The sequence below is a fragment of the Pseudomonas sp. URMO17WK12:I6 genome (assembly GCF_003253625.1).
In the GTDB taxonomy this organism is placed as follows: Bacteria; Pseudomonadota; Gammaproteobacteria; order Pseudomonadales; family Pseudomonadaceae; genus Aquipseudomonas.
Genome location: NZ_QKYZ01000020.1, coordinates 1 through 108,216, shown reverse-complemented (window position 1 = coordinate 108,216; position 108,216 = coordinate 1). Strand labels below are relative to the sequence as shown.

At 59.0% G+C, this 108,216-nt stretch carries 107 protein-coding genes and 5 pseudogenes; 44 read left to right on the top strand and 68 right to left on the bottom strand.

From position 1 onward, the window contains the following. From F475_RS26710 to F475_RS26700, 3 genes and pseudogenes are all read right to left on the bottom strand, one after another. Positions 1–239, bottom strand: a pseudogene (locus F475_RS26710) (hypothetical protein); the annotation flags it as partial. 20 nt (positions 240–259) lie between these two features. Next, positions 260–961 (bottom strand): cytochrome-c peroxidase, encoded by a 702-nt coding sequence (locus tag F475_RS26705; RefSeq protein WP_111455141.1) that lies wholly within the window; start codon positions 959–961, stop codon positions 260–262. A 512-nt stretch (positions 962–1,473) separates the two neighbouring features. Further along, positions 1,474–2,343, bottom strand: a complete 870-nt coding sequence (locus tag F475_RS26700) for a GyrI-like domain-containing protein (protein ID WP_026286372.1) — start codon at positions 2,341–2,343, stop codon at positions 1,474–1,476. 294 nt (positions 2,344–2,637) lie between these two features. On the opposite strand from F475_RS26700, the gene F475_RS26695 reads away from it, so the two are divergent. From F475_RS26695 to F475_RS26685, 3 genes are all read left to right on the top strand, one after another. After that, on the top strand, positions 2,638–3,222 hold the full coding sequence (locus F475_RS26695) for a DUF4157 domain-containing protein (protein ID WP_111455140.1): 585 nt from the start codon (positions 2,638–2,640) through the stop codon (positions 3,220–3,222). Positions 3,223–3,304: 82 nt separating this feature from the next. After that, on the top strand, positions 3,305–4,432 hold the full coding sequence (locus F475_RS26690) for a saccharopine dehydrogenase family protein (RefSeq protein ID WP_111455139.1): 1,128 nt from the start codon (positions 3,305–3,307) through the stop codon (positions 4,430–4,432). Position 4,433: 1 nt separating this feature from the next. Beyond that, on the top strand, positions 4,434–4,925 hold the full coding sequence (locus F475_RS26685) for a DUF2269 domain-containing protein (RefSeq protein ID WP_018925626.1): 492 nt from the start codon (positions 4,434–4,436) through the stop codon (positions 4,923–4,925). A 14-nt stretch (positions 4,926–4,939) separates the two neighbouring features. Here F475_RS26685 and F475_RS26680 read toward each other — a convergent pair whose 3' ends face one another. Together F475_RS26680 and F475_RS26675 are read right to left on the bottom strand one after the other, a co-directional pair. Beyond that, complete coding sequence (locus F475_RS26680) at positions 4,940–5,308, bottom strand: DoxX-like family protein (RefSeq protein WP_111455138.1); 369 nt, start codon at positions 5,306–5,308, stop codon at positions 4,940–4,942. Continuing rightward, positions 5,305–5,757: a thiol-disulfide oxidoreductase DCC family protein gene (locus F475_RS26675; RefSeq protein ID WP_111455137.1), complete on the bottom strand. Its 453-nt coding sequence runs from the start codon at positions 5,755–5,757 to the stop codon at positions 5,305–5,307. The genes F475_RS26680 and F475_RS26675 overlap by 4 nt, the downstream gene beginning before the upstream one ends. 141 nt (positions 5,758–5,898) lie before the next feature. Between F475_RS26675 and F475_RS26670 the strand changes: the two genes are divergently transcribed. Next, a complete protein-coding gene (locus F475_RS26670; protein ID WP_111455136.1) occupies positions 5,899–6,255 on the top strand; it encodes a VOC family protein in 357 nt (118 codons plus the stop codon). Between the two features lie 181 nt (positions 6,256–6,436). Continuing rightward, positions 6,437–7,132, top strand: coding sequence for a class I SAM-dependent methyltransferase (locus F475_RS26665; protein WP_305887972.1), 696 nt, complete (start codon positions 6,437–6,439; stop codon positions 7,130–7,132). A gap of 67 nt (positions 7,133–7,199) precedes the next feature. On the opposite strand, the gene tssI is transcribed toward F475_RS26665, so the two are convergent. Further along, positions 7,200–8,495, bottom strand: coding sequence for a type VI secretion system tip protein TssI/VgrG (gene tssI, locus F475_RS26660; protein ID WP_111455134.1), 1,296 nt, complete (start codon positions 8,493–8,495; stop codon positions 7,200–7,202). Between the two features lie 242 nt (positions 8,496–8,737). Beyond that, positions 8,738–9,841: a polyamine ABC transporter substrate-binding protein gene (locus F475_RS26655; protein WP_018925631.1), complete on the bottom strand. Its 1,104-nt coding sequence runs from the start codon at positions 9,839–9,841 to the stop codon at positions 8,738–8,740. A gap of 138 nt (positions 9,842–9,979) precedes the next feature. Between F475_RS26655 and F475_RS26650 the strand changes: the two genes are divergently transcribed. Beyond that, a complete protein-coding gene (locus tag F475_RS26650; protein ID WP_018925632.1) occupies positions 9,980–10,771 on the top strand; it encodes a LuxR C-terminal-related transcriptional regulator in 792 nt (263 codons plus the stop codon). A 124-nt stretch (positions 10,772–10,895) separates the two neighbouring features. On the opposite strand, the gene argC is transcribed toward F475_RS26650, so the two are convergent. After that, positions 10,896–11,825, bottom strand: a complete 930-nt coding sequence (gene argC, locus F475_RS26645) for an N-acetyl-gamma-glutamyl-phosphate reductase (protein ID WP_111455133.1) — start codon at positions 11,823–11,825, stop codon at positions 10,896–10,898. A gap of 114 nt (positions 11,826–11,939) precedes the next feature. Between argC and F475_RS26640 the strand changes: the two genes are divergently transcribed. Then, positions 11,940–12,824, top strand: a complete 885-nt coding sequence (locus F475_RS26640) for a LysR family transcriptional regulator (protein WP_111455132.1) — start codon at positions 11,940–11,942, stop codon at positions 12,822–12,824. Positions 12,825–12,917: 93 nt separating this feature from the next. Here the strand turns inward: F475_RS26640 and F475_RS26635 are convergent, their stop codons facing one another. From F475_RS26635 to F475_RS26585, 11 genes are all read right to left on the bottom strand, one after another. Next, the gene (locus F475_RS26635) at positions 12,918–13,658 is read right to left on the bottom strand and encodes a Mut7-C RNAse domain-containing protein (protein ID WP_018925635.1); all 741 of its coding nucleotides are present in this window, start codon (positions 13,656–13,658) and stop codon (positions 12,918–12,920) included. Between the two features lie 116 nt (positions 13,659–13,774). Then, positions 13,775–14,539 (bottom strand): ABC transporter ATP-binding protein, encoded by a 765-nt coding sequence (locus F475_RS26630; protein WP_018925636.1) that lies wholly within the window; start codon positions 14,537–14,539, stop codon positions 13,775–13,777. Positions 14,540–14,555: 16 nt separating this feature from the next. Then, a complete protein-coding gene (locus F475_RS26625; RefSeq protein ID WP_111455131.1) occupies positions 14,556–15,266 on the bottom strand; it encodes an ABC transporter permease in 711 nt (236 codons plus the stop codon). Next, the gene (locus tag F475_RS26620; protein WP_111455130.1) at positions 15,263–15,991 is read right to left on the bottom strand and encodes an ABC transporter permease; all 729 of its coding nucleotides are present in this window, start codon (positions 15,989–15,991) and stop codon (positions 15,263–15,265) included. The genes F475_RS26625 and F475_RS26620 overlap by 4 nt, the downstream gene beginning before the upstream one ends. 55 nt (positions 15,992–16,046) lie before the next feature. Next, on the bottom strand, positions 16,047–16,829 hold the full coding sequence (locus tag F475_RS26615) for a transporter substrate-binding domain-containing protein (RefSeq protein ID WP_111455129.1): 783 nt from the start codon (positions 16,827–16,829) through the stop codon (positions 16,047–16,049). Positions 16,830–17,120: 291 nt separating this feature from the next. Next, a complete protein-coding gene (gene phnE, locus F475_RS26610) occupies positions 17,121–17,888 on the bottom strand; it encodes a phosphonate ABC transporter, permease protein PhnE (RefSeq protein WP_018925640.1) in 768 nt (255 codons plus the stop codon). Continuing rightward, positions 17,885–18,712, bottom strand: coding sequence for an ABC transporter permease (locus F475_RS26605; protein ID WP_111455128.1), 828 nt, complete (start codon positions 18,710–18,712; stop codon positions 17,885–17,887). Before F475_RS26605 ends, phnE begins: the two co-directional genes overlap by 4 nt. Then, positions 18,706–19,503, bottom strand: coding sequence for a phosphonate ABC transporter ATP-binding protein (locus F475_RS26600; RefSeq protein ID WP_111455127.1), 798 nt, complete (start codon positions 19,501–19,503; stop codon positions 18,706–18,708). Before F475_RS26600 ends, F475_RS26605 begins: the two co-directional genes overlap by 7 nt. Continuing rightward, positions 19,500–20,351 carry a putative selenate ABC transporter substrate-binding protein gene (locus tag F475_RS26595; RefSeq protein ID WP_018925643.1) on the bottom strand — a complete coding sequence of 284 codons (852 nt, stop codon included), beginning with the start codon at positions 20,349–20,351 and terminating at the stop codon, positions 19,500–19,502. The genes F475_RS26600 and F475_RS26595 overlap by 4 nt, the downstream gene beginning before the upstream one ends. Positions 20,352–20,885: 534 nt before the next feature. Further along, positions 20,886–21,221: a cytochrome c gene (locus F475_RS26590; protein ID WP_111455126.1), complete on the bottom strand. Its 336-nt coding sequence runs from the start codon at positions 21,219–21,221 to the stop codon at positions 20,886–20,888. A gap of 525 nt (positions 21,222–21,746) precedes the next feature. After that, a complete protein-coding gene (locus tag F475_RS26585; protein ID WP_111455147.1) occupies positions 21,747–22,409 on the bottom strand; it encodes an NADPH-dependent F420 reductase in 663 nt (220 codons plus the stop codon). Positions 22,410–22,510: 101 nt separating this feature from the next. Here F475_RS26585 and F475_RS26580 point away from each other — a divergent pair, with 101 nt between their 5' ends. After that, the gene (locus F475_RS26580; protein WP_177431133.1) at positions 22,511–23,407 is read left to right on the top strand and encodes a LysR family transcriptional regulator; all 897 of its coding nucleotides are present in this window, start codon (positions 22,511–22,513) and stop codon (positions 23,405–23,407) included. Positions 23,408–23,664: 257 nt separating this feature from the next. Here the strand turns inward: F475_RS26580 and F475_RS26575 are convergent, their stop codons facing one another. Then, positions 23,665–24,435: a DeoR/GlpR family DNA-binding transcription regulator gene (locus F475_RS26575; protein ID WP_019648581.1), complete on the bottom strand. Its 771-nt coding sequence runs from the start codon at positions 24,433–24,435 to the stop codon at positions 23,665–23,667. Between the two features lie 264 nt (positions 24,436–24,699). On the opposite strand from F475_RS26575, the gene F475_RS26570 reads away from it, so the two are divergent. Next, positions 24,700–25,980: an HAD family hydrolase gene (locus F475_RS26570; protein WP_111455125.1), complete on the top strand. Its 1,281-nt coding sequence runs from the start codon at positions 24,700–24,702 to the stop codon at positions 25,978–25,980. A 222-nt stretch (positions 25,981–26,202) separates the two neighbouring features. On the opposite strand, the gene F475_RS26565 is transcribed toward F475_RS26570, so the two are convergent. After that, positions 26,203–26,565, bottom strand: coding sequence for a DUF6463 family protein (locus tag F475_RS26565; RefSeq protein WP_111455124.1), 363 nt, complete (start codon positions 26,563–26,565; stop codon positions 26,203–26,205). Between the two features lie 238 nt (positions 26,566–26,803). Further along, entirely contained in the window at positions 26,804–27,442 is a 639-nt protein-coding gene (locus F475_RS26560) for a TetR/AcrR family transcriptional regulator (RefSeq protein WP_111455123.1), read from the bottom strand. A gap of 129 nt (positions 27,443–27,571) precedes the next feature. Between F475_RS26560 and F475_RS26555 the strand changes: the two genes are divergently transcribed. Together F475_RS26555 and F475_RS26550 are read left to right on the top strand one after the other, a co-directional pair. Beyond that, on the top strand, positions 27,572–28,789 hold the full coding sequence (locus F475_RS26555; protein WP_111455122.1) for an MFS transporter: 1,218 nt from the start codon (positions 27,572–27,574) through the stop codon (positions 28,787–28,789). Between the two features lie 328 nt (positions 28,790–29,117). Then, positions 29,118–29,747 (top strand): hypothetical protein, encoded by a 630-nt coding sequence (locus F475_RS26550; protein ID WP_111455121.1) that lies wholly within the window; start codon positions 29,118–29,120, stop codon positions 29,745–29,747. 103 nt (positions 29,748–29,850) lie between these two features. Here the strand turns inward: F475_RS26550 and F475_RS30270 are convergent, their stop codons facing one another. Both F475_RS30270 and F475_RS26545 read right to left on the bottom strand, forming a co-directional pair. Then, complete coding sequence (locus F475_RS30270) at positions 29,851–30,114, bottom strand: hypothetical protein (RefSeq protein WP_140393623.1); 264 nt, start codon at positions 30,112–30,114, stop codon at positions 29,851–29,853. Between the two features lie 37 nt (positions 30,115–30,151). Beyond that, entirely contained in the window at positions 30,152–30,592 is a 441-nt protein-coding gene (locus F475_RS26545) for a hypothetical protein (RefSeq protein ID WP_086944913.1), read from the bottom strand. 144 nt (positions 30,593–30,736) lie between these two features. Between F475_RS26545 and F475_RS26540 the strand changes: the two genes are divergently transcribed. After that, positions 30,737–31,315, top strand: coding sequence for a hypothetical protein (locus F475_RS26540; protein ID WP_111455120.1), 579 nt, complete (start codon positions 30,737–30,739; stop codon positions 31,313–31,315). On the opposite strand, the gene F475_RS26535 is transcribed toward F475_RS26540, so the two are convergent. The 7 genes from F475_RS26535 to F475_RS26505 all read right to left on the bottom strand — a co-directional run bounded on the left by F475_RS26535 (position 31,304) and on the right by F475_RS26505 (position 37,693). Then, positions 31,304–31,615, bottom strand: a complete 312-nt coding sequence (locus F475_RS26535; RefSeq protein WP_111455119.1) for a hypothetical protein — start codon at positions 31,613–31,615, stop codon at positions 31,304–31,306. The genes F475_RS26540 and F475_RS26535 overlap by 12 nt on opposite strands. Before the next feature lie 55 nt (positions 31,616–31,670). After that, positions 31,671–32,702, bottom strand: a complete 1,032-nt coding sequence (locus tag F475_RS26530) for an HlyD family secretion protein (RefSeq protein ID WP_111455118.1) — start codon at positions 32,700–32,702, stop codon at positions 31,671–31,673. Between the two features lie 6 nt (positions 32,703–32,708). Next, on the bottom strand, positions 32,709–34,205 hold the full coding sequence (locus tag F475_RS26525) for an MFS transporter (protein ID WP_111455117.1): 1,497 nt from the start codon (positions 34,203–34,205) through the stop codon (positions 32,709–32,711). Between the two features lie 71 nt (positions 34,206–34,276). Continuing rightward, complete coding sequence (locus F475_RS26520; protein WP_111455116.1) at positions 34,277–35,803, bottom strand: efflux transporter outer membrane subunit; 1,527 nt, start codon at positions 35,801–35,803, stop codon at positions 34,277–34,279. 113 nt (positions 35,804–35,916) lie between these two features. Beyond that, positions 35,917–36,318: a cupin domain-containing protein gene (locus F475_RS26515; RefSeq protein WP_018930042.1), complete on the bottom strand. Its 402-nt coding sequence runs from the start codon at positions 36,316–36,318 to the stop codon at positions 35,917–35,919. Between the two features lie 73 nt (positions 36,319–36,391). Further along, on the bottom strand, positions 36,392–36,871 hold the full coding sequence (locus tag F475_RS26510; protein ID WP_111455115.1) for a carboxymuconolactone decarboxylase family protein: 480 nt from the start codon (positions 36,869–36,871) through the stop codon (positions 36,392–36,394). Between the two features lie 72 nt (positions 36,872–36,943). Further along, the gene (locus F475_RS26505; protein WP_111455145.1) at positions 36,944–37,693 is read right to left on the bottom strand and encodes an SDR family oxidoreductase; all 750 of its coding nucleotides are present in this window, start codon (positions 37,691–37,693) and stop codon (positions 36,944–36,946) included. Between the two features lie 226 nt (positions 37,694–37,919). On the opposite strand from F475_RS26505, the gene F475_RS26500 reads away from it, so the two are divergent. Then, complete coding sequence (locus F475_RS26500) at positions 37,920–39,494, top strand: winged helix-turn-helix domain-containing protein (RefSeq protein WP_111455114.1); 1,575 nt, start codon at positions 37,920–37,922, stop codon at positions 39,492–39,494. Between the two features lie 87 nt (positions 39,495–39,581). Here F475_RS26500 and F475_RS30885 read toward each other — a convergent pair. From F475_RS30885 to F475_RS26490, 3 genes and pseudogenes are all read right to left on the bottom strand, one after another. Continuing rightward, positions 39,582–39,674 (bottom strand): annotated as a pseudogene (locus tag F475_RS30885) (VOC family protein); the annotation flags it as partial. Continuing rightward, positions 39,635–39,778, bottom strand: a complete 144-nt coding sequence (locus tag F475_RS30370; protein WP_158538471.1) for a hypothetical protein — start codon at positions 39,776–39,778, stop codon at positions 39,635–39,637. The gene F475_RS30370 and the pseudogene F475_RS30885, both read right to left, overlap by 40 nt. Continuing rightward, positions 39,778–40,125 carry a darcynin family protein gene (locus F475_RS26490; RefSeq protein ID WP_026286721.1) on the bottom strand — a complete coding sequence of 116 codons (348 nt, stop codon included), beginning with the start codon at positions 40,123–40,125 and terminating at the stop codon, positions 39,778–39,780. Before F475_RS26490 ends, F475_RS30370 begins: the two co-directional genes overlap by 1 nt. Before the next feature lie 85 nt (positions 40,126–40,210). Here F475_RS26490 and F475_RS26485 point away from each other — a divergent pair, with 85 nt between their 5' ends. Continuing rightward, positions 40,211–40,822, top strand: coding sequence for a TetR/AcrR family transcriptional regulator (locus F475_RS26485; protein WP_064618570.1), 612 nt, complete (start codon positions 40,211–40,213; stop codon positions 40,820–40,822). Between the two features lie 283 nt (positions 40,823–41,105). Here F475_RS26485 and F475_RS26480 read toward each other — a convergent pair whose 3' ends face one another. Continuing rightward, positions 41,106–41,495, bottom strand: a complete 390-nt coding sequence (locus tag F475_RS26480; protein ID WP_018930049.1) for a MerR family transcriptional regulator — start codon at positions 41,493–41,495, stop codon at positions 41,106–41,108. Between the two features lie 74 nt (positions 41,496–41,569). Between F475_RS26480 and F475_RS26475 the strand changes: the two genes are divergently transcribed. Both F475_RS26475 and F475_RS26465 read left to right on the top strand, forming a co-directional pair. After that, on the top strand, positions 41,570–42,649 hold the full coding sequence (locus tag F475_RS26475; RefSeq protein ID WP_086944906.1) for an SDR family oxidoreductase: 1,080 nt from the start codon (positions 41,570–41,572) through the stop codon (positions 42,647–42,649). A 147-nt stretch (positions 42,650–42,796) separates the two neighbouring features. Further along, on the top strand, positions 42,797–43,696 hold the full coding sequence (locus F475_RS26465; protein WP_111455113.1) for a DMT family transporter: 900 nt from the start codon (positions 42,797–42,799) through the stop codon (positions 43,694–43,696). An 87-nt stretch (positions 43,697–43,783) separates the two neighbouring features. Here F475_RS26465 and F475_RS26460 read toward each other — a convergent pair whose 3' ends face one another. From F475_RS26460 to xylA, 4 genes are all read right to left on the bottom strand, one after another. Then, complete coding sequence (locus F475_RS26460; RefSeq protein ID WP_018930052.1) at positions 43,784–44,920, bottom strand: sugar ABC transporter permease; 1,137 nt, start codon at positions 44,918–44,920, stop codon at positions 43,784–43,786. Next, positions 44,921–46,477 (bottom strand): D-xylose ABC transporter ATP-binding protein, encoded by a 1,557-nt coding sequence (gene xylG / locus F475_RS26455; protein WP_111455112.1) that lies wholly within the window; start codon positions 46,475–46,477, stop codon positions 44,921–44,923. Positions 46,478–46,556: 79 nt separating this feature from the next. Further along, the gene (xylF, locus tag F475_RS26450) at positions 46,557–47,558 is read right to left on the bottom strand and encodes a D-xylose ABC transporter substrate-binding protein (RefSeq protein WP_018930054.1); all 1,002 of its coding nucleotides are present in this window, start codon (positions 47,556–47,558) and stop codon (positions 46,557–46,559) included. Between the two features lie 148 nt (positions 47,559–47,706). Then, a complete protein-coding gene (gene xylA / locus F475_RS26445) occupies positions 47,707–49,023 on the bottom strand; it encodes a xylose isomerase (RefSeq protein WP_111455111.1) in 1,317 nt (438 codons plus the stop codon). A 175-nt stretch (positions 49,024–49,198) separates the two neighbouring features. Between xylA and F475_RS26440 the strand changes: the two genes are divergently transcribed. After that, complete coding sequence (locus tag F475_RS26440; RefSeq protein ID WP_018930056.1) at positions 49,199–50,374, top strand: XylR family transcriptional regulator; 1,176 nt, start codon at positions 49,199–49,201, stop codon at positions 50,372–50,374. Between the two features lie 116 nt (positions 50,375–50,490). After that, on the top strand, positions 50,491–51,159 hold the full coding sequence (locus F475_RS26435; RefSeq protein WP_086944902.1) for a hypothetical protein: 669 nt from the start codon (positions 50,491–50,493) through the stop codon (positions 51,157–51,159). Positions 51,160–51,322: 163 nt separating this feature from the next. Here the strand turns inward: F475_RS26435 and F475_RS26430 are convergent. Further along, a pseudogene (locus F475_RS26430) lies at positions 51,323–51,436 on the bottom strand (3-methyl-2-oxobutanoate hydroxymethyltransferase); the annotation flags it as partial. Between F475_RS26430 and F475_RS31190 the strand changes: the two are divergent. Then, positions 51,390–51,503: pseudogene (locus F475_RS31190) on the top strand (hypothetical protein); the annotation flags it as partial. The pseudogenes F475_RS26430 and F475_RS31190 sit on opposite strands and share 47 nt — an antisense overlap. 201 nt (positions 51,504–51,704) lie before the next feature. After that, complete coding sequence (locus F475_RS26425; RefSeq protein WP_026331794.1) at positions 51,705–52,688, top strand: GlxA family transcriptional regulator; 984 nt, start codon at positions 51,705–51,707, stop codon at positions 52,686–52,688. A gap of 84 nt (positions 52,689–52,772) precedes the next feature. On the opposite strand, the gene F475_RS26420 is transcribed toward F475_RS26425, so the two are convergent. The 3 genes from F475_RS26420 to F475_RS26410 all read right to left on the bottom strand — a co-directional run bounded on the left by F475_RS26420 (position 52,773) and on the right by F475_RS26410 (position 55,606). Further along, positions 52,773–53,699, bottom strand: a complete 927-nt coding sequence (locus tag F475_RS26420) for a sugar ABC transporter substrate-binding protein (RefSeq protein ID WP_019648615.1) — start codon at positions 53,697–53,699, stop codon at positions 52,773–52,775. Positions 53,700–53,798: 99 nt separating this feature from the next. After that, complete coding sequence (locus tag F475_RS26415) at positions 53,799–54,587, bottom strand: TIM barrel protein (RefSeq protein ID WP_018930060.1); 789 nt, start codon at positions 54,585–54,587, stop codon at positions 53,799–53,801. Then, positions 54,584–55,606 (bottom strand): Gfo/Idh/MocA family oxidoreductase, encoded by a 1,023-nt coding sequence (locus tag F475_RS26410; RefSeq protein WP_111455109.1) that lies wholly within the window; start codon positions 55,604–55,606, stop codon positions 54,584–54,586. Before F475_RS26410 ends, F475_RS26415 begins: the two co-directional genes overlap by 4 nt. A gap of 194 nt (positions 55,607–55,800) precedes the next feature. Here F475_RS26410 and F475_RS26405 point away from each other — a divergent pair, with 194 nt between their 5' ends. Next, on the top strand, positions 55,801–57,816 hold the full coding sequence (locus F475_RS26405; protein ID WP_168206174.1) for a sigma-54-dependent Fis family transcriptional regulator: 2,016 nt from the start codon (positions 55,801–55,803) through the stop codon (positions 57,814–57,816). Between the two features lie 185 nt (positions 57,817–58,001). On the opposite strand, the gene F475_RS26400 is transcribed toward F475_RS26405, so the two are convergent. Next, entirely contained in the window at positions 58,002–59,063 is a 1,062-nt protein-coding gene (locus F475_RS26400; protein ID WP_111455108.1) for a substrate-binding domain-containing protein, read from the bottom strand. 182 nt (positions 59,064–59,245) lie between these two features. Here F475_RS26400 and F475_RS26395 point away from each other — a divergent pair, with 182 nt between their 5' ends. The 4 genes from F475_RS26395 to F475_RS26380 are packed head-to-tail and all read left to right on the top strand — an operon-like array spanning position 59,246 to position 62,816. Beyond that, entirely contained in the window at positions 59,246–60,358 is a 1,113-nt protein-coding gene (locus F475_RS26395) for a fatty acid desaturase family protein (protein WP_111455107.1), read from the top strand. 36 nt (positions 60,359–60,394) lie between these two features. After that, entirely contained in the window at positions 60,395–60,715 is a 321-nt protein-coding gene (locus F475_RS26390) for a MocE family 2Fe-2S type ferredoxin (RefSeq protein ID WP_018930065.1), read from the top strand. An 18-nt stretch (positions 60,716–60,733) separates the two neighbouring features. Then, the gene (locus F475_RS26385; RefSeq protein ID WP_111455106.1) at positions 60,734–61,975 is read left to right on the top strand and encodes an NAD(P)/FAD-dependent oxidoreductase; all 1,242 of its coding nucleotides are present in this window, start codon (positions 60,734–60,736) and stop codon (positions 61,973–61,975) included. 1 nt (position 61,976) lies between these two features. Further along, positions 61,977–62,816, top strand: a complete 840-nt coding sequence (locus F475_RS26380; protein ID WP_111455105.1) for a sugar phosphate isomerase/epimerase — start codon at positions 61,977–61,979, stop codon at positions 62,814–62,816. A 45-nt stretch (positions 62,817–62,861) separates the two neighbouring features. Here F475_RS26380 and F475_RS26375 read toward each other — a convergent pair whose 3' ends face one another. Both F475_RS26375 and F475_RS26370 read right to left on the bottom strand, forming a co-directional pair. After that, complete coding sequence (locus tag F475_RS26375) at positions 62,862–64,403, bottom strand: sensor domain-containing diguanylate cyclase (RefSeq protein ID WP_168206173.1); 1,542 nt, start codon at positions 64,401–64,403, stop codon at positions 62,862–62,864. Positions 64,404–64,528: 125 nt separating this feature from the next. Beyond that, a complete protein-coding gene (locus tag F475_RS26370; RefSeq protein ID WP_111455104.1) occupies positions 64,529–65,767 on the bottom strand; it encodes an SGNH/GDSL hydrolase family protein in 1,239 nt (412 codons plus the stop codon). A gap of 109 nt (positions 65,768–65,876) precedes the next feature. Here F475_RS26370 and F475_RS26365 point away from each other — a divergent pair, with 109 nt between their 5' ends. Continuing rightward, on the top strand, positions 65,877–66,782 hold the full coding sequence (locus F475_RS26365; RefSeq protein ID WP_111455142.1) for a LysR family transcriptional regulator: 906 nt from the start codon (positions 65,877–65,879) through the stop codon (positions 66,780–66,782). A 47-nt stretch (positions 66,783–66,829) separates the two neighbouring features. Continuing rightward, positions 66,830–67,861, top strand: a complete 1,032-nt coding sequence (locus F475_RS26360; protein WP_086944893.1) for a helix-turn-helix domain-containing GNAT family N-acetyltransferase — start codon at positions 66,830–66,832, stop codon at positions 67,859–67,861. Here F475_RS26360 and mug read toward each other — a convergent pair. Both mug and F475_RS26350 read right to left on the bottom strand, forming a co-directional pair. Next, entirely contained in the window at positions 67,773–68,312 is a 540-nt protein-coding gene (gene mug, locus F475_RS26355; RefSeq protein ID WP_111455103.1) for a G/U mismatch-specific DNA glycosylase, read from the bottom strand. The two genes, F475_RS26360 and mug, sit on opposite strands and share 89 nt — an antisense overlap. An 8-nt stretch (positions 68,313–68,320) precedes the next feature. Beyond that, entirely contained in the window at positions 68,321–68,947 is a 627-nt protein-coding gene (locus F475_RS26350; protein ID WP_018930072.1) for a TetR/AcrR family transcriptional regulator, read from the bottom strand. A gap of 260 nt (positions 68,948–69,207) precedes the next feature. Between F475_RS26350 and F475_RS26345 the strand changes: the two genes are divergently transcribed. The 5 genes from F475_RS26345 to F475_RS26325 all read left to right on the top strand — a co-directional run bounded on the left by F475_RS26345 (position 69,208) and on the right by F475_RS26325 (position 75,322). Further along, the gene (locus F475_RS26345) at positions 69,208–70,335 is read left to right on the top strand and encodes an HlyD family secretion protein (protein ID WP_111455102.1); all 1,128 of its coding nucleotides are present in this window, start codon (positions 69,208–69,210) and stop codon (positions 70,333–70,335) included. After that, positions 70,335–71,819 carry a DHA2 family efflux MFS transporter permease subunit gene (locus tag F475_RS26340; protein ID WP_111455101.1) on the top strand — a complete coding sequence of 495 codons (1,485 nt, stop codon included), beginning with the start codon at positions 70,335–70,337 and terminating at the stop codon, positions 71,817–71,819. The genes F475_RS26345 and F475_RS26340 overlap by 1 nt, the downstream gene beginning before the upstream one ends. A gap of 19 nt (positions 71,820–71,838) precedes the next feature. Continuing rightward, a complete protein-coding gene (locus F475_RS26335; protein WP_111455100.1) occupies positions 71,839–73,329 on the top strand; it encodes an efflux transporter outer membrane subunit in 1,491 nt (496 codons plus the stop codon). 31 nt (positions 73,330–73,360) lie between these two features. Continuing rightward, complete coding sequence (locus F475_RS26330) at positions 73,361–74,311, top strand: aldo/keto reductase (RefSeq protein ID WP_018930076.1); 951 nt, start codon at positions 73,361–73,363, stop codon at positions 74,309–74,311. Between the two features lie 66 nt (positions 74,312–74,377). Next, positions 74,378–75,322, top strand: coding sequence for a LysR family transcriptional regulator (locus tag F475_RS26325; RefSeq protein ID WP_111455099.1), 945 nt, complete (start codon positions 74,378–74,380; stop codon positions 75,320–75,322). Between the two features lie 52 nt (positions 75,323–75,374). Here the strand turns inward: F475_RS26325 and F475_RS26320 are convergent, their stop codons facing one another. The 12 genes from F475_RS26320 to F475_RS26265 all read right to left on the bottom strand — a co-directional run bounded on the left by F475_RS26320 (position 75,375) and on the right by F475_RS26265 (position 87,453). Then, a complete protein-coding gene (locus F475_RS26320) occupies positions 75,375–75,647 on the bottom strand; it encodes a DUF2790 domain-containing protein (RefSeq protein WP_086944886.1) in 273 nt (90 codons plus the stop codon). 270 nt (positions 75,648–75,917) lie between these two features. Then, a complete protein-coding gene (locus F475_RS26315; protein WP_111455098.1) occupies positions 75,918–77,633 on the bottom strand; it encodes an amidase in 1,716 nt (571 codons plus the stop codon). Positions 77,634–77,845: 212 nt separating this feature from the next. After that, positions 77,846–78,073 carry a hypothetical protein gene (locus F475_RS26310; RefSeq protein WP_111455097.1) on the bottom strand — a complete coding sequence of 76 codons (228 nt, stop codon included), beginning with the start codon at positions 78,071–78,073 and terminating at the stop codon, positions 77,846–77,848. A gap of 109 nt (positions 78,074–78,182) precedes the next feature. Then, a complete protein-coding gene (locus tag F475_RS26305; protein ID WP_111455096.1) occupies positions 78,183–79,343 on the bottom strand; it encodes an iron-containing alcohol dehydrogenase in 1,161 nt (386 codons plus the stop codon). Between the two features lie 3 nt (positions 79,344–79,346). After that, positions 79,347–80,738 carry an aldehyde dehydrogenase family protein gene (locus F475_RS26300; protein ID WP_111455095.1) on the bottom strand — a complete coding sequence of 464 codons (1,392 nt, stop codon included), beginning with the start codon at positions 80,736–80,738 and terminating at the stop codon, positions 79,347–79,349. 7 nt (positions 80,739–80,745) lie between these two features. Continuing rightward, positions 80,746–82,119 carry a glutamine synthetase family protein gene (locus F475_RS26295; RefSeq protein WP_018930083.1) on the bottom strand — a complete coding sequence of 458 codons (1,374 nt, stop codon included), beginning with the start codon at positions 82,117–82,119 and terminating at the stop codon, positions 80,746–80,748. Between the two features lie 243 nt (positions 82,120–82,362). Next, positions 82,363–82,725 carry a DUF6124 family protein gene (locus tag F475_RS26290; protein ID WP_111455094.1) on the bottom strand — a complete coding sequence of 121 codons (363 nt, stop codon included), beginning with the start codon at positions 82,723–82,725 and terminating at the stop codon, positions 82,363–82,365. Between the two features lie 453 nt (positions 82,726–83,178). After that, positions 83,179–84,855, bottom strand: a complete 1,677-nt coding sequence (locus F475_RS26285; RefSeq protein ID WP_111455093.1) for an MFS transporter — start codon at positions 84,853–84,855, stop codon at positions 83,179–83,181. Positions 84,856–85,080: 225 nt separating this feature from the next. After that, positions 85,081–85,461, bottom strand: coding sequence for a RidA family protein (locus F475_RS26280; RefSeq protein WP_019580252.1), 381 nt, complete (start codon positions 85,459–85,461; stop codon positions 85,081–85,083). 171 nt (positions 85,462–85,632) lie between these two features. Beyond that, positions 85,633–85,959, bottom strand: a complete 327-nt coding sequence (locus F475_RS26275; protein WP_111455092.1) for a hypothetical protein — start codon at positions 85,957–85,959, stop codon at positions 85,633–85,635. A gap of 64 nt (positions 85,960–86,023) precedes the next feature. After that, on the bottom strand, positions 86,024–86,323 hold the full coding sequence (locus F475_RS26270; RefSeq protein ID WP_111455091.1) for a hypothetical protein: 300 nt from the start codon (positions 86,321–86,323) through the stop codon (positions 86,024–86,026). A 56-nt stretch (positions 86,324–86,379) separates the two neighbouring features. Then, a complete protein-coding gene (locus tag F475_RS26265) occupies positions 86,380–87,453 on the bottom strand; it encodes a LacI family DNA-binding transcriptional regulator (RefSeq protein ID WP_111455090.1) in 1,074 nt (357 codons plus the stop codon). Positions 87,454–87,591: 138 nt separating this feature from the next. Here F475_RS26265 and F475_RS26260 point away from each other — a divergent pair, with 138 nt between their 5' ends. From F475_RS26260 to F475_RS26245, 4 genes are all read left to right on the top strand, one after another. Beyond that, positions 87,592–88,515 (top strand): TIM barrel protein, encoded by a 924-nt coding sequence (locus tag F475_RS26260; RefSeq protein ID WP_064618506.1) that lies wholly within the window; start codon positions 87,592–87,594, stop codon positions 88,513–88,515. Positions 88,516–88,540: 25 nt separating this feature from the next. Further along, positions 88,541–89,710 carry a Gfo/Idh/MocA family protein gene (locus F475_RS26255; protein ID WP_086944878.1) on the top strand — a complete coding sequence of 390 codons (1,170 nt, stop codon included), beginning with the start codon at positions 88,541–88,543 and terminating at the stop codon, positions 89,708–89,710. 100 nt (positions 89,711–89,810) lie between these two features. Further along, positions 89,811–91,031 (top strand): helix-turn-helix domain-containing protein, encoded by a 1,221-nt coding sequence (locus F475_RS26250; protein ID WP_111455089.1) that lies wholly within the window; start codon positions 89,811–89,813, stop codon positions 91,029–91,031. A 50-nt stretch (positions 91,032–91,081) separates the two neighbouring features. Beyond that, the gene (locus F475_RS26245) at positions 91,082–91,714 is read left to right on the top strand and encodes a PQQ-binding-like beta-propeller repeat protein (protein ID WP_111455088.1); all 633 of its coding nucleotides are present in this window, start codon (positions 91,082–91,084) and stop codon (positions 91,712–91,714) included. An 18-nt stretch (positions 91,715–91,732) separates the two neighbouring features. Here F475_RS26245 and F475_RS26240 read toward each other — a convergent pair whose 3' ends face one another. Further along, positions 91,733–92,002 carry a hypothetical protein gene (locus F475_RS26240; RefSeq protein WP_064618498.1) on the bottom strand — a complete coding sequence of 90 codons (270 nt, stop codon included), beginning with the start codon at positions 92,000–92,002 and terminating at the stop codon, positions 91,733–91,735. Positions 92,003–92,371: 369 nt separating this feature from the next. Here F475_RS26240 and F475_RS26235 point away from each other — a divergent pair, with 369 nt between their 5' ends. Next, positions 92,372–93,460: a hypothetical protein gene (locus F475_RS26235; protein ID WP_086944876.1), complete on the top strand. Its 1,089-nt coding sequence runs from the start codon at positions 92,372–92,374 to the stop codon at positions 93,458–93,460. 16 nt (positions 93,461–93,476) lie between these two features. Beyond that, positions 93,477–93,830: a DUF1428 domain-containing protein gene (locus F475_RS26230; RefSeq protein ID WP_018930098.1), complete on the top strand. Its 354-nt coding sequence runs from the start codon at positions 93,477–93,479 to the stop codon at positions 93,828–93,830. A 13-nt stretch (positions 93,831–93,843) separates the two neighbouring features. Here the strand turns inward: F475_RS26230 and F475_RS26225 are convergent, their stop codons facing one another. After that, entirely contained in the window at positions 93,844–94,038 is a 195-nt protein-coding gene (locus F475_RS26225; protein WP_018930099.1) for a hypothetical protein, read from the bottom strand. A gap of 125 nt (positions 94,039–94,163) precedes the next feature. Between F475_RS26225 and thpR the strand changes: the two genes are divergently transcribed. Continuing rightward, positions 94,164–94,703 (top strand): RNA 2',3'-cyclic phosphodiesterase, encoded by a 540-nt coding sequence (gene thpR, locus F475_RS26220; RefSeq protein WP_111455087.1) that lies wholly within the window; start codon positions 94,164–94,166, stop codon positions 94,701–94,703. 175 nt (positions 94,704–94,878) lie between these two features. Here thpR and F475_RS26215 read toward each other — a convergent pair whose 3' ends face one another. The 5 genes from F475_RS26215 to F475_RS26195 form a co-directional block, all read right to left on the bottom strand. Further along, on the bottom strand, positions 94,879–95,976 hold the full coding sequence (locus tag F475_RS26215; protein WP_111455086.1) for a polyamine ABC transporter substrate-binding protein: 1,098 nt from the start codon (positions 95,974–95,976) through the stop codon (positions 94,879–94,881). Between the two features lie 218 nt (positions 95,977–96,194). Then, positions 96,195–97,079 carry an ABC transporter permease subunit gene (locus F475_RS26210; RefSeq protein ID WP_086944874.1) on the bottom strand — a complete coding sequence of 295 codons (885 nt, stop codon included), beginning with the start codon at positions 97,077–97,079 and terminating at the stop codon, positions 96,195–96,197. Then, positions 97,076–97,957 (bottom strand): ABC transporter permease subunit, encoded by an 882-nt coding sequence (locus tag F475_RS26205; RefSeq protein ID WP_177343113.1) that lies wholly within the window; start codon positions 97,955–97,957, stop codon positions 97,076–97,078. Before F475_RS26205 ends, F475_RS26210 begins: the two co-directional genes overlap by 4 nt. A 29-nt stretch (positions 97,958–97,986) precedes the next feature. After that, positions 97,987–99,129, bottom strand: coding sequence for a polyamine ABC transporter ATP-binding protein (gene potA, locus F475_RS26200; protein ID WP_018930104.1), 1,143 nt, complete (start codon positions 99,127–99,129; stop codon positions 97,987–97,989). 230 nt (positions 99,130–99,359) lie between these two features. After that, positions 99,360–100,121 carry a gamma-glutamyl-gamma-aminobutyrate hydrolase family protein gene (locus F475_RS26195; RefSeq protein WP_111455085.1) on the bottom strand — a complete coding sequence of 254 codons (762 nt, stop codon included), beginning with the start codon at positions 100,119–100,121 and terminating at the stop codon, positions 99,360–99,362. 279 nt (positions 100,122–100,400) lie between these two features. Between F475_RS26195 and F475_RS26185 the strand changes: the two genes are divergently transcribed. The 4 genes from F475_RS26185 to F475_RS26170 all read left to right on the top strand — a co-directional run bounded on the left by F475_RS26185 (position 100,401) and on the right by F475_RS26170 (position 105,712). Next, a complete protein-coding gene (locus tag F475_RS26185; RefSeq protein ID WP_018930106.1) occupies positions 100,401–101,777 on the top strand; it encodes a glutamine synthetase family protein in 1,377 nt (458 codons plus the stop codon). A gap of 187 nt (positions 101,778–101,964) precedes the next feature. Continuing rightward, the gene (locus F475_RS26180) at positions 101,965–103,455 is read left to right on the top strand and encodes an aldehyde dehydrogenase (RefSeq protein ID WP_111455084.1); all 1,491 of its coding nucleotides are present in this window, start codon (positions 101,965–101,967) and stop codon (positions 103,453–103,455) included. A 52-nt stretch (positions 103,456–103,507) separates the two neighbouring features. Next, entirely contained in the window at positions 103,508–104,803 is a 1,296-nt protein-coding gene (locus F475_RS26175) for an FAD-binding oxidoreductase (protein WP_111455083.1), read from the top strand. Between the two features lie 360 nt (positions 104,804–105,163). Beyond that, on the top strand, positions 105,164–105,712 hold the full coding sequence (locus F475_RS26170; protein WP_008011722.1) for a cupin domain-containing protein: 549 nt from the start codon (positions 105,164–105,166) through the stop codon (positions 105,710–105,712). Between the two features lie 115 nt (positions 105,713–105,827). Here the strand turns inward: F475_RS26170 and F475_RS26165 are convergent, their stop codons facing one another. Next, positions 105,828–107,648 (bottom strand): di-heme-cytochrome C peroxidase, encoded by a 1,821-nt coding sequence (locus F475_RS26165; protein WP_111455082.1) that lies wholly within the window; start codon positions 107,646–107,648, stop codon positions 105,828–105,830. 387 nt (positions 107,649–108,035) lie between these two features. Between F475_RS26165 and F475_RS26160 the strand changes: the two are divergent. After that, positions 108,036–108,216, top strand: a pseudogene (locus F475_RS26160) (ShlB/FhaC/HecB family hemolysin secretion/activation protein); the annotation flags it as partial.

Sequence of the window (108,216 nt, the reverse complement as noted above, 5' to 3'; positions counted from 1 at the left end):
AGGAGATTGGCCTGTACCGTGGGGGTGACAGTACCGGTCAGTTCTTGCACCAGGTTGGCACCGTCGAAGACATAACTGGTGGTCTGGCCGGAAATTGTCTTCTGGCTGCGCCTGTTGGCCGCGTCATAACTGAAACTCCCGGATACGGCGCCCGTGAGCGTGCTCAGGCGCTGGCGCGAATTCCAGGTGTAAGTGTTGCTGCCGTCACTGGTCATATTGCCGTTGGCGTCATACAGCAAGGAGGCACCGCTCCATGCCGTCAACTGGTTAGAGAAACGCCACCAAATCGGTTTTTTCCAGGGGCGTCAGAACCAGAGGGCGACTGGCTTGGATGAGCTGTTTTGTCGTGTCCATAGCGATAACGATCAAATGCAGAGTTACCAGCCACCAGGGTGCGTTCGTAGGCCGCGATGGCTTGTGCAACTTGCGTGGCCATTAACGTCTCAGGGGAGGCCGCATACACCTTCTCGAAAGCCGCAACATACTGAATGTCCTGCCGAATGGTATGGAGTAACTGCACCTCATCATTCACGGCGTGTTCGATCGGGTTAAAGAGGGGATCCGTAGCCTGCGACTCGATGCTGTCACGGCGCCCGTCCCAGAACTGAGTTTCGGCAAAAGCCGCATTGACGAGGGTAGGGGTGTTGCGTGTTCCAAGCTGGCGATGGATGCCCTGGGCGCGCGGCAAACCGTCGATGAAGCCTCGTTCGGGATTATGGCAAGAGGCACAACTGATCGAGCCGTCAGCACTCAGACGCTTGTCAAAGAACAGCGTTTTGCCAAGCTGGATTTTTTCCACCAGATGCTCAGGTGACGAGGCATCTGGTATGGGCGGAAGCCCCAGCAGGTTATCTACGGCTTGCTCCGTACAAGACGCCGACAATCCGGGCAGAGGGTCAGCCATAACCATGCCGGCAGGCAACAGCGCCAGGCATATGCTTAGGCAGTGCACGCTGCGCATGCTCAGTTACTGGTACTTAGCGGGCTGAAATCGGGAGCCGGGATGCCAGGGGAGGGAAGCAGAGTGTTTCGTATCAATACAATGGCGAATGCTCAGCATTTGCTGCCGAGACTTTAGACCTGAAGCCACCATAAGCACCTCCCTGTGAACCGGAGCCACATTGGGCTCGTCGTACACGTCGTATGCACAGCGGTTGGAACACTTGTGTGTTCACGATGGGGTCTTCATTCCATGACCTTGGGGGAGATCGAACGTCCGCGATCCCGAGCATCCAGCACGAGATGACAGTAGTACAGGGTTTGAAAACTTGCCAATGGGACTGGAAAGCGACCGGTCAGGATGGCTTTCTGCAGTCGAGGATTTCGCGGGTTTGCGCTTTCCCCTCGTTGACTTTGTCGCGAAGCGTTAACAGGCCCTGGGTTACGGGCAAAGAAGCTGTCGTCGTTGATGTGGATGCCAACCCTGAGCGGACACTCGTCAATGTCCGTCAGGGTCGAAAGCTGCTTGCTCCGCTATTGAAGCGGAACATACACGTCAGTTTGCCATTGATCCTGCGGCGTCTCGGGATAGACGCTCAGGTAATTGAAGAACAACGGGTGGTCACGGAGTTCCTCGCCACTGGCAGGAAGCCAATCACGGTATATCGGATAGATCGTTTCGCCGATGTGATCCGGTGACCCCGTATGTCGCACCACGACGCAGCGACCGCCAGGAATGACGATCTCGCGTACGCCGAACTCATTCGGCGCCACAGCCTCGTGAATCTCGCCGCAGATGGCGAAGCGGAATGCTTGTGCAGGTGTCGTGTCGGGGTTGCCATAGGGAATGCCAAAGCTGCGACTCGATGCCACCGGCGACTGTCCGCTCTGCATGCGCCACTCGATGAACTTGCGCACGCTCTCATTGACGAGCCCGGGTGGTCCGCAGTGCTCAAGCGCTGCGACCCTGACTTCTGGGAATTCCACGATTCGTACTTGCATGATGATAGTCCTGGAAAAATGAGGGATTGCGAATACCGCATTCCAGACCTGCCAGTTCGGTTCCTTCCTGAACGCACTCGGGGTCATACCGAACGCCCGCCTGAACGCCCTGCAAAATGCCTCGGGGCTTTCAAAGCCGGCACCGAGTGCCGCGTCCAGTACCGAGTGATCAGCGAGGGAGGCCAGGCGATGTGCCGCGCGTCGTAGCCGCATCAGTTGCACATAACGTGAGACCGGCACACCTGCGAACGCGCTGAATTGTCGATGGAAGTGAAACACCGAAAAGTTCGCCACATGACTCAACGTCTTCACCGACAAGTCACCTTCAAGATTGGCATCGATGTAGGCGAGTACGGCGTTGAAGCGTTTTGTGTAGGCGAAGTTGCTCGGCATGTCAGACACTGGGAAAAGGCTCCTGGAAGTACGGTCGGCAATAGAATCGACTATAGCGGTGTAAACGCGCCTAGCCGCGTTTGCTCAAGGTACGTTTTGGGTTGGCCGATGCGGTTTCTTCCACCATGAGACACCGTATACCCAGTCCGATCACTTCTGATCGACTGTTGCTGTCGTTGTGAGGGCAGCAATTACCCCCAGGCAATCATCGAGAAGAGACCCGACAAGGGTGCGCTAAAGTTATGCGGGTCATCGATCAATTGTGATTCGCTGTTCGCGCTGCTTCCGTCCCTGGAGGGCCCAATGCCGCCCATCATCACATGCCTGGTGGCGCTGTCTGTTCTTGGCCTGACTCCTGTAGTGCAAGCCCAGACTAACGCCTGCCCACCTGGCGAGAAACAAGTGTGCCTGAACGGCTGCATCTGCCTGCCAGATCTGGGGCAGGTGCCTGATGGCGTCTACCAGGTCGCGGCACCTGCCCTGGCGCTGTGGCTGACCCAAGCCCGCGCTGAAGCAGCCAGCGCCGAGATCCAACCCATTCCACCGCACATCCGGGAGCAACTGCTGCGCTGGTACGACCCCAGCGTCCTCGATGCCGCGCACTACAAAGTGAGCGATAACGGCCAATTCAGCGCCGCCACTACCATGCTGCAAAACCCCGATGTCGGTGCCGTGACGCTGATCGACATCATCCTCTTCCGGGATGCTCAAACCGCAGAACAGGACATCGCGCTCTGGGCTCACGAACTGAAGCACGTGCAGCAGTTTCAGGAATGGGGGGTAGAAGGATTTGCCCAGCGCTATACACAAGATTTCAATGCTGTGGAGGCGCCGGCTTATGCCATACAGGCTGAAGTTCGACGGTCGGTGCGGGGAGGGACTCAATGAAGGGTAGCGAAGCCGCCTGACATTACAGGCACAAAGCGGTCATTATTGGCTGAAAGCAGCCTGTCAGTTAGGGAAGAGTTGAATGGTGTTCAGGGTGATGGTGGTCGGTGGCTACGGAAACTTTGGTAGCATCGTTTGCAGGCATTTGGCGGTGATGCCAGATGTGGAACTGGTGATCTCGGGCCGCGATCCACACAAGTTGCAGCGCAAAGTCGATGAGTTGAAAAGCCAATCGGGCACTGTCGCCGAAAGTTGGTGCGGCAATGCCATGGGCACTGAGTTCAAATCCGTTTTGCGCTCGATGGACATCCAGTTGGTCATCCATACTGGCGGCCCGTTTCAGGGGCAATCCTATGCGGTCGCCGAGAGCTGCATCGAGGCTGGCGTGAACTACTGCGACCTGTCTGACTGCCGAACCTTCGTCAACGGCGTTGGCGTACTCGATGCCTTGGCGAAACAGGCAGGAGTGGCGATCCTCAGTGGCTGCAGTTCGGTGCCGACGCTATCGTCAGCCATCATCGATCAGCAGCGCTATCGCTTCAGTCGTATCGACTCGATCGAGCATGGCATTTCCTCTTCGGCGAAGATGCCGGGATTGTCGACCGTCGAAGGCGTACTCGCCTACGCAGGTAAACCGATCAGGCAACTCAAGAATGGCAAGGTGCATGAAGTGTCGGGTTGGCAGGATCTGACGCTGCGCAAGATGCCGCATCTGGGCACTCGCGTGCTGGCCAACGTCGATGTGCCGGACATGGATATTTTCGCCAGCCGCTATGGCGCGCAAACCCTGAGCTTCAAGGCCGGCGCGGGCTTGAAGCTGGGTGGTGTCGCCAACTATCTGCTGGCTCAGGCGTTGAAGATCGGGCTGGTTCGCGACCATGCCCTTTGGGCCGCCAGACTGCATCGGCTGGGGACCCGGTTTGAACGTTTCGGCGATGGCAAAAGCGCGATGTACATCGACGTTCAGGGCAAGGGAGTTGATGGGAAACCGCTGGCCATGACGGTGCAACTGACGGCCACCAATGACAAGGGGCCGCAAATCCCAAGCTGCGCATCTGTAGCCTTGGCCGCAAAAATGGCCCAGGGCTATGTGCCGCATCCCGGTGCCAGGGCTTGCGTGGGCGAAATTACCGTCGATGAATACATGGCAGCGATCAACGATCCGGACAATTTGAGCCTGTCTGTGCTGTTCTCTGGCGAGCTGCGCTGACATGCTCTATCTATGCCTGAAGTACCTCCACATCATTGCCGCGATTTTCCTGTTCGGATTCGGCATGGGTTCCTACCTCTATCTGATCGCCGCCAGCCGCACGGCCAACCCTCAAGTGATCGCGCATGTGGCCCGGATGGTCGTGCGCTTCGACACCTGGATTACCACGCCGGCAGGCTTTGTTCAGATCATCACGGGCTACCTGCTGATGAGGCTCTCCGGACTACCCATGACCACGGAGTGGGTACTGACTTCGTTGATTATCTTCTTCTGCGTGGGTTCGCTTTGGCTGCCGGTGCTGGTGTTGCAGAAGCGGCTGTACCTGATGGCGTCGTGCGCAGTTGAGGCTGGAAGCGGACTCGATGATGAATACCGATCCGTGTACAAAAAATGGTGGTGGATGGGGGTAGTCGGTTTTGTCGGGATGTTTGTGATTGTGCTGATGATGGTGACGAAGATGACGCCGGTGCAACTGGTTGGGCTATTGGGATAGCAGGATCGGCTGGCTCAAGTCTTGGTGTTCCAGGCCACTGCGCACAGGGTAAGTCCCGCCACATTCAACGAGACTGGATTGAAGGCCTCCTTGAGCATTGATGGATTGAAAATTGCTACATCCAGCAGCAGGCCAAACAGCGCCGTCGCGGCGACGGCAAGAGGCCAGGCACTGCGCGGTGCGATCAGTATCCATAAGGCCAGCGCAATTTCTGCGACCCCGGCAATATTGGCGAACAGCTCAACCTGAGTGATCCCGTGAGACTGGATCATTGTTCGCTCGCCAGGGCTTAGCCACAGCAACTTGGGAATCAGACCGTGGTAGCCAAACATGAACGCCAGCCCCCCACGGGCGATCCAGTTAATACGTGTGAGGGCGTTCATAGGGGCGCTTTCAAAAAGCGTTGTTCATGATCAGGATCCGGCAGCAGGCACGTGTCGTATTTCCCGAAGAGCCGATAACGATTAAGCGCAATGCGGTCGTATGCCCAATCTCGAAGCATGCGAGGGAAGATGCGCAACAGGTTCACTGGGCGCCAGAGAGCTGGCAACTGGGCGATGACTTCGAAAAATGCATCCGAACGCTCCCAGAAGTGTCGGTCGCGGATCACCGCCATGGTGTCGAACTGATCCACGGGCAAACCTGCCCACGCGAGCAGAGCCTGCCCCTCGGGTGACTGAACCGCCGCCAACCGCACGCGCCGCTGGCGGTCATGGCGAATCAAAAACCTCGCCCAGCCATTGCACAGCTTGCAGACACCGTCGAACAAGACCACCGTCTCTCCTGGTTTGAGCAGCGGCGCGGGTGAGGGGCGGATTTTCGAGGTGGGCATAAGCGTGGATCCAAGGGAACCTGATTATCCCGGATCATAACCGCGTGCCAGCGTTAAAGTCTGCATTTCGCCGAAGGGGGGCTGCTCCTTGCCGGCAGCTGCAATATCATTGTTCCTTTAATATCAGCCAAGGAGGCATCCATGAGTGTGCGTGGTAAAGACCGGCAGATCGACAATATTGAATTTAATGTCGACGACATTGCTCGCAGCAAAGCTTTCTACGGCAGTGCGTTCGGCTGGACATTCGTCGACTACGGCCCAACCTATACGGAATTCAGTGATGGCCGCCTTACCGGTGGCTTCACTACGGGAGAGCCGGTTCGACCTGGTGGCCCTTTGATCATTTTGTACTCGGATGATCTCGATGAGGCGCAGCAACGGCTCAAAGCCTTGGGCGCTGTTATCAGCCGCGAAGTATTCTCGTTCCCTGGTGGAAGCAGGTTCCACTTCATTGATCCGGATGGCTATGAACTGGCCGTTTGGACGGCTCGGCAGTAGGTCTCAGGTCTGCCCAAAGCGGTCCATTACCAGGGTTCGCTTTGGGCCGATACTCAAGCGGTAGGTGCGGGGCGAGCCATGACCCTGGTCGCATAAATTTGAAATGCACAGCGTTGCTCGCCAGAATCGCGGGCCGACCCGGTCAAAGGTGCCGGACGTTCGTGGTGAAAAGGGGCAGCAGTTGAACCAACAGACATTGTCCATGCGCCTGGAACGCGTGGCGGCACATGTGCCAGCAGGTGCGCGCCTGGCCGATATCGGCTCGGATCACGGCTACCTGCCTGTGGCATTGATGCGCCGTGGCGCCATCGTCGCGGCGGTGGCCGGAGAGGTGGCATTGACGCCATTTCGCTCGGCCGAACGCACCGTGCGCGAGAACGACCTGGACCAGTGGATCACCGTGCGCCTGGCCGATGGCCTGACGGCAATCGAGCCGGGAGACGGGATCACGGCAATCAGCATCTGCGGCATGGGCGGCGAGACGATCCGCGACATTCTCGACAGCGGCAAGGCACGTCTGAGCGGCCAGGAGCGCCTGATCCTTCAACCCAACGGCGGCGAGCAGCCACTGCGCCAATGGCTGATGGAAAATGGTTACTGCATCCTCTGCGAGGAAGTGCTGCGGGAAAACCGCTTCGACTACGAAATCATCGTCGCCGAGCGCACCGGGCCGGTGATGTACACCGCCGAGGAGCTGTATTTCGGTCCGCTGCAGATGCAGGCACGCAGCTCGGCATTCCTGATCAAGTGGCAGCGCCTGTTGCGCGAGAAGCAGCGGACCCTGAGCAGCTTCGCCAAGGCGCGGCAGGCCGTGCCCGAGGAAAAGGTGCAGGATGTCGCCCGGCAGGCCCGGTGGATCGCCGACCTGCTGGCTTGAGCCCTTGACTAAGTAATTGCAGGGGCAAATTTCAACCTGACGATTGCTGCTCTTATAGGGTTTGCGGTTAGCGGCAGCACAGGCAACCGCTGATCAGCGGTTGATCGGGGTCGCTTTCGAGAAATGTAACCATGACTTCCATACCCGTTCGGGGGGGCGTCATTCCACAACTCCAATTGGAGGTCCCCCTCAGCCAACAACAACTCTTGTCATCAAATCTACCTTCGCGGTCCCAGGGGAACTTGACCTTGACCCTTCCGAGGCGCCTATCACCCTGGATCTCCTCGTCTTCCAGAGCGATGATCACAGCGGTGTGGTTACTTGGTACCTGAGGTTTCTTGTGAGCCAAAGGCGGACGATAGGACACGTCCCACGGAAGAACGATAAAGCGGTTGCGGTAACCCTGATGAAAGTCATCCTCGTTGTTTGTGTTGCCACTGGCGATGTTCTCGCTCAATACCTGTGGTTGCTTGCCTTCGTGGATGACCTGAGTCAGTAACCATCGGTCGTTCCATTCCTGGCGCGGGTGGCCAGAGATCTCCAGAACATGGCCACTGACTAACCGGGTCTGGTCACCTTGCCCTTCGGCTTGACGATAAGCCGCATGGCGGCGCTCCATAGCACGCAGACTTATCTGCTTGCCGTGCTCATGGCTTGTGAAAGGCTTCAGCTTGTCATCGTTTTCCATGCCTGGCTGTTGCTCGTTTCTCCCCAGACGTAGGTTGAAGCGCTTGATCAGTGGCTCGTTGGCCACTCTATCGCTCTCTTGTCCATAAGCAGTGGGTTGCCCAATCCTGGGAAAAGCCGCCTGGTCATCGCCAAAGACCAGTACGTGGCCTTGAGCGCTGTGTTGGAAGTGGAAGTGGATACCTTCTTCTTCGCACAAGCGCTGAATAAAGTGCAAATCCGTTTCATCGTACTGGGTACAGTAGTCACGCTCGGGGTAGGTCGACCCCAGATGAAACCGATAAGCCTCACCCACAATCCCGTGTTCTTCCAGTATCAAGGCGACGATTTTCGGCACCGAGAACTGTTGATAGATCCTCTGGTTGATGCGGTGGCGCAAGTAGGACAGGTGCGGTACGAGGGCCAGATTGTAGTGCGTCAAACGCTGATCATTACCGCTTTGGGCGATGTGATAGATCCGTCCATGGACGCCGTTGCCCTTCGCGTCGAAGGTCAGAAAAGCCTCTACGTCGAAGAGGCTTTCGAGATCCAGGTCAGACCGCTCGCTAACAAGCTCCACGTTGAAGAGGTAAGGCCTGCTGATCGCCTCATCTCCGGAGAATGCGAGTACTTGAAAGTCGTGCGCAAAACCGTCGATGGTCAAACTGAAAGGCGTCTGATTGGCTGGGCTGAACATCCACTGTTCTCTTCTTGCATAAAGTGTTGAATCGGGGCTGTCGCAGATGTCAATGTCAGGAAGCCGGGTAAGTCCAGCTCAGGGCAAGAGCCTACAACAGGCACTAATCCACTAATTTGGCGCTCTTGTATATTGGCGTTTGCGTCTTACTTTCCGGACATAAATAGCCTCAACCTGCTGCTCAAGCACGTCCGCGTAAAATAAAGACATGCATAGAGCAACAGGCGACAAATCAAGTCAGATCACACACCACTCTTCACTTTGGTCCAGATCCGCGTGCGGATTCGCTCCAGCTTCAATGGCAGTGGCTCAAGTGGGATAAGTGTGGCAATGGTCTTTTTGTCTGGATAAATCCAGGGGTTGTCTCGCAACTTCTGTTCGACAAACTCAGCGGCATCTTTGTTAGCGTTAGGGTAGAGAGTGTGGTTTGAGGTCTTGGCAATAACTTCTGGTCGCAACATGTAATTAATAAACGCCATACCTTCCTTTGGGTGGGGCGCGTCTTTTAGAAGAACCAGATTTTCCGACCAGACCAGCGCTCCTTCGCGAGGAAGGCTGTAGGTAATCTTGCGTCCAGTGTTGGTCTTCTCGTTGATGGCCTGCGCAGCAAGGGCACCATTAGCCCATCCCACGACTGCACAAATATTGCCGTCAGCCAGGTCAGCGTCAATTCGGGAGGAGTCGAAATAGAGGACGTAGGGGCGGATTTTTAACAGTAGGGCTTGAGCTTTCTGGTAATCATCCGGGTTCCTGCTGTTGCTGGGGAGCCCAAGGTAATGCAAAGCAATCGAAATGATCTCACTTGGAGAGTCAAGCATTGCCACACCACACGACTGGAGCTTACTGATGTTTTCTTCTTTGAAGATCAAATCCCAGCTATTCACCGGAGCATTATCACCCAATGCCGCTTTGACTTTGTCAACGTCATAGCCAATGCCGGTAGTACCCCATAGATAGGGCACAGCGTAGCGATTACCAGGATCATTGACCGCGACCTGGGACAAGATATCAGGATCGATATGGGACAAATTACTCAGTTGATTACGATCCAGCGGCTGAAGTACTCCCGCCTGGATCAGGCTTGGCAACACATTGGAGGTGGCCACAACCACGTCATACCCCGTGCGCCCAGCCATTACTTTGCTCTGCATGATTTCGGCGCTGTCGAAAGCATCCATATGCACTCTGGTGCCAGTTGCCTGCTCAAACTCCTTTGGGGTCTCCGGTGCGAGAAGCCCGAACCAGTTGTACAGATGCACCCCAGGCTCTACAGCTCCCACTGATGTGCTCATCCCAGCACAGAGAAGCGAGGCCGAAAAAATGGTTCGCAAACGTGATTTTCTCATGCAACATCCTTATCAAGACGATGTGCCCTCATGGCCATCGTAAGTCCTGCCAGCGAATATACCGGGCGTTACCGAATAGTAAATACCTACGAATACTTACCTCTGACCTACGAATCCCTAACCCTAAAGGGGTAGAAAATGCCGTTCGACCTTCATAGCCTGGCTTGGCACCGATCGATTGGGAAGCTGATCATGCAGTTGAACCGTCCAGAATTCTGGAGTTCGCTTGTTCGTATATTAAACGAATACGTGCAAATCGATAATTGGGTTGTATTGATCTTTAGCAATCAACAAGTGCAAGTCGTTAGTCTTCCTGAAGTCGCAGATGTTGAAGAGGTAGACGCGTTCATTCATCGCTATGTGAAGGGGCTTTACCTGCTGGATCCATTTTATATAGCTAATCGAGAAAACCCCCAGAGCGGTTTCTTTCATTTGCTGGATATTGCGCCGGAATACTTTCTTGAAACTGAGTATTATCATCAATATTTTGCACAATATATCTCCGTGGATGAGGCTCAGTACAATGTTCAGCTCGACGCCGATAGAACGTTATGTATTTCCGTTGGTAGCAAAGTCCGTTTTAATCAAGAACAAATAACAATGCTTGATATTATCAAGCCGTGGGTGACTGCATTAATGCATCAGCGCATGTGTTTTGAAATTGATGTAGAGAAAAATCTCGCTGAGCCACCTCTATGGCCAGAAACGATTACCCAGCTGGGCACGCAAATAACAGCGCGCGAAAGTGATGTGCTCAGATTGTTGCTCAGTGGCTTCTCTAATAAAGAGATAGCCGGAAAGCTTTCCCTCTCGGTGGAAACGATAAAGGTTCATCGGCGCAATATTTATGCCAAATTAAATATCAAGTCACAATCCGAGCTGTTTGCTCGATTTTTTATGCCCAAACAAGATGTTTTCTCTACAAGTTGAAGTCGGCGTTTTAGTCTGGATATTACCGTTAAATGGGTTCACGGCTTCAGGTACGAACCTGGCCTGACCTCTATATCCCGGCTCGGGACGAGGGCATCACGCTAATTTGCGCGGGTCATCGGAGTCATGTTCCTGCAAGCATCAAATCCAGATTCTGCACTGCTGCTCCAGCTGCTCCCTTCCCAAGATTGTCAAACACCGCAGCCAACAAAACCTGGCCCGTTTCGTCATTCTCAAACACAGACAGTCGCAGATCATCAGTCCCGTTAAGTGCCTGAGGATCAAGGGACGTCAGCCCTTTAGCCTCCAGCATCGACATCACCTGTACATGGCTCGCATCGGCGTAGTGCTGCATCAGACACGCATGCAACTGCACCGCACTCACACCTGGCGCCAACAACCGGGTTTGCAAGGGGATGGTCAGCACGATCCCCTGCCGAAAAGCGCCATAGGCCGGCACAAACATCGGCCGCTCCGTCAGACCGCTTTGTTGTTGAATCTCTGGAATATGTTTGTGTGCCAACCCCAGCCCATAGACCTGAAACGCCGACGCCTTTGCTGCGCCTTCTCCCTCATGTTCTTCCACCCCGACACGTCCTTTCCCGGAATAACCCGACACGGCATGAATGTTCATCGGGTAATCCCTGGGCAGTAATCCGGCCTCCAGTAAAGGGCGCAGCAACCCTATGGCCCCCGTTGGATAGCAACCCGGATTGCTGACCCGTCGTGCGGCGGCGATGCGTTGGCTCTGCTGCGGATTCATCTCCGCGAAACCATAGGTCCAGTCTGGATGGGTGCGGTGCGCCGAACTCGCATCGATCACCCGCACGGCGGGGTTTTCGATGGTCGCTACAGCGTCGCGCGCGGCTTGGTCGGGCAAGCACAGAATCGCGATGTCGCAGTTATTGATGGCTTCGGCGCGACGTTGCGGATCCTTGCGATATTCGGGGCTGAGAGTGATAAGCCGCAGATCACTGCGGTCGCGTAGGCGTTGATGGATTTGCAACCCGGTGGTGCCTTGGTCGCCATCGATGAATACAAGGGGACTTGCCATGGAATGCTCTCGGACATAGGAAATCAGGAGTTCCAATCTTCAGTGAGGCGCTAAGATAGGAAAAGTTGAATTTATAAACGATGAAATTCAGTTTTTCTGAACGAGGAGTCACTCATGCGCGAAATCAGCCTGGACCGTCTGCGCACTTTGGTGGCGATTGCCGACCTGGGTTCATTTGCCGAGGCGGCACGTGTGCTGCACTTGGCGCCACCCACGGTCAGTTTGCATATCGCCGACCTGGAAGCGCGCGTGGGTGGCAAGCTGTTGTCGCGCACACGTGGGCGCGTTCAGCCTTCGGCGATTGGGAACACGCTGGTGGAACGTGCGCGGCGTCTGTTGGCGGATGCGGAGCAGGCGCTTGAGGACGTGGAACGTCAGGTGCAGGGATTAGCCGGGCGTGTGCGGCTAGGCGCTTCCACGGGGGCCATCGCACAGTTGATGCCGCACGCTTTGGAGACGTTGAGCCAGCGTCATCCCGCTATCGATGTGCAGGTCGCGGTGCTCACGTCGCAGGAAACTTTGAAGAAGCTTGCCGAGGGCGCTTTGGAGATCGGTTTGGTCGCGCTGCCGCAGTCCCCGGTGAAGGGCTTGCGGATCGAGCCATGGCGACGGGACCCGGTCATGGCCTTCCTGCCGGCTCGCTGGGAATCCCCGGAGGTTGTGACCCCCGACTGGCTGTCCACTCAGCCATTGATTCTGAATGACAACACCACTCGTCTTTCGCGTTTGACTGCGGAGTGGTTCGCCAGTGGTGGGCCGCAGCCTGCGCCGCGTATTCAACTGAACTACAACGATGCGATCAAAAGCCTGGTGGCGGCTGGCTATGGTGCGACGTTGTTGCCGCATGAAGCCTCCACGCCATTGCCCGATACCAGGATCGTCATGCGGCCATTAAAGCCCTTATTGTGGCGGCAACTGGGTATTGCCCACCGTAGTCGAGACATCGAACGGCCTACGCAACATGTGCTGGATGTGCTGTGGGAATTGAGTGCGGGGTAGGGGATTTTGTCAGAGGAGGGACAGCTTCTGGCCGTCATCTACCTGATGCAAAAGCCACTGATCCCTGGCAACGCACTGGTCCGATGCGCTCGACTATCGGTCCAGCAGAGGTGCCAACAGTGCACACATGCCGCGCCAGTGCGAGCCCTCCCAGTAAATCCGTTGGCAGGCATCGCAGCGCAGGAAGTGCGAATAGAGGACGCCAACGCGTGGCGGCACTTGCGGCCGGGCCAGTTCCGGGCTGATCTCGTGTAGCGGCAGGTTGCAATGGAGGCACAGGCTGAAGGGGCGCGCGCTACGCGCCAGGTCGAGGCGCTCGTACAATTCGCGCAGCTGCAGCGACGGTTTCAGGGCATGCACGTAACAGCCGTGGCTGATGATCCGCCGCTTGAGCAGTTCGCGGTCGCGGGTTAGCACGATGCGTCCTTGCTGCGCGGCGATTTCGGCGATCTCGGCATCGTCGAAGCCATTGTCGTAGAGGGTGTCGAAGCCGCTCATGCGCAGCAGACTGGCCAATCCGCCAAGGTGCGCATCAGCGACGAAGCGCAGCACCCGTAAAGGTTGCGTACGAACCTTGAGCAACGGACTGATGTCCAGCGCTTCGAACTTGGGATACACCGCCAACCGGTCACCGTCGAAGATCACCCGCTCGAAGCCCACCGACTCGCCGTTGAGCAGCACCATCTCTACTTCGGTGTGCGGTATCCCGAGCGCCTCGATCATGTGCTTGACCGTCGCCCCTCGCGCGCACTCGCAAGTGAAGGACTGCCGCCGTCGCTCGGCCGGCAGGAAATCGTTGAGCTCCTCGTAGAAGCGGAAAGTTGCACGGGTCATGCTGAACAGTATGGCAGGGCTGCAGGAAGAATGAGTCCAGCGGCTCAGGGAGGGGTGGACTATCCGGTTGAGCCAGCGCCTTCGAGCGACCCTGCGGTCGCTCGAAGGCACTCCAGTTACTTCAGATTGCCGCTGAGGAATTGCTGCAGGCGCTCGCTCTTGGGGTTGCCCAATACGTCCTCGGGCGCACCTTGCTCTTCGACCCGCCCCTGGTGCAGGAACAGCACCTGGTTCGACACTTTTCGCGCAAAGCTCATTTCGTGGGTCACCATGATCATGGTGCGGCCTTCTTCGGCCAGCCCCTGGATCACCTTGAGCACTTCGCCCACCAATTCCGGGTCCAGGGCTGACGTCGGCTCGTCGAACAGCATGATCTCCGGTTCCATGCTCAGGGCACGGGCAATGGCGACCCGTTGCTGCTGACCACCTGAGAGAAACGCCGGGTATTGATCAGCAACCCGTGCCGGCAAACCGACCTTGTCCAGGTAGCGCCGGGCGCGATCCTCTGCGTCCTTCTTGCTGACACCCAGCACCCGGCGTGGAGCCATGGTTATGTTTTCCAGCACCGTCATGTGGCTCCACAGGTTGAAGTGCTGGAACACCATCGCCAGGCGAGTGCGGATGCGTTGCAGTTCGTTGGCGTCGGCCACGCGCATGCCGTGGCGGTCATGGACCATTCGAATCGGCTGGTTGTCCAGACTCATGGCACCGTCGTTGGGTGTTTCCAGGAAGTTGATGCAACGCAGAAAGGTGCTCTTGCCCGAACCACTGGCGCCGATCAGGCTGATCACATCGCCGGTCCTGGCGTTCAGCGAAACGCCCTTGAGGACTTCATGGTTGCCGTAACTTTTGTGCAGGTTTTCAACGGTCAGTTTGTACATGAACAAGCATCCTGAATTAGTGAGCCGGGCCGAGGAAAGACAACCAACGGCGTTCAGCCAGGCGGAACAGGCCGACCAGGGAGAACGTGACTGCCAGGTAGATCAACGCGGCGAGGCCGAACGATTGGAAGGTCAGGAAGGTCGCCGAGTTGGCGTCCCGCGCGACTTTCAGGATGTCCGGGATGGTCGCGGTGAAGGCTACGGTGGTCGAGTGCAGCATCAGAATCACTTCGTTGCTGTAGTAAGGCAGCGAGCGACGCAGGGCGGACGGCATGATCACGTAGGTGTACAGCTTCCAGCCGGTCAGCCCGTAGGCTTTGGCCGCTTCGACTTCACCGTGGTTCATGCTGCGAATCGCCCCGGCGAAGATCTCCGTGGTGTAGGCGCAGGTGTTCAGGGCGAAGGCGAGGATGGTGCAGTTCATCGCATCGCGAAAGAACGCATCCAGTACTGGCTGAGCACGCACCGCGGCCAGGCTGTAAATGCCGGTGTAACAGATCAGCAGCTGAATATACAGCGGCGTACCCCGAAACAGATAGGTGTAGAACTGCACCGGCCAGCGCACCAAGACATTGCTCGAGACCCGGGCAATCGACAACGGGATCGACATCACGAAGCCGAAGAGGATCGAAGCACTGAGTAGCCAGAGGGTCATGGCCAGGCCGGTGATGTTGTAGCCGTCGGTATAAAGGAAGGGTTTCCAGTATTCCTGCAAGAGTTCGATCATCGTACGGCCTCCCGGGCACCGGCGGCGTAGCGGCGTTCGAGCCAGCGCAGGACGACGTTGGAGGCACTGGTGATCAGCAAGTAGATCAATGCGGCCAGCACCAGGAAATAGAACAGTTGATAGGTGCTTTTACCGGCGTCCTGCGCCGCCTTGACCAGGTCGGCCAAGCCGATGATCGAGACCAGCGCGGTGGCCTTGAGCATCACCATCCAGTTGTTGCCGATGCCCGGCAGGGCGAAGCGCATCATTTGCGGGAACACCACGAAACGGAAACGCTGGCCACGTTTGAGGCCATAGGCGGTGGCGGCTTCGACTTGGCCCCGTGGCACGGCGAGGATCGCCCCGCGGAACGTTTCGGTGAAATAAGCCCCGTAGATGAAGCCCAGGGTAATGACCCCGGCGCTAAAGGGGTTGATCTCGACGTATTCCCATTCCATGAAGTCGGTAAACGAGGACAGCCAGGTTTGCAGGCTGTAGAAGATCAGCAGCATCAGCACCAGGTCCGGCACCCCGCGAATCAGCGTGGTGTAGGCCTGCGCAGGGACACGCAGCAGTGCCGATTTCGAAAGCTTGGCGCTGGCGCCGATCAGGCCCAGGCCAACGCTCACCAGCAAGCACAGAAAGGATAATTTGACCGTCATCCAGGAGCCTTGCAGCAACAGCGGGCCGAAACCCTTGAGGCTAAAGTCTGACAGCCCAAGAATCTGCAATAGGTTTTCTAACATTGAGCAGCCCTACGTCAATCAAAGAAGAGCCCATCCGGAAATGGGCGCAGGGTCATTATTTGTCGCTGTAGAGATTCAGATCGCCAAAGTGCTTCTGCTGGACGGCCACATAGGTGCCATTGTCGTGCAGTGCCTTGATACCTTTGTTCAGCAAGGCCTGGAGCTCGACGTTGCCTTTGGCGAGACCCACGGCGGTCTTGGCTGGAAGGAGGGGATTTTCGACCGGCTCGCTGACTTGGAAGTCGGCGCCTGGTGGCGACTTCAGGAAGCCCAGTTCGGCTTGCAGCATGTCCTGGATCGAGGCATCGAGGCGTCCGGAGATCAAGTCAGCGTACACCTGGTCCTGGTTGGCGTAGGCCTGGGTCTCTACCCCGGCCTTGTCCAGCACGGCCTTGGCGTAGGCTTCCTGGATGGAGCCTTGCTCGTAGCCGATTTTCTTGCCCTTGAGGGAGGCCGGATCGATGCCGATGGCCGCGCCTTTCTTGAATACCAGCGCGGTCGGGCCAGAGAACAGCTCGTTCGAGAAATCGATGACTTTCTCACGCGCCGGCGTGACGGTCATGGAAGAGATCACGCCATCGAACTTGTTGGCCTTGAGGCCGGGAATCATGCCGTCGAAGTCGCTTTCAACCCACTTGCACTTGACCTTCAGCTCCGCGCAGATCGCGTTGCCCAGGTCGATATCGAAGCCCACCAGGCCGCCGTCGGCGGCCTTGGATTCGAACGGCGCATATGAGGGGTCGACGCCAAAGCGCAACTCCTTGTACTCCTTGGCCAGCGCAGAACCGGCAGCCACACACAAAGCCAATGCAGAAAGAGTGAGAAATGCTTTTTTCATTATTTTATTCCCAGAGACCATCGAAAGCGCTTGTGCCGCAAGAGCGCGTGTACTGCGTTGCGAAATGTCCTATGCACACGCAAGTACTTGTACAGACAAGCATATGCAATCACCCGGCCAATTCGCCGATTGGGCGTTTGAGAAAGCGCGTTCAGCGCTCTGGGATGGGCCTGGCAGGCAGGTGAACGCTGGGGAGAGGTAGCCTGCGAGGCTGTTACCTAAGCAGGCTTTTACACTCGGCTGGGGTATGCGGTAACAAAGTGTGGGGTTAAGGGCGCTGACTTTCCTGGCTCAAGCCTTGACCCAACGCTGACGGCTCCAGCTACTCAATGTATCGACGGCCAAGACCAATAACAGCATCGCCAGAATAACCGTGCTGGCTTGAGCTTCCTGGAACAGGCTGAGGCTGACATAGAGCATTTGCCCCAAACCACCGGCGCCGACGAAGCCGAGCACGCTGGCCATGCGGATGTTGTTTTCCCAGCGGTACAGGATGTAGGCCAGTAGCTGTGGCAACAGATTGGGCAGGGTGCCGTAACAGAACGCCCATACGGCATTGGCGCCCTGCAAACGGATCGCGTCGGCCGGTTCTGGTGGGGTGTTTTCCAGTGCTTCGGCGAACAACCGGCCGAGCACGCCGGTGGTGTGCAGGGCCAAGGCCAGGGTGCCGGCGTTGGGGCCGAGCCCGGCGGCCAGGACCATCAGTGCGGCCCATACCAGTTCCGGCACCGCGCGCAAGGCGTTGAGCACCAGGCGTGACGCGCTCTGCAAAGGCCAGCCGTAGCGCCCGGCTGCGGGCAATGCCAATAGCAGGCCGAACACCGCCGCGAGCAGGGTGCCAAGGGCCGACATGGCCAGGGTTTCCAGGGCGCCGTGGCCGATGGCTTGCAGATGGCCCGGGCTCAGGTCCGGGCTGAGAAAACGCTGGGCATAAGCGCCCATCTGCTTCAGGTTGCCGGCGCCGCCGAGCTCGCCGAGGTCGATGCCCAGGTAGTTGAACGAGGCGATGACCGCTGCGCCGATGCACAGGAGCAGTGCCAGGTTGAACAGGCGATTCATGTCAGCCTCCAGCGCAGCAGGCGGCTGAGTTGATCGGCGAGCAGCACCAGGACGAGGAACGTCAGTAACAGACTGGCCACTTCACCACCGGCGAACATGCGCAACGACAAATCCATTTGCTGGCCCAGGCCGCCGGCTCCGACGAAGCCCATCACCACCGAGGCGCGGATTGCGCATTCCCAGCGGTACACCGTGTACGACAGCAGTTCCGCAGCGACATTGGGCAGGATTCCGTAGCAAAAGGCTGCGAGCCCACCACTGCCGGACTGCAGTAGCGCGTGTACCGGGCGCTGGTCGACCGACTCGAAAATTTCCGCATAGACCTTGCCCAACATGCCGCTGTATGTGATGGCAATGGCCAGTACCCCGGCTGTCGGGCCGAGGCCGACGGCGCGCACGAACAGCAGGGCCCAGACAATTTCCGGCACGCTGCGCAGGAAGATCAGCAAGCCGCGTATGGGCCAACGCAGCAGTTGGCCCCAATAGCTCGGGTGGCCAGCGCGGGAGGCAGCAGACAGCGACAGGGCACGACTGGCGAGCAGGCTGGCGGGAACAGCCAACAGCAACGCCAGGGCCATGCCGGCCGTGGCGATGGCCAGGGTCTGCAGGGTGGCTTGCAACAACAGCTGGATGAACTCGTCGCCATGGGCCGGTGGCCAGAAGGCGGACACGAACCGGCCCATCTCGCTCTGACTGTCACTCGCCACCAGCACACGGAGGTCCAACTCGCTGAAGCGGATGCCGGGCCACAGCAAGGCAAGGGCCAGCAGGGTGAGCAGCAGACGGGGCAGTGCGGCCGGATCGCGGGTGTCAGACGTCAGCATCGGGGGATCTGCACACTCAAGGGAGCCGGAGGAATCGGCGAGGACTGCAACTGCTCATTGGCGTAGAGCTTGTCGAGCAGCTCGCGGTCGACGGCGCTGGCCGCAAGGTCGAACAGGATCTGTCCATCACGCAAGCCGATGATGCGCGAAAAGTGCGCCAGGGCCAGCTCCACCGCGTGCAGGCTGGCGACCAGGGTGACGTTCTGCTCCCGGGCATGGCGGCACAGCACCGAAAGCGTGTGCTGGGCCAACACCGGGTCCATGGCCGATACCGGCTCATCGGCCAGCAACACCTCGGGCGCTTGATATAACACGCGGGCAATGCCCACGCGCTGTAGCTGTCCGCCGGACAGTTGCTGGCAATGCGCGAACAACTTGTCACCCAGGTCCAGCCTGGCCAATGCCGCGCGTGCGCCCGGAACATCCAGCGGATGCAGCAGGTTCAGCAGGCTCTTGCCCAGACCCCACTGACCCAGCTTGCCGGCCAGAACTGCGGTGACCACGCGCTGGCGGGGGGGCAGGGGAGGCGCCTGATGAATCAGACCGATACGCGCGCGCAGCCGCTGACGCTGACGGGCAGAAAGCTGCCAGACACGCTCGCCGAGCACCTGCAGCTCGCCGTTGCCCGGTCGCAGGGCGGTGGCCAACAGGTTGAGCAGACTCGACTTACCCGCGCCGGACGGGCCGATGATCGCGACCTGTTCGCGTGCACCGATGTGCAGATCCACGCCACGCAGCGCCTGGACACCGTTGGCGTGGGTAAGGCTGACCTGGGTCAGATGCAATGTCATTTGAGCAGTTCGGCGGCGCGTGCGGCTTCCTCGATGCCCTTGTAGTTCTCAGGCTTGGTTTCGATGAAGCGGCTGGCGGCCTGCAGGTCCAGAATCTCCTTGTCCCTCGGGTTCGCCGGATCGAGCGCCAGGAACGCAGCCTTTATCTTGGCCGCCAGCGCCGGGTCGAGGGTTCCGCGCACCGTCCAGTTGTAGTCGAAGTACGCAGGGGTGGTCGAAAACACTTTGACCTTGGTGGTATCGACCTTGCCGGCGGCGACCAGTTTTTCCCACACGCTGGCGTTGAGCACCCCGGCGTCGACCTTGCCAGCCTGGACCCAGGCAACGGTGGCGTCATGGGCACCGGAGTAGCCCACGCGGCTAAAGTACGTTTCCGGCTTGATGCCCTCCTTGAGCATGAAGTAGCGCGGCATGAGACTGCCGGAAGTCGAGGACACCGAGCCGAAGGCAAAGGTCTTGCCCTTGAGATCGGCGAGGGACTTGACGGCTGGGTCGGCGGTGATGAATTTGCTGGTGAATTGGGCGTCCTGTTCACGCTGCACCAACGGAATGGCATTGCCGGTTTTCAGGCGTGCCTGCACGAACGTGAAGCCGCCCAGCCAGGCCAGATCGATGCGATCGGTAGCCAGTGCCTCGACCACCGCCGGATAGTCGCTTACAGGTACGAACTCGACCTTCATGCCCAATTGTTGTTCCAGATAGGCGCCAAGCGGCTTGAACTTGCGCAGCAGTTCGGTCGGGGCTTCATCGGGAATCGCGCTGACTTTCAGGGTCTCGGCGGCTTGCGCCAGCAGGGTGCAAAAAGACAAGGACAAGCCGACGGCCAGTGCCAGGGTACGCTTGAGCATGGAAGATCTCCGGTGCATTTACGGAAGAATGTCGAGGCGCCTGGCACAAGGTGATTGCTGCGTGGCGCTTTGTGAGGGTAGCCGAAATGGAGCGAAATTGACTGCTTTTGGGCTATTGCGGTTTATTGCGAAGGGCGGCATACGACCCGTAGCAGCCCTCCATAACAGCCTCCCGACCTAACGTAGCCGCCAATGCTAACAGTGCTAAATGACTTCTTACGATAGCCCGCAGCCTAGATCTGGCCGCCAGCTCCATCCGTACTGCTAGATGCCTTTGGCGCGTTTAGGTTTGTGGGATGCTAACCACTCTTTCTGCTCAGCGTCGATGAAGCTGCCGAAGATGCGAAACATAGACGTCAGGTATGGCCACTTCTCCTTTGAATCAGGAGCGCGTAGCAGCCAAAAAAATGGCCCGCATGCGGGCGGGCCAAATGGGAATTCTTCAAAGGAGCAGGGGTAGTCTGCGCTCCATTCTGTGAGCACTGCGTGAAAAGCATGTCGCCGAAACGAAAGCATTCGGTCGAAGCAAGCACACTACTTTTGCTGATGCAGGTATTTCTGAATTGCATCAATTTCAAGTTTGCTTGGCTTTACACCGCTGTCAGATTTGAAGCTAGCGCTAGCCCAATGCGGCATTGGCGCCTTCAGAGGCTTCCCATGGTCGTCGATACCGCTCAGCACTGCTCGCTCAAATACTTTTGATTTCCATTCACTGGCATCTCCGGCCAGCTTAGGTGCCGATCCTCCCGTGCCTCGAGGCCCGTGACAAACAATGCAGTTATCTTGAAAAAGTGTTTCTCCATCTGGCGGTGATGCTATTGCCGATGAGCAGGTGAGTAGGGTTATGAACGTCAGAAATGCGCATTTCATTTTAGGCTCCTGGCGACCCAACGATGCCGTGAGCTGCTTAGGGGCGCTAAGTGAGAGCGTAGCAGGAGGCGAATGGCGATGGGCGAGAGGACTTCAGGTAGCGAATCCCGACACTGGGCCGGACTGCTTTCTCATGCGTGCTGGATTAGCTTGATCCGCCGCTGGACTGCGGTGATCCACAATTTTTTTGTGCCCAGTACTTAAGCTCGCTACCGTCCTTAAGGTGAACTCTGATCTCGTCTGTGCCGCAAATGTGTTTGCGCTGCTCCATAGGGCTCTCCGTGTCTTGTTCATGATGTGAGGCGATTAAAGGATTTTGGGTATTCGGCGCGAGTACGCGCCGCTTAGCTATCCAGTCGTGCAGATACGCAGAAAAAGCGGCGCATTTGGGGTGCTGGAGTTTTAGCGATTGACTGCTTCTGGCCGATTGCTGCGAGTCGCGACTGACCGAAATCCACAACCCAAAGCTGACACTGTCCGCAGTCAGCTTCGAGTCTTCTCTCGATCCAGCAGGTTGTGGGCTATTCAGCGACGCCACGATCCCTCGGGCAATTCGACCTGCCGATGGGCCGCAGCCAAGGCAACCTTCAGCCCCTCTTTATCCAGCGGTATGCAGTAGGCGGGTTTAGCCCGTTCGAATCGCCAGCTTTCATCAAGACTGCCCGCATCTACCGCGTCGAATCCAATCTCGTCCAGTAACTTGATCACCAGCGCTTTCGCCGCCGGATCATCCGCCGCGATCGGCAGTGCGCGTCGGTCGGGCGCTGCTTTCGGGCGCGTGTCCTGCACCAGGTCCTGGGCGAGGATTGCATTGAACACCTTGACCACGCTGGAGTGGGGCAGGTGCTCGGCGAGCAAGCGGCTGGTGGTGGTTTCGAATCGGTCGAGAGCGGCAATGTGACCGTCGCGCTCCGGGTAGTAATTATTGGCATCCAGCACGGTTTTGCCCTCTAGCCACTTGGCCGGCACGCTTCGGTAATGCTCAAGAGGAATTGCCACGAGTACAACTTCGCCAAATTGTGCTGCGTCCTCGATAGTGCCGACCTGACTGCCAGGAATGCCACTGCGCACGCTGCTCATGGTCTGTGGCCCACGTGAATTGCTGAGCATCGCCTCGTGTCCCGCGGCGATGACCAATTGCGCCACTGCACGTCCGATGAAGCCTGCCCCAATAATGCCGATACGCATGTCCTTGCTCCGCTGGTTAAGTAAGAAGAAACCATGATGATTGCCAACCAACAGCAGATAAATAATCATCGGCTACTTAGTCTCGTTACCAGGAGTGTTGAATGATGGACCGTCTGACGAGCATGGGAGCGTTTGTGATGGCGGCGGAATCCGGCTCCTATGCCAGTGCTGCCGAGCGATTGGGCCTGTCGGCGCAGATGGTGGCCAAGCATGTTGCCGCGCTTGAGCAGCGGCTAGGTGCGCGGCTGCTGAACCGGACCACCCGACGCCAGAGCCTGACTGAGTTGGGCAGCGCTTACTACGAACGCTGTAAGCACATTTTGAGCGAAGCTCAGGCTGCCGACTCCCTGGCGCAGATCATGAACGACACCCCGCGCGGCAAACTGAAAATCAGTGCTCCCGTCACGTTCGGTTCCTATAGCCTCATGCCTTTTGTGACGGAGTTTTTGCGTCAACACCCGGAAGTCGAAATCGATCTGCATTTGACCGATCGCTTCGTCGATCTGGTGGAGGAGGGTTATGAAGTGACTTTCAGAATTGGCCCGTTGACCGCGTCCAGTTTGACCGCCAGGCCGTTGGCGCCTTATCGGTTGGTAGCCTGTGCGGCACCGAGCTACCTGATCGACCGCGGAGTGCCACAAATACCGGATGATCTGAAGAACCATGAGTGTCTGGGGTATGCCTATTGGTCCCGGCCGGCCGACCGCGAATGGGTATTCTGCAAAGGCTCCGCAGTTGAACGGGTACAAGTCGTCAGTCGATTGCAGGTCAACGAGAGCAAAGCACTGCTGTCGGCAGCGCTGGACGGGTTCGGGATTGTCCTTGGTCCCGAAGACTTTCTTGAGCCCGCGTTGCGCAGCGGTGAGTTGGTTCGACTGTTAGCTGATTACGAAGCACCGAGCCGACAAATGCATTTGCTCTACACGGCCAATCGTCAGAGAACAGCCAAACTCCGACGATTTATCGAGGCTGCGCTCGTCCGCTTTGGTGCTCCTTGAGCAGGCTTTTGAGTTGTCTCAGCCGCATTGGCTTGTGATTGATCGCGGTCGCAGGCCACTGCTTCATTGACTGGCTGTTGTTGGGCCGATTGTTGCCTGTCGCCAAGGGCAGTAAACGACCCATTGCAAGCGATCGCAGCCAATGCAGTTACGGTCAGTTTGCCCGCGCCGAGAGTCGCGTCGTGCAAGATCTACCCGGTTGCGCCGCACTGGAGCATCACGCTGCGTCAATGCCTGTTGCAACCGCCGAGCCACTGCTACGCCAGGACAATACGTTTGAGCTTGGCGTTCAGTGCGGCGAACGCCGCTTCGGTACTGGCCTTGTGGTTGGTGATAAGCACGTCGATGCGTTCTGGCGGGCAGAAAGCGACGCGGCTCTCCACGCCGATCTTGCTGTAGTCGGCGAGGATGACCACGCCTTCGGCATTGTCGGCCATGGCGCGCGCCACTTCGGCTTCGCGGTGGTCGTAGTTGCTGGCACCACGCTGGGCGTCGATGCCGACGGGCGATAACAGCGCGAGGTCGGCCCGATAGCGGCCGATTTCCGCCACCGTGGTGCCGCCAACCGTAGCGGGAGCACGGTCGCCGAGCGAGCCGCCCAGTACGATCACCTCGTTGTGCTGGCCGCCTGGCACAGCGGGATTACGCAATTGCAACGCCACGTTGAACGAGTTGGTGATCACGGTCAGCCCTCCCAGCTTGGCCAGCTCTTCGGCGAGGATGACGGTGGTGGTGCCCGCGTCGATAAACACAGTCTGTCCGTGCGACAGCAGACTGACCGCTGCGCGCGCGAGGTCACGCTTGAATTTGACGTTGATGTTCGCCCGCTCGGCGATGGGCGCTTCGTCCTCAACGCGGATGGCGCCGCCGTGTATCCGCTTCAACTCCCCCTGTTCTTCCAGAGCGACCAGGTCGCGTCGCACCGTCTCGCGTGAAACGTTCAGCTCCGTGACGATGCGGTCGGTGGTGACGCGCTGCAAAGTCGATAGTAGTGCGCGGATCCGCTGGTAACGCTCTTCTTGCCACATACCGGGTGTCCCTGCTGTTCGAGTCGCTGTCCGAGCACGCATTGTGGAGAGGCGTCAGTCGCTGTCAAGTTTGGCGCGGCCTCATGATCATTGGGCTGGCGCAGCCTGCGCGTCATGTTTGTGTGATATTGAGGCATTATTGTTTTTTTGTGTATTTGGAGCTAGCCTCGTGGCCGGACGGTTTCTTCCCTTCGTCCGCATTTCGAAACACGCTTTCGCCATCGCCTCGGTTGTAACCTCTCATTTAGAAGTAGGAGCTATGCCATGCAGCGTCGCCAGTTTCTGAGCACCCTCGCCACCGTTTCCGTTGTCAGTCCGCTGTTGTTGTCGTCCCGCATAACGCAAGCCGCCACGCCCCCGGCCACACCAAGTGCGCTGGCCCCGGCGCGTTGGTCGCCGCTCAACCAAAAGCGTCTGCAGGCGGTGATCGATGAGCACGGCGTCAAGAGCGCGTCCTACCGCCCTGACCAGCGCCCGTACGCGGTGTTCGACTGGGACAACACCTGCATCATGAACGACTGCGAAGAAGCGCTGCTGGTCTACCAGATCAATCATCTGCAGTACAAGCTGACGCCCGATGAGTTCGCTGAGGTGGTGCGTCAGGACGTGCCGAACGGCGCGTTCATGAAGGACTACACCACGGTGGACGGCAAGCCGGTCAAGATGGAAGACATCGCCAGCGACGTAGAAGCGGATTACCGCTGGTTGCACGCCAACTACAAGGGGCTCGCCGGCGACAAGAGCCTGGAAGAGATTCAGGCCAGCGAGCAGTACAAGGATTTTCTCGCCAAGCTCTACTTTATGTACGACGCGATCTGCGACAGTTACCCGGTGGAGATCGGCTATAAGTGGATTCTGTATTTCTACAAGAACATGACCACGGCTGAGTTGCAGGCGATGGCCGAGGCTTCCAACAACTACGCCATCGGCGACGCACTGCGCAAGGTCAAGTACGAGAGCTCACGCACGTTGCCGGGCAAGGCCGGGGTGGTGGCGGATACGCACTTTCATGGCATCCGCATCCATGAGGAAATCCGCGGCCTGATGCACACGCTGCGGGCCAACGGCATCGACGTCTATGTCAGCACCGCCTCCATCGACGATGTGGTACGCGTGTTCGCGGGCAATCCTCATTACGGATACGACGTTCCGCCTGAGAACGTGATCGGCCTGCGCATGGCGATGGAAGGCGGCAAGTACACCACTCGCTATCAGCCAGACTGGCACTTCAACTACGGGCCGGGCAAGACCGTTGGCATCAAGAACGTGCTGGTTAAACAGAAGGGCTATGGCCCGGTGTTGGTGGCTGGCGACAGCGATGGCGATGCCTGGATGCTGCGCGACTTCAACGATACGGCGGTGGGGGTGATCGTCAACCGCATGAAGAAGGGCGAGATCGGCGCCGACAGCCAGCAGGCCGCTACCCAGTTGGGCACCCCGAACGCCCGCTTCATCCTGCAGGGGCGCAACGAGCACACTGGCCTGATGATTCCAGACGAGAAATCGCTCAAGTACGGTAAAGACGAGCTTAAGCTGCTGGCTTGATGGCACTGGCTCGCGGGTGGCCGGCGGCCATCCGCGACCCGCAGTGCAACTCGCCTTGTACCTGCGGGAATGATGATTCTGCGCCGGAAAGTCGTTACCGCTACCGGCCCGAGTGAGTCAGTCGTATCGAGTCAAAATTGTGAGTGGCCCTGGAATTACGAGGCGTGCCCCCACAGACCGTTTTTGGCCGATTGTTGCCTATCGTGAAGGATGAACCGTTTGTCAGGCGTACAAGCCATACCCTGCCGCGATGATCAGCGGAGAAACCAGCAGCGTTGCCCAGAACCCCGATTTTGGAACAGCAATGACGCAAATGATCGAGATCATAAGCACATAGATGCCAACCATTTTAAGTAGCGCGAGATCGCCAATGGCTACGGCGTGAATCGCTGTCTGCCCTGCGAGCATAAAAAGCGGCCCCAGCATGGTAAACCAGAGGGCAGTACGCCGATCTTCGTGCGCTTTGAATTGGTCAACGAAGCCAGAGTCTACAGCGGCGGCGAATGCTGTTTTGAACTTGATAATACCGAACGGAATATGGAGGACACCCAGGGCGAACAGGGTCCATGCGACGATGTTGGACATGTCTTATATGCTCCGTAACGGTGAGGTTGGCTTAGAAGTGGTCACGGCAAATGCGACATTGTTCAGGGAGTAACGCAACATGGGTGACGGCAAGGGCTGCTGCCCGCGAATGAAGCTACCCATTTGCCATCACCGTGTCCATTGTCCACTTTTGAGCGTTCTCTACCAGTCATCACCGGCATCAATCGACTGTGGATTCAACCGATCGACGCAGATTGGCTAAATCGATTAGCCCCTTTTAACCATTGCAATAGGTGGGCGGCACAGTAGAGGCAGCCATGTCCCACGTCAGCATTATCTGGGTGATGGCCGCATCAATGACCCCATGCTGCGTGTTATCCCGAGCAAGGATGGAAATGCCCTGCAAGAAACTGTCGAACACCGTAGCCATCGCGGGCGCGTAAAAATTGCCCGGCAACTGACCGGCACTGACACCCCGCTCAACACACGCCAAAATCCCCGCGCGAGTGCGGGCGCGAGATTGGGTCAGGGCGTCGACCACCCGCGCATTCTCTGGGCTGGGCGCGCTCATCATGCCGAGGGTCACCATGCAACCCTTGGGATGGCCTTCTTCACACTGCATGCGCGCCGACTGGCGCAGAGCTGTCTCGATGGCCTGGCGTGGCGGCAGGCTCTCGTCCCACAGGCATTCGGTGACCTGGGCGAAGGTCGCCAGGTAACGCTGTACACACTCATCAAACAACGCTTCCTTGGAACCGAACGCCGCGTAAAAACTCGGCGCGGAGATCCCGCCACCGAGTCCGGCTTTCAACTGAGCGAGGGAGGTTGCGTCGTAGCCTTGTTGCCAAAACAGGTGCAAGGCCTGTTCTACGGCGTGGTCGCGGTCGAAGGTGCGGGGGCGGCCCATTTGCGCCATTTCAAGGCTCCTCTGAATACCGAGATAAATACTAGTCGATACATAAGTCGTTGACAACAAGCGCTGGCTGCCCTCAACATTTGTATCGATCAGTATTTAAATCTGAAGTCCTCGCTCAAGGAGTCTCCCGTGACACCCTCAATCACCTTATCGGCAGCACCCGACCGCCTGCCCATCGGCGCGTTGCTTGCTCTGGCCATGACCGGCTTCATCTGCATCGTCACCGAAACCCTGCCCGCTGGCCTGTTACCGCTGATCAGTGAAGGCCTGGCGATTTCCCCCTCCATGGCCGGCCAGATGGTCACCGCTTACGCTCTGGGCTCGGTGCTGGCGGTCATCCCCATGACCATCGCCACCCGCGACTGGCGCCGCCGTAACGTGCTGCTGCTGACCATCGTCGGTTTCTTGCTGTTCAATTCCATCACTGCGCTGTCATCCCATTACGGCGTGACTCTGGTGGCGCGCTTCTTCGCCGGTGTCGCGGCGGGGTTGGCCTGGAGCCTGCTGGCCGGCTACGCACGCCGCATGGTGGCGCCCCATCAACAGGGCAAGGCGCTGGCGCTGGCCATGGTCGGCACACCGATTGCTTTGTCCCTGGGCGTGCCCCTCGGCACCTGGCTCGGCGGCCTCGTGGGTTGGCGCACCACCTTCGGCATCATGTCGGCGCTGACCCTGGTGCTGATAATCTGGGTACTGGTGAAAGTCCCTGACTACCCACCCCAAGCTGCGCACCAGCGCATGTCGCTGCGCTCCGTGCTGACCACGCCGGGCGTACAACCTGTACTAGCGGTGGTGATCAGCTGGATGCTGGCACACAACATTCTCTACACCTACATCGCACCGTTTGTGGCGTCGGCGGGGTTGGGGGATCAAGTGGATTTGGTGTTGTTGGTGTTTGGTATTGCGGCGTTGGTGGGGATTTGGGTGACTGCCAAATTGGTTGAGCCATTGTTGCGCAAGACTGTGTTGGTGAGCTTGGCAGCGTTTGCGGCGGTTTGCGTGATGTTAGGTTTTTTGGGTAGCGTGCCTGAGGTGATCTACATCGGCGTAGCGGTTTGGGGGTTGAGCTTCGGAGGGGCGGCGACGTTGCTGCAAACGGCACTGGCGGACGCGGCCGGGGAGGGGGCGGATGTGGCGTTGTCGTTGAATGTGGTGGCCTGGAATAGCGCAATTGCGGGGAGTGGGGTGGTGGGTGGGGTGTTGCTGGATAGGTGGGGCGTCGCCTCTTTTCCATGGGCAATGGTGGTGTTGGTGGGTGTGGGGTTTGCAATTGTCTGGAGCGCTCGGGTTCACGGCTTCAAATCGGGCCCGCGTGCGGCTGGCAGGCCTGCGGTTGCGGGGCACTGAACCACATGAAAAAGCGGCTATCTGAGGGTGCGGCCTTAAATCGATAGCAGCTTTTTGATTCGGAAATCGGAAAAACAACGCTCGACTATGGTACAGCCGTCTGATGAGCCTCCAGGGCGAACCGTGTTCTCAAAGGTGAGGGTATTGAGATGCATGTCGGTGTCCTTGCATGAAAAAATCGCGATTACACACATAGGACGGGCTTCAGGCAAGACGAGGGGGCTTCAGGCGAAGGACCGCTTTTGGCCGTTTGCAGCCGGTCGCGAAGGGCAGAAATTCATCGCGTTCACTAAGATCTGAGGTGTTGGTAGTCAAACGGAGGCGCGCAATGAATCGGTCATCGCTATTTTTCGGATCGTTCAGCATCGCCTGTAGCGCGACAGCCGCTGTTCCACCGCCCATGGGCCCATTCGATGTGATCGAATGGCCGGCCACTCTGAAGGAGGCTCCTTCGCAAGGCGCTACGCTTGGGGCGTTGGTCATTCAATTCGAGAAAACAACGCTAGCGCAGGTGATGAGCGAAGCTTCCGTTGGCACCCTCGCACATCGAGGCGATGCAGGTGCAAGTGTGTATTGGTTGTGCTTCAGCCAGCCAAGTGTCGGCGTGCGGATATGGATCATCTCGAATGCCGAGATGGGCGGGGACAGCCACTATGTGACCAGTGTTGTCGCCGAAAAACTCAAGACTGCACGGCCGAGCAGTGACTGTCCTGCGTTACCGGCACAGTTGCATCCTGTGTCATTTGCCAATCACCTATGGCCAGGTTCTACAGACATAGATATTCAAAGAGTGCTCGGGATACCTTCACATCAGAATGGCGCATGGCGGACTTTCGACTTCCAGGGCAGAAAGCAAGGCAAGTGCGAAGGCGGATACGACGTGTATAACTGGCTGTGGACCCGGTCGGACAACGGGCGCATCAATAGGATTGATGCGGGTCAAACAACCAGCTGCTAGCCGCACTGTTGATATCGCTTCTGGCAAATAGCTGCTTCTGATCAGAGGCAGCTTCACGTACTGAGGCAGTCAGACAACGGATATGGCCACCTTGAACGGCTGCCTATGGGCTAGAGGCAGGATGAACAAGCCAGACATATTGCGCCAGCAGTGCCGCAATCAAACCGATTCCTCCTTGAATGCGTACCCATCGAACAGCCGTTTTACTACCAAGGGATTCGCTTGTAATACTGAATATGGTTTTCATGTACCACATCCAGATACGACTTCGTTGTACATAAGCGAGCACGCGTTCCGGTGCAAACGCCATTGCAGTCGATATGAATACACACCACAAAATAGTCAATAACAGGAACAGCCTGAGCATTTATGCCTCCCATTGCGCTTCCCCAATGCTTTGTTGGCTAGTGACCACCATATACCTCGCCCCGCTGCTGAAGGGCGACGAAAGCCGCTGCTGTTATCTGCTGATCTGTCCAGTTTCTGGTTAACCATATAGTCAGAGCCGCGCCGGACAGGTGCCACCACAGCATTCGCTGTGTTGAGTCCTGTTTGATCAAGTGTTCAGAGGCTACCCACCAGGCGACCTGCATTTTCCTATCGTTGTTACCTTTCAAAATGAAAAGGTCGTACAGATATGAGTACGGGCTCAACTGCACTATTACCGGCTCGCCTGAGCCTTTGGCCAGGCTCCATACCCACTCACGTTGAGCAGTGGATATAGCTTGAGAGGGGGGCGAAGGATACTGCGAAATTCTGCTCAGACCGACCCAATAGGCAGCCCAAGGCAGGATCAGTGCCAGTCCGAGAGTCCCGATGAGCAAAAAGCCGACACGACGCATCATGAGGCTGAGTCCCTTTGCCAGAAAGTAACCATCGCTGCCTTTTTCCTATTTTGGGGGACTTATGGAATAGTGCTTTGTAAAGGCGAGTCATGTGAGCCTCGTATGAGGCGGCTTTCAACCCAGAATGGATGCGACGGACACACAATGAACACTGCTCAACTATCGATTCGACAGTACATCAAAGCCAAGGACGGCAACCGTCCACATTTGTTAGACCAGGCCTTTGCGCCGGACGCGATCCTGGACATGGTCGTGCACACCGGATCCATCTCGTTTCCACCCCACGTCGAAGGCCTTGGGCCTATCGGTGATGTGCTGGTCAGGCGGTTCGGCCAGACCTTCGAAAACGTCTATACCTTCTGCCTGGGACACCCACCTGAACCGCAGGCCAAAACCTTCCAGTGCAAATGGCTGGTCGGCATGTCCGACAAGCACTCTGGCGACGCCCGGGTCGGTTGCGGTCTGTATGAATGGCAGTTCAGCCCCGAGTCGGGGCTTGTCCAGAGGCTCACTATCACCATCGAGCACATGAAAACCCTGCCAGAGACTGATCTGCACTGCATCATGGAGTGGCTATCGCATCTGGATTACCCATGGTGCCGCCCGGAAATGTTAGTGAGCAATGCTCCAGACATAGACTCGCTTGAAGAGGTGATCCAGTACGTTACGGCCAATATTCCAACTTGCTCCTCGCCGGTGGACGGGTCGTCGCTATCTCAATAGTCGCTCAACCTGCGCCAACTCCCAGGTGCTCAGTAAACTGACCGGGTCAGTGCCGTAACGCCAGGCCTGGAGTGTTCCCTCGCGACCGTCCGGACTTCGGCAGTGTTGGCAGTGGTGCAAGCGGTTGCCGTCGAAGTCGAGGGTCAGACGCCAGCCTTCGATATCGACCTGTATCTGACCGGGTTCACACGGTTCGTGGAGGCGCCGCAACGGGAGGACTTCCAGGGCGGCGTCTCGCAGGCGTTGGCAGACTTCGCGGGCGGTGAGGGCGGGTGTCGGGGTTAGGCTCTGCAAGGTCATTCTCATTCTTGGGAGTAGCTTTTGGAGCATTGTAACGAGACGCGCCGGCGTCATATCACCGGATACGGATTTTCGGCGTCACGGACATGCCGACTCGCAGCTTCGCCGCCGCGGGCTGATCGGGATCGATGCGAATGCGTACAGGCAAGCGCTGGACGATTTTCGTGAAGTTGCCAGTTGCGTTGTGTGGCGCGACGGCGGAGTAGGTGACTCCGCTGGCCGGTCCCAGGCTGTCCACCGTTCCTTGCAGCGTCTCGCCCGGCAAGGCATCCACCTCGATATCCACGGCTTGACCCTTTTGTACACGCGCCAGTTGCGTCTCCCTGTAGTTGGCCGTGACATAGACGGCATCGAGCGGAACAATCGCCAGCAAGGGTTTTCCGGCATTGACGAAAGCACCGATACGCACCGATTTCTGTCCGATCGTGCCGCCGATCGGCGCAGTGATGCGGGTATAGGAAAGTTTCAGCTCTGCGGTGGCTTGTGCGGCTTGCGCGTGGGCAAGAGCCGCCCTGGCTTTCTCCAGATCAGCTTTCAGGATATCCACTTGTTGCCGAGCGGCCTGTAAACCTGCCTGGCTCGTTTCCCCTCGGGCCTGTTGAATGCTCAGTTGCGCTTCGGCCTGTTGCCGCGCTTGCACGGTTCCCGAGCCGTCGGTGGCCAGGTTGCGATAACGGGTCTGATTGACGCTGGCCAGCTTGAGCGCAGCGTCGTCTGCGGCAACGGCCGCTTGGGCCTGGCGGATGGCGGTTTCCTGCTGAATCAGGTGTGCTTGCAGGCTGGCGATGCCGGCCCGGGCACTGGCGACCTCGGCCTTCGCCGCGTTCAGGGTCGCAACGAAATCACGGTCGTCAATGATCGCGAGTAGATCGCCTTTCTTGACCAGCTGGTTGTCTTCGACCATCACTGAGTCGACCGTTCCCGACACCTGCGGTGCAACCGTGGTGAAGTCGGCGAGGACGTAGGCATCGTCCGTGGACTGGGTCGATGCGCTGGATTCGGGGCGATTGAGATAGAGAACACCGCCGATCGCCACTGCAAGCAGTAGCACCGCACTGATGATCCTGGCTTTCTTTGGCAAGGCCATGATGGGTTATCCGTGTGAGGAAGATGAAGGAGAGGTAGAGGGTGAGGCCGCGCGCACGTCGGGTGCGGGGATGTAGGTCAGCCGCAGCACCAGAGGAATCAACACCAGTGCCAGAATGCCCAGCACGCGATAGGCGTCGGCGATCGACAGCACCTGCGACTGCTGGCCGATGAGGTCCATCAGTTGCGAAGGCTCAAGCGCCAGGGCGTTATCTGCCAGGGCCGCATGGTTCAGCAGCATTTCCCCATGGAAACGACCGCGCACGGTCATCAGCTGTCCGACCACTGCCGCACCGGCCAGTGAACCGAAGGCGCGCAGGGTGTTGATGGTGCCGGACACATAAGGTCCTTCGGGGGGCTGCACAACGCTGGTGACCAGAAACAGCATCGATACCACCGCCATTGGCTGGCCGAAGGCTTGCAAAGTTTGCACCACGACGAACTGCTCGCGGTTCCAGTCGGAGGTCAATTGCGCGCCGTAGAAGCATGCCAGTGCGATCAACAACAACCCCAACGTGAACACGATGCGCGCATCGACCCGCTTCTGATACAGCAGCAGCGCCACGACAGGCCCCAGGACCAGTTGCGGTAAGGCGACGATCAAACCGATCGATGCCATTTGCAGGGGGCGGTAGTTCTGCAACGGGCCGAGATAACTGGCCGGCAAGAGTGAGCTGGACATCAGCACCACCAACAGGCAGACGAACAGAATGCAGCCCAGCCCCAGGTTGCGGCGGCCGAGAATCTGCAATTTGATGAACGGTGAGGGGTGATACCACTCAGTCAGCAGGTAGACGGCCAGCAGTGCCAGTCCGGCCGCCAGCGATAAGGTGATCAAGGGCGAATGAAACCAGTCCAGCCGTACGCCTTGATCCAGTGCGACGGTGATCAAGCCGAGCGCGGGCACACCGCAGGCCATGCCGGACCAATTGGCCTGCCCAAAGCGTGGGATCTGGATGGGCTCTCGTGGCAATCCCCATCCGACCAACAATCCGGCGATGAGGGTCAGGGGAATGATCTGCCAGTACACCCAGCGCCAGTCGAACAGCCCATCCGTCCAGTACCCGGCCAGCCAGATCGAGAGATTGGGCGCGAAGGTCGCGGTCATCGCATACAGCGCCAGCCCATACAGCCGGATGGGCGCTGGCAGGAATTTCAGCGCCGCCATCATCAGCAACGGAATCGTCGTGCCGCAGGCAATGCCTTGCACAAAGCGCAAGGTCAGCAGCAGGTTCAGATCGTGGATGAAGGGCAGGATCACCGCCAGCAGTGCACAACTGCCGAGCATCCACAGTTCGAAGCGCCGCAGCGAAAGCGTAATGGCAAACCACGCCGCAAAGGGCATGGCAATCAGTTCCCCGGCGCTGTACGCGGTGGTCAGCCAGGAGGCATCGTCGAGGCCAAAACCGAGTGCACCGCGTACATCGGCCAACGCCAATGCGCCGACGCGGGTGTTCAAACCCGCCATCATGGCTGCGATGAAAATCCCGACGAGACCTGCCATTGGGCGCATCGAGGGTTTGGCCCCGGGCGTTGCGGTAGCAGGGACGTCCGCTGGCGACAATGCGACTCCGTTCATTGGCCGGCCTTCGAGGGTGCAGCGACCGGAGACGCGAGGGCAACCGATGGAGGTGCCGTCGAGTGATCGATGCCAACCTGCGGGTCCCAACCGCCACCCAGCGACTTGTAGAGGTTGACCACGGTGAGCGTGGCGTTGGTCGCGCTGTCGTTGAGACTGGTTTGGCTGGCAAGCACATTGAGCTGCGCCGTCAGTACGCTCAGATAGTCCGTAGCGCCTTGCTGATAGCCGCGTTCGGCAGACTGCAGTGCTTGCTTGTTCTGTTCGTACGAATCCAGCAATTCAGCGTGCCGGCGTTGTTGGGCCGCCCAGGCATCCAGGGCGTTGTCCACTTCATGCCAGGCTCGCAATACCGTTTGCCGATAAGCCAGCGCGGCGGTTTTTTGCCGTGATTGGTTCAGGGCCAGACGCTGCGTCAACCGCCCTCCCTGGAAGATCGGAAGGTAAACCGTCGGGCCGACGGAAAAGAAGCGCGAGTCCCAACTCGCGAGATCGCTGCTTTCGAAGGCTTCCACGCCGACTTTTCCTTTCAAACCGATGCGTGGGTAGAAATCAGCCTTGGCCACACCGATGGCTGCTGTCGCGGCATGCAGCTGGGCTTCGGCGCGCAGGATGTCGGGTCGCCGGTGAGCCAATTCCGAAGGGACGCCGACCGGCACGCGGGTCGGCAGCGAAGGCAAGGGCATGGCGTCACGCAGTTGCGCATCGAGCGCGCGTGGCTGTTCTCCCATCAACAACGCCAGCGCATTCATCAGGGCATTGCGGCGCTGGGTCAGTTCGGGAACCAAGGCTTTGATCGTCGCCAATTGCGCGCGAGCGGACGAGGTTTCGAAGCGCGTCGCGACGCCGTTACGCTCGCGGCTTTCGGCCAGGCCGAGGGTGCGTTCGGCAATCCTCAGATTTTGCTGTGCAATGTCCAGTTGTGCCTGCGTTCCGCGCAACTGCAAATAGGTGCGCGCCACTTCGGCGGACAAAGCCACCCGTGCCGCTTCGCGGTCATACACCGTGGCTTCCAGGGTCGCTGCAGCACCTTCGCGCGTGCGTTGGGCACGGCCCCACAGATCGAGCTCCCAACTGGCATCGAATCCAAGCTGCCAGAAATTATCGGGGGCAGTAGGCGCTCCCAGGGCGGCGAACTTGCCATGTTCGCTGAGCCCCTCACGCGTGTAGCTGGCATTGGCCGCCACGCTGGGCAGCAACTGCGAGGAGGAGATGCCCAGTTGCGCTCGGCTTTGTTCAATGCGTTCGGAGGCTATGAGCAGATCAAGGTTGTCAGCCTGCGCACGTGATTGCAGCTCGGTGAGCACGGCGTCGTTGAACAACAACCACCACTGGGAGGGCACTGCGGCGTCGGAAGTCAGGGCGGCGCTTGGGTAGTCCTGTCTGGGCGCCAGCACCGTTTGGTGAAGACCGTTTTCAGGCTTCACGAAGTCGGGGCCGACCATGCAGCCGACCAGCGAAACTGCGCCTAGGGTTGCGATTGCGCACTGCCGTAATTGTGAAAGCAGCCGTTGAGAAGTCATTGCAGCGTCCTGTCGAGGAAGGGAGCGCCTCAGGCCGATATCGTTGAACGGATGATGTCGGCCGAGTAGGGTGTCACCGAGCACGCAGCTGGCCGCGTGTGCGGGCGGCGCTGTCAGTGCACCGGAGTAAAAATGGGCTTGCTCTTGTCCTTCAACAGGACGACCAGAAACTTGGCGGGTTTGGTGAGGCTGGCGTTGCGCCCGACCGTGTGGACGTCGTCCGGGCCTTCGTAGAAGGTCTGGCCCGGTGTCAGCGTGACGGATTCGCCGCCGCGCACGCCCATCACAATCGAACCCTCCAGCACATAGATGAATCCGTGTGCATTGTGCCGATGCACGGGATCGCCTCCACCCGGTGGAAACTCCACCGTGATCATCACCGCCTCCTTATCGGGATAGTCCGCCAGTGCTTTGGTCATCAGCGGTGTTACCTGCGCCGGTGGCAATGCCTCCTGCGCGCCGGCGGTGCCGGTGGTCAACAGGAGTCCTATGGCGAAGGTTCTGAAAATGGACATGGCGTGTTCCTCGTTGTCGATTAGTAGATGGCGCAGCACCCTGGCGGGGCTGCGCCTGTGTGCCGATGCCTGATCAGGACAGGCCGGACTTGTCTACGCCGAATGCCTTGTCGTACGAGCCGGGCACGACCTGGAAGCCCACGTTGATGCGATTCCAGGCATTGATCGACATGATCAGGAAGGTCAGGTCCGATATCTCTTTCTCGGACAGTTGTATACGAACACGCTCATAGAGCTCATCAGGCACGCCATGGGCGGGAATCTGGGTGAGGATTTCGGTCCATGCCAAGGCCGCGCGTTCGCGTGGGCTGAACAGCGTTGACTCACGCCAGATGGCGACATGGTGGATCCTGAGCGGCCGCTCGCCATGGATCATGGCTTCCTTCACGTGCATGTCCACGCAGAAGGCGCAGCCGTTGAGTTGCGATGCCCTGATATCCACGAGATCGCGCAGCGACTCCTCGATGGCGCATTGCTTGAAGGCAAGGCTGAACTCGACGAACTTCTTGAACAACTCGGGGGATTGCTTCTGGTAATCGATGCGCTGGGTCATGGTGAATCCTCTGTGTGAGAAATACGTAGGTGGAGATTCGATAGCGTCCTGCCTGGCTGACTGGCGCGGTCTTTAAGCCGATGTGCGGCTGAGCCAGTTCAGGAAGCGTGTCGGACCGATGTGCGCGTCGTCGCCCGCGACCAGGGATCGATCATTCAACTCATCGCCGAAGTAGCGCGCATGCACGTCGGCGATGACCTGCCGTTTGTCGTGGTGCGCGGCAAGAAACTTGCGCGCCAGTTCGTCGAGAGGGAAACGATCAGGTCCGCCCACTTCGACGATGCCATTGACCGGTGCCCCGACCGCAAGATCGGCCAGCACCGCCGAGACGTCATCCGATGCGATGGGCTGGATAAGGGCAGGCGAGAGGCGAATCGTGTCGCCGTCGGCACCCGAATTGACAATGCCTTCGATGAACTCAAAGAACTGCGTCGAACGCAGGATGGTGTAGGGGATCTTCGACGCCTTGATCAACGCTTCCTGGGCGACTTTTGCCCGGAAGTAACCGCTTTGCGGAAGACGATCAGGGCCTACGACAGAGAGCGCGACATGGTGCTCCACCCCAGCGGCCGCTTCGGCTGCAAGCAGGTTTCGACCGGACGTTTGAAAGAACTCCATGACGGCCCGGTCTTCAAACGAGGGAGAGTTCGCCACATCGACGACGACCTGAGCACCGGCAAGCGCTTCGGCCAGCCCCTCGCCAGTGAGGGTGTTCACACCCGTGCGTGGCGAGGCCGCCACCGTCTCGTGTCCATAGAGACGTAGCCTGCTGACAATGTTCGACCCGATCAGTCCGCTACCGCCAATAACGACAATTTTCATGTCCCGCTCCTCGGTTGGGTGTCGATCAAATTCGTTGCAGTGATCGATGTAGGGAGCATGCTCGCCAGCCGGGCGCGATACTTTGTCGAAGCCTTGGGTTTCCATTGAATTTGGCTTGGCTATTTGTCCAGGAACCCGTGTTATAAATCACGTCGCCTGGCCGCCAATCGTCGGCCGGTAACCACGGGCATGTGCCCGGCACGTGAGTACGGGACAGGAGCCCTGAATGCTATTGGTGTTTGATGACTGCGTGCTCGACCTGGACCGACGAGAACTCCTTCGGGCCTCCCAGGTCGTTGCCACTGCGCCCCAGGTTTTCGACCTGCTGGTTTACCTGGCGCAGAACCGCGAGCACGTCGTCAGTCGGGACGACCTGATCAATGCGATATGGACCGGCCGAATCGTCTCCGAGTCGACCCTGGCCAGCCACATCAATGCGGTGCGCAAGGCAGTCGGTGACAACGGTCAGCAGCAGCGTGTGATTCGAACGGTGGCCCGCAAGGGGTTCCGCTTCGTCGCCGACGTCAAGTCGCTGGATTGCGTTGGCCTTCCAGGCACCGAATCCGCCCCCTCGGTTCAAGCCTCTGCATCCGAGCCGGCGCTGCCGGCCAAACCGTCCATCGCGGTCTTGCCGTTCGTGAACTTGAGCGGGGACGAAGAGCAGGATTACCTGGCCGACGGCGTGGTAGGGGACATCATCGCGGCGCTGTCGCAGTATCGCTGGCTGTTTGTCGTCGCGCGCAACTCGAGCTTTACCTACAAGACCCGTACGGTGGACGTGAAACAAGTCGGTCGCGAATTGGGCGTTCGCTATGTGCTGGAGGGCAGTTGGCGCAAAGCCAACAATCGCGTGCGCATCACGGCCCAGCTGATCGATGCGACGACCGGGGCTCACCATTGGGCGGGTCGTTTCGAAGGTGTGCTGGGGGACATTTTCGAACTGCAGGACCAGATCACCGAAAGCGTGGTTGGCGCGATCGCGCCACAGCTTGAGCGGGCGGAGATCGAGCGTGCGAGGCACACGCCCACCGAAAGTCTCGACGCCTACGATTACTATCTGCGCGCAATGGCCAAGCTTCATCATGGCACCCGGGAGGCCATCGACCAGGCGCTGCCGCTCTTCCATAGGGCCATAGAGTTCGACCCGGATTTTGCATCGGCCTATGCGATGGCGGCCTGGTGTCATAGTTGGCGCAAAGCCAATCGCTGGATGACTGATCACCCACGGGAGGTCGCGGAGGGTATCCGACTCGCTCGCCGGGCAGTGGAGTTGGACAAGGGCGATGCGGTCGCTCTCACCAGAAGCGGCCATACGCTTGGCTATCTTGCCGGCGACCTGCGGGGTGGCATTGCATTGCTGGACAAGGCACTCGTGCTCAATCCGAACCTCGCCGCCGCATGGTTCCTCGGCGCGTTCCTCAGGCTCTGGCACGGCGAAACCGATGCAGCCATCGAGTACTTTACGCACGCCATGCGGTTCAGCCCCCTCGACCCGGAGCTGTACAGAATGCAAGCCGGAATGGCAGTCGCGAATCTCTTCGTGGGGCGCTTTGATACGGCGTCGTCATGGGCAGAGAAAGCACTTCGGGATTTGCCCGATTTTCTGTTGGCTGTCGCCATCCTTGCAGCGAGCCATGCGCTTGCCGGACGGATGGCCGAAGCGCAGCGTGCGATGGACCATTTGCGCAAGCTCGATCCTACGTTATGCCTCAGCACTATCTCTGATTGGCTACCGATCCACAGGCCGGAGAATCTCGCCACGCTGGTGGACGGTCTACGCAAAGCGGGACTGCCGGAATAAGGGGCACCGCCTGTTCATTGCGCGGGGAGAGGCGTCTGGAGCAGCCAGAATCGACATATCCAAACGCCCAGCCCCAAGCAGCGTTGGCTAACGCCCCAGCGCCGCTTCGATCGCTGCGATGTCGATCTTGCTCATCCCCATCATGGCGTCGAACGCGCGCTTGGCCGCCGCTCGATCAGGAACAACTCTTTACGGGGCTGCTTGCGTTTTCCGGCGTACTCGGCATCGGCGAAAGTCATTTGCTTCATCGGAAAACTTGGCGGGTAGAGTCGGGGTATTTTCATTACGCACTCAACAACGGTGCCTGATCATAATTCTTGGCATAGGCATTCTCCACCCCCGGCAAAATCTCGACGATGGTGAAATACCGATCCCAGAACGGCGTCTCCCGCAGATCCTCCACCAGCAGTTCATACGCATGATGACTGTCGGTTTCCCACAACCACAGATCGGTGACCCGCGCCGAATAGAACTCGATGTCGAAAAACCGCATCGAGACCTGCGCCGCATGCTTTTGCAAAATCGGCTCCATCTGCGTGCGCATCAGCTCAAAGCGATGCTCGACTGAAAACCCCAGCCATTCCTGGGTGGTCTTGACCAACATGAAAACACTCAGTGATGTCGTAGCCATGATAATGATTCCTGGTAGTTGAAGAGTGGGGAAAGCCAATCCAGAATACGAGTCATAACTCATATTTAAAACTCGCATCCCGATCATGACCAAACACCGCGAAATACCGCCCTTAAACCCCCGCAAACTCCCGACCCAGCGCCGTTCGGCCAACACCGTCGACACCATTCTCGAAGCCGCTGCTCGCATTCTCGAAACCGACGGCCTCGCCGCCTGCTCCACCAACGCCGTGGCGCAGCGCGCCGGCGTAAGCATCGGCTCGCTGTACCAGTACTTCCCCAACCGCGACGCCCTGACCGTCGCCTTGATCGAACGCGAAACCACTCAGTTGCTCGATGACGTCCAGCACGTCCATCAACACGACGACGCCCTCGCACGCATCCGCGCACTGGTCCAGGCCTCCGTCGCCCACCAGCTACGGCGCCCGGAACTGGCCAGAATCATCGACTTCGAAGAGCGCCGCTTACCGCTGCAAGAGCGCCATGAGCGCGTGGCCAACGTCATTCTTACCGAACTGATAGCGGCGCTGACCCTTCCGTCAGCCCCGTGGGTCTGCGCCGATGTACTGCAGACCGCGCAAGACCTGCTGGCGATGGCCCACGGCATGATCGATGCGGCGGGGGAGCGGGGGGAGACGGATGCGGTGAGTTTGGAAGGACGGGTGATGCGAGCGTTGCTGGGGTTTTTGTGCGGGTAGTGGGCTGTCTGGGCCAGCTCTTGGCGGCCAGGAGACAAGACCGGATGGTGTAAGGGTGGTGATCGATTGTGCTCGGCGAACCTCTGACTGGAACGGTGGGCGAGAGGTAGCTCTATCGGAACTCTCTGGAAGCTCGGCGGGGGAAGTCCGGAAATTTTGCCAAAATCAGGAAGTCTTTTTCAGAATTTCCCTAGGGCCTGGCCACAAGGTTTTAGAACATGCGTAAGCGATGGGCTTGAAACGGTAAGCAGGCTGCAGCTTCCGTTTCCCAGAAGCTGACAGTTCAGTTGGAAGCGTTGTTTCGCTGCTGAAGCTCAAGTTGCTTGGCAGCACTGGCTTCGAGGTTTGCACGCTCTTCATCCAGATATCGATAAATGCTTTGGAAGCTGGCGATTTTCTGTTTGATTTCTGCCATCTTTTTTTCAATTAGCTTAGCGCCGTCAGCACAATCGATCAGCTTGTTCCGCTGCGCATCCAGAATCTCGCCTATTTCCCCCAGGGAAAACCCCATGCTTTGCGCGCGCTGGATAAAGTCCAGATCCTGCAGAGTTTGCGCTGTGTAAACGCGATAGTTGTTAGTTTGCCGCAGCGATGAGATCAGGCCGATTTGCTCGTAGTAACGCAGCGTATGGCGGCTGGCGCCGCTGCGGGTTTCGAGTTCACCGATTTTCATGAAAACACCTCTTGACTGTAGAGTTGGGTCGATAGTTTACGCTTGATTTCTCACCTTAAACAAGGAACAGGGAAATGAGCGTGGAGTGCTTTGTCACGGGGGGTACCGGCTTCATCGGTCAACATTTGGTGGCGTACCTGAGTGCAAAAGGTCACACCATTCGGGTGTTGATGCGTCGCCCGGAGCGACTAGCTGCACTGCGGGAGCAAGTCGATAATTTGGGAGGGTGCGCAACCCGGGTATTTGCCGTAGCTGGCGATCTGGAACGGGACAACCTCGGGCTGAGTCTTGCTGACCGAGAAGTGCTAAGGCGTGCCAGAGTCATATTCCACCTGGGCGCCCACTTCGCATGGGGGCTTTCAGTGGAGCATTCTCGTGCGGTGAATGTGGAAGGGGCAAAGCGCGTGGCGCTGTTGGCGGCTGAGCAAAAAAGCCGGTTAGTGATGATCGGCGGCTACATGCTGAAAAATCATGAACATCTGCAGCGCATCGGAATTGATCCTCGTTATCCGGAGCTGACGAATTGGCCTGCCGTCTACCGACATGTCGGTGGTTACGAGGGGAGCAAGCTGGAGGCGCATTTTGCGACCCTGGAGGTCATGTCCGCCAAGGGCGGGGAGATGACCGTTGTCCACCCCGCGACGGTTTGTGGCCACAGCCGCACGGGGTATATCCTTGAAGGTCAGCCGCTGGTGGAGCTGATACGCAACCTTGTGCAGGGAAAGCTGACTGCAGTGCCCGGTACCGCCGAGCACTGGCTGCCACTGGTCACCGTGGATTACCTGGTTGAGCTGGTGGCGGTTTGTGCTTTTGATCCTGCCATGGTGGGCCAGGAACTGCTGGCGCTTGATGACCAAACTCCCAACTTGCGAGAACTCCTGGTACAGGTGGCACAACCTTTGGGCTTAAAGTCTCCCAAGCATTACATTCCACTCCGTTTGCTGAAGTTGCTACTGAGTATTCCTCCCGTGGCGCGGTTTTTGAATACAAAACCCGAAGCCTTGGACTTTATCCAGACCACTCGTTTTGATACAGCAGCGGTCGAGCAATTTGCCAACAGACATGGAATAGCCAAACCGGATATACGTCAGTCTTTGCAGCACACTGCAACGTTCGTCAACTCATATTGCATAGCCAAGGGCCAGGCCCTCTGACTTCACCCTTGGGGGCGACAAAATCGTTAGCCCCTTATGTCACAATAAATAGTGGGGTTGGCGGAATCTTCGTACCCTCAAACTTTGCGCCGTCGATGTGGGGCGGCATTCTATCGAACGACAATTCAGCGACAGGGATCGTCATCAATGCAATCTACTTTCAGCAAAGGCGTCATATTTGCCCTCTCCGCCGCGGCACTGAACGCAACGATCGGTGTACTCAGCAAAGTACTCATGAGTAATGGCTTCACCGCCAGCAGTGTCGCTGTCATCAAGACCGTACTGGGTTGCATGCTTCTCTCGATCTTGCTGTTTTTCCTCAAGCGCCCGGCGTCGACGACCAAATGGACTCAGGCGGCAATCTGCGCATTCCTTGGCATCTTTGTGCTGTTCCACTTCGAAACGTCCGCCTATCGGCACTACGCTGCGGCAGGTGTGGTGGTTGTGCTGATGGCCAGTGCCTCAATTTCCTCGATCATTCTGGGGCGCATTTTCCTCAAGGATGCCATCACCGCGAACGCGACCGTGGGCGCCGCACTGGCTATCGCTGGGATCGCGGTGATCTTCGGCGCCGACCTGCAGCAGGGCTTTACCCTGCAAGGTGCTGCGCTAGCCTCCATGGCCGGCTGCGGCTACGGGGCCTTTTCGGTTGCCATGAAGCGGATGGGTGTGTCAGGGGGGCTGCACTTCACCCGGCAATTGTTGTTCTTTGGCAGCCTGTACCTGCTGATGCCGGCTGCGGCCGATGGTTTCGCGATCGGCGAGCTGTCGCCGCTGGCGATCGCCGCACTGCTGGCGCTGGCCGCGCTGCCGACAATCCTGGGCTTCTTCTGCACCACCAAGGCCATCGAGTATCTCAAGCCATCCCAAGTGCAGGCGCTGGAGCTGACCGAGCCGTTGTTCGCCGCGCTGCTGGCGTTTGTGGTGCTCAATGAAGTACCGCGCGAAAGCCTGTACGCAGGGGCAGTACTGATCATCGTCGGCCTGTGTTTTTCCAATGAGCTGATCCGCTTGGGCAGCAAAGCATCCGTCCCTTCGACCGAGTGAGCTACTTTCGGATCCTGATTGCTTTAGCAATCAGTGGTTTTTAAGTGTTTTGAGCGACTGACCGCTTCTGGCCTCATCCACAGCGGATCAGCGTCGTCCGGTCCGGGTGCTCACATCTACCCACACGGCCAACACCAGAATGCTGCCCTTGACGATCATCTGCCAATAACTGTCGACGTCGAGCATGGACATGCCGTTGTCCAGGCTGGTGATGACCAGCGCGCCGAGGAGGGCGCCGTAGACAGTGCCGGAGCCGCCGCGCATGGAGGTGCCGCCGATGAAGCAGGCGGCGATGGCGTCGAGTTCGCCCATGCTGCCGGCCGAGGGCGAACCGGCGGCCAGGCGCGCGGTGTTGACCACCCCGGCGAGGGCGCACATCACGCCCATGATCCCGAAAATCCAGAGCTTCACGGCCTGTACATTGATACCGGACAGGCGCGTCGCTTCCATGTTGCTGCCCACGGAATAGACGCGTCGGCCGAAGACGGTCTGACTGGTCACGTAGCTGAACCCGCCCAGCAGGATCAGCAGAAGCAGGACCGGCACGGGAATGCCGTCATAGCTGTTCAGGGTCTGGACGAAGCCGGCCAGCACCGCGCCGATCAACAGCACGCGTGCTACGTCACGCACCAGTGAATGTGCCGCCAGGCCGTGAAGGGCGCGATTGCGCCGTTGTTTCCAGGTCAGGAACAACGTCAGTGCGAACAGCAGAACGCCCAGGCCCGTGCCGATCGTGTGTGGCAAATAACCCTGGCCAATGTAGACGAGCTCCGGCGACACCGGGGCGATGGTCGTGCCGCCGGTAATCCCCAGCAAAATGCCCCGGAAAGCCAGCATGCCCCCCAGCCCCACGATGAAAGACGGAATGCGCAGGTAGGCGGCCATGTAGCCGTTGGCGAGGCCGATCAGCAGTCCGCACAGGACGACAAGGCTCAGGTTCGCCAGCAGCGGTATGTGGTAGATAACGTCGAGAATGGCCGCGACGCCACCGAGCAGGCCCAGCAATGAGCCGACCGACAAATCGATCTCGCCGCTGATGATGACCAGCACCATGCCGCAGGCGAGAATCCCGGTAATGGACATCTGGCGCAGCAGATTGGAGAGGTTGCGCGGTGTCAGGAATCCGCCCTCGGTCTGCCAGCTGAAGAACAGCCAGATAAACGCCACGGCAAACACCAGCGCGAGCATCTTGTAGCGGGTGAAGAGTTGTTTGACCTGATTCATTTACGCGGATTTCCGATCTTTATTGTTATGGCTGTCAGGCTGGCTGAGTGCGGCGGCGAGCAGCTGTTCCTGAGTGAGTTCATGGTTGATGAAGTCGCCCTGCAACCGGCCTTCGCCGATCACCAGTACGCGGTCGGAAACGCCGAGCACTTCGGCCAGCTCCGAAGACACCATGATGATCGACACGCCTTCGGCCGCCAGCGCCCCCATCAACTTGTAGATCTCGTACTTGGCGCCGACATCGACACCTCGGGTGGGCTCATCGAGAATCAGGACCCGGGGTTTGGTCAGCAGCATCTTCGCCAATACGGCTTTTTGTTGATTGCCGCCGGACAGACTGGTGATCGGCAGGAACGGGCTCGCGGTCTTGAGGTGCAGGCGCGAAATTTCTCGATCGATGCTGCCGAGTTCGGCTTCGGCATCGATGCGGGTCAGTCTCGAGTAACTGTCCAGCACGGCCAGGGTGATGTTCTGGCCGACTCCCAAGTCTGGAATGATGCCCTGGCGCTTGCGGTCCTCGGGCACCAGGCACAGGCCGGCGCGGATTGACTTGAGCGGCGTGCGGGTGTCGATGAGTTGGCCGTCCAGCCAGACTTCGCCTTCGTGACGACCGGGGTAGGCGCCGAACAGCGCGGTCACCAGTTCGGTGCGGCCTGCACCGACCAGCCCGGCGATGCCGAGGATTTCCCCGCGTTTGAGGGTGAACGAAATATCGTCGACCCGTTTGCGCCTGGGGTTGTCGACGTCGTAGCAGGTGATGTGGCGGGCTTCGAAAATCACCTCGCCGATGTCGTGTGGCTCGGTGGGGTAGAGGTTGCTCATTTCCCGTCCGACCATCTGAGTGATGATCTGTGGAATATCCATGTCCGCCATGGCGGTCGTGGCGATGTGTTTGCCGTCTCGGATTACCGAAATGGTGTCGCACACGGCGGCCACTTCATCGAGCTTGTGGGAGATGTAGACACAGGCAACACCCTTGGCCTTGAGGTCGCGGATGATGTCCAGCAACACCTCGATTTCCGAACGGGTCAGGGCCGATGAAGGCTCGTCGAGGATCAGCAGGCGTGCCTGCTTGTTCAGTGCCTTGGCGATTTCCACCAGTTGCTGATAGCCGCCGCCGTATTGCGAAACCGGCAGCGATACGTTCATGTCCGGCACTTTCAGTTCACGCATCAGGGCTTCGGCGCGGTGGATCATCGCCGGGTAATTCATCCGCCCACCAGGCAGCGTCAGTTCATGGCCCATGAAAATGTTCTCGGCCACCGACAGGTCGGGAACCAGCGTCAGTTCCTGGTGAATGATGACGATACCGGCGGCTTCCGTTTCGCTGATCGATTGCGCCTTGAGCGGTTGACCGTCCCAGAGGATCTCACCATCCCAGGTGCCATGGGGGTACACCGCGGAAAGGATCTTCATCAGCGTGGACTTGCCGGCGCCATTCTCGCCGCACAGCCCGACGCACTCACCTGGCTTGACCTTGATGTCGATGCCATTGAGCGCTTTGACACCGCCGAAGGTTTTGACGATACCGTTCATTTGCAGCAGATAGTCGGACATGGCAGAGACTCATAAGCGGCAGGTACGAGGCTGGTCCCGCAGGAGCGAGCTCCTGCAGGGGGGCATTACGGGGTGATGATCACTTTCCGGCAATCTGCGCCTTGGTGTAGAACCCGTCCTGTTCCAGCAGGTCGATGTTGTCCTTGGTCAACGGAGTCGGGGTGAGCAGGATGGTGTCGACTTTTTTGCTGCCGTTATCGTACTGCGAGCTGTAGGCGGGTTTCTCGTTACGCGCCAGTTGCACCGAGAGCTTGGCGGCTTCGGAGGCGATGAGTTTCAGCGGCTTGTACACGGTCATGGTTTGAGTGCCGGCGATCACTCGCTTGACCGCTGCAAGGTCCGCATCCTGCCCCGAAATCGGCACCTTGCCGGCCAGTTGCTGAGCGGCCAGGGCCTGGATGGCGCCGCCTGCCGTGGCGTCGTTGGAGGCGACGATGCCGTCGATTTTGTTGGCGTTGCGGGTCAAGGCGTTTTCAACAATGCTCAGCGCTTCGGTAGGGTTCCATTCCTTCACCCATTGTTGGCCGACGATCTTGATATCACCCTTGTCGATGGCCGGTTGCAGCACTTTCATCTGCCCTTCGCGCAGGACTTTTGCGTTGTTGTCGGTGGGCGCTCCACCGAGCAGGAAGTAATTGCCCTTGGGCGCTGCGTGCAGCACGCCGCTGGCCTGCATCTCGCCGACCTTTTCGTTATCGAAGGAAATGTAGGCGTCGATATCCGCGTTGAGTATCAGACGGTCATAGGACACGACCTTGATTCCGGCTTTCTTCGCTTCGGCCACTGCGTTGGTCAGGACGGTAGCGTTGAACGGCACGATGACGATCACATCGACGCCACGAGAAATGAGATTTTCGATTTGCGAAATCTGCTTTTGCTCGTTGGCATCGGCCGACTGTACGAAGACCTTGGCGTCCATTTTTTCCGCCGCCGCAACGAAGTAATCGCGGTCACGTGACCAGCGTTCCAGCCGCAGATCATCAATGGAGAAACCGATTTTCGGGTGGGCGGCATCGGCCATCACCGGCAGCGACAGCAGAGCCAGGGCGCTGGCCAATAGCGCGCGTTTTACTTTCTTCATGGTGGTGCGTCCTTTTATTTTTGTTTGAAAGACACGGCCTGACGATGAGTATCGGGCTGGTAGAACTGTAGAGAATCTGCAGACGCAGCGGACACAGATTTGTCGTGCGAATGTCACCGCGTTGTTGCGCCCGCAGACCCGTTGGCGATCAGCGATAGATAAACCGGTTGACGAGGTTTTCGAGCATCTCCTGCCTGCCGCTGACGGCCTGCGGATTCAGCTCGTTGGCGAATGCGTGTTCGGCTAACGACTGGAGGTTGAACTCACCCGCCAGCACCGCCTGCCCGAACGGCTGCTGCCAGCCCGCGTAGCGTTGATCCTTGAGCAGCTGGAGCTGGTCGTTCTGCACCATGGCGGCTGCCCGCTCCAGGGACTGGGCGAGGACGTCCATGGCGCCGACGTGACCATGGAACAGATCGATCTCATCGAGGCTCTGGCGGCGAACCTTGGAGTCGAAGTTGAACCCGCCATTCTTGAACCCGCCGGCCTTGAGAATTTCATAGGTGACCAGGGTCATTTCTTCGACGCTGTTGGGGAATTGATCGGTGTCCCAGCCGTTTTGCGGATCACCGCGGTTGGCGTCGATGCTGCCGAAAATCCCCAGCGAGACGGCCGTCGCAACCTCGTGATGAAAGCTATGACCGGCCAGGGTCGCGTGGTTGGCCTCGATGTTGACCTTGATTTCCTTTTCCAGGCCGAACTGCTGGAGAAAGCCAAACACGGTGGCGCTGTCGTAATCGTATTGGTGCTTGGTCGGCTCCTGCGGCTTGGGTTCGATCAGCAGGTCGCCTTTGAAACCGATCTTGTGCTTGTGCTCGACCACCATGCGCATGAAGCGGCCCAGTTGTTCGCGTTCGCGTTTCAAGTCGGTGTTGAGCAGGGTTTCGTAGCCTTCGCGACCGCCCCACAACACGTAGTTGGACCCTTTCAGCCGTTGGGTCGCGTTCATGGCGCTGAATACCTGGGCAGCAGCGCAGGCGAACACTTCGGGGTCAGGGTTGCTGGCGGCGCCTGCGGCAAAGCGCGGGTTGCTGAAGCAGTTGGCGGTTCCCCACAGCAGCTTGATCCCGCTTTCTTCCTGGTGTCGCTCCAGGTGATCAATCATTTGCGCGAGGTGGTTGCGGTACTCCTTCAGCGAATTGCCTTCCGGGGCGACATCCGTGTCGTGGAAGCAGTAATAGTCGATACCCAGTTTGGAGAAGAACTCGAACGCGGCTGCCGCCTTGCCAATGGCCAGCTCCATCGGGTCGCCGGCGTGTTGCCACGGGCGCTTGAAAGTACCTGCACCGAACACATCCGAACCCGGCCAGACGAAGGTGTGCCAACAACAGGCGGCCATGCGCAGGTGTTCGCGCATGGGTTTGCCGAGGATGATTTTGTCGGCGTCGTAGTGACGGAAGGCGAGGGGAGAATCACTGGCAGGGCCTTCGTAGCGGATCCGGTCGACATCGGGGAAGTACGGCATTGGCAATGTCCTTGTTGTTCTTGGGCGTGTCTCGATACTAACAACGGCCCCATGCCTGCTGATTATGAAAATCACCAACAGCGGGTGCGATTTTGCGTATTGAGATTCGTCGTCTGCACGCCTAGTCTGTGCAAACCGCCTCCGTGACAAGGGGCCCGGAACAAGCCTGAAAACAATGAAAACCGTACCGCCTGTTCACCGCATCGCACTGTTGTTCAACGGGAGCAAGATCTATGACCGCGGCATCATCAGCGGCATCGGCAACTACCTGAGCAGCACCCGCGCGTCCTGGGACCTGTTCCTGGAAGAGGATTTTCTCTGCCGGTTGAAAGGGATCGAGCGCTGGCAAGGTGACGGAATCATTGCCGACTTCGACGATCCGCTGATTGGCGAGGCGCTGGCCGATATCAAGTTGCCCGTGGTGGCGGTGGGTGGTTCTTATCAGGATGAACGGGCCTATCCCAAAGGGATCCCGTACGTCGCTACCGACAATAACGCACTGATCACACTGGCTTACACGCACTTGATCGAGGCAGGGCTGCAGCGTTTTGCCTGCTTCAGCCTGCCCGAAGCGCAGGCAAATCGTTGGGCTCAGGAGCGGGAAAAATCCTTTCGACGACTGATGCAACGTGACGGCTTGCACGCCGAGGTCTATCGCGGCATGGGCACCAGCGCACCGCTCTGGGACAGCGCCGTCGAACAACTGATCGCCTGGCTCCAGAGCCTGCCCAAGCCCATTGGCATCATCGCCGTCAGTGACGCCCGCGCCCGGCAGTTGCTGCAAGCCTGCCTGACCGCCGGAATCGCCGTACCGGAGCAGGTGGCGTTGATCGGCATCGACAACGACCCCCTGACACGCAGCCTGACCCGGGTCCCCCTGAGCTCGGTCATCCAGGGCACCGAAACCATGGGCCGCACCGCCGCGCAACTGCTGCACCAGATGCTGCATGGCAAGCCGTCCACGGGCACGCACATCCTGATCCCGCCTGATGCGATCAACGTGCAGGTGTCGAGTTTGCACCAACCTTTGGGCAACCCCTACGTCATGCAAGCGCTGCTGTTTATCCGCCAATATGCCTGCCAGGGCATCAAAACGGCGCAAGTGGCGGCTTATGTCGGCGTGTCGCGCTCATCGCTGGAGTCGCACTTTCGCACTGTGCGAGGCTGCAGCGTGCACGACGAGATTCTGCGTTTCAAACTGGCGGCCGCCACCAGCGGGCTGGAAAATACCGACACAGCGATTGCGGACGTTGCCCGTAATTGCGGTTTCAAATCCGCTCAATATCTACACACGGTGTTCCGTCGCGAGTTTGGATGTACGCCCCGTGAATACCAGCAGGGCGTCAGATAGCGGTGCGGGGTGTAATTGGTCGATTGTTGTGTGGTGCGAAGGGATGGTTTCGACTGTGGATTCAACTGGTCGATGCAACACGACTAAATTCTGTGTAAGCAGAAGGAGCGTGGCAAATGAGGAAAAAACCAAAGTACTTTCCGGATATTGTCAGAGCATTAGTTTTGGTCGTCATTGGCTGTTTCGTGGCAGTGAAAGGCGGAGATTGGCTTTTTGAATGGTGGGGTATACGAATTTCGCCGGGGCTTTACTTTTGCATGGCTTATCTATTCATAGCCTTCGTAGTGTGGATAGCGACAGCAAAGCTGCTTAATGAACTGCGGGCTGAATCGATGGGGCAACAAGAGCGACTAGCATCTGTCGGTGATATGCCGGTTCGCGCCCCAAATGAAGGGAAGGCTGTTTACCGATATCCCTTCCATGTTGTATTTCTGGCAGTTGCCGTTTCTGTGATTTTCATAATCGTTCCAGCCATTTCAGATAATCCTGCGAAACCGATTTCGTCGGTCGGGTACCTGATGTGCTTTGGTTTTGCCACGATTGTAATCATATACGCCGCCTATCTTTTCAAGTTTTCAGTTCGCGTTGATGAGACACGTGTGGAGATTTACGGATTCACGAAAAAAACCTTCCTGTTGAGGGATGTTTTAGACGTTCAGTTACGCCGAGATAAAGGTAGCCCACGCGTGGTGGTAAAGCTTACGAATGGGGGGGTGTTTTCTTTTTCAGGGATGCTGAGAAACTTTTCCAGTTTGACAAAAACATTGCAAACGAAAATCAGATAGGACGGAATTGTACCGTCTCGGCTCTCTCCTGGTGGCTACTCTTGCGACGGTGTTCACAGGATAATGTGGGAAGTCCTATTTCGGAATAGGGGACGGCATTGGGGTGAAACAGGTGTAAACCTATTTCAGGACTAGACAACTTCAGTGTTCAGCTCCCCCGAGGTCCGGTGCGCAGTCCCGCCATGTCTTGCCACACCAATACTTGAGCGTCACAACCGTTGCCAGCACCGATGCCGACGGTAGGAATGGCAACGGCGGCGGTGATATGTGCAGAGACGCAAAGGCTTTTTGGAAAGCCCGATTACCTGCTCCACGTCGTCTCTCGGGATCTGCCGTCTTTCCAGCAGCTTTATGATGAGCGCCTCTCCACGCTGCCTAACGTCCAGCGCCTGGCAAAGACCCGCTTCGTCACGGCTTTCAACTGGCTTGATCGGTCGCATAATGGTGCTAGGGCTTTTTGCGCTTCTACAGTTAGCATTAGGCTTTATCTACGCAGTAACCGAGTGGGTCGAACATTGATCGAACGACGCCAATTCAGCGGAGGCATGAAGGGAAAAAATCTCCGCTATCTGAATGAAAACCCTGATGAGCCTGCTCGAATGACCCGGGCAGGCTTTGTGCTGCTCGAGCATTTTTCGCTGCCCGCGTTCACCCAGGCACTGGACACCATTGTCACCGCGAATCTTCTACGACCCAGGTTGTTCTCTTCGCGAACGTTCGGTTTGAACGACGGCGAGGTCATCAGCGATTTGGGGCTGGTCATCCGGCCGGATGCACGTCTGGATGCTTCAGCCATTCATGATCTGGATCTGCTGGTGATTTGTGGCGGCTACAGGACAGAGCTCAAGGCTGATGATGAGTTCATCAGCCTGTTGCGTATGGCGGCGAACCAGGGTGTCTGCCTGGCCGGGTTGTGGAATGGCGCATGGTTTCTGGGCAGCGCAGGTTTGCTCGATGGGTATCGTTGCGCCATTCACCCCGAACATCGCCCCGCACTCGCGGAAATCTCCAAGGCGACGCAAGTCACCAGTGAACCCTACGTCATTGATCGCGACCGCCTCACCGCGTCCAGCCCCTCGGGGGCATTTCATATGGCGCTGGACTGGATCAAGGGCCTGCACGATAAAGCCCTCGTCGAAGGGATCGAGGACATTCTGGCGTTCGAGGAGTCTCGTTATCGGCGCATCAAACCGGCTGAAAATATCTGTGTGAGCGCGCCCTTGCGCGAGGTGGTCAAGCTGATGGACGCCAACCTCGAAGAGCCTCTGGAACTGGAGCAACTGGCGGCCTATGCCGGCCGTTCCCGGCGGCAACTGGAACGCTTGTTCAAGGAGCAACTCGGTACAACGCCGCAGCGGTATTACATGGAACTGCGGATCACCGAAGCACGGCGACTGCTCCAGCACACCGAACTGTCCCAGGTCGACGTGTTGGTGGCCTGTGGCTTCGTGTCGCCCAGTCATTTCAGCAAGTGTTATAGCTCGTACTTCGGGTACAGACCTTCCAAGGAAAAGCGGCTCGTTAAATAAAGGCTTTCCTTCACCTCTGCGCACCTGACTTCCGGCCCGATTGCTGCCCCGTCCCGCAGGGCAGCCATCGATCGGCTTTTGACGCTATTTGTAATGCTGCTCAAACATCGCCACCTGATCCGGCGTGATCAGCTGAAAGGGTACCCAGACATCCGCTTCGACCGGCTCGCCCTTGATCATCTTGATGGCCGCTTGTACCGCGCTGATCGCCTGGGCCTTGGGGTCTTGAAAGACGGAGGCGACCAGCATCCCGCGCTTGATCGCCGCCAGGCCGTCGGGCAGGCCATCAATGCCGACAATCGCAATCTCGCCCTTGGCTTTGCCGGCTTGCTGCAGTGCCATGGCCGCGCCGATGGCCATCTCGTCGTTGTTGGCGACGATGGCATCGAAGCCAGTGCCAGCCAGCAGCCAATTGCTGGTCAAGTCCATCCCTTTGTTGCGCTGCCACTCGGCACTTTGCTGTTCGATGATTTTGATCCCGGGGTAGTCCTTGAGCACCTGTTTGACCCCTTCGGTGCGGTCGTGCGTGGAGTTCTGTGCCAGGTCGCCCATGATGATCGCGATGTTGCCTTTGCCCCCCAGCTTGTCGGCCAGGTAGCGCATTTGCAGTTGCCCGGCCTCGATGTCATTGGACGCCACCGTGACCACGCCTTTGGGCAGCACGCGTTCGTCCGGGTGGCGGTTGACGTAGACCAGCGGAATCTTTGCCTCGACGGCGGCGCGGGTCATGTTGGCGGTGGCGGCGGTATCCACGGGCAGGACGATGACGGCATCCACCTTCTGACCGAGAAAACCCTGAATCTGATTGAGCTGGCGAACCACATCACCTTGGGCATCCTCGAACTGGATCTGTACGTTCTCCTTCCTGGCAGCGTTTTCCAGGCCGCTGCGCACATAGGTCATGAAGTTGTCGTCAACCCTGGCAATGCTGACGCCGATGCGATAGCTGGCGGCGGCCCATTGGCTGGCGAGTAATAACAGCGTGGCAAATAGAAGTGTGCAGCGACGCATGATGGTTTTCCTTTTGTTGTTATGAGTCGAAATTCATCAAGATCAAACGTGAAGTTTCTGGCGCTCTCTGAATCAAACCCATCGAGAGCGCCAGCGTCCTCAATCCAGCGTGAAGGCTTGCCGAAAACGCTCAAGTGCCACTTCGCTGTCACCGCTGGCCCAGCCCTCGAGCCCGACGACCCCGGTGTATCCCATGCGGAACAAGGCCTTGGCAATGGCCGGATAATGGATTTCACCGGTGCCGGGCTCCATGCGGCCGGGGACATCGGCCACCTGGATTTCGCCGATGGCGCTGCCGGCGCGTTGGATCAGTTCGATCAGGTTTCCTTCGCCGATCTGGGCGTGATAAAGGTCCAGGTTCATCTTCAAATGCGGGCTGCCCACGGCCTCGATCAGCGCCAGGGTATCGTCTGCGCGGGCGAAGGGTGTGCCGGGGTGGTCCACTTCGGTATTGAGGTTTTCCAGCAGGAATACCCGGCCGGCGTCTTCGCCCAGACGGGCGATTTTTTCCAGGGTCTTGCAGGCGCTCAGCCACATGCGTCCGGTGGTGTGGGCCACGGGTTTGACCGGCAAGCCTTTATCGCCCAGGCCGGTGCCATGCAGGTTGAGGCTCGGGCAATTCAGTTGTGCGGCGACGGCCAGCGATTCCCGTGCGCTGTCGAGCAGATGCTGGATGCCTTCGGCGTCGGTCAGGTTGCCTGAGATGTAGCCGGTCATGGAGGTGAAGTCGGCGCCGGTGGCGACCAGGGCCGGAATGTCTTTCTGGGTCCAGTCCCAAATTTCGGCGCTGAAACCCAGCGCGTGAATCCGTTTGACGCGTTCGGTGAACGGCAGGTCGAGGAATACCATCTCGGCGCTGATCGCCAGTTTGAACGGGATAAAACTCATGAACGGGCTCCTTGCACGCGCACTGCTTTGCCCTGTTGGACGGACTCGATACACGCGCGGGCAATGGCCAGTGCCGCTCGGGCATCTTCACCGCTGGCCAGTGGTTTTTCACCGGTGCGCAGGCAGTCGACAAAGTGATTGAGCTCGGCCACATAGGCATCCCGCAACAGGTCGGTGTCCATGCGTTGGGTGTCGGCCTGGATGCCATTGGCCAAGTAGCGCACCAGGTCTGAGTCACTGACGCTGCCCATGGTCAGCATGCCGGCGCTGCCGAACACTTCCCCTCGAACATCGTAGCCATAAACGGCCTGGAAATTGGCCTCGGCCGTGGCGATGGCGCCGTTGTCGAAACGGATCGTGACCACGGCGGTGTCCAGAAACCCTTTGCTCTTGTAGTCCGGTGCAATCAGCGCATCGGCCATGACATAGACTTCGACCGCTTCGGCACCGGGATTGAGGTAGCGCAGGGTATCGAAGTCATGGATCAGGGTTTCGAGAAAAATCACCCACTGCGGCGAAGCGGCCGGATTGTTCAGCGCCGGATCGCGGGTCAGTGAGCGCAGCAGTTGCGGCGTACCAATACGGCCGGCGACCACGTCCAGATGGGCGGCGCGGAAGCTTTTGGCAAAACGACGATTGAAGCCAACCTGCAGCGGCACGCGGGCATCGGCGGCTGCGGCGATCGCGCGGTCGGCCTCGTCGAGGGTAATGGCCATGGGTTTTTCACAAAACACACCTTTGCCGGACCGGGCCGCACTGATCACCAGTTCGGCATGGCTGCGGGCGGGGGCGGCGATCAGGACGCCGTCAATTTCCGGGTCATCGAGCAGTTGCTGTGGATCGGTATAGACCTTCTGCACCCCCAACTCTGCCGCCAACCGAGCGGCCTGGCCGGGGGTAGGGTCGGCGATGGCGGCCAGGCAGGCGCCGGGGATGTGCCGGGCGGCCGTCTGGCCGTGAAAACTGCCCATGCGGCCGGCGCCGATGAGGCCCAGGCGGATGATCTTGGACGTACTCATGAATTGACTCCCTTTTATTGTTGTTCAATGACTTGGCCGCAGGAATGTCCTCGGCTGGCATAACCCTTTGAGCAAGTGCTGTGCCAGTATTTAAGTCGTTGATATTCAAAGGGTTAATCAATATTTTCTGAAAGAAGTGTTCATTCTCAGGACATGTCTACACTGACATGTCTAAAACATGAACATGGAAGCGGATGTCGATGATGGTCAACCCACAGGTAACAGCCTTCAGCGCGCAAGACCTCGATTACATCACCGCTCTCGGCCCCGCGTCGTTGAACGAAGGCTCGATCGCCGCGCTGGAACAGGCCTGGCTGGCGTGTCTGAACGGGCGCACCGATCGACCTGCCGGGGTCAGGCAGGTGATTTGGGATTCCTGGCGGCGCAGCGTCGGCACCGGCCTCGATCCTGAGGATGGCGAATATCGATTTGTTGCTCCTGCCGTTCTGGCCGCGACGCTGGCGGCCAATCGCACGTTGATTGCAGCGGCGGCGCAGGTCATGGGGGGATTGCTGGCCTACAACCCCAGGGGCCATATCAACCTGACCGATGCTCAAGGCACGACCCTGTATTTCTGTGGTCTGGACCTCACACCGGTGGGCAGCCGATTGCTGGAGTCGGTGCAGGGCACCAACTGCACGGGGCTGGCGCTTGCCGAAGATCGCTTGGTGTATGTGCTGGCCGAGGAAAACTTCGCCAGCGGCTTGCGTCGACGGCGCATGCACTGCGCCGCCGCGCCGATCAGGGATGCGCAGGGCAGGACGCTCGCCATGCTGACCCTGACCGCTGAGCCGGGCTGGTTTCATTTTCATACGCTGGGCACCGTCCAGGCCGCGGCCGAAGCGGTCTCGCGGCAGATGGCGCTGCAGAGCCTGCTGGAAGAACAACAAACCGTGCTTGAAGTGCTCAACGAGGGACTGGTGGTGCTGGATGAGCAGGGCTGCATCAAGGCGCTCAACCGTTATGCCCGGCAATTGTTCCGCGTGGGCCAGGATCTGCTCGGCAGCCCATTCCGTCGTCTGGGGCAAAGCGAACTGACCGATAAGATTCTGCTGCATGGCGGGGAAGGGCTACGAGATCTGGATTGCACGTTTGAACTGCATGATCGCAGCCATTTGGCGTGTCTGGTGTCGGTGTGCCCGCTGGAGCAGGGTGGGCGGATTGTTTCGTTGCGTGAGAACCGGCGCATCCGCGAAATTACGCGCCGGGTCATCGGCACTCAAGCCAGCTACACCTTCGAGACCATTCAAGGTAATTCGCGAGCGATACAAGACGCCTTGCGCCTGGGACGGATCGCCAGTCGCAGTGAATCGACCACGCTGATTCTGGGTGAGAGCGGTACCGGCAAGGAGCTGTTCGCCCAGGCGATCCATAACGCCAGCGAGCGTTGCGACGGTCCTTTCGTGGCGGTCAATTGCGGAGCCATTCCGCGCGATCTGGTGCAAAGCGAACTGTTTGGTCATGTCGAGGGTGCCTTCACCGGGTCGGCCCGTGGCGGATCTGCCGGGAAGTTTGAGTTGGCCGATGGCGGAACGATCTTCCTCGACGAAATCGGTGACATGTCTTTCGATGCCCAGGTCAGTCTGCTACGGGTCTTGCAGGAAGGCGAGGTGACGCGCGTGGGGGCGAAAAAATCGCAGCAGGTGGATGTGCGCATCATCGCCGCCACCCACCGCAACCTGAGCCAGGCGGTGGCCGATGGCGCTTTCCGTGAGGATCTTTACTACCGGCTCAACGTCCTGAATCTGACGGTTCCGCCGCTGCGGATGCGCCGGGAAGATGTGCCCTTGCTGGCGCGACATTTTCTCGGTCGTTGCGCGCGATCATTGCGCAAATCGGTGCAGGGCATCTCGCCAGAGGCGCTGGATATTCTTTCGGCCTACAGCTGGCCGGGTAATGTTCGCGAACTTGAAAACACCATCGAGCGCGCAACGAATCTGGCGATGACCGAGATGATTCAGCCGGGTGATCTGCCACTTGAAATCAAGCAAAGGCTGCGGCCATCGGTGCCGGGAAGTGTGCCCGAACCCCGGGCTGCGCTGGACCTTGGCACCCATGAAATGAACGCGATCATCGCCGCCCTCAGGGATGCCCGAGGCAACATCCGCCTGGCCGCCCGGCAACTGAACGTTTCTCGTGGCGGGCTGTACAACAAGATGAATCGATTCGGGCTGAGTGCCGATGCTTTTCGTGCGAGCACCGATCTCTGATGGGTAATGTTGTTCACTTAAGCCGTAATGCGATCTGTAGCAGCTGCCGAGCTTGCGAGGCTGCGTTCGGCTGCGCAGCAGTCGTAAAACCAGAACTCGCGGTGTGTCAGGCATACCGCGTCAGCTGGATTCACGACTGCTGCGCAGCCGAACGCAGCCTCGCAGGCTCGCAGGCTCGACAGCTGCTACCAGCGAACGCAGCCTCGAGCGTTCTCTGAGGTAATGATCTGCAACGGAATATGCACCCGATGCCGGAGCGGATCGAAGTCCGGCGTGGTCTGCAACTCGACCAGCAAGTCGACCAGCGCGGCCGCCAGCAATCGCGGCTGGGAGTCGATGACCAGGTCGATCAACCCTTGATCCAGGGCTTGTCGAGACAGCTCGGTCGACTCCTGCAGGATGCAACACAGCGACGGCCGTTTCGGCAGCTGTGACAGGGCCCGGATGATGCCGTCGCCGCCACCGCCGACCACGCACAGCCCCCGCAAATCGGCATGGCGCGCGATGAGTTCCAGCGTCGCCTCTTCGGTGACATCGCAGTTGTCCAGGTTGATCACCGCTTCGAGTAGGCGCAACCCCGGTGCGCGCTCCGCCAGGTAACTGCGCAGCCCCTCGACCCGAGCCTGATGACCAAGAAAACGATGGCCGCCGAGCAATACGCCGACGCTGCCCTTGCGTGCGCCGCAGGTGTGAGCCAGCAGCCAACCCATGGTGCGCCCGACCTCATGATTATCCTGACCGATGTAAGGTTCTTCTGCCGCCTCATGGATGTCCGACAGCAGGGCGATCACCGGCACGCCTGCGGCTCTGATCTGCGCGATGGCGGCATTGATCAGCGGATGAGCGAAGCTGACCACCGCCAGGCCATCACACTGCACGGCCAGTTGTTCGATCTGGGCAATGATCGCGCTGGGTGTGCGATCGAAGACGTATTCGAACTGGCAGCTCAGATTGGCGCCGGCCTGACGCTGCGCTGCCTCGGTGATGGCGGCGGCAACGTTGGCATAGAACGCCTGGGCGGTACCGAGTAACAGGATGCCGAATCGATAGCTGGGACGACGTTCGCGAATGCGTTGGCCGATCAGCCGGGCGGCGAAATAACCGACGGCTTCGGCGGCCTGGAACACCTGCTCGGCGGTGGCCGGGCTGACCGGAGCCCGGGCGTTGAGCACCCGGTCCACGGTGGCGACACTCAAGCGAGCGTGCTCGGCAACGGTGGCGATGGTGGGGCGTTTTTTGTTGTTCATGCTGGGCCCTTGAGTCGCTTTGATAGAAAACTATCAAGCTGCAATGGGCCTGGATGATAGCTTGATAGGGAATGTATTCAAGGGATTGAGGGTGGTTTGTGCGCTCTCTATATTTTCTCCAGCGATGCCATCCCGCATCGAAAGCAAGTGCTTAAACCATCAAGCTTGCGGAGAACAATAAAATGCACGAACACAACGCAGCCTTTGAAAAAACCGATAAACCCGTGCCAAGGGATTATCGATTGACCGGTCCCGAAGCCGCCCGAGCGGCGCAAAAAGGTTTGGTATCGGCAACGTGGTACCAATCGCCCATCTCCCGCAAACGCATGAAAGAATTGATGCAGCGTCGCGATGGCCCGGCCCTGCGTGATACCGCCATCTGGCTGTCGGCGATGGCTGTGACCGGCTTCGGTGGCTACTGGTTCTGGGGCTCCTGGGCCTGCGTTCCGTTCTTCTTCGTCTATGGGCTGCTCTATGGCACCGCGTCCAATGCCCGTTGGCACGAAACGGGTCACGGTACGGCGTTCAAGACCCGCTGGATGAATGATGCGGTCTACCAGCTGTCGAGCTTCATGTTCATGTTTGAACCCCAGGTCTGGCGCTGGAGCCATGCGCGGCATCACACCGACACCATCATCGTTGGTCGCGATCCGGAAATCGTCGAGCCGCGTCCACCGAGTCTGATCATGATGGTGCTGAGTCTGTTCAGAATGCCTTACGCGTTGAAGACGATGGGGTCAGTTTGCCGGCATGCAGTCGGGCGGATGGGTGAAGAAGAGCAGACCTTCATCCCCGAATCCGAATGGCCCAAAGTGGCGCGAGACGCACGCGTCTGGCTGGCTATCTATGGGCTTACCGTGGGCACGGCGCTTTTTCTGCAGAGCTGGTTGCCGCTGATGTTTATCGGTCTGCCGACCCTCTATGGCGGTTGGTTGTCCTACCTGTTCGGCCTTTCGCAGCACGTCGGCCTGGCGGAAGACGTACTCGATCACCGCAGCAACTGCCGCACGATTTACATGAACCGACTGCTGCGTTTCCTGTACCTCGACATGAACTATCACCTGGAACATCACATGTATCCGATGGTGCCTTTTCATGCGCTGGCGCAGCTTCACGAAGAGATCCGCCGCGACTGCCCGCCGCCTTACGGCAGCCTGTCCGAGGCCTTCAAGGAAATCATCCCGACTATCTGGAGGCAGCGCAAAGACCCGAGCCATTTCGTCTGTCGTCCTTTGCCACAACGCGCAGCATCGGCCGCCACCGTCCAGGCAGAGCCTGAAGTAACGCCGGCCTGACACCTTCCTGTCTGTACCACTACCAGAGAAAACGCCATGACCGATCAATGGATCGATGTATGTGCCGTGGGCGATATCAACGAAGAAGACGTCATTCGTTTCGACCATGGCCCGCACACCTATGCCGTCTACCGCTCTGCCAACAGCGAGTTTTTCGCCACGGCGGGCCTATGCACCCACGAGTCCATTCACCTCGCCGATGGCCTGGTGATGGAGCACGTCATCGAGTGCCCCAAACACAACGGGCGTTTCGACTACCGCTCCGGCAAAGCCCTCGGCGCACCGGTGTGCGTCAACCTCAAGACCTATGAAGTCCGGGTCGAGGCGGGGCGTGTGTTGCTCGCCATCACGGTTTAACTGCACGGAGTCTGTGCCATGAGTCCTGCCAATGCTCCACTGGTCATTGTTGGCGCCGGGCATGCCGGTGGCCGCGCGGCCCTGACCCTGCGCGACGAAGGTTATAGCGGTCGCCTGATCCTGATAGGCGACGAGTTTCACCCGCCTTATGAACGTCCGCCGCTGTCCAAAGGGTTGCTGCAGGGCACGGTCGATCTGGCGGGCTACAGCCTGTGCGATAGCGCTCGGCTCGCTGAACTGGGCATCGAACACCTGGCCGGTAACCCGGTAAAAGGCCTGGACCCGCAACGGCATCGTCTGCAATTGGCCGACGGCAGCTGGCTGCATTACGCCCGGCTGTTGCTGGCGACGGGAGGGTGCTCGCGCAAGCTTGCCTGTGTGCCCGAGCATCTGCGCAATGTGCTTTATCTGCGTAGCCATGACGAGGCACTGGCACTGCGCGCTTCGTTGCGGCCCGACACCCGACTGGTGATCATCGGCGGTGGCTTCATCGGCCTCGAAGTCGCAGCCACCGCCCGAGCCTTGGGTTGCGCGGTGACCTTGCTCGAAGCCGGGCCGCGCCTGGCGGGACGGGTGTTGCCGGGACGGTTGTCCAGCGTTCTGTTGGAATTGCATCGCAGCCAGGGCGTGGATGTCCGACTGAACGTGGCCATTGAAGCAGTGCAGGGCACTACTCATGTTGAATCCGTGCAACTGGTCGACGGCCAACTGCTGCCCTGTGATCTGGTGGTGGTAGGCATCGGCATGCAACCCAACACCGAGTTGGCCATGGCTGCCGGGCTTGAGGTCGGCCAAGGCATTCGCGTCGATGCCCAATTGCGCACCAGCGCGCCGGACATCTTTGCGGCGGGGGATGTCTGTGAATTTCGGCTGCACCCGCAAGGCGGTTTCCAGCGTCAGGAAACCTGGCGCAACGCCGAAACCCAGGGCCGCCATGCCGCCCGGAATCTGTTGGGCGGCGAGTTTCCTTACGAGGTCATTCCCGGTTTCTGGTCCGACCAGTACGACTGGGGATTGCAGACCGTGGGTGTGATCGCAAACACAGAACCCACGGCGAGCCGGACAACCCCGGGCGGCGGTTTCCTGTTGTTCTACCTCGATGACGAACAACGTCTGCAAGGCGCTTGCGGCTGGGGCCGGGGCAATAGCGTCGCCAAGGACATCAAGTTGTGCGAACGACTGATCGCTTCGCATAACCCCCTCTCGGTAGAGGCTCTGGCCGACGCCGAAGTATCGCTCAAACAACTGCTGAGGAGCTGACATGCGTGAATTCCTGGTCTTCCAGTCCCTTTGGGCCATGCAAGATCACCATGGCCAATGCGAACTTGCGTTGGAAGCGCAACTGGAGAATATCGCTGCCGCCGGTTTCGACGGAATCACTGACCATTTCTGGGTGGCGAACCATGCCGCACGCTTGCATGCCGCCGCCAAGGCGCAGGGCCTGCAAATCGAAGGTCAGGTGTTCCCCCGCACCGTGGATGATCTGGCGGCAGCGATCGACGTCGCGTCCCGCTACGGCTGCCACCATCTCACGCTGCAAGCCGACGTCCGGCCACGCACGCTGGCGCAAGCCATCCAGTTGATCGAGGGGTGGCAGCGACTGGCCGAGCAGGTGGACTTTCCGATCCTGCTGGAAACCCACCGTTATCGCCTCACCAGTGACCTGTTGTTCACCCTCGACATTCTCGCGCAAATGCCCGATCTCAAACTGTTGGCCGACTTGTCCCACTATGTCGTGGGCCGCGAACTGCCGGAGCCGGCCGCGGCCGAAGACGACGAACTGATCCAGACCATTCTGCGCAATAGTTGGGGGTTTCACGGCCGTGTCGCCAACAGCGAACAGGTCCAGGTGCCTTTGAGTTTCGCCCAGCATCGACCTTGGCTGGAGCGTTTCCTGGGCTGGTGGCGCTATGGGATCGAGAACTGGCTGGCCCGACCGGACACGCCCAGCAGCCTGTCCTTCACCTGTGAACTCGGCCCGCCACCCTATGCCATCACCGGGGCCGACGGACGCGACATCACCGACCGCTGGGCCGAGGCGTTGATGCTTAAGGAATTGATGCGTGAGGTCTGGGATGAGTGTCGGGAACGGTCTTGCTGAGCGACGAAAACCCTGTAGGAGGGAGCGGTGCTCGCTCCTACAGCCTTATCCGGCCTCGATCAAAGACAAGCAGGCAGTCTGATTCCGGCCTGAGCGTTTCGCCCGGTACAGTGCCGAGTCCGCCTGTGTCAGCAGCTGCTTATATTCGGCAGTCTCCGGTACGCAGGCATAAACCCCCAAGCTGACGGTCACCCGCCTGGCCAGGTTACCATCGTGTGCAATAGCAAGGTTCAGCACCGCGAGCCTGATGTCTTCGGCAATTGAGTAGGCACCTTCGGCATCTGTATCGGGTAGTAATACCGCAAACTCTTCGCCACCGTACCGCGCGGCTAAATCCGATGGCCTGTGAATGCATTGTGCGATTGCCTGCGCTACGGAAGCGATGCAATGGTCGCCGGCAATGTGCCCGTATTGATCGTTGAAGCTTTTGAAATAATCAATGTCGAGCATTATCAAACTGATCGGAGAGTGATGTCTTACCGCGCGAAGCCATTCCTGCTGCAAGCTGTTTTCGAGGTGGCGTCGGTTTGCAAGTCCGGTGAGGGCATCTTGCAATACCAGTTTTTCCAGGGCTGCCCGGGTCTGCTTCAAATGATTTTCTACCGAGACGCCGTAACGTATTTTCTTGATGAGCAAGAGGCCGACAAGAAGGTTTACCAGCAGCACTGCGCCAATCATCAATGCCATCTTGATTGTTCCGGTTTTCCACTCGGCAAAAATGGCTTCCCGTGAATTGGCGGCAGCGACGACCAGCGGATATTTTTGAAGCAACCTGTAGCCGAAGAGTCGATCAACGCCGTCGATAATCGATTTGATCATGACGGTATCAGCCGGAGACTTGGGTAAATAGATGGAAAATATTTCCCCTTTGGCTAGCGACGCACCGATGAACTCTTCAGCAAATGGCCGCCTGGCGATTATCGTTCCGTCGGGAAGGGCCAGGAAAATGGCGCCTTTGCGGTCAATGGAGAACGTTGAGAAGAACTTGTCAAAGTAGGCCATTTTGATCGTGGCCAGCACGACACCCTTAAAATGGCCCTCGCTATCGTTGATTCGTCGGGAAAGAGGAATAATCCATTCGCCGGTCGTGCGGCTGCGGATGGCCCGGCCGATGCGAGGCGACAGGGTTACGTTGTTTTTGTGAAAGATGAAGTAATCACGATCGGCATTGTTGGGCGCTTCAGGTTTCGAATCGAACGAAGTCAGGATCCAGTTGCCGTTTTCATCATAGTAAAAAAGGCCGTGCAACTGTTCGGTGGTAAAGACTCTGCGCTTAAGCAGTTTTTGCGTTTTATCGAGCTGTTGGGCACTTGGGTTGTCTTTTATTCTGTCGATCAGTTCATCCAGGATCAGGTTGGCTTCATCAAACGTGTCAGTCGCTTGTTGGGCCATCGACCACGTCAAATTGCCTGATACCAGTTTTGCTTGTGAGAGTTCATAGGCTTTACTTTGGGCGGCTTGAAGCCAGTAAATACTCAGTATCGAGAGGGTGACTAAAGCCATGAACACGACGGAGATCGCTGTTGCCGGCAGTCTTCTCGGCTGCAAAGGGGAGTGGCGGGTATTGTCTTCGGAGCGGTTTTCCACAAAACCCCCTGGGATGAATTTCGACTACATTATCTGCTGATCTCCATCGGTGCCAACAGTTCATGTCATTCTCGAACTTGGGCAATTCAAGATCCATATGGTTTTTCGCGTTTTGTTTCAAACGACTAGATCAGCGTTTTCAGGTCGATATTCTCGGCCATCGCCTTGTTGCCGGTATCGCCGGGATGCAAGTGGTCGCCGGAGTCGATAGTCGGCAGTAAGCGACTTGGGTGTTCAGGGTCGCGGGTCATTAGATCGAAGTCGATCACGGAATCGAATGCGTGGCTGCTACGTATCCAGTCATTAATGGCCTGGCGCAGTTGTTCTTTCTCGGCGCTGTGATAGTTCTTCACGATCGTTCCATCCAGGGCGCCTTCGACCGGCATCAGGGTTGTTCCAATGATGCGAATGTTGTTCAGGCGCGCTTGATCGATCAGTTGCCGATAGCCCGCGATCAACTGTTCCTTGGCTGGCAGGTGTTCGTTCGGAGCGAAGGAGGAGCCCGGCCAACTGATGTCATTGATGCCGAGCATCACAATCACCGTTTTGACTCCGGGCTTGCCCAGCACATCGCGCTTGAAACGCGCCAGTGCACTGACACCCATGCCATCTTCGAGCAGGCGAGCCCCGGATATCCCAGCGTTGAGCACCGCGAGCCTCTGCGCGGCCAAGCGTTGAGCGAGGAAGTCCGGCCAGCGTCGATTGCTGTCCAGGGTCGAGCCATTGCCATCGGTAATCGAGTCGCCGAGCACCACAAGGGCACGGGTGTCGAGCGGTGCATCCACCAGGATGTCGCTGAGAAACAGCCGCGCCTCCACCTGCTCGCTGCCTTCCAGTCGCTGAGCGTCGACATGTTTGCCAGGGGTGATAAATGCGGTTTGTTTGCCATCCCAGTGGAAGGTTGTCAACGGCGTGTGCTGCGGCAGATAAAGAGAGATCGCCAGCTCACTGAGTGCCGGCACTGCCAGATCTATCGGATCACTGATCCGCGTTTCACCCGCAGCGAGGGTGACCTGTTCATGATCACTGAACTTCAGCGTGTGCCCGGAGCCTGCGCGAATCTGATCGACGCCCTCAGTGAAGGCGATACGCGCGGCACCGATGACCAGCGGTTGCTTGCCATATTCGTTGGAAACCACCACCCGTAACCGGCTTCCGCCGCTGCTGATGCGCACCCTCTGGTGAAGGGTGCTATCGGTCAGCGCTTCCGGAATTCGCGTGGGCAGTGGCAGTTCGTTGCCCCAGGTGGGTTGAGGGCTGGCCATCCAGGTGGTGACCCAGTTTTCCGCCGCCATGACAGGGCTTGCGGCAAGCAGGGCAGTCAAGGCAAGAGGTAACGGTATTCTCGAGTGAAAGGCTTTCATCTAGGTATCTCCTTGAGCGGTAATGATTCAAGAAGGCCAGATTGGTCTATTCAAAATGCGTGTGGTAGAAGGGGAAACTGCATACAGCCCATTCCAGAATCGAATGCCCATGGACAGTCTTAGAGCGATGCATTGTTTTGTCCGCGCCATTGAGCTCGGAAGCCTGTCATCTGCCGCGCGTGAGTTAGGCAGCACTCAGCCCACCGTCAGCAAACTGGTCGCGGCCCTGGAAAAGCAATTGGGAGCCCGTTTGTTGATTCGTGGCACCACCGGGTTGACGCCTACCGAACAGGGAAAGCGTTTCTACGAGCGTGCCAAAGGCGTGCTGGAAGAGTACGGCGAGGCCGTTGCGGATGTGCGTGGTCTGACCGAACGCCCCGAAGGTTTTCTGCGCGTCAACGCTCCGGTCAGCCTCGGTGTGTTGCGGTTGAATGTGTTGCTGTTGTCGTTCATGGAGCAGTACCCGGCTATTGAAGTGGAGCTGATCCTCAATGATCGTTTCGTCGATCTCACTGAGGAAAACGTCGATCTGGCCCTGCGCCTGGGGGGCAGCCTGCCGCCGAACGCCGTTGCCCGACGCATAGCGACTTCACCGCGCTATCTGGTGGCCGCACCGGAATACCTGCGCAACCATTCCCCATTGAACAGCCCGGCGGACTTGAGCGAGCACAACTTCCTGCGTTTTGCGTGGTTGACCGCGGGCGACCGTCTGGAGCTCAACGGCCCCCATGGTGAGCAAATCAGTGTCACGACTCAGGGGCGCTATCGAACCAACAGCTCATTGGCCATTCGCGACGGTCTTCTGCAGGGTGCGGGGCTGTGTATCACGCCGGCCTGGCTGGTCAGCGACCTGCTTGAAAACGGGCAGTTGGTCCGGGTGCTGCCCGACTGGAGCGGCCCACCGAACGACGCTTTTCTGATCTATCCCGAACGCCGCTACCGCCCGCTGCGCACGCGTTTATTGATGCAGTATCTGGCCGAACAGGTAGGGCAGTTGCCTGGTTTCTTGCCTTGACGGAGCACCCTTGATTTGACGGGTATTTGGTTGTGTTATACAACTAAATGCACATTCTGTTCGAGGTGCTTGCCGTGACCCGTACCCAGTCAGACCTGATCAACCAAGTCCGTTCAGCGTCGCGCCTCATGGTGCGCGAGTTGGGGTTCATGCAAACCACGCTGGCGGCGACGGACTATTCGCCTTCGTTTGTTCACACGATCGTGGAGATTGGGGATCGGGGGGCGCTGACAGCAGGGGAGCTTGTGGAGCTGCTCGGCCTGGAAAAATCCACCGTGAGCCGGATGGTGCGCAAGCTCATTGAGGCCGGCGAGATCGAAGAAATTCCACACGAGGAGGATGCGCGCTCCAAGAAACTGCGACTCACGGCACAGGGCAAGAAAACCCTGCGAGCCATTGATTCGTTCGCCAGGCAACAGGTGGACGCTGCCTTGGTTTATCTGACGAATGAGCAACAACAAGCGGTGAGTGAGGGCATCGCCAACTATGCCGGCGCACTGCAAGCTCATCGACTCGGTACAGCGCCGCAGCCACCCGCGCAGCTGGAGATCGCTCGGGGCTACCGGCCCGGAATCATCGGCCGCATGGTGCAAATGCATGCCGACTACTACGCACGGCATTCGAATTTCGGCCAGCCATTCGAAAGCCTGGTCGCATCGGACATGGCGGAGTTGATGGGGCGTTTGCACAATCCACGCAACGAGGTTTGGGTGGCGTTGGATGGCCAGCGAATTGTCGGTTCCATCGCCATAGACGGTGAAGGCGAGGGCGGCGAAGCGATTCTGCGCTGTTTCATTCTGGATGACTCGGCGCGAGGCAAAGGCGCAGGCAAACGCTTGTTGGCTGAAGCCATGAAATTCTGTGACGAACAGGGCTTTTGCGCGACGCGGTTGTGGACGTTCAAAGGCCTGGATGTGGCTCGTAAACTGTATGAAGACTTTGGCTTCAAGTTGGAACAGGAGCAAGAGGGCCAGCAGTGGGGGGCGACGGTTATCGAACAGTGTTTTGTGCGACCTGGCCCGGTTGCTGGGCCGCTAAATGGAGTTGGCGATACGCATCCACCAATTGATCTTGCGTGAACGCGCGATTTCGCCCGCTGGGATTGGGCAGGACCCAGACCGAGGCATTACCAAACATCTTTGACTGAAGCCCCCACGCGATGTCCCGTTGACCGGACAACGCGCTGTACGCAGCTTTGCCGAGAAACGCCACAAAGCGTGGCGCATAGTGTGCGATCTTTTGTTCAAAATCCGCAGCGGCAGCGGTGAATTCATGCACGGACAGCTGATCCGCTCGCGCCGTAGGCCGTTCAACCACTGCGGTTAATCCACATTGATACTGCAAAATCGTCCGGTCGTTTTCCGGGGGCACCTCTGTAGGCGTAAAACCGGCGAGATGGAGTGTGCGCCAGAAGCGATTGCCTCGACCCGCAAAATGATGGCCCAGGGCGGCGGCAGTCACGCCCGGATTAATGCCACAAAAAATCACCGCAAGCCGTTCGGTGAGAATGTCTTCGAGTCCTTCACCCACCCTACACCTCACACACCGCAAATCACGTTGACCGCATTGCGGGCAAGCTCCGTCAATTCCGCGCGGGATTTGCCCGCTCGCGCCCGTATCGAAATGCTATGCAACAGGGATGAGGCGAGTACGGCGAGGGCGGCTGGGTCGACATCGTCTTTCAACTCACCGGCGCTGACTGCCGCGCGCAGACGTGTTTCGAGATCGGCATCGAGCCGGCTGAGCCGGTCCGCAAGAACCTCTCGTATTGCAGAATCCTCGACGGCTTCGGTCGTCGCCGTGCCGATCGCAAAGCAGCCACGCGGTTGCCCCTCGCCCGAGAAGTAGATCGACAACTGTCCCTCATAGAAGCCCATTAGCGCCTGCTCCAAAGTCAGGTCTTTGTCCATAAGCGCCTCCTGCATGGCAGCGGAGGCAGACTCCCAATACTGCTCAAGCGCCTTGATGTAGAGCGCGTGCTTGTCACCGAATGCCGCATAGAGGCTTGGGCGATTCATGCCGGCGGCGGTGGCGATGCTGTCCAGGGAAGCGCCGGAATATCCAGTGCTCCAGAAAACCCCAAGTGCCTGTTGCAGCGCTGTCTGCGGGTCATATGCGCGGGGGCGGCCTCGGCCTTTGCCCTCTGTAATCTTTTTTTGTGCCATGTCGTACAAAATCCTTGTGTGGGGATGGACTGCTCTATATTCTTACACCATCGCACAAAATTAAGGAACCAGAAGTTCCTGAACGTCAGGTTTGTTGTAGCTGAGCTCGAACTGGGTGTTGCGGCGACGAAACCGGTGCGGTGGAGCGATCCTCCCTGACCGTGCACGGGTTTGCTTTCTCACAGCAATTTTTGCCATCAGGGCCGCAGGCGATTCTCGCAGGTGCTGGCCCGATTTCCCGGTTAAAGGTGTATTCGATCATGACTAAACAGTTCGACATCCCGGCTACGCAGACCTTCGAGCACGCAAGGCCTGACGCGCCCATCAAAAAACCGTTCAAGCAGAAATTTCGGCCCTTGTTGATTATCGGTTTGCCGGTGCTCTTCGCAGCGCTGGGCTATGCCCGCTATCAAGCAGGCGAGGCGTTCATTTCGACCGATAACGCCTACGCTCGAGTGGCGAAGGCGTCGATCAACGCGCGTATTTCCGGACAAGTCGTCGAAATCGCCGTCGAGGACAACCAACCGGTTCACAAAGGCCAGATGCTGTTTCGGATCGACCCGAAACCGTTCCAGATCGCGGTTGACCGTGCGCAAGCACAGCTGAGCGTGGCGCGGCTGCGCATCGATGGGCTCAAGGCCGGTTACCGCCAGCAGCAGGCTGAACTGCAATCGGCCAAAGAGTCGGCCGATTTCGATCAGCGCGAGTTTGCCCGCAAGAAAGCGCTGGTCGCTACCGAGTTCGTCTCGCGGGCGATTTACGAGCGCGCCGACACCGACCTCAAAGTTGCCCGGCAACGCATCGCGTCGATCGAACAACAGATCGCCAGCACGGTTGTCGCGTTGAACGGTAATCCAGACATCGAAGCCGATAACCACCCGACGGTTCGTGAAGCGAGGGCGCAGCTGGACGAGGCGCAACTCTACTTCTCGTACACGACGGTATATGCGCCGGACGATGGCATCGTGGCCAAGGTCGACGATCTGCAGGTTGGCAACTACGTCAGCAACGGTGCGCCGGCCTTTGCGCTGCTGTCCGATCGGCAGATTTGGGTCGAGGCCAACTTCCGCGAGACGCAGGTGACCCACATGCGTCCAGGCCAGGAAGCAACCATCAGCATCGATACCTATCCCGATCACGTTTTCAAAGCCCACGTGACCAGCATGAGCCCCGGTGCCGGATCGGACTTCGCCTTGCTGCCGCCTGAAAATGCCACCGGCAACTGGGTCAAGGTTGTCCAGCGGGTACCGGTGCGCCTTGAACTCGACGAGGCCGACCCTGCGTTTCCGCTTTTTTCGGGCACCAGCGCCACGGTCAAGGTCGATACCGGGTATCACACGCCGTGGTGGCATCCGCTCAAGGCGCTGTTAACCGCAGGTAACTTCTGATGAACGCCAATTCTATCGGGCCTCAAGGTGCGGGAACATTGAGGTTCGCCGCGCTGCTCGCGACCTATATGCAGTCGGCGAACCTGCCGTTGCCGAATGCGGTACTCAGGTTTATCCAAGGCAGTCTGTCGATGACTGACGACCAGGCAGGCTGGGTATTCACCTCATACCTCGCGGCGAGCGCCATCACCATGCCGGTTGCGCAGTGGCTGGCCGGGCGTTATGGCTTGAAGCGGGTTTATCAGGCCGCGCTGGCCTTCTTCGTTCTTGGCTTGCTGCTCGCCACAGTTGCGACGACTCCGCTGGAGTTCGTCGGTGCGCGGATTATCCAGGGCCTGGCGAGTGGCGTGCTGGCGCCGCTGTCGATGGCGATTTCAATGGAGACGTTGCCACTGGAGAAGCGTGCGAAATTTGGCGCGACATGGACGGCAATCGTGCTCTTGGGCATCGTCAGCGGCCCGAGCATCGGTGGTTGGGTCAGCGAGCATTTCGGCTGGCGGCCGATCTTCTACATCAGCCTTCCGTTGTCGGCATTCATCTTCCTGGTGATGGCGCTTTTGCTTGCCGAGAAGAAGGCCGAGCAACGTCCGTCGTTCGATTTCTTCGGCTTCGGCAGCTTCACGCTGGCGTTGATCAGCCTGCAAATGTTGCTCGACCGCGGCGAACGCCTTGACTGGTTTGCCTCGACCGAAATCTGGCTGGAGGCGGCGGGCTGCGCGTTGGGGCTGTATCTGTTCGCCGTGCATCTGTTGAGCGAGAAGGTGCATTTCCTCAACAAGCGTCTGTTCAAGGACCGCAACTTCGTACTGTCGACGATTATCTTTTTCGCCGTGGGTTTCGTGCTGTTGTCGACCATGGCACTGACGTCGCCGATGCTGGACGAGATCCTCGGCTATCCGCCTGATACGACAGGTTCGCTGACGATACCGCGCGGTGTGGGGCTGGTAGGGGCGTTCCTGCTGATGGGGCGTGTTCCCGAGCGTTTCGACCGTCGGTGGTTCGTGGCGATTGGCGTGGCCGTGGTGATTTATGCCAACTGGCTGATGCTCGGTTATTCGCCGTTGATGGACTGGTCGCCGGTGGCGATTGCCGGGGCGATCCAGGGGATTGGCATCGGCATCTTGATGCCGTCGCTCACCAAGATCGCGTTCAGCACGCTCGATCCCAAGTTACGCCCTGAAGGCACCGGTTTTTTCAATCTGTCGCGTGTTTACGGGAGCACCCTCGGCGTTGCGATTGTGCAGATTTTCTTCTTCAACAATACGCAAGCGATGCACCTGGCACTGGTCAGCCATCTGACGCCTTATCGCGCCGCTGCGCATGCCGCGCCGATGTCCTTGCAAGCACTGGCGGGGCTCAACGAAATGATCACCGGCCAGGCGGCTTTTATCGCGGTGATCGACCAATTCAAGCTGTTGATGGTGGCGATGCTGGTGGTCAGTCCACTGGTTGTCTTTCTTCGCAAGCCCGTTCCGACCAACTAGTTTTCGTGGAGTTTGCCCAATGAAATCCAATGCGCGCTTCATCAACAGACAGACGTTCAAAACCACGTTCGGTGCGGTGTCGGTTCTTGCGTTCCTGACGGCTTGCACCGTCGGCCCCGACTATCAAATGCAGCCGCCGAGCCTGTCGCAGCACTACGACCGACAGGCCGAGCAGCGTCTCGGCCAGGGCGGCAACCAGCCTGGCGGGCAACACATCAACCTTGGCCAAAAGGTCAGCGGTGACTGGTGGACGGCCTTCCATTCGCAGAAGCTCGACCAGGTTGTGCGTCGCGCCATCGAGGGCAATCTTGAGCTCGTGGCGGCGGATGCAACGATCCGGCAAGCGGCGTCGTCCGTCGCGGCGGCGGAGGGTGCGCTTTATCCGCAGGTCGACTTTGGCGCCCAGGCGGGTCGTCAGCGGGTACACAACGCGAAAGAGCCTTCGATCTCCAATTTCTACGCGATTGGGCCGCGGGTCGGTTTCGACCTTGATGCGTTCGGCGGTAACAAGCGGCGGGTCGAGCAGCAGCAAGCGTTTGCCGATCTTCAGAAGCATCGATACGAAGCGGCGTACCTGACCCTGACGGGGAATGTCGCCAGCCAGGCATTGTTGGTGGCGTCTGCCAACGCGCAGATGGCAGCCGTCGAAAAGCTGCTTGCCAATGACGCCAAGAACCTCGACCTGGTGCGCAGGGCACATGCCAGCGGCGTCACCACGCAGATCGACGTTTCGCTGGCCGAGACCCGGCTCGCCCAGGACCGCACACTGTTGCCGCCCCTCGCCCAGCAGCGTGATGCCGCGCGCCATGCGCTGTCGATTCTCACCGGCAAAGGGCCTGGCGACTGGATCGCGCCGGACTTCGATTTTGCCGAGTTCGTATTGCCGGCCAACGTGCCAGTGAGTGTGCCCTCGGAAATGGCCCACGGCCGACCGGACGTCCTGCAAGCAGAGGCGGAACTGCACATGGCCAGCGCGGCAGTCGGTGTCGCGACTGCGAACCTCTATCCCCATGTAACGCTGTCCGCCTCGCTGGTACAGGCCGCTTCCGGCAATGGTGGTGCCGCGCTCTGGGGTTTGGCTGCAGGGTTGGCGGGGCCGATCTTTGACGGCGGAACGCTCAAGGCTGAACGTCAGGCTGCCGTCGACGGTTACAAGGCGACGCTCGCCGGTTATCAGCAGACGGTCATTCAGTCGTTCGGCCAGGTCGCGGACTCATTGCAGGCGATCAACCATGACGCCGAGCAAAACCTGGCGCAGGAAGACGCGTTACGCGCTGCAGAAACCAGTTTTCGGTTGAACCAGCAAGCCTACGCGCAAGGCGAGAACAGCACTCTCCAGGTGCTGGAAGCGGAACGAGCCTATGAGCAAGCGTTGCTGGGGCAAATTCGGGTGAAGACCGCGCAGTATCTCGACACGGTGCAACTGTATGTAGCCCTCGGCGGTAATTCCGTCGGCGCGTTTGAGCAACGGATTGCCAGTCGCGAAGCACATAACCCTTCGTATCAATAACGGCTACGGCCCCGAACATTGGAGTCAAGAGATGTCTTACGAAGCTTTTCACGATGCACTTCGCGATACCCGGTTTGCGCTGAACCACGGCTCAGGTGAAATGCCGGCCGTTGGGTTTGGCACGCTGTTCAGTGATCTCAGCGTCACCACACAAGCGGTCAAGGACGCCTTGGAAGCGGGCTTTCGCCATTTCGATTGTGCAGAGCGCTATCGCAATGAGGAGAGTGTCGGCGCTGCGATAAAAGAGATGCTGGAGGCGGGCAAGATCCGCCGGGAGGACGTGTTCATTACCACTAAACTGTGGAACACCAACCATCGTCCCGAGCGAGTCAAACCTGCCTTCGAGGCCAGCTGCCGCCGCCTCCAAGTGGACTCTATCGACTGCTACCTGATCCATACGCCGTTTGCCTTTCAACCCGGTGAGAATCAGGACCCGAGAGACGAACAGGGTCGCGTCATCTACGACTCCGGCGTGACACTGATCGAGACCTGGAGAGCACTCGAACGCCTGGTGGATGAAGGCCGCTGCAAGTCCATCGGCTTGTCTGATATCACGCTGGAAACGTTAAAAGAGATTGTGGCAGTGGCCCGGATCAAACCTGCCGTGGTGCAGGTTGAATCCCACCCTTATCTGCCGGAGTGGGAACTGCTTGAGTTCTGCAAACAGCATGGAATCGTCCTCCTGGCGTTCGCGCCACTGGGCCATGGCATGGAGCCGAAAGTGTTGGAAGATTCGGTGATTACAGGGATCGCCAAGCGCTTGCAGAAGACTCCGGCTCAAGTGGCATTGGCCTGGTCTGTACAACGGGGCGTTGCTTTTTTGACCACGTCCGCTACACCAAGTCATATCAAGGAAAACCTGGATATCTCCACCCTGCCGCATAGGGCGATGCTTGAGATCAAGGAAGATATTACGACCAGGGTACGATTCAACTCGGTCGTGGAAACCGGTGTGCCTGGATTTATTCCACGGAAAAAGTGACACGTGACGAGGAGGGCGGCCTGCTGTAAGGCCGCCCCTGTTATCCACGGCCTTGAGGTGAAAACGATGGACGTTTTCCAAACCATGCGGTTTTTCATGGCTGTTGCCCAGAGCGGCAGTTTTACCGCGGCAGCCGAGCTATTGGACACCACGACAACCAACGTCTCCAAAGCCGTTTCCAGCCTCGAGACCAGGCTTCAAACCCGTCTGATTAACCGCACCACCCGACGCCTGGCGCTGACCGAAGCGGGTGCACGCTATTTGCAACGATGCGAGAGGATTCTTGACGAGGTACGTGAAGCCGAGGAGGAAGCAGGGACCGCTCACACCCAACCCGTGGGCAGGCTGAAAATTCACGCCATGTCAGCCATCGGTAATCATTACGTGATCGATGCCATTGCCAAATACAGAGAGACTCATCCCTCGGTCATGTTTGATTTGACGCTGACCAATCGGCTACCTGACTTGCTCGAGGAAGGGTATGACATGTCGATTGTTTTAGCGCGGGATCTGCCCGATTCAGGGTTTGTCGCTCAGCGGCTTGGCATCACTTACAGCATTCTCTGCGCTTCGCCTGCTTATCTGAAGAAACGCGGAATCCCGGATTCTCCGGGTTCTCTTGGTACACATGATTGCTTGAGGATTGTTAATACGGTAATGCCGGTTGAACACTGGGCATTTGAGGGGCCTGAAGGTGCGGAGTCAATCAACGTCCCATTGTCTCCCTTTCACATCAATACGGCTGATGGAATGACCGTTGCGATAACAAACGGGATGGGCATCGGTATTCAGCCGATTGCTTCTGCGGTCAATGGTCTCAGGGCCGGCACGTTAGTGCGCGTGCTGCCGGAGTATCGGCTTGAAGAGTTGAATCTATTTGCAATATACCCATCACGAAAATTCGTGGATGCGAAGACAAAGACTTGGGTGGAGTTTCTTAAACATCACATCCCGGGCATGTTGGCATCCGATGAAAAAATCGTAGGTTCGGGAAAAAATATCAGTTATTGAGTGGGTTGCACCACAGGCATGGAGTGTCGACCCTCCATCGTCCGCACGGTACTCAACCGTTTGAACATCCAGTGCCCATCACTTGATATTGCATGATATGCCGTTGATTGTGAGAGTCTTCATAGGTCATTTGCACCGGAACCGGTTTGCACTCGTCCGGAATCTCTGAGAGGTAAATGACTTTCTTAATGTCGAGCTTCGTTTCGTACGTGTAGATCTCAACAGGTGTTTTGCTGGTCGCGTTAATTGAATGGCCATCGTCTGCAAAGGCGTGTGCGCCTATACCGGCAAGTGCCAGAAGAACCGCAATTTTTAAAGTTTTCATTATCTTCACCGTATCGTCCAAGGTTTACTCTGGGGCCGAGATGATCGTAAAACTCATCTCGGTTTTTCGAGTGGCTACCTCGTGAGCTAATGGATACTGACGCTATTGGCTCACTGGGTAGAGACGATGTTAGGTGTTTGAACTTCTTTCAAATAGCAGCCGACTGGACAAACACTGTTGCCGGAATTCGCATGAATGGCCCAAAGATCGCAGGCTCCTACAGGGCATGGGTACGGGTGTACTCAACCTCTGCAGGAACCTGCGATCTTTCTATTTTTGGCTACCCGACAAGGGCGGGGTGCGCGGTGGGATCAAGCGTTTCGTCCCCGTCGACTCGAACGCCGAAGCCAGGCGAAGCAGCGTTGAATCGTCATAGGCGCGACCGGCAAATGTCAGCCCGACAGGCATGCCGATGTCCGGCATGACGCCCATCGGCACCGTGACTGTTGGAACGCCCAGGTGGCGGATGGCGAGATTGCCGTTGGCAACCCATACCCCGTTACTCCACGCGATGTCCGCAGACTTCGGATCGACATCGGCATTCGCCGGCCCAACGTCGGCTACCGTCGGAAAGATCACCGCGTCGAGCCCCAGCCGATCCATCCATTCCTCCAGATCGATTCGACGGGTCTGTTCCAGCCCGCGCAATCCATCCGGCAGCGTGTCGATCTGATCCCACGGCGTAATACCGCGTTCGGCCATCCGTACATACTCGTCCATGCCCGCGGCAAGATCGCCCTCGCGGTTGGGCAGCGTCCCCGGGTCGTGGGGGAAAATCAGCGGCCCGTTCACGTCGACCAGGCGATTGAGTTTTGGATCGCCGTTGGCTCGCAGAAAATCATCGAACGCCCAGGCCGTCAGATCCCACAACTCATGGTGCAGGAACTCTTTGGACACCAGGCCCCGGTTAAACACCGTCGGTGCGCCAGGACGATCGCCCTCGCAATTGGAAACCAGCGGGAAATCGACCTCGAGCACTTCAGCACCGGCCGCTTCGAGTGCCTTGCGCGCCTGCTCCCAGAGCCCGATCACGGAAGGGCGGGTGTTGATGCGCTGGCCCGTCGGCCCACCGATGCCAGGCGCATCGCTGGTGCCCGCGTCGGGATCGGCGTTGATGTACATACGAGGCACGCCGAAGCGCTTTCCTTTCAGCGCATCGCTTTTCGCGGCCAGCGATCCGTAGGAAGCGGGGCGCACCGAAGCGACACTCGGAATTGGCACCCAAGGTTGCATCCGCCATAGATCACCGCGTGTGTCGGGATCATCGGCCACCACCACATCGAGCACCTCGAGCAGGTCCGCCATCGTCCGGGCGAACGGCACGACCACGTCCATCGTCGGCGTCAACGGCCAGTTGCCGCGCACCGAGATCACCCCACGCGAAGGCGTATAGGCGCACAGGCCATTGTTCGAGGCAGGGCCACGTCCGCTCGACCAGGTTTCTTCCGCCAAGCCAAATGCCGAGAAACTGGCGGCGGTTGCGGTACCGGCGCCGTTCGAAGAGCCTGATGCGAAAGGGGCGGTGAGGTAGTCGGCGTTGTACGGACTCTCGGCACGGCCATACACCCCGCGCTGCATCCCGCCGTTTGCCATTGGCGGCATATTGGTCTTGCCCAGGCAGATCGCCCCGGCGGCGCGAAGCCGTTCGATGGTGAACGCATCGCGATAAGCGATCAGGTTGGCGAAGGCGGGACTTCCAGAAGCGGCGGTCAGTCCCTTCACCAGATAACTGTCCTTGGCCGTGTAGGGGATGCCATCGAGCGGCCCCAGCGTCTCGCCCCTGTCCCGACGAGCATCGGACGCCTGCGCTTCCTTGAGTGCATCGGGGTTGCGCACCACCACCGCGTTGAGGGCGGTGGGCGTGTCAGCGCCATCGTAGGCGTCGATCCGGGCGAGATAAGCCTGCACAAGCTCAACCGCCGTGGTCTGGCCGGATTCGAGCGCAGCACGCAGCTCGGCAATGGAAACCTCGGTGACCTCGATCATGCTGTTACCAACGGCTGTTGATGGGGGGCGCTGTGAATCTTTCCATCGCGCTGGATTTTGGGCTCAGAGACATCATTTCTCTCAAAATGGGGGTTCATATCGGTTCTCGTTGCACTGCATTACGCGACAGTATCGGAGAACTCATGGCCCTCTGTCATTCGCCGAACACCTCTGCGCTCTGAAACCGATGAGGCTGCGTGAAGGGTATTTGCCTAGTTGCCATCCGCCACCTTGCGTTCTATCTCGGCTATTTTTCGACGGAGCTCTTCAGCTTCCTGCTCCTGGGTTTTAGTCGTGGCCTGATCTTCACCGTCGAGGTCACTGTCGCTGTCCTCAAGCTCTCTTTTGACCACATCGGCGGGTCTATCAGATGTAGCGATGGGCGGGGTGTTCGAGGTTGGTTCTGATTCGACGTCGTTAACACTGTTATCGTTGTTCATTTCGCTTACCTCCGTTGGCCTACACATTGGATTCAGCGATAGGGTCTGAGTTCGAGATTTTTTCGACATGCCAGCCCACAGGTTTCGCGGTTTGACTGACGGCGGAGCTCTAAAGACGGCCGTGATAAGCCGCTTCGAAAATTTCTGCCGCGCCATTTCGTGTCAATGGCAGCGGATTACCGCCGGCGCAGGGGTCGACAATCGCCATGTCGGCGATCAGGTCGGCCTGCTGATCATCCACCCCCAGCTCCACCAGCGTATGCGGCACGCCGATGTCCTTGCGCAGTTTGAGGACGAAGGCCATAAAACTGTCGAAGCCCGGGGAGGGCAGGCGCAGATACGCCGCCAGACGGGTGATGCGCTCCTCAATGGCCGGGCGATTGAACTTCAGCACATAGGGCATGAACGTGGCATTGGTCATGCCGTGATGGGTGTCGTACAGGGCGCCCACCGGATGCGAGAGCGCGTGCATGCCTCCCAGACCTTTCTGGAACGCGGTGGCGCCCATCGCCGCCGCCGCCAGCATTTGCGCGCGCGCGTCGAGGTCGGAAGGCGTGTGCACCGCCCGCACCAGGGCATTGGCCACCAGGCGCATGCCTTCCACCGCAATGCCTTCGGCCATGGGATGAAAGCCGGGAGCGCAGTACGATTCCAGGCAATGGGAAAACGCGTCCATGCCGGTGCCGGCGGTGACCTTGGCGGGCATGCCGACGGTAAGGGCGGGGTCGCTGATGACCACCCGCGGCATCATCTTCGGGTGGAAAATGATGCGTTTGGTGTGCGTGCGCTCGTCGATGATCACCGCCGCACGGCCGACCTCGGAACCGGTGCCCGCCGTGGTCGGCACCGCGATGATCGGGGCGATGCGGCTTTCGTCGGCGCGTGTCCAGTAGTCGCCGATGTCTTCGAAATCCCACACCGGTCGGGTCTGGCCGCTCATGAACGCGATGAGCTTGCCCATGTCCAGGCCGCTGCCACCGCCGAACGCCACCACGCCGTCATGGTTGCCGGCACGCCAGGCGTCGAGTCCACCGGCCAGGTTGGCTTCAACGGGGTTGGGCTTGAGGTCGCAGAACAACGCGACACCGAGGCCGGCGGCGCGCAAGGATTCCAGCGCCGCCGTGGTGATCGGGGCACGTGCCAGGCCGCTGTCGGTGACCAGCAACGGTCGCTGGATACCTTGGCTGCGGCAGACTTCCGCCAGTTCGGCGATACGGCCGACACCGAAGCGGATGCTCGTGGGGTAGTTCCAGTTCGCGGTCAGGCTCATGGCTCAGATCTCGTGGCGCAAGTGGAAGGATTTGGCTCGGGTCAGGTGCTCATAGCCCAGGCGTGACAGCGTTACGCCGCGCCCGCTGTTCTTCACCCCGGTCCAGGCCAGGGCCGGGTCCAGGTAATCGCAGCGGTTCATGAACACGGTGCCGGTGGCAATCTCGTTGCCGATGCGTTCGGCGGCGGCCAGGTCTTGCGTCCAGATCGAGGCGCTGAGCCCGAACTCGCTGTCGTTCATCAAGGCGATGGCTTCGTCGTCGCTGGCCACCGGCATGATGCCCACCACCGGGCCGAAGCTTTCCTCGCGCATCACCGCCATTTTATGGGTGACGTCCACCAACACCTGTGGCGCGAGGTAGGCGCTGCCCGGCGGGCCGGCAGCGAAGTCCTTTGGATCGATCAGCGCCCTGGCCCCTTGTGCCTGGGCATCGGCGATCTGCTTGCGAACGAACTCAGCGGCGCCCGGTGTGACCATTGGCCCGAGGGTGGTGGCTTCGTCCAGCGGGTTGCCCAGCACGTATTGACGGGTCAGGGCAGCGAAGCGCTCGACAAAGGCCGGGTAGATTTTTTCATCGACATAAATCCGTTCGACGGCGCAGCAGCTCTGCCCGGAGTTGAAGAAGCTGCCGTCCACCAGGTTTTCCACCGCATGCTCAAGGTTGGCGTCTGCCCGGACGTAGGCCGGGTCTTTGCCGCCAAGCTCCAGCCCCACGCCGAGGAAACCTCCGACGGCCGCGTGTTCCATGGCCTCGCCGCCGCTGACAGAACCGGTGAAGTTCACCTGCTGCACCCGTCCAGAGGTAATGATCGCCGCCGCATAGACATGACTGAGCAGCAGGTTATGGAACAGCCCTTCGGGCAGCTGGGCGCGGCGAAAGGCTTCGGCGAAACGCTCCCCGACCAGCAGCGTTTGCGTGGCGTGTTTGAGGATCACGCTGTTGCCCGCCATCAGCGCCGGGATGATCGTATTCACCGCCGTCAAATACGGATAATTCCACGGCGCGACGACCAGCACCGTACCCAGCGGCTCGCGTTTGATATAGCGCCGAAAACCCGCGACAGGCGTGGGCTCTATCGCTGCCAACGCTTCAGGCGCAATGGCGATCATATGCCGGGCACGTTCTTCGAAACCGCGCAGTTCGCCAGCGCCGAAGCGTATCGGGCGGCCCATCTGCCAGGCCAATTCCGGCACGATCTCATCCTTCATCGCCAGCATCGCGTCCACGGCAGCGCTGCAAAACGCGGCACGCTCGCTCAGAGGTCGGCGTTTCCATTGCGCCTGGGCGGTTTCGGCCGCCGTCAGGGCTTGCTCGATCTGTACCGCATCGGCACGGCGGCGTTCGGCATAGACCCGGCCATCGACCGGGGAGATAAGTTGAACGGTCTCAGTCATGGCGTGCTCAATAGCGCTCGAAGCCGCGCTGCAGTTCCCAGTCGGTTATCCGTCGGTCGTACTCTTTCTGTTCCCAGTCGGCGGTGTGCACGTAGTGGTCGATCACTTCATCACCGAACGCCTCGCGCAACATGCTCGACGCCTTGAGGGCGGCGCAGGCCTCGCGCAGGGTTTTCGACACTTCAGGCAAATGCTCATCGACATAGGCATCGCCCTCGAACGGCGCCGCGAGTTCGAGCTTTTCGTCGATCCCGGCCAGGCCTGCGGCGATCAACGCGGCGAAGGCTAGATAGGGGTTGAGGTCGGCACCGCCGATGCGGCATTCGATGCGGATGGATTTGCTGCCCTCGGCGCACAAACGAAAGCCGGCGGTGCGATTGTCCCTGCTCCAGACCGCCCGCGTTGGCGCGAAGGTGCCGGCCTGAAAGCGCTTGTACGAATTGATGTAGGGCGCCAGAAAACAGGTGATGTCGTTAGCGTATTTGAGCTGCCCGGCCACCCACGAGCGCATCAGTTTCGACATGCCGAACTCGGCCTTGGGGTCGAAGAACAGCGGCTTTTTCGCATGCTTGTCCCACAACGAATTATGGATGTGGCTGCTGGAACCGGCGGCGTCATAGCGCCACTTGGCCATGAAGGTGATCGCCTTGCCTTGCAGTTGCGCGATCTCTTTGCAGGCGTGCTTGATGATGACGTGGTGGTCGGCCATGGTCATGGCATCGGCATATCGGATGTTGATTTCTTCCTGCCCCGGCCCCCATTCGCCCTTGGAGTTTTCCACGGGAATGCCGGATGCCTGCAGGTGCTTGCGAATCGCCCGCAACACCGGTTCCTCGCGGGTGGTCTGCAGGATGTTGTAGTCCTCGATGTAATGGCCGGCGGTCTTCGGCTGGTGGTAGTTGCGCTCGTGGATCGCCTCATAGCTCTCATCGAACAGATAGAACTCCAGCTCAGAGGCGAACATGCCGGTATAGCCGCGCTCGCGCAGGCGCTCGACCTGTTTTTTCAGGATCGCTCGCGGGCTGTGGGGCAGGTCTTTTCTATGGTGATGATCAAGCACATCGCAGAGCACCAGCGCCGTGCATTCCAGCCACGGCACGCGCCGCAACGTAGACATGTCGGGTTTGAGCACAAAGTCGCCATAGCCTTTGCTCCAACTGGCAGCGGCGTAACCCGGCACCGGCTCCATGTCGATGTCGTCGGCCAGCAGGTAATTGCAGCAGTGGGTTTCTTCGTGGCCGCTGTCGATGAAAAACTCGACCTGGAAGCGCTTGCCGACCAATCGCCCCTGCATATCGACCATGCACACCAGCACGGTATCGATCTCGCCGGCGGCAGCGGCGCGTTTAAGTGCTTCGAAACTGAGAAGGGGCTCGGTCATCGCGTCAGTCCTGCGTGAATGATCTGGACCTGTCTGAAATAGCTGTTGCAGACGCTCTCCAGAAAAAACCCAAACCTGCAGACGCGAGCATCGTGAGCAATAAGCTGTTGAAAGCTTAGCCTACAGTTGCTGTGCGCAAGTTTCGGTGAGCGGAGGCTGGTGAGGTTTGTCTGTTGCTGACGTCTTGGCGGGGGTGGTGTTGAATGTGGCGAGGCGCTACCGCCTCGCCAAAGAACCTGTCGATTATTCCTTCGGTTCCACGTGATCCAGTGCCTGGTTCACCGCCAGTTCACCGAGCATGACCACTTGCGCAATGCCCAGCAGGGTCTTGCGATGTGAGGTCTCCAGCAACGCTGCGAAATTGTTGAGCATGAGGGTGGCCGAGCCGAGTGTTTCGCTGGCGTTGGCCAGCAGGGCTTCGGTGTTGTACTTCGGGTTGGCGAAGTACATGGGCTCGGGTTCGTGGGTGGTGGCCATGATTTGGGCGGCGGGGTTGAGGTAGTGGTCGAGGGCGCGCTCGGCGGCTTCGTGGAGTTTTTTTGAATCGAGGGATTCGTAGGGGGATGTCGGGTCTGTGGCAGGCGGATTGGGTGTAGGTTTGAACATGGATGAAACTCCTGGAAAAACTATTTGAGGAGCCATCACCCTTTGCTACCAAACGAAGGGTGGCGGCCATGCACAGGTTGGTAGACCGGTCCAGGAACCCGGCGCGCCCGAAGGAGCCCTACGCATGGCCACCATAAAAACAGAGATGAAAAACAACCTCTGTAAAAGGTGGCGCTATGCGCCTGGAAATACCGGGCTACCAAACCCGATCACTGTTTTTCAGTGACCGGGAAACGATAAAACCCGAGCCCAAAGCGCACAAGCCGGCGGATTCTGGCGCAGGCGTAGGCAGCGACGCAAGGCGTTGTAGCCTTGATGAAGTAACACCGGGTGTCTTTAAACACGCAGCTTAAACACCGTGGGTGTATGTGGTGATTCGCCCCGTCAGGAACAGACTGACGGGGCGTTTTTATTGCGTGGGGTGCAAATCTATCGCTGCTCGATACTGAACGCTTATGTGTGATGAATCTCCCGATCCTTGGTTTCCGGCAGGAAGAAAGTACCAAGGATGGCCGTCATCACCGCGATCACGATCGGGTACCACAGCCCGTAGTAGATATCACCCGTGGCCGCGACCATGGCGAACGCCACCGTGGGCAGGAAGCCGCCGAACCAGCCATTGCCGATGTGGTAGGGCAGCGACATCGAGGTGTAGCGGATGCGCGCCGGGAAGAGCTCCACCAGCCAGGCGGCGATCGGGCCGTAGACCATGGTCACGTAGATCACCAGGATGGTCAGGAGCAGCAGCACCATCGGGTAGTTGGTCTTGGCCGGGTCGGCCTTCTCGGGGTAGCCGGCGTCCTTGAGGGCGGTGCCGAGGGTGGCGACGAAGGCGTCGTTGCGGGTCTTGAAGTCAGCGGCCGGCATGCCGGTGCCTTCGAAACTCGGGATGACCTTGTCACCGATGCGCACCTGCGCGACGGCGCCAGGCGCGGCTTTCTCGTTTTTGTAGGGGATGGCCTTCTTCGCCAGCACAGTCTTGGCGAGGTCACAGGAACTGGTGAATTTGGCCTTGCCCACCGGGTCGAACTGGAACGAACACTGGGTGGGATCGGCGACCACCGTGACCGGATTCTTCGCCTGCGCGGCGAACACGTCGGGGTTACCGAACTCGGTCAACGCATGGAAGATCGGGAAGTAGGTCACGGCGGCGAGGATGCACCCGGCCATGATGATGCCCTTGCGGCCGATGCGGTCGGACAGGCTGCCGAACACGACGAAAAACGGCGTGCCGATCAGCAGCGAGCCGGCAATCAAAAAGTTGGCGGTCTGCGGGTCGATCTTCAGCGTCTGCAGCAGGAAGAACAGCGCATAGAACTGCCCGGTGTACCAGACCACGGCCTGGCCGGCGGTGCCGCCGAGCAAAGCCATGATCACTATCTTGAGGTTTTCCCAGCGGGCGAAGGATTCGGTCAGCGGCGCCTTGGAGGACTTGCCTTCTTCCTTCATCTTCAAGAACACCGGTGACTCGCTGAGTTGCAAGCGGATGTACACCGAGACAATCAGCAACAGGATCGACACCAGGAAGGGAATCCGCCAGCCCCAGGTCTCGAAGGCTTCGGTGCCGAGGAGGGTGCGGCAGGCGAGGATCACCAGCAGCGAAAGAAACAGACCGAGGGTCGCGGTGGTCTGAATCCACGAAGTGAAGTAGCCGCGCTTGCCTTTCGGCGCATGCTCGGCCACGTAGGTCGCCGCGCCGCCGTATTCACCGCCCAGGGCCAGACCTTGCAGCAGACGCAGGGTGATCAGGATGACCGGTGCCGCCACCCCGATGGTCGCGTAACCGGGTAGAAAACCCACGACAGCGGTGGAGACACCCATGATCACAATGGTGATGAGAAAGGTGTGCTTGCGCCCGATCATGTCGCCCAGTCGGCCGAACACGATGGCGCCGAAGGGGCGCACGGCGAAGCCTGCGGCGAACGCGAGCAGCGCAAAGATGAAGGAGGTTGTTTCATTGACGCCCGCGAAGAAGTGCTTGGCGATGATCGCCGCGAGGGAGCCGTAAAGATAGAAGTCATACCACTCGAACACGGTGCCCAGGGACGAGGCGAAAATAACCTTGCGTTCCTCCTTGGTGATCCCTCGGTTGGGCGTGCTGCCCGTGGCTGTAGTGTCAATCGCGGCCATGAGTCTTCTCCGTCTTGCTCTTGTTGAAGGCCGGAGTACCTCATCAATTTTGCCGCACCCAGGCCCTAGGGCTGATGTCGTCGGATTACCAATTGCGCGAAGCAGAGGAACAGGCTGACGGCCTCGCATTGCTGCATGGTTTCTTGAAGCATAATCGGCTTCGCGCAGATATCCACTCGCCAACGTGCCCGGCGATGGCCACTCCCTCCGGGCACGTTCGCGGATTTAGCCCTTGGCCGCCATCGCAGTGACTTCCACACGCATGCCTTCGACCGCCAAAGCGGCCACGCCAACGGCGGCGCGAACCGGCCAGGGCTTGGCGAAGAAGCGCTGGTAGACCTCGTTGAACGCGGCGCGGTCGGCCATGTCGGTGAGGTAGATGGTCAGATGCAGCACCCGGTCCATGGAACTGCCGGCGTTCTCCAGCGCGACCTTGAGCGCCTGCAGAGTGCACTCGCTTTGCAGGGTGATGTCGCCCAGCTCCAGGCTGCCGTCGGCGCGGGTAGGAATTTGAGTGGAGACCAGCAGGCCGCCGAAACCGGCGACGTCGGAGGAGATGGATTCCGCGTCGGGATCGGGGAGGAACGTGATGTCGTGGTTTGCCATGGGGATCTCTTGTTTGTGGGGGTGAAGGGGCGCCGGGGTATTCAATGATGCAGCGCCTTTTTTTGCGCGGCCAGTTTACAGCCTCGTCGTCGGACCGTTCGTGAATCAGCTCGAAAACTCGGAAGGCAAGCAGGCGGGTGCTCCCCGCGGCATGGCAGCCGCCCAACGTAGTCAGCTGAGCGAGGTTATTTTCAATGTCGCAATAACGTCTTTTGGCTTGCGTTTATAACAACGAACCATGTGGTCACAATAATCGCCGACGGTGTAAATGGTCAGGTTGCCAGAGCTTATGGTCTTGTACGTCTCTCTGTCGCATACATCAAGAATGTCGCCTTCAATTGCATCATATTCATTTCTTGTGAATAGACCGGAAGAACGGGTGGCTTTCAAGTCTTCCCCAAATACGTCTTCTTCATTAAGAAGGTCCACGGAAATGTTGAAGAGGTTCGCAATTCTCTGTAAGGCAAATGTACGAACGATTTCATCTGGATCGCTCATGATGCACGCTCATCTTATTGCTTCAATAAACACGGTCGACTGATAAGTAGCGCATGGCTGCAAGTCATGCTCCTCGAGTGTTTAAAATTATAAATAGTGAAAGTGCTAATACAAAAATAGCTGTGACTGTGGCATAGCAAAGACCAAAGCCGATTTTGATGAGGGGTATTTCATCTGCCAGGGCTTTATAGCCGATAAAACCTCCAAGCAATGCAGAGGTGGCGATTCCGATGACTAGAATGTAGTAGGTCTTATAGGTGGGTGCAAATGCCGGGATGACAACTGCATACGATCCGCTTATCAGGGTAGTGAATATGACAATAATTTTTATTGCCGAAATAATGCTGTTTTTTGTCATGCTCATTTTTTGTTTTTCTCCTGACAAAGCACCTCGGAATGTTCTAGGCCTGCTGCCGACCACTAAACACTTTCAGCCACATCAATCTGCAACGAAAGCATGACCTTCGCTGCGCTGTCCGACGCTGGATCTATCGCGGCATTCACCATGGCCCTGACCGCCATTTGCGCCAGCGCCTCGACAGGGTGTGACAGCACGGCTTGAACGATGCCGTCACGCAGGGCTGCCCGGGTGATGGGGGTCAGGTCGTGGCACACCACGACGGGTAGCGCGATGTGCTGGGCTTTCAGTTCGCGCAAGGCGTTGATGACCCCCTCGATACCGCCACCTGCCACATACAGGCCGACAAGGTCGGGTTGGCTGGTGAGCAGGTCGAGCGTGCCGGCATAGGCGAATTCCTCGTCCTCCAGAGTCAGGCGCGTAGCCAGCAATTCCCAGTCCTGGGGTTGTTCCGACAGGAAGGAGCGAAAACTCATTTCACACAGTTCCTGGCACTGAAAGCGCTGGGTGCCGACCATCACGGCCGCTGGCCCCGGTTGCGCTGCCAGGTGCTTGATGAACCAGCCGGCGGTGCGGCCCATGGCACGGTTGTCGACGCCGACATAACCGGCGCCGGCCGAGGCGCTCAGCTCGGACACCAGGGCGACCACAGGAATGCCGGCCGCTCGCAATTGCGCCATGGCCTCGCGCACAGCCGGATGGTCGGCGGCCACCACGCCCAGGGCATCGACTTCGCCCTGCAACTTGAGAATGCGTTCTGCGGTGGCGGCCGGGGCCAGGTCGTCGATGTAGTGGATCAGCACCCGAACCTGGGCCCGCACGCTGGCCGTCGCCGCCTCGGCCAGGGCCTTGGCCAGCCCTTGATAAAACGCCACGCCACGCTTTTGCAGCAGAAACCCCAAGCGCACGGTCGGGCGCTGCTGCAGCACTCGTTGCTCGATCACATTACGCCCGTAGAAGCCCAGTCGGGCGGCGGCCTCGGCAATGCGTTGCGCGGTATCGGCGCGCACGTTGGCCCGCAGATTCATCACCCGGTCCACGGTGGACAGGCTCACCCCGGCGGCCAAGGCCACGTCTTCCATGGTTGAACGGCGACCGAGCGGGTTGCCGGCTTCTGACAAAGAATTTTCTGACATGAAATGAAAGCCTATCTGAAACTTTTGACGGGTTTTGACAGGTATCGCTCAGGGACTATAGCAGCCGTGCATCTGCCCACCTTAGGATTTCTACCAGCGAAACATCGCTACCCATAACAATAATCATCGGAGCCTGACATGACCCTCCACATCTCCACCGCGCCTTGTTGCTGGGGCGTCGACGACGTCAACAATCCTCATCTGCCGGCGTGGCAACAGGTTCTTGGCGAAGCGGCGCAAGCGGGGTATCGCGGCATCGAATTGGGGCCATACGGTTACCTGCCACTGGACGCCGATGCGGTGGGCTCGGTGCTGGTCAAACACGGCCTGCACGTGGTGGCCGGCACGGTGTTCGACAATCTGGTCGATCCCGCCAACCTGCCCAGCCTGCTGCATCAAACCCGTAATATCTGCGCATTGCTCAAGCAGTTGCCGGCAATTCCCCTGGAGCCGGGGCAACGTTTCGCCATGCCGTGTCTGGTGGTCATCGATTGGGGGCATGAGGAGCGTGACTACGCCGCTGGCCACTCTGACCGCGCGCCGCGCCTGGCGCCCGATGCCTGGCGGGGCATGATGGCCCATATCCGCGCCATCGCCGAGTTGGCGTGGACGGAATTCGGTGTGCGCACGGTGATTCATCCGCACGCCGGGGGCTACATCGAGTTCGCTGATGAGCTGGCCCGACTGGTCGAAGACATCCCCTACGAAGTGGCTGGCCTGTGTCTGGACACCGGCCATCTGTACTACGCCGGTATGGACCCGGTGCAGACCCTGCGCCAGTACGCGGACCGCGTGGATTACCTGCATTTCAAAGACATCGATCAGGCCGTGTTCGATCAAGTGCTGGGCGAACACATCACCTTCTTCGCCGCGTGCGCAAGAGGCGTGATGTGCCCGATCGGCCAGGGTGTCATCGACTACGGCGCCTTGCGCGAGCTGATCACCGAGATCGGTTACCAGGGTTACATCACGGTCGAGCAAGAACGTGATCCACGTAACGCCCACGGCAGTCTGCGCGACGTGGCTGCCAGCCGTGACTACCTGTCCCGGGCGGGTTTCTGATTTCTCTCATGCGAAGGACTTTTCGATGATCAATGGCAGCAAGCGAATTCCTCAACCAATCCGCTGGGCGATGGTGGGCGGCGGGCGTGACAGTCAGATCGGCTACATCCATCGTTCGGCGGCCCTGCGTGACCAGTCGTTTGCACTGGTGGCCGGCGCCTTCGACCTGGACCCGCAACGCGGTCGCGACTTCGGTGTGCAACTGGGGGTCGACCCCGAGCGTTGCTACGGCGACTATCGCAGCCTGATTGAGGGCGAAGCCGGGCGGGCGGATGGCATCCAGGCCATTTCCGTGGCGACGCCCAATGGCACTCACTTTGAAATCACCAAGGCCGCTCTGGAAGCGGGGCTGCATGTGGTCTGTGAAAAGCCGTTGTGCTTCACCCTCGAGGAGGCGCAAACCCTGCGCGAAATCGCGTTGTCGCGAAACCGGGTGGTGGGGGTGACCTACGGCTATGCCGGGCACCAGTTGATCGAGCAGGCGCGGGAAATGATCGCCCAGGGTGAGTTGGGTGAGGTGCGCATGGTGCACATGCAGTTTGCCCATGGCTTCCACTGTGAGGCGGTCGAGGCGCAGAGCGAGGCGACCAAATGGCGGGTCGATCCGCGCCTCGCTGGCCCCAGTTATGTGCTGGGAGACGTTGGCACTCATCCGCTGTACCTGTCGGAAGTCATGCTGCCCGAGCTCAAGATCAAACGGCTGTTGTGCACACGCCAGAGCTTTGTCAAAAGCCGCGCACCACTCGAGGACAACGCCTACACACTGATGGAATACGAAGGCGGGGCCATGGGCAGTGTGTGGTCGAGCGCGGTGAACGCCGGATCCATGCATGGCCAGAAAATTCGGGTGATCGGCTCCAGGGCCAGCCTTGAATGGTGGGATGAACGGCCGAACCAGCTGTCATTCGAAGTCCAGGGTAAACCTGCCCAGGTGCTGGAGCGCGGGATGGGTTATCTGCATCCCCATGCGTTGCTTGATGACCGGATCGGTGCCGGGCACCCGGAAGGGCTGTTCGATGCCTGGGCCAACCTCTATTACCGTTTCGCCTTGGCCATGGACGCCGCCAACCGTGGTGATCATGAACAACTGGCAACGCTGCGTTATCCAGACATCAATGCCGGTGTCGAAGGCGTGCGCTGGGTCGAGCGCTGCGTCCATTCTGCGGACCTGGGTGGGGTGTGGGTCGATTACTGAGTCACGGGTGCCCCTGGCGGATCGGCGTGCGGCTGAGCAGTCGTGAGATAGACTGATCAGCGGACATCGGACGGTGGGGGTCACAAGTGGCGCAATTCACATGGATTCGCTGATCACCGCAGCAGCGCGTGCGCTCGCGGCGGGTGATCCGCTCGGCGCGCTGAACCGCATCGCCTTGCGCAACGACGCGCCTGCACTCGCGCTTCGAGGCATCGCGATGGCGCAACTGGGTGACCTTGTGCGGGCGAAGGCGCTGGTGCGAAGTGCCGCGCGGGCGTTCGGTGCGAAGGAGGCCTTGGCCCGCGCGCGGTGTGTTGTTGCCGAGGCAGAGATCGCGCTCGCCTCCCGTGACCTGAACTGGCCGGTGAAGGCGCTCGACACCGCACGGACGACGCTTCAGGCACACGGCGATTGGGTCAACGCCGCCCATGCGCGCTATCTCGAGATTCGCCGCCTGCTGCTGATCGGGCATCTCGACGAGGCCGAGGGCCGTCTCGCCGAACTCGACCCGACGCCATTACTGCCCGCGTCGAGGGCTGCTTACGAACTGGTTCTGGCGGGCATCGCCATGCGTCGTCTGCAAACGAAAGCGGCGCGCGCGGCACTTGAGCGGGCCGGGCATGCTGCGCAGCACGCGGGCATTGCGGCACTCACCGCCGAGGTCGAAAGCGCCAGGCATATCCTCGATACACCAGCGGCACGGCTGATTATCGGTGGGCAGGAACAGCCGCTGCTGCTCGATGAGATTGAAGCGTTATTGGCATCCCCCACGCTGGTGGTGGACGCTTGCCGGTATGTGGTGCGCGACGCAGGCGCGTCGGTTTCGCTCGTCCGGCGTCCGGTGTTGTTCGCGCTCGCCCGGGCGCTGGGTGAAGCGTGGCCGGCCGACGTGCCGAGGGAAACGTTGATTGCGCGAGCCTTTCGGATGAAGCACGCGGATGAGTCCCATCGCGCACGGTTGCGCGTCGAACTCGGGCGGCTGCGCGGGGCGCTGCACTTGATTGCCGACGTGATCGCGACCCCACGAGGGTTTGCACTGGTGCCACGGGTTGCGCCTGACGTCGTGGTGCTGGCGCGGCCTGTCGAAGAACAGCATGCGACGCTGCTCGCTTTTCTCGCCGACGGTGAGTCGTGGTCGAGTTCGGCCCTGGCGTTGGTGCTCGGCGCCAGTCAGCGCACCGTGCAACGAGCCCTCGACACGCTGGCGGCGACCGGCAAGGTGCAGTCGTTCGGTCACGGTCGGGCTCGTCGCTGGATGCTCCCGCCGGTACTTGGATTCGCGACGGGATTGTTACTCACGGCGTTGCTGCCCAGTGATTAGCATCCTCTTCACTACCCCAGTGAACGCAGTCAGTAAACGAGGAGCAAGACATGAAACATTCAACGGCTGAAATCATCCGCGAATACGGGCCTTTTCCGGGCATCGACCATGTGCACGGCGTCACCCATGACGGTCAGCGTGTCTGGTTTGCCTCCGGCGATAAACTCAACGCCCTGGACCCGGCCAGCGGCAAAACCCTGAAATCGATCGATGTCGCCGCCCATGCCGGCACCGCCTTCGATGGCCAGCATCTGTTTCAGATCGCCGAGGATCGCATCCAGAAGATCGACCCTCAGACCGGCCGCGTGCTCTCCACCATCCCCGCACCCGGTGGCGGTGGCGACTCGGGGCTGGCGTGGGCCGAAGGCACGCTCTGGGTCGGTGAGTATCGCGAGCGCAAGATCCATCAGGTCGATCCCCAGACCGGAGCGGTGCTGCGCACCCTCGAATCCAACCGCTTTGTTACCGGGGTGAGCTGGGTCGAGGGTGATCTGTGGCATGGCACCTGGGAAGGTGACGAGAGCGAGTTGCGGCGAGTCGATCCGGCCACGGGCGAGGTGCTGGAGAGTGTCCAGATGCCGGCTGGCGTCGGCGTGTCGGGGCTTGAGTTCGATGGCCACGACCGGTTTTTCTGTGGCGGCGGCAACAGCGGGAAGGTGAGAGCCGTGCGCCGGCCAGAATGACAGGCTGCACCCAGCCCGTCAGAAGGTGAACGCTTGCGCCGAGCGTGAAGGACGCTGAGTCATCTCGATTTCCAGCAGATGCTCAACCAGCACATCATTCAAAAAGCGGAACTGATCGTTAAGCCCGACCACTTCGTTACTGAAGTGGTGGGTGGCCGCCGGCATCAGCAAGGTTTCGAATTGCTTGTCGAACACCAGCGCGACGGCTTTGCGAGAGACGACCTGTTGCGAATAGTAGTTGCTGCCGAACACCGGAAAGCTCACGGCGAGGTTGACGGAATAGATCATGATGTCGGCTCCTCGGTTTGACCGATATCCAGCACCAGGCGGGAAAACAGGGTCAGGGTGATGGCCGTCAGGGCCAGGCAGGTCAGAAGGTGGATCAACATGGTCTGCCCCTCCGATGCGGGGTTTGAGTGGCGATGAGTTGATCCTGCACCTGACGGTTTTTTTGCGGAAGGCATTCGCGGCGATGGTGAATATCGACGTGGATGATGGTGGCGTTCCTCGATGGACTTGCGGGTCTGCTCGCGCAGGTATTTTTGAGGCGCTACCACACTTCCTGACGGACGGCCCCCAGCCCCGACCTATACTCAAATCAACATGCTTTTACGCGTCGAACGCTCCGTTCGACGCAGACTGTAGGACACTGCGATCTTGAACCTGCGTTCGCTGATCGTCGCTGTGTTGGTGGTACTGGCGGGATGCGTAACGACTGCGCGTGCCCCGGTAGTCGTGGCGCCGGTAGTGGTTTCCCAGAGCACCTGGCAGCAGGTTGACCAGGAAATTGTCGCGGCTTCGCAGCAGGCCACCGAACAGGCCAGGGTCTATGCCCGCGGATCCATGGAGCATTGGCGCACGCGGGTTTACGAACAGACCGAAGAAGTCTTCATTCCGTGGTTCAGCAGCTATTGGACCCAGGAATGGCTGTCGATGAAGGTCAGCTGGTACACCCTCAGTGCCGGGGGTGAGCAGGATGCCTCGGCCAAACGCCTGGCGGCCTATCTGTTGGAGCAATATCACCACAAAGTGCTGGACCCGGTAGCGGTGGAGATCGATCCCGACGAGATCCTCGGGCAGGCGACAGCGTATTACGTGCAAGCTCTCGGCCAGCAACTTCAGGTCATCTCCCAGCGTCATGGCGTGCCGATGGCGCAGCTCAACGACCGTATCCAGAAAATTCCGGCGATTTCGCTGGGACCGCCGCCCGCCCGTGACGCATCGCTGTATCAGGTGGTGCACAGTGAACCGCTGACTAAGTTGCCGGCCTACGCGGCGTTGATCGACAAGATCCACACGGCAGGCGGTGAGAAGGGCATTGCCTCGACGGACGCCGGCATGACGCCAGTGGCCAAGCGCGCGAGTAAACGAATGGAAGCCGAAATGGCCCCACGAGGCGCGGCTGGTGCCGTGGCGGCAGCGGCGGGGAAACTGGCCGGGGCGGTGATTTCCCTGGGAGTGGCGGGGGTGCGTGCGGTTATTCAAGCCAACGACCGACCCGATAGCGAGGCGCTGATCCGCAGCAGCCTGGGCGACTCATTCGACAAGGCGTGGCTGAAGCTGGTGCAAAACCCCACCACCGGTGTCATGGCCGGAACGCTGTACATGGCCGGGCAAATCGAAGGCGGCTTGGCCCAGTCTGTTGCACAACCTGTTGCTCAGCCCGTCGAACCGTCGGTCGGCTTGGGTGCGGGAACTGTCGATTGGAGCCACGCTGGATCGACTACCCAGCAGATCAACCCATAACCCGAGGAGAATGATCATGGCTTACGTTGATGGCTTCGTCGCAGCGGTGCCCAAGGCCAACCGCGAAAAGTTCAAGAAACACGCGGAGTCCGCCGCCGCGATTTTCAAGGAAAACGGCGCGCTCAGCCTCGCTGAATGCTGGGGCGATGACGTGCCTGATGGCAAAGTGACGTCGTTTCCCATGGCGGTCAAACTCAAGGAAGACGAGACCGTGGTGTTTTCCTGGATCGTCTGGCCGGACAAGGCCACCCGTGACGCTGGCATGGCGAAACTGATGAGCGATCCGCGGATGCAACCGGACGTCAATCCGATGCCGTTCGACGGCCAGCGGGCGATTTTTGGTGGTTTCGAAATGCTCGTCAAAGCCTGAAGAGGCGGCAGGATCACTCCGGCGTCGGGGTGATCCTGCAGCTTTTGCGATTGCGAATCTCGCTGTCCGACGGCCGCTCCTTGATGAACTCGAAGCGCGGCTCGCCTTCGTTGTAATGAACCAGCCAGCCCCATTCCAGCTCGGACTCATCCTGGCCGGGCTTCGGTGGCACGGCCCACCATGGCTCTTTGCTGATGACCTGACGCATGGCGTCCTCCCGTCGATTCGGTTGCTTCAACTATAACGCGCATGCCGGCAGGTGCCAGAAATGGGCTTGCTGGCGTGGTATCCCTTTGTAAAATCAAAGGGTCCCCGAGCATTGAGGTGCCAGACATGAGCGATGAAACCCGCGAGCCGTTCAAACGGCTGTTTTTCGCCCTGAACTGCGCCCCCGAACAACGCCGGGCTATCGCCCAATGGCGCAGCGCGCTGGGGCTCAACGTCGGGCGCCCGGTGCCGGCGGAAAACTTTCATCTGACCCTGCTGTTTCTCGGCACGGTGGGCATGGCGCACATAGCCGGTGTCTGCAAGGCCGCTGCCAATATCCGCACGTCCGGCGTGCCGTTGACGGTGGTGCTGGATCGGCTGGACGTCTGGCGTCGCTCCGGGGTGTTGCTGCTGGCGCCCGCGCAGGCGGCACCGGAGCTGCTGCGCCTGGTGTATGCGCTGGAGCAGGCCATGTTGCCGTTCGGTTTTGAAGACACCCATCGGGAATTTCGCCCGCATTTGACCCTGATGCGCGACTACCGGGCGCCGGTCCCCGAATCCGCGACGCCGCCGGAGTTTTACCTGCGCGCCGATCGCTTCAGCCTGTTCGAGTCCCATAAAGGCCGGTACATAGCGCTGGCCGAGTGGCCGCTGGTCGCTTCATAAGCCCACAAAAAAAGGCGCCCGAGGGCGCCTGAATTCACCTAAACCGAGGAAGCCAGGTGAAGCCGTTCTGCAGAGAGGAGTGCAGCGGTGGTAAGGCGCTGCGTGAACGGAAAAGGGAAAGCTGTAATGGATGATCGTTCCCACACGGAGCATGGGGACGATCAGTGAGGCGGGATTACTTGCCCAGCTTCACCCGCGTCCAGCCCCGGGTCATGATCCGCTGGGTGGCAATCGGTATGTCAGGAATGGCATACAACGTCGCCATCACCGCTTGCGGCGGATACGATCCCGGGTCGTCACGAATCGCTTCGTCCACCAACGGCGTGGCCGCCGCGTTGGCATTGCTGTAGCCGATGCTGTTGGTGACTTCGGCGATGATGTCCGGGCGCATCAGGAAGTTCATGAACAGGTAGGCGTTGTCGACGTTGGCGGCGTCCCGAGGGATGGCGACCATGTCGTAAAAGCTGCCGGCGCCTTCTTTCGGGATGCTGTACTCGATCTTGACCTTGTCGCCGGCTTCCTGGGCGCGGGCCTTGGCTTGCAGCACGTCGCCGGAGTAACCGACGGCGACGCAGATGTTGCCGTTGGCCAGGTCGGAGATGTATTTCGACGAATGAAAGTAGGCCACCGATGGCCGGATCTTCATGAACAGCGCCTCGGCTTCGGTGATTTGCGCCTTGTCCCGGGAGTTCACCGGATAGCCCAGATAGTGCAGGGCAGCCGGAAGCATTTCCGTCGGTGAATCAAGAAAGCTGATGCCACAGGCTTTGAGCTTGGCGGCGTTTTCCGGTTTGAACAGCAAGTCCCAGGAATTCACCGGGGCATCTGTGCCGAGCACTTCCTTGACCTTGGCCGGGTTGTAACCGATGCCGATCGAACCCCACATGTACGGGAAGGCGTGGCCGTTATCCGGGTCGCTGGCCGAGGCGTTTTTCAGCAGCACCGGGTTGAGATTCTTCCAGTTCGGCAGCTTCGATTTGTCCAGTTCCTGATAGACCCCGGCCTTGATCTGCTTGGCCAGGAAACTGTTGGACGGCACCACGATGTCATAGCCCGATTTTCCCGCCAGCAGCCGTGCCTCAAGGGTTTCGTTACTGTCGAACACATCGTAGGTCACGCGGATACCGGTCTCGTCTTCGAACTTCTTGACGGTGTCCGGGGCGATGTAATCCGACCAGTTGTAGACGCGCAGTACCTTGTCATTGGCCTGGGCGCCAGCGGTGATTGCGCCCAATAAGGACAGTGTCAGCAGAGTCCTGCCAAACATTTTCATCGGTACAACTCCATTCTTTTTATTCAAATCGCATAAAACAAAAATGCGGTGAACACGAAACCTGTGGCTAGCGGACTTACCTGTGGCGAGGGAGCTTGCTCCCGCTGGGCTGCGTAGCGGCCCCAAAATTCTGGCAACCCATACCTATTTGTGAGTGCTGCGCACTCAAGCGCGAGCAAGCTCGCTCGCCACAGGTCAGTGCTCACTTGACAGTGGCACTAGACCGTCGCTTCTACCATTTGCTTTTTCGGTTGCTGCCAGGACTCGCTGGCCGTCTGGTCCATCGCTTCCTGAATCGCCCGTTTGCGGGTGGCTTCGGCTCTGCGGCTGAAGTACCAGACCATGAACGTGACGATCGACACCGCCAGCAGAATCAGGCTGGCCACGGCATTGATCTCAGGCTTAACGCCCAGACGCACCGCCGAGAACACTTCCATCGGCAGGGTCGTGGAGCCTGGCCCCGACACGAAGCTCGCCAACACCAAATCATCCAGCGACAAGGCAAACGACATCATGCCGCCGGCCGCCAGTGACGGCGCGATCATTGGAATGGTGATCAGGAAGAACACCTTGAGCGGCCGTGCACCGAGGTCCATGGCGGCTTCTTCGATGGACAAATCCAGCTCACGCAAGCGCGCCGACACCACCACCGCCACATAGGCTGCACAGAATGTGGTGTGAGCGATCCAGATGGTGACGATGCCGCGTTCCTGCGGCCAGCCGATCAACTGCGCCATGGCCACGAACAGCAGCAACAGCGATAGACCGGTGATCACTTCCGGCATCACCAGCGGCGCCGTCACCAAGCCACCGAACAGCGTACGGCCCTTGAAGCGGGTCACGCGGGTCAGCACGAACGCCGCCAATGTGCCGAGCGCCACCGCGGCAATCGCCGTGTAGCAGGCGATTTCCAGCGAGCGCACCACCGAGCCCATCAGTTGCGTGTTGTCGAGCAGGCCGACGTACCACTTCACCGACCAGCCGCCCCACACCGTCACCAGCTTCGAGGCGTTGAACGAGTAGATCACCAGAATCAGCATAGGCAGGTAGATAAACGACAGGCCGAGCACCAGCATCAATCGTGAAAATCCGAAACGGTTCATCCCCGTCCCTCCATCTCTTTGGCCTGGCTACGGTTGAACAGCAGAATCGGCACAATCAGGATCGCCAGCATCACCACCGCCAGGGCGGACGCCACCGGCCAGTCGCGGTTGTTGAAGAACTCCTGCCACAGCACGCGGCCGATCATCAGGGTTTCCGGGCCACCCAACAGTTCCGGAATCACGAACTCACCGACCACCGGAATGAACACCAGCATGCAGCCTGCGATGATCCCGTTCTTGGCCAGCGGCACGGTGATTTTCCAGAAGTTGTTGAAGTTGCTCGAACCCAGGTCCGACGCGGCTTCCAGCAGGCTGCCATCGTGCTTCACCAGGTTGGCGTACAGCGGCAGCACCATGAACGGCAGGTACGCGTAGACCACCCCGATGTACACGGCGGTGTTGGTGTTGAGGATCTCGATCGGCTGTGACGTGAGCCCGCTCCACATCAGGAACGCATTGAGCAATCCGTTGTTGCTGAGGATGCCCATCCACGCATACACGCGGATCAGGATCGCGGTCCAGGTCGGCATCATGATCAACAGCAGCAAGACGTTTTGCGCTTCCTTGCTGGCCTTGGTGATCGCATAAGCCATCGGGAAACCGATCACCAGGCACATCAGCGTACTTAAGAATGCGACCTTCAACGAGCCGAAGTAAGCCGAGATGTACAGCTCATCCTCGGTCAGCAGCGAGTAGTTGCCGAGGTTCAGCAGCAGCTGGAATTTCTGTTCGGCGAAGGTGTAAATCTCGGAGTAGGGCGGAATGGCCAGGGCTGCTTCCGAGAAGCTGATCTTCATTACCAGGAAGAACGGCAACAGGAAAAACAGGCACAGCCACAGGAATGGAATGCCGATGACCATTTTGCGGCCACTGGGCACCAGGCGCAGGAACTGCTGATTGAAGGTTCTCATGAGCGCAGTACCACGCCGCTGTCGTCTTCCCACCACACGTAGACCTGATCGTCCCAGGTCGGGCGTGCGCCACGGCGTTCGGCGTTGGCCATGAACGACTGGACGATCTTGCCGCCAGGCAGCTCCACATAAAACACCGAGTGGCCACCGAGGTAGGCGATGTCATGCACCTTGCCTTCGGACCAGTTGTAGCGGGTCTCGGGCTTGAGGGTGCTGACCAGCATTTTTTCCGGGCGGATAGCGTAGGTGATCGACTTGTCCTGCACCGAGGTACTCACGCCGTGGCCGACGTAAATCTTCTGCGCAAGGTCCGGGCTGTGGATGATCGCGTGACCTTCCAGGTCTTCCACAACGGTGCCGTCGAAGGCGTTCACGTTGCCGATGAACTCGCAGACCATGCGGCTGACCGGTGCTTCATAGATGTCGACCGGGCTGCCGATCTGGGCGATCCAGCCCAGGTGCATGATCGCGATGCGCTCGGCCATGGTCATGGCTTCTTCCTGGTCGTGGGTCACCATCACGCAGGTCACGCCGACCCGCTCGATGATTTCCACCAGCTCCAGTTGCATCTGTGAGCGCAGCTTTTTATCCAGTGCGCCCATCGGTTCATCGAGCAGCAACAGCTTCGGTCGCTTGGCCAACGAACGCGCCAGTGCCACACGCTGACGCTGACCGCCGGACAACTGATGCGGCTTGCGTTTGGCGTATTGGGTCATGTGCACCAGGCGCAACATTTCTTCGACACGGGCGTCGATTTCGCTGGCGGGCAAACGGTCCTGCTTGAGGCCGAAGGCGATGTTCTGCGCCACCGTCATGTGCGGGAACAGCGCATAGGACTGGAACATCATGTTGATCGGCCGTTCGTAGGGCGGCATGTCAGTGATGTCGACACCGTCGAGCAGAATCCGCCCTTCGGTCGGGCGCTCGAAGCCGGCGAGCATGCGCAGCAGCGTCGATTTGCCCGAGCCGGAACCACCGAGCAAGGCGAAGATTTCGCCTTGATGGATCTCCAGGGACACATCGTCCACGGCGGTGGTTTCGTCGAATTTCTTGGTGACGCGGTCGACTTTCACCAGCACCTTTTTCGGTGCCTGGTGACCATCAAGAGCCTTCCTGTAGATGCTGGAGGCGTTTGCCATATGAAACTCCCAACAGGTTTCAGTCGTCGGGCCAACACGGCCTGACTTAAGAGTGGATTGCAAACCCGGGCCGGGCGATGCGCTGGCGCTCGGGCTTATTCGGCACCGCCGTCCTGGCTGCCTGGTCGTGCTTGTTGTTATTGCGGTTCATCTATTACGTGAGCCACCGGCGCGCAAAGGCACGCCCGCCAGACTCACGGGGGCAGTCAATCGATTGGTAATGTCTGAAGTCAGCGCGTATTGCGCAGCGCCGCCCGTTCTCGGCACGCCTCGCCAAACGCCTGGAAAATACTCAAGTAAGGGGGATTCGAAAGCACCTGCCATTCCGGGTGCCATTGCACGCCGACGGCGAAGGTCTTGCTGTGCTCGACGGAGATCGCCTCGATCAAACCATCCGGCGCGATCGCCTCGGCGCGCAGGCCCGGTGCGAGTCGGTCGATGCCCTGGCTGTGAATCGAATTGACCTGGAATACCTGTGGCAGGTCCAGTGCTTCGAACACACCGCCCGGTTGCACATTCACTGCATGGGCCGCTGCGTACTGCACGGCCAGATCCGGACTGTCCGCTTCCCGGTGATCGAGCATGCCGGGCAGTTCGTGCACCTTCTGATGCAGGCTGCCGCCGAAGGCCACGTTCATTTCCTGAAAGCCCCGGCAGATGCCGAGCACCGGAACACCGGCGGCGATGGCTGCACGCAATAAGGGCAGGGTGGTGGCGTCCCGTTGCGGATCGTGATCCGTACCGGGAGCACTGGCCGGGCCTTGATAGTGGAAGGGCTCCACATTCGATGGCGAGCCGGTCAGCAACAGACCGTCGAGCTGCGCGAGCAGCGCATCGGTTTCGGTCAGGTCGCCTAAGGAAGGAATGACCACTGGCAGCCCCAATGCCGCGACGCTGACAGCACGCAAGTACTTGTCGCCGCTGACGTGGTAGGGGTGCAGGCCAATCTGTTTGACGCACGCAGTAACGCCGATCAATGGCTTGAATGCCATTTTTATCACCTCGAAGTTTCACACTTGAACGAGCTTTTCCGGAGCTTAGCCTTGTTGATTTTAATTAACAACTCTCATGTAAAAAATTCTAAACGCCGAACGTCCGATGCTGAGGGTCTGCGCGGTGTGCAAGCCTGATATGGCACTCTGGCGCCCAAAAAAGGCCAGAAAATAAAGGCTGAAAGGCCATGTGTTCGCTATTGACTTCACTTTGCCGTTCGGGTTGACTGGCTCTCGCAAGTGAAGTGAACATAATAATTAACAGCTAATAGGTGCATCATGTCGGTCCCTCTGCGTGCCGTTCAACTCAACGAAGCAAACGCATTCCTTAAGCAACATCCTGAGGTTTTGTACGTCGACCTTCTGATTGCGGATATGAACGGCGTGGTGCGCGGCAAGCGCATCGAGCGCACCAGTCTCCACAAGGTCTACGAAAAAGGCATCAACCTGCCGGCGTCACTGTTTGCCCTGGACATCAACGGTTCCACGGTGGAAAGCACCGGCCTGGGTCTGGACATCGGCGACTCGGATCGCATCTGCTATCCCATCCCCGATACCCTCAGCATCGAACCCTGGCAGAAGCGTCCGACCGCGCAATTGCTGATGACCATGCACGAGCTCGAAGGCCAGCCGTTCTTTGCTGACCCGCGCGAAGTGCTGCGTCAGGTGGTGAGCAAGTTCGATGACATGGGCCTGACCATTTGCGCGGCGTTCGAACTGGAGTTCTACCTGATCGACCAGGACAACGTGAACGGTCGTCCGCAGTCGCCACGCTCGCCGGTGTCGGGCAAGCGTCCGCACTCGACGCAGGTGTACCTGATCGACGATCTGGACGAATACGTCGACTGCCTGCAAGACATCCTCGAGGGCGCGAAAGAGCAGGGCATCCCGGCTGACGCGATCGTCAAGGAAAGCGCCCCGGCGCAGTTCGAAGTCAACCTGCATCACGTCTCCGACCCTATAAAGGCTTGCGACTACGCGGTGCTGCTCAAGCGTCTGGTGAAGAACATCGCCTACGACCACGAGATGGACACCACGTTTATGGCCAAGCCGTATCCGGGTCAGGCGGGCAACGGTTTGCACGTGCACATTTCGATTCTCGACAAGCAAGGCAACAACATCTTCGCCAGCGAGGATCCCGAGCAGAACGCCGCGCTGCGACACGCGATCGGCGGTGTGCTCGAGACCCTGCCCGCGCAGATGGCGTTCCTTTGCCCGAACGTCAACTCCTACCGACGTTTCGGCGCGCAGTTCTACGTACCGAACTCGCCAAGCTGGGGCATCGACAACCGTACCGTGGCGGTGCGCGTACCCACCGGTTCGGCGGATGCCGTGCGCATCGAGCATCGTGTCGCTGGCGCCGATGCCAACCCGTACCTGCTGATGGCCTCGGTGCTGGCTGGTATTCACCACGGCCTGACCAACGAAATCGAGCCGGGCGCCCCGGTTGAAGGCAATAGCTACGAGCAGAACGAGCAAAGCCTGCCGAATAACCTGCGCGACGCATTGCGTGAACTGGACGACAGCGAAGTCATGGCGCGCTACATCGACCCGCTGTACATCGACGTGTTCGTGGCGTGCAAGGAAAGCGAGCTGGCCGAGTTCGAGAACTCCATTTCAGACCTTGAGTACAACTGGTACCTGCACACGGTTTAACGGGGGCTGACACTAAACCTGTGGCGAGGGAGCTTGCTCCCGCTAGGTCGCGAAGCGACCCCTCCTTCTACCTGAAAAGAAGGGGACTGCTGCGCAGTCCAGCGGGAGCAAGCTCCCTCGCCACAAGTTCTCATCGCTTGCCCATCGGTTAACACGATCACTTATTCCTCTGCGTAGAGTCACAACCATGACAAACACTCGCAGCGACTGGGAGCAACGCTTCCAGTCCTTGACACTAGAAGGCCGCGCATTCATCGACGGCCAATACTGCCCGGCACTCAGCGGCGACACCTTCGAATGCATCAGCCCGGTCGACGGCCGCTTTCTGGCGAACATCGCCAGCACCGACGAAGCCGACGCCAATGCGGCAGTCACCGTCGCGCGTCGTGCATTTGAATCCGGCATCTGGGCGCGGTTGGCACCCGCGGAACGCAAGCGCATCCTGATTCGCTTCGCGGACTTGATCCTGGCCAACCAGGAAGAACTGGCGCTGCTGGAAACCCTCGACATGGGTAAGCCCATCAGCGATTCCGTGGCCATCGACATTCCAGCGGCCGCCAATGCGATCCGCTGGAGCGCCGAAGCCATCGACAAAATCTACGACGAAGTCGCCGCCACCCCGCACGACCAATTGGGCCTCGTCACTCGTGAGCCGGCAGGCGTTGTCGCCGCAATCGTGCCGTGGAACTTCCCGCTGATCATGGCCAGCTGGAAGTTCGCCCCAGCCCTGGCGGCAGGCAACTCGTTCATCCTCAAGCCCTCGGAAAAATCACCACTGACGGCGATCCGCATCGCGCAACTGGCCCTCGACGCCGGCATCCCCAAAGGCGTGTTCAACGTGTTGCCGGGCTTCGGTCACACCGTCGGCAAGGCGCTGGCGTTGCACATGGACGTCGACGTGCTGGCCTTCACTGGCTCCACCGCGATTGCCAAGCAACTGATGATCTACGCCGGGCAAAGCAACATGAAGCGCGTGTGGCTGGAGGCGGGCGGCAAGAGCCCGAACGTGGTGTTCGCCGACGCGCCGGACTTGCGCGCAGCGGCTCGGGCAGCGGCCAGTGCGATTGCCTTCAACCAGGGCGAAGTCTGCACCGCCGGCTCGCGCCTGCTGGTGGAGCGCTCGATCCGCGAGCAGTTCATTCCGCTGCTGCTGGAAGCGCTGCAAGCCTGGAAACCAGGCCATGCGCTCGACCCTGAAACCACCGTCGGCGCCGTCGTCGATCAGCGCCAATTGGACAATGTGCTGCGCTACATCCAGATCGGCAAAGACCAGGGCGCGCAACTGATTGCTGGCGGCAGTCGCACCCTCGAAGGCACCGGTGGCCTGTATGTGGAGCCAGCGATATTCGACGGCGTGACCAACGCCATGACCATCGCCCGGGAAGAAATCTTCGGCCCGGTGCTGTCGCTGATCACCTTTGACACCGCTGAAGAAGCGCTGCAGATCGCCAACGACAGCATCTTCGGCCTCGCCGCCGGAGTCTGGACCAGCAACCTTAGCAAGGCCCACACCTTCGCTCGCGGCTTGCGCGCCGGCAGCGTCTGGGTCAACCAGTACGACGGCGGCGACATGACCGCGCCGTTCGGCGGGTTCAAGCAGTCGGGTAACGGTCGGGACAAATCGCTGCACGCGTTCGACAAGTACACCGAACTCAAAGCGACCTGGATCAAGCTCTGACACCTTTACAGCGGCGGTCGCCGGCATAGGCCGGCGGCCCTCGGAGAAATGTATGAAACACAGCTCTACACAAAATCATGTAAACAGCTACTACGCCGCAACCCGCAACCAGACCGGCGATTACCCGATTCTTGAAGAATTGGTGGAATGCGACGTCTGCGTGATCGGCGCTGGCTACACCGGCCTGTCCTCGGCGCTGTTCCTCAGCGAAGCGGGCTATAGCGTAACGGTACTGGAAGCCGCCAAAGTCGGCTTCGGCGCCAGCGGTCGCAACGGCGGTCAGTTGGTCAACTCCTACAGCCGCGACGTCGATGTAATCGAAGAGCGCTACGGCGACAAGACCGCCGGAGTCCTTGGCAGCATGATCTTCGAAGGCGCTGACATCATCCGTTCGCGTATCAAGGAGTACGACATCAAATGCGACTACCGCCCCGGCGGCATCTTCGCAGCGCTGAACAAGAAGCAACTCAACGGCCTGGCCGAGCAGAAGCGTAACTGGGAACGCTACGGCAACAACAACCTGAAAATGCTCGACGCCTCGGACATCCAGCGCGAAGTCGGTTGCGACAACTACGTCGGCGGCTTGCTGGACATGCAGGGCGGCCACATCCACCCGCTGAACCTGGCCCTCGGCGAAGCCGCTGCGATCATTCGCCTGGGCGGCAAAATCTACGAACAATCCGCCGCCGTGGACATCTCCTACGGCGAGCCAATCACCGTGCGCACCGCCAAAGGCGTGGTGCGGGCCAAGTACCTGCTGATCGCCGGCAACGCCTACCTGCCGCAAGACCTCGACAACCGCGTGACCCGCAAAAGCATGCCCTGCGGTTCGCAAATCGTCGTCACCGAGCCGTTGTCGGAGAAGATCGCCCGCAGCCTGATCACCAATAACTACTGTGTCGAAGACTGCAATTACCTGCTCGACTACTACCGCCTCACCGCCGACAACCGCCTGCTGTACGGCGGCGGCGTGGTCTACGGCGCCCGCGAGCCGGACGACATCGAACAACTGATCCGCCCGAAGATCCTCAAGACCTTCCCGCAACTCAAGGACGTGAAAATCGACTACCGCTGGACCGGCAACTTCCTGCTGACCATGTCCCGCATGCCGCAATTCGGCCGCATCGAGAAAAACGCCTACTACATGCAAGGCTACAGCGGCCACGGCGTCACTTGCTCGCACCTGGCTGGCAAACTGATCTCGGAAATGATTCGCGGCGACGCCGAACGCTTCGACGCCTTCGCCTCCCTGCCACACATGCCGATGCTCGGCGGCCGCACTTTCCAGGCCCCACTCACCGCCATGGGCGCGGCGTATTACGCCTTGCGAGACCGCTTCGGCATCTAGGTTGAACCTGCCGGCGGTCTCCGCCGGCCAAGGCTACGCATCACTCCCGTGGCGAGGGAGCTTGCTCCCGCTGGGGCGCGAAGCGGCCCCGCTTTTTGCCATTGATGCAATCCATGCGGGACAAATCTTCGTGGCGAGGGGGCAAGCCCCCTCGCCACAGTTTCTAAACCAGAACTGACTGACATCAGAAGCCGACAGCTTTTTTGCCAGCCGTTTATCGAACCTGCTGAGCAACACCCACAAACGTGATTTAATACCCGCCTTCCACGGTTCCGGGACGGGAAACGGCGTAATCCGCGGCCACCAGTCGCCCGCCACCCACCCCCATTACCCCTTAAGTAGTTCTCACATAAGGCTGTCATGGACACGGGCTCACGACTCAAATTAGTACGCGAAAGCTACAAACTGTCCCAGCGCGAGCTGGCCCGGCGTAGCGGCGTCACCAATGCCACCATCTCCCTGATCGAACAGAATCGCGTCAGTCCCTCCGTCAGCTCCCTCAAAAAACTGCTTGAAGGCATCCCCATGTCCTTGGCGGACTTCTTCACCTTCGACCAACCACCACGCGAGCATCAGTACGTGTTTCGCGCCAATGAACAGCCGGATCTCGGGCGTCATGGGTTGCGGTTGTTGCTGATTGGCGCTTCGGTGCCGAGTCGGCAGATGCGGCTGTTGCGCGAGCAATACGCGCCTGGAGCGAGTTCGGGGGAAGAGCCGATTGTGCATGCTGAGGGGGAGGAGTGTGGGCTGGTTACCCGTGGCACGGTTGAGTTGACGGTGGATGGGCAGATTAGTGTGTTGAATGCCGGGGATGGGTATTACTTCCCGACGACGCTGCCGCATCGGTTTCGCAATATTGGGGCGGATGAGGCAGAAATCATCAGCGCCAACACCCCGGCTAACTTCTGATACCTGAAGCAGACATTAAACCTGTAACTACCTCCGGCGGGGCGACCACTACTTTCGGTCGCCCCTACCAGCGATTACCACTCCATGCCTCAGGTGAGGGCGTCCGCGACGCCGTTCAAAGTGACTTCAAGTAGTCGAGAAGCTGTGACCGTTGGATGTCATTGAGCTTGCCCACGCCATAGTCATGGCCTGCGTTGCTATTGCCCTCAAGCTTGGTGTCGAAAAGAAACCAGTTCTTGTCCGATTTCTCGGTCTTGAATCCAACTTTTTTGTCATCGAACTCATTGGTCCCTGTATAAAAAGTCGAGGGGCGCTGGTGGGGTGGCAGGAGAAGGTCGTTGAGGGTCGGTACAGAGCCGTTATGCAAATAGGGAGCGGTGGCCCAGATGCCGGTCAGGGGTCTTGCTTTATAGGCGAGAAGAGGAACGGTAGAGCTGGCACGGTAGCAGTTGTATAGCCGTAGCGCTTTCTCATCCAAACGACTGAATAGGGCACGGTCCTTGAAGCCAGGGACTTTTTGAGGTTTGGTATCTATACCAAGCAATCCATCGAAAGCCAGTTCGGCGACATCGCGTCCTTTACCCAGTAATGTCTCCAGGACGGTCACACCCAGCATGTTGTAGAGCAGGTCATTTGATTTGATGGTTCCTGATTTATCGACTTTGGAATAACCCGTCAACACTCCCGCATCCGCTTTAAATTGATAGGCATTGCACGCCATCCAGGGATCCGTGCCAATGGTCGAGTCTTGTGGGCTCTGGGCATTGAAATTGTCATTCGCAGAGATTGGAATCATGACCGCTGTGATGGCCGTGGTGAGATCGTCTCTACCAATATGGGTATGGCAGCCGGAACAATTGTCCTTAAACAATTTGGCGCCAAGCGCAAGGTCGTTTGGCAACTGCCCAGGCCACCGCGGAGGCTTCAGGCTATAAAGAGAACGCTCTAGAACATCCAGATTTTTCACATTCACACTGGAGACAAACCCTGCCTTGGCCGCAGATTCTTTAACCGGTCGAACGTCGGCGAACACACCGATGGCCTCTCCAGCATTACGCCCCAGACCTCCAGCATCCAGGCCGCCGTCATTTTTAATCGAAGGGAGTTGGTCTTTACTGACCATTCCGTTCCATTGGAGGACGTTGTGTTGATGCGTATTCCAGAGAAATGGATAACTCACCGGCGCATCAGAGGGGTTAGGGGTAGGCGGTTTCGCTTGGGTGACTTGACTGATTTTGTTGAGAATGTGGCCCACGGCATCAAGGCGACCTGGGCCATATTGCAGATCTGTGGCATTCAATGTCTCGTTTTGGGCATAAAACGCATTCAAGCTATCCAGGGATTTTTTCAACCGTTGGCGATTCCCTTTCGACAGATCATCACCCAGGACGCTCTTTGCAAAGCGTTCAAATTTTTCAGGGTCGGAAGCCGTTTTGCTCAAGGCCTCTCTAAAATATTTAAAGAAATTTTGAAAGTCGGCGTTCGTTGGCCCGCCATTGATCACAAGATTCTGCTCTTCAAATTTGATCTGAGCCGTGTGACAAGCAGAACAGTTCATCCCCACCCACGGTTCTCTCGACCCTTGTCCAAAAAACCAGCGGAGTTTCGTGAAAGACAACTTGCTGTCGTGACTGTCATCCAAAACGAAACCCATCGGCAACGTAAAGTGCTTACCGTTATAAGACGGACGATAAGGCGTGTAACCGTAGGCGGAGATCGTTTTGTCACTCATGAACTTCTCCTCTGAACCAGGCTCTTCCAATGCAAGCGCCCAGGAGAGAGGGAGAATTCTCGATCCTTGTGAAAGTTCAAGCCAATTGGACTGGGTGGTGTCACTCCATCCCTGATCCAGAATGTCGGCAGCCTGAGCCATGGAATGAGCGCCGAAAAACAACAATGCAGCGCAGGCAAACGGGGGGGCTTTTAACGTGTTCATCAGATTCCCTTCTATTTGTAATTCCTGTTGAGACCCATCACGTTGGTAGCCAATAGCTACCAGCCATGAGTGTAGCCACAAAAAATACGGCTCTTTAATTTTGTTCCATGTCCCGTACCCGGACAGAGCCCGGGTTGTTCATTACGTAAAAAAGACCTTGCCGTTTGGCACTCGGCTTTTTCTCTGCGGACTACAGCGCCTTGGTGTTGTGAGCATTTTTCTACACCACATCAGGAAACGTCCTGCGCTCTCATCGGAAGCGCCCGATTTAGCCATTACAAGTCATCCCTTAACCTCCTCGAATGAATCCATTCATTGACGTCAAAATAGTGGCCATCTAATATCGCGCCACTATTGTGCTATCAGTCTCCATTCGAGGGATCGAACATGTATCCACCCGCCCTCGTGGCGAGGTTGTGCCTGGCTTTGCTGTGCCTTTCTCCGCTGAATCTTGCTCACGCTGCCCCCACCCCCGGTGAAACCGATCTGATCCGCGAACGTCAGGATCGCTTGCTCGACGAGCAGCGTCGGCGTCTCGAGGAGCTCAAGGAATTACCCGGCAAGGCAG

Coding starts and splice junctions, on each gene's coding strand:
- F475_RS26640 (WP_111455132.1), top strand. CDS start 11,940: ATGCGCGAAATCAGCCTGGACCGTCTGCGCACTTTGGTGGCGATTGCC.
- F475_RS30270 (WP_140393623.1), bottom strand. CDS start 30,114: ATGCTCAGGCTGTTCCTGTTATTGACTATTTTGTGGTGTGTATTCATA.
- F475_RS26655 (WP_018925631.1), bottom strand. CDS start 9,841: ATGAGAAAATCACGTTTGCGAACCATTTTTTCGGCCTCGCTTCTCTGT.
- F475_RS26365 (WP_111455142.1), top strand. CDS start 65,877: ATGGACAGTCTTAGAGCGATGCATTGTTTTGTCCGCGCCATTGAGCTC.
- F475_RS26475 (WP_086944906.1), top strand. CDS start 41,570: ATGAGCGTGGAGTGCTTTGTCACGGGGGGTACCGGCTTCATCGGTCAA.
- F475_RS26180 (WP_111455084.1), top strand. CDS start 101,965: ATGACAAACACTCGCAGCGACTGGGAGCAACGCTTCCAGTCCTTGACA.
- F475_RS30370 (WP_158538471.1), bottom strand. CDS start 39,778: ATGAAAATACCCCGACTCTACCCGCCAAGTTTTCCGATGAAGCAAATG.
- F475_RS26280 (WP_019580252.1), bottom strand. CDS start 85,461: ATGGCAAACCACGACATCACGTTCCTCCCCGATCCCGACGCGGAATCC.
- F475_RS26290 (WP_111455094.1), bottom strand. CDS start 82,725: ATGTTCAAACCTACACCCAATCCGCCTGCCACAGACCCGACATCCCCC.
- F475_RS26685 (WP_018925626.1), top strand. CDS start 4,434: ATGCTCTATCTATGCCTGAAGTACCTCCACATCATTGCCGCGATTTTC.
- F475_RS26170 (WP_008011722.1), top strand. CDS start 105,164: ATGGACACGGGCTCACGACTCAAATTAGTACGCGAAAGCTACAAACTG.
- F475_RS26530 (WP_111455118.1), bottom strand. CDS start 32,702: ATGGCCTTGCCAAAGAAAGCCAGGATCATCAGTGCGGTGCTACTGCTT.
- F475_RS26275 (WP_111455092.1), bottom strand. CDS start 85,959: ATGAGCGATCCAGATGAAATCGTTCGTACATTTGCCTTACAGAGAATT.
- F475_RS26500 (WP_111455114.1), top strand. CDS start 37,920: ATGCTATTGGTGTTTGATGACTGCGTGCTCGACCTGGACCGACGAGAA.
- F475_RS26485 (WP_064618570.1), top strand. CDS start 40,211: ATGACCAAACACCGCGAAATACCGCCCTTAAACCCCCGCAAACTCCCG.
- F475_RS26310 (WP_111455097.1), bottom strand. CDS start 78,073: ATGAACAACGATAACAGTGTTAACGACGTCGAATCAGAACCAACCTCG.
- F475_RS26340 (WP_111455101.1), top strand. CDS start 70,335: ATGAACGCCAATTCTATCGGGCCTCAAGGTGCGGGAACATTGAGGTTC.
- F475_RS26305 (WP_111455096.1), bottom strand. CDS start 79,343: ATGAGCCTGACCGCGAACTGGAACTACCCCACGAGCATCCGCTTCGGT.
- F475_RS26705 (WP_111455141.1), bottom strand. CDS start 961: ATGCGCAGCGTGCACTGCCTAAGCATATGCCTGGCGCTGTTGCCTGCC.
- F475_RS26675 (WP_111455137.1), bottom strand. CDS start 5,757: ATGCCCACCTCGAAAATCCGCCCCTCACCCGCGCCGCTGCTCAAACCA.
- F475_RS26650 (WP_018925632.1), top strand. CDS start 9,980: ATGCCGTTCGACCTTCATAGCCTGGCTTGGCACCGATCGATTGGGAAG.
- F475_RS26565 (WP_111455124.1), bottom strand. CDS start 26,565: ATGTCCAACATCGTCGCATGGACCCTGTTCGCCCTGGGTGTCCTCCAT.
- phnE (WP_018925640.1), bottom strand. CDS start 17,888: ATGAATCGCCTGTTCAACCTGGCACTGCTCCTGTGCATCGGCGCAGCG.
- F475_RS26400 (WP_111455108.1), bottom strand. CDS start 59,063: ATGAACAACAAAAAACGCCCCACCATCGCCACCGTTGCCGAGCACGCT.
- F475_RS26515 (WP_018930042.1), bottom strand. CDS start 36,318: ATGTCCATTTTCAGAACCTTCGCCATAGGACTCCTGTTGACCACCGGC.
- F475_RS26575 (WP_019648581.1), bottom strand. CDS start 24,435: ATGTGGCAAGAAGAGCGTTACCAGCGGATCCGCGCACTACTATCGACT.
- F475_RS26260 (WP_064618506.1), top strand. CDS start 87,592: ATGACCCTCCACATCTCCACCGCGCCTTGTTGCTGGGGCGTCGACGAC.
- F475_RS26580 (WP_177431133.1), top strand. CDS start 22,511: ATGATGGACCGTCTGACGAGCATGGGAGCGTTTGTGATGGCGGCGGAA.
- F475_RS26295 (WP_018930083.1), bottom strand. CDS start 82,119: ATGACCGAGCCCCTTCTCAGTTTCGAAGCACTTAAACGCGCCGCTGCC.
- F475_RS26195 (WP_111455085.1), bottom strand. CDS start 100,121: ATGGCATTCAAGCCATTGATCGGCGTTACTGCGTGCGTCAAACAGATT.
- xylG (WP_111455112.1), bottom strand. CDS start 46,477: ATGTCCGACTATCTGCTGCAAATGAACGGTATCGTCAAAACCTTCGGC.
- F475_RS26690 (WP_111455139.1), top strand. CDS start 3,305: ATGGTGTTCAGGGTGATGGTGGTCGGTGGCTACGGAAACTTTGGTAGC.
- F475_RS26625 (WP_111455131.1), bottom strand. CDS start 15,266: ATGATCGAACTCTTGCAGGAATACTGGAAACCCTTCCTTTATACCGAC.
- F475_RS26255 (WP_086944878.1), top strand. CDS start 88,541: ATGATCAATGGCAGCAAGCGAATTCCTCAACCAATCCGCTGGGCGATG.
- F475_RS26510 (WP_111455115.1), bottom strand. CDS start 36,871: ATGACCCAGCGCATCGATTACCAGAAGCAATCCCCCGAGTTGTTCAAG.
- F475_RS26185 (WP_018930106.1), top strand. CDS start 100,401: ATGTCGGTCCCTCTGCGTGCCGTTCAACTCAACGAAGCAAACGCATTC.
- F475_RS26545 (WP_086944913.1), bottom strand. CDS start 30,592: ATGATGCGTCGTGTCGGCTTTTTGCTCATCGGGACTCTCGGACTGGCA.
- xylF (WP_018930054.1), bottom strand. CDS start 47,558: ATGAAGAAAGTAAAACGCGCGCTATTGGCCAGCGCCCTGGCTCTGCTG.
- F475_RS26165 (WP_111455082.1), bottom strand. CDS start 107,648: ATGAACACGTTAAAAGCCCCCCCGTTTGCCTGCGCTGCATTGTTGTTT.
- xylA (WP_111455111.1), bottom strand. CDS start 49,023: ATGCCGTACTTCCCCGATGTCGACCGGATCCGCTACGAAGGCCCTGCC.
- F475_RS26405 (WP_168206174.1), top strand. CDS start 55,801: ATGTCGATGATGGTCAACCCACAGGTAACAGCCTTCAGCGCGCAAGAC.
- F475_RS26225 (WP_018930099.1), bottom strand. CDS start 94,038: ATGCGTCAGGTCATCAGCAAAGAGCCATGGTGGGCCGTGCCACCGAAG.
- F475_RS26350 (WP_018930072.1), bottom strand. CDS start 68,947: ATGGCACAAAAAAAGATTACAGAGGGCAAAGGCCGAGGCCGCCCCCGC.
- F475_RS26600 (WP_111455127.1), bottom strand. CDS start 19,503: ATGACATTGCATCTGACCCAGGTCAGCCTTACCCACGCCAACGGTGTC.
- F475_RS26335 (WP_111455100.1), top strand. CDS start 71,839: ATGAAATCCAATGCGCGCTTCATCAACAGACAGACGTTCAAAACCACG.
- F475_RS26380 (WP_111455105.1), top strand. CDS start 61,977: ATGCGTGAATTCCTGGTCTTCCAGTCCCTTTGGGCCATGCAAGATCAC.
- F475_RS26360 (WP_086944893.1), top strand. CDS start 66,830: ATGCACATTCTGTTCGAGGTGCTTGCCGTGACCCGTACCCAGTCAGAC.
- F475_RS26370 (WP_111455104.1), bottom strand. CDS start 65,767: ATGAAAGCCTTTCACTCGAGAATACCGTTACCTCTTGCCTTGACTGCC.
- F475_RS26465 (WP_111455113.1), top strand. CDS start 42,797: ATGCAATCTACTTTCAGCAAAGGCGTCATATTTGCCCTCTCCGCCGCG.
- F475_RS26325 (WP_111455099.1), top strand. CDS start 74,378: ATGGACGTTTTCCAAACCATGCGGTTTTTCATGGCTGTTGCCCAGAGC.
- F475_RS26440 (WP_018930056.1), top strand. CDS start 49,199: ATGAAAACCGTACCGCCTGTTCACCGCATCGCACTGTTGTTCAACGGG.
- F475_RS26525 (WP_111455117.1), bottom strand. CDS start 34,205: ATGGCAGGTCTCGTCGGGATTTTCATCGCAGCCATGATGGCGGGTTTG.
- F475_RS26320 (WP_086944886.1), bottom strand. CDS start 75,647: ATGAAAACTTTAAAAATTGCGGTTCTTCTGGCACTTGCCGGTATAGGC.
- F475_RS26480 (WP_018930049.1), bottom strand. CDS start 41,495: ATGAAAATCGGTGAACTCGAAACCCGCAGCGGCGCCAGCCGCCATACG.
- F475_RS26605 (WP_111455128.1), bottom strand. CDS start 18,712: ATGCTGACGTCTGACACCCGCGATCCGGCCGCACTGCCCCGTCTGCTG.
- F475_RS26590 (WP_111455126.1), bottom strand. CDS start 21,221: ATGAAATGCGCATTTCTGACGTTCATAACCCTACTCACCTGCTCATCG.
- F475_RS26680 (WP_111455138.1), bottom strand. CDS start 5,308: ATGAACGCCCTCACACGTATTAACTGGATCGCCCGTGGGGGGCTGGCG.
- F475_RS26390 (WP_018930065.1), top strand. CDS start 60,395: ATGACCGATCAATGGATCGATGTATGTGCCGTGGGCGATATCAACGAA.
- F475_RS26505 (WP_111455145.1), bottom strand. CDS start 37,693: ATGAAAATTGTCGTTATTGGCGGTAGCGGACTGATCGGGTCGAACATT.
- F475_RS26330 (WP_018930076.1), top strand. CDS start 73,361: ATGTCTTACGAAGCTTTTCACGATGCACTTCGCGATACCCGGTTTGCG.
- F475_RS26420 (WP_019648615.1), bottom strand. CDS start 53,699: ATGCGTCGCTGCACACTTCTATTTGCCACGCTGTTATTACTCGCCAGC.
- F475_RS26410 (WP_111455109.1), bottom strand. CDS start 55,606: ATGAGTACGTCCAAGATCATCCGCCTGGGCCTCATCGGCGCCGGCCGC.
- F475_RS26435 (WP_086944902.1), top strand. CDS start 50,491: ATGAGGAAAAAACCAAAGTACTTTCCGGATATTGTCAGAGCATTAGTT.
- F475_RS26245 (WP_111455088.1), top strand. CDS start 91,082: ATGAAACATTCAACGGCTGAAATCATCCGCGAATACGGGCCTTTTCCG.
- tssI (WP_111455134.1), bottom strand. CDS start 8,495: ATGTTCAGCCCAGCCAATCAGACGCCTTTCAGTTTGACCATCGACGGT.
- F475_RS26215 (WP_111455086.1), bottom strand. CDS start 95,976: ATGAAAATGTTTGGCAGGACTCTGCTGACACTGTCCTTATTGGGCGCA.
- F475_RS26250 (WP_111455089.1), top strand. CDS start 89,811: ATGGATTCGCTGATCACCGCAGCAGCGCGTGCGCTCGCGGCGGGTGAT.
- F475_RS26425 (WP_026331794.1), top strand. CDS start 51,705: ATGAAGGGAAAAAATCTCCGCTATCTGAATGAAAACCCTGATGAGCCT.
- F475_RS26535 (WP_111455119.1), bottom strand. CDS start 31,615: ATGACCTTGCAGAGCCTAACCCCGACACCCGCCCTCACCGCCCGCGAA.
- F475_RS26560 (WP_111455123.1), bottom strand. CDS start 27,442: ATGGCGCAAATGGGCCGCCCCCGCACCTTCGACCGCGACCACGCCGTA.
- F475_RS26270 (WP_111455091.1), bottom strand. CDS start 86,323: ATGAGCATGACAAAAAACAGCATTATTTCGGCAATAAAAATTATTGTC.
- F475_RS26300 (WP_111455095.1), bottom strand. CDS start 80,738: ATGACTGAGACCGTTCAACTTATCTCCCCGGTCGATGGCCGGGTCTAT.
- F475_RS26635 (WP_018925635.1), bottom strand. CDS start 13,658: ATGACCCGTGCAACTTTCCGCTTCTACGAGGAGCTCAACGATTTCCTG.
- F475_RS26490 (WP_026286721.1), bottom strand. CDS start 40,125: ATGGCTACGACATCACTGAGTGTTTTCATGTTGGTCAAGACCACCCAG.
- F475_RS26620 (WP_111455130.1), bottom strand. CDS start 15,991: ATGTTAGAAAACCTATTGCAGATTCTTGGGCTGTCAGACTTTAGCCTC.
- F475_RS26285 (WP_111455093.1), bottom strand. CDS start 84,855: ATGGCCGCGATTGACACTACAGCCACGGGCAGCACGCCCAACCGAGGG.
- F475_RS26345 (WP_111455102.1), top strand. CDS start 69,208: ATGACTAAACAGTTCGACATCCCGGCTACGCAGACCTTCGAGCACGCA.
- F475_RS26585 (WP_111455147.1), bottom strand. CDS start 22,409: ATGCGTATCGGCATTATTGGGGCAGGCTTCATCGGACGTGCAGTGGCG.
- F475_RS26615 (WP_111455129.1), bottom strand. CDS start 16,829: ATGAAAAAAGCATTTCTCACTCTTTCTGCATTGGCTTTGTGTGTGGCT.
- potA (WP_018930104.1), bottom strand. CDS start 99,129: ATGGCAAACGCCTCCAGCATCTACAGGAAGGCTCTTGATGGTCACCAG.
- F475_RS26460 (WP_018930052.1), bottom strand. CDS start 44,920: ATGAATCAGGTCAAACAACTCTTCACCCGCTACAAGATGCTCGCGCTG.
- argC (WP_111455133.1), bottom strand. CDS start 11,825: ATGGCAAGTCCCCTTGTATTCATCGATGGCGACCAAGGCACCACCGGG.
- F475_RS26540 (WP_111455120.1), top strand. CDS start 30,737: ATGAACACTGCTCAACTATCGATTCGACAGTACATCAAAGCCAAGGAC.
- F475_RS26520 (WP_111455116.1), bottom strand. CDS start 35,803: ATGACTTCTCAACGGCTGCTTTCACAATTACGGCAGTGCGCAATCGCA.
- F475_RS26240 (WP_064618498.1), bottom strand. CDS start 92,002: ATGATCTATTCCGTCAACCTCGCCGTGAGCTTTCCGGTGTTCGGCAGC.
- F475_RS26550 (WP_111455121.1), top strand. CDS start 29,118: ATGAATCGGTCATCGCTATTTTTCGGATCGTTCAGCATCGCCTGTAGC.
- F475_RS26595 (WP_018925643.1), bottom strand. CDS start 20,351: ATGCTCAAGCGTACCCTGGCACTGGCCGTCGGCTTGTCCTTGTCTTTT.
- F475_RS26570 (WP_111455125.1), top strand. CDS start 24,700: ATGCAGCGTCGCCAGTTTCTGAGCACCCTCGCCACCGTTTCCGTTGTC.
- F475_RS26630 (WP_018925636.1), bottom strand. CDS start 14,539: ATGTACAAACTGACCGTTGAAAACCTGCACAAAAGTTACGGCAACCAT.
- F475_RS26210 (WP_086944874.1), bottom strand. CDS start 97,079: ATGAACCGTTTCGGATTTTCACGATTGATGCTGGTGCTCGGCCTGTCG.
- F475_RS26385 (WP_111455106.1), top strand. CDS start 60,734: ATGAGTCCTGCCAATGCTCCACTGGTCATTGTTGGCGCCGGGCATGCC.
- thpR (WP_111455087.1), top strand. CDS start 94,164: ATGAGCGATGAAACCCGCGAGCCGTTCAAACGGCTGTTTTTCGCCCTG.
- F475_RS26230 (WP_018930098.1), top strand. CDS start 93,477: ATGGCTTACGTTGATGGCTTCGTCGCAGCGGTGCCCAAGGCCAACCGC.
- F475_RS26395 (WP_111455107.1), top strand. CDS start 59,246: ATGCACGAACACAACGCAGCCTTTGAAAAAACCGATAAACCCGTGCCA.
- F475_RS26670 (WP_111455136.1), top strand. CDS start 5,899: ATGAGTGTGCGTGGTAAAGACCGGCAGATCGACAATATTGAATTTAAT.
- F475_RS26315 (WP_111455098.1), bottom strand. CDS start 77,633: ATGATCGAGGTCACCGAGGTTTCCATTGCCGAGCTGCGTGCTGCGCTC.
- F475_RS26175 (WP_111455083.1), top strand. CDS start 103,508: ATGAAACACAGCTCTACACAAAATCATGTAAACAGCTACTACGCCGCA.
- F475_RS26415 (WP_018930060.1), bottom strand. CDS start 54,587: ATGAGTTTTATCCCGTTCAAACTGGCGATCAGCGCCGAGATGGTATTC.
- F475_RS26695 (WP_111455140.1), top strand. CDS start 2,638: ATGCCGCCCATCATCACATGCCTGGTGGCGCTGTCTGTTCTTGGCCTG.
- F475_RS26265 (WP_111455090.1), bottom strand. CDS start 87,453: ATGTCAGAAAATTCTTTGTCAGAAGCCGGCAACCCGCTCGGTCGCCGT.